Source organism: Burkholderia sp. AU30198 (assembly GCF_020419825.1).
Classification (GTDB): domain Bacteria; phylum Pseudomonadota; class Gammaproteobacteria; order Burkholderiales; family Burkholderiaceae; genus Burkholderia.
The window spans coordinates 55,629-170,073 of sequence record NZ_JAIZSA010000007.1; the positions used below are offsets into that span (position 1 = coordinate 55,629).

Genomic DNA, 114,445 nt, shown 5'->3' on the forward strand with positions numbered 1-114,445 from the left:
AGTGCGCATCCGGCCTGATGGGACCGCTGCGCGCCTCTCGTCGACCGGTATTCCACGCGACAGATCCCGGCAAACACCGCTCACCCGGCGCACCGCGCGTCACCCACTCTCACGGATTCAGGAACACTGCTGGTCAGGAATCGCCATTTATTCGGCCGTTCCGGGTTCCTAAACTTGTCTCGTCGGTTCAGCCAGCCATCACGCCGAACCGCAACGAAACCGTCTGAGGAAACCGTGAAATCCATCATCGTCACCATCGCCACCGTTGCCGCTACCGCCACCGCTCTTCTCGCCGCACCGACTGCCTCGTACGCGCAGTCGTCGCACTCGACGCTCACGCGCGCCCAGGTGCGCCAGGAGCTGTTCGATCTCGAGTCGGTCGGCTATGAGCCGACCGCCGGCGACGGCGACAACTATCCGGGCGACATCGTCGCCGCGCAGGAACGTCTGGCTGCCAAGCGGCTTGCCGAGCACAAGAGCGCCGAAGCGGCCTACGGGTCGAACGGTGCGTCGGGCGTGGGGGCTGGTGCGCCGGCGGTACTGAAGCCGTAACGTCGGACGCCACCACGCGACGCACGGCCACGCATCGACGCAGGCAGGCGGCCATGACACCCGGCCGCCGCGCTGCATCACGGCCACCCGCTCACGCGTTCCGCCCCGTCACGCCCGGTGCCCCGAGATCGGCCCCGCTTCGCCGGTCAGGTTGAACACGCTGTCGATCCACGCAAGAAACGTCGAGAACGTGAAATCCGACCATTGCTGCGTGCGGAACGCCTTCATCACCGGCGTATCGGCCGGGTCCTGCTGGTTCAGCAGGTTGTCGACGAACGTACCGATATCCGCATCGATGCCGTTCTCGTGGATCCCCGACCCGGTAAAGCTGACCGCCGTCACCTGGTGGTTGTCGATGAAGTCGTTGCGCGCCCACGGCATGAAGTAGCCGAAGTTCGGCAGCGGGTTCAGCGTCTGCTTCAGCCCGTCCAGCTCCTGGTCGAACATCGCGAGCGACAGCGCATCCTTCGTCGTGTCGTCGGGCGCCGCGATCACGGCCGGCACGAACGCACGATAGTGATACGCGGCGATGATCTTGTCGCGCTGGTAGCTCGAGAAGCCGAAGCGGTCGTGCGGATACGTCGCCGACAGCGCCGCGTACGCGCTCCCCATGTTGCCCGGATCGAAATGGCGGGTCAGCCGGCTGTTCACGGTGATCATCCCGTCGGGACCCGTCATCCCCCACTCGGTGCGCACCCGGTCGTACAGGCCGACCGACGGATGGGAGGCCGCGTCCGCATCGAACGGCGTGTTGAAGACCGTGCCCGCGTCGTCGAGCAGCGAACTATGCGCCTGCGGCTGCAGCGTGTTGCGCAGCGTCGCGTAGTTCGCGAGCGTGCCGTAGCCGCCCGCGCTCATCCCGTACACGAGCAGCCGGTTCGGCTTGCCGAAGCCGTGCGACGTCAGCCACTGCGCGACGGCCTGGATGTTCTTCAATCCGCTGTAGTGCTGCAGCCGCCAGTCGCCGCTCGGCGACGTGTAGTTACGCACCGCGCTGCCCATGTGGATATCTCCGGTGCAGTAGGGCACGAAAACCTGTGTCCACTGCTGCGTCTCGACCTTCGGTTCGCCAACGAGGATGTGCGCGAGATCCATCCGCGTGAGCAGCGGCGACAGGAACGACGACAGCAGGCTCTCGTTCGCGGTGCCGTTCATGTAGTTGTGCGGGATGCCGTCCGGGTTGAAGCCGCCGAGGCCGGCCTCGGCACCGGTCGACGTCTGCGTGCAGGTGCCGTAGTCCCAGCACGCGCCGCCCGGCTCCATCATGTACAGCAGGTTGTCCGATTGCGCGCGATTGATGTAGAAGCGCATCGGCGTGCCGTTACCGCACGAAGCACCGGTGCTCTCCGGCAGCGTCACTTCGTACCACGAATAATATGGAATCGACGGATCCGGCATCGTCGTATCGGCGGCGTGACCGTTCAGTGCCGCGCAACCGAGCAGCGTGGCAACGGCCGCGCGCAGCAGGCTTCGTGCTGTGGACATCTCCCCTCCTTGTCGATGGACATGACGCGGCCGCCGGGCTCCGTCCCGGCGTCGCGGATTCGGCGCTCAGTGCACGCCGGACGGTGACGCGCCGTCGAACAACTGGACGCGCAGCGCCTGCAGGCGCTGCGCGATGACGGCCTGTTGCTGGTCGGGATCGGGAATGCTCGCCTGAACCTGCCGGACGACGTCGCGGCTCTGTTGTTCGTACGAGAGGTAGCGCGGGTCCTGCGCCGGCGACGGGCCGACCGTCTGCTGCGAATAGGTGTCCCATTGCGCGCGCATCGACCGGATCGCCGCACTGCGTGTCGCCGGGTCGGCCTCGGTATCGGTCAGCAGCGCCGCGCTGAGCGCTTCGGCCTGCACGGGCACGATCTCGTTGCGCGCGACATGGTCGGGCAGTTCGTCGAGAATCCGGCGCGCGAGTGCGGCACGCTCGGCTTGCGGCATGCTGTTGCGGCGATCCCCATACGCGGCAACCTCATCGCGAAAGCGCGCGAACGCGACGATGCGTTTCACTTCGGCATCCGCGTCGGGGCGCCCCGCGAGGCTGCGGCGCAGCGCGTCGACGTCGAGCCGCCGCTCCTCCGGGCCGGGTGTCGCGGAGCCGTTGCCGAACGTATCGGCCACGCCTGGCTGCGTGCTCGCCATCGTGGTCGTTGTGCCGGACGACGCCGCTTGCGCCGGTGTCGCCGCTTCATATCGCCAGATTGCAACGACGGCCACGCCGATCGCCGCGATCGCGCCCGTGCGCCGCCAACGTGCCCAGTTGTTCTTCACGTCGCCTCCTCGTCACGTCATGCCGTTCTTCGCCGGTGCATCCGCGAGTAGGTTCTAGGTCGAATCCGGCATGCAGTCAAAAGCGGCGCTAGAACGCAGGCACTAAACCTGCTCGCATCGGCCACGTCCGGCAAAACGTTTGAAACGCATTTCGTTGCCGCACGGCCAGGCGCGCCATGTCGCGCGCCACGCCCGTCCGGCGGCGGTTCGGGCCTGTACGTCGCGTGGGTACCGCGATGCCAAGCAAGCAGCGATCCAGCGGCGCGGCACACGATCGCCGTGCATGCGCGTGGCCGATACGGATGGCCGGATCAGACCCGTCGAACGACCCGCTGAGCGCTTGGTCGTCATTTTGACCGGCCCTATGCTGATTTCCGACACGCGCCGAACGGTCGGCGCGACGCACACCCCACCCAGCCGAGCCCGTTCCATGAGCCGTGCAGACCTGCCGCATCGCGCACCCGCCGCCGTTCACGACTATCCGACCTATCGCGACGCGCTCGCGGGCCACCGGCTGCCCGCCGCCTTCGTCGATCTCGACTGCCTCGACGCGAATCTCGCCGACCTGAAGCGCCGCGCACGCGGCCTGCCGATCCGGCTCGCGACGAAGTCGGTGCGCTCGCGCGACCTGATCGGCGCGGTGCTCGCCGCCGGCCCGTTCATGCAGGGGCTGCTGTGCTATTCGGCTGCGGAAGCCGCGTGGCTCGCGGACGGCGGGTTCGACGACATCGTCGTCGCGTATCCGACCGTCGAGCCCGACGACCTGCGCGCGGTGGCCGCACAGCTCAGGCGGGGCCGCTCGATCACGCTGATGGTCGACGACGCCGCACAGGTCGACGCGATCGACCGCGTCGCACTCGAGGAGCGCGTGACGATCCCGCTCGCGATCGATCTCGACATGTCGTCCGCGTATCCGGGCCTGTATTTCGGCATGTACCGCTCGCCGGTGCGCGACGCGGCCGGCGCACTCGCGCTCGCGAACCGCATCGGCGAACGGCAGCACGTGCGTCTCGACGGGCTGATGGGCTACGAAGGGCAGATCGCCGGCGTGGCCGACACCGAGCCGGGCAGCGGCGCGCGCAACGCACTGGTGCGTCACCTGAAGCGCCGCTCGGCGCGCGAGATCAATGCGCGCCGCCAGGCGGCCGTGCAGGCGCTCGCGACGGCGGGCCATACGTTGCGCTTCGTGAACGGCGGCGGCACCGGCAGCTTCGAAAGCACGCTCGGTGACGCATCGGTCACCGAACTCGCGGCCGGCTCCGGTCTCTACGCGCCGGCGCTGTTCGATCACTACGCGGCGTTTCATGCGCAGCCGGCCGCCGGCTTCGCACTGCCGGTCGTGCGGATTCCGCAGCCGGGCATCGTGACCTGCTCGGGCGGCGGCTATATCGCATCGGGCCCGGCCGGCAAAAGCCGCCTGCCTCGGCCGTGGCTGCCGGCCGGCTGCACGCTGATCGACAACGAAGGCGCGGGCGAGGTGCAGACGCCCGTGCGCGTGCCGCGCGGCGTCGCGCCAGCGATCGGCGAGCCGATCCTGTTCCGCCACGCGAAGGCCGGCGAACTGTGCGAGCGCTTCAACACGCTGCTGCTGATCCGCGGCGGCCGCGTGGTCGGCGAAGCGCCCACCTATCGCGGCGAAGGCAAGATCTTTTTCTAGCAGGCCGCACGGCCCGCCGTTCAAACCGTTCAACCCGTTCAATCCATTCAAACGACAACCACGGAGACAAAGCCATGTGGCGCAACTGGTCGGGATATGTCTGCAGTCCTGATGCAACCGTGTCGACGCCTGCGTCGCACGCCGGGCTCGCGGCCGTGCTGCGCGACGCGGCGGCAACCGGCGCCACCGTGCGCGCGGCCGGCGCCGGTCATTCGTTCTCGCCGCTCGTGCAGACCGACGACGTGATCCTGTCGCTCGATGCGATGCAGGGCGTGATCGACGTCGACCGCGACCGGCGCGTCGCGCGCGTGCATGCCGGCACGCGGCTGTGGGCGCTGGGCCCGGCGCTCGCCGCGCACGGCCTCGCGATGGAGAACCTCGGCGACATCAACGTGCAGTCGATCGCCGGCGCGACCAGCACCGGCACACACGGCACCGGCATCACGCTCGGCAACCTGGCGACGCAGATCGACAGCCTGACCTTCATGTGCGCGGACGGCAGCGAGATCCGCGCGAGCGCCGACACGCATCCCGAGCTGTTCGCGGGCGGCCGGATCGGGCTCGGCGCGCTCGGCGTGCTGACCGAGATCGGCCTGCGTCTCGTGCCCGCGTTCAAGCTGCGCCTCGAGCGCGGCGGCATGCAGCTCGACGACTGCCTCGCGCAAGCGGACGCATTGATCGCAAAGCACCGCTCGTTCGAGTTCTACTGGTTCCCGCATACGGACGCCGTGCTGACCAAGGCGTGGGACATGACCGACGAACCGGCCAACTCGGTGCACTGGGCGAGCCGTGCATCCGAGTCGTTCCTCGAGAACACGGTGTTCGGCGCGCTGTGCGGGCTCGGCAAGCACGTGCCGTCGCTGTGCCCGGCGCTGAGCCGGCTGTGCGCATCGACCGTGTCGGCGGGCCGGCACGTGGATGCGAGCTACGCGATGCTGTCGACAGTGCGGCGCGTGCGCTTCAACGAAATGGAATGGTCGGTGCCGGCCGAACGCGGCGCCGACGCGCTGCGCGAGATCCGCGCGTTCATCGCGCGCCGCAGCTTCCCGCTGATGTTCCCGCTCGAATACCGCTGGGTGCGCGGCGACGACATCTGGCTGAGCCCCGACTACGGCCGCGACAGCGTGCGCATCTCGGTGCACCAGTATCGCGGGATGCCGTTCGACGCGTACTTCGCGGGCGTGCAGGCGATCTGCCGCAATCACGGCGGGCGGCCGCACTGGGGCAAGGTGCATGCGATGAAGGCCGCCGAGCTGGCGACGTGCTATCCGCACTGGGACGATTTCCTCGCGCTGCGCGAACGGATGGACCCGCACGGCCGCTTCCTGACGCCGTACCTGCGCACGCTGTTCGGCCTGCCGCAACACGCAAGCGCAAGTACCAGCGCCGCCGCAACCGCGCGCGCCACGCCGGCCCGCCGAGGGACACACCCGATGCACGAAACAGCCGGCCTCGCACAAGATCGGCCGCGATCCAACCAGGAGGCCTCATGAGCACAGCCACCCTGCATGCCGCCGCGCAGTCGCGTCCCGATCCGTCGACCGGCGCCGTCGTCCGTCTCGCGCTCGCGTTCGCGGCGGCCACCAACGGCCTGATCCTGTCGCCGTTCCTCGTCGCGGCCGTGATGACGCGCTTCCGGCTCGACGAAGGCACGGCGACTGCGCTCGTCAGCGCCGAAATCCTCGGCATCGCGATCAGTTGCGCGCTGCTGTCGCACCGGATCGCGCGCGCCGCGCGGCCGTTCACGCTGGCCGGCCTGGTCGGCACGATCGCCGGCCAGGCGCTCAGCGCGGTCGCGCCCGGCATCGTGTCCGCGGCATTCGCGCGCGGGATGACGGGGCTGTTCGAAGGGATGCTGTTCGTCGTCGTCGCGTCCGGCGTGTCGCAGCGTGCGTCGACCGACCGCCTGTGGGGGCAAATCAACCTGCTCGCGGGCATCATCAACGGCGGCATCCTCGTGCTGATTTCCGCATTGCCGGCCGGCTGGCTCGGGCACTGGGTGTTCGCGCTGCTGGCGGCCGTCGTCGCCGTGCTGGCGCCCGCGATCCGCGGCATCGACGCGTTCGCGAGCGCACCCGCGCAGACCCACGTGCGCGCCGGCGCGCTGCCGTGGCGGCCAGTGATCGCGATCTGGGTCGTAACGGCGCTCGTCTACGGCGTGCAAGCGTCGCAATGGGCGATTGCCGGCTTCGTCGGCGAGCGTGCCGGGCTGTCGCCGACGACGATCGGCGTGCTGCTGTCGGTGTCGTCGCTGCTCGGCTTCGTCGGCGCGGCGATTCCGTCGCATCCGGCCAGCCACAAGCACCGCCTCGCGCTGATCTGGGCCGCGCAGCTCGCGATGATCGCGTCGATCGAATGGTTCTTCAGCGCACGCAGCGGCAGCGCGTACTTCCTGAGCCAGTTCGTGCTGAACAGCGCGTTCTTCGTGATCGTGCCGTTCCTCACCGGGATGCTGTCCGACGTCGACCCGGACGGCTCGCTCGTCGCGCGCACGCTCGTCGTCACGTTCTTCGCGGCCGGCATCGGCACCGCACTGTCGGGCGCGCTGCTCGGCCGCTTCGGCGGTACGCGCGTCGCCCACGTGCTGTGCGTGGCCGTGCTGGCCGCCGCCCCGTTCGTGCGGCTCGCGCTGCGCCGAGCGGCGCCCGGTGCGGTGGCCAGCGCGTCACCGTCGCCCTGACCGCAGTGCGCCATGCCGTGGCCGCGACGCACCACGAGAATGGCCGCCGCGGCCTTGGCCCGCACAAATTTGGCTTTCTACATTCGTTCCCGACGGTGCGAGCCGTCCGCCCCCTGTTCGATGCGGAGTCCAGAATAATGAATCGTCACGATAGCGTTCGCGCCGCGTGCTGCGCGATGTTGGTCCTGGCCGGTACCGGTGCGCACGCGCAAAGCAACGTGACGCTGTACGGCGTGATCGATGCGGGCATCCGCTATGAAACGCACGGCGTGTCCTACGGCGCCGACGGCACGCCGGTGTCGACGGGCCGCAAGATCTCGATGGCCGACGGTGGCGGTCTGACGGAAAGCTACTGGGGCCTCAAGGGGCAGGAGGATCTCGGTGGCGGGCTGTCCGCGCAGTTCAACGTGGAAAGCCACTTCGGCCCGAACAGCGGCGCGATCGTGCCGGCCGGCTCGCCGAACTTCTTCCAGGTCGCGTACGTGGGGCTGACGTCGACGTCGCTCGGCCAGCTCGCGCTCGGCCGCCAGTACAACGTGCCGTTCGAGATGGTGTCGCTGACCTACGGCTCGAACCTGTGGGCCGGCCCGCAGGATCCGTACTTCAACCTGTTCAAGCCGGAGCAGACGATGCTCGCGGGCGCGCGCACCAGCAACATGATCCAGTACGGCGCGCAGCTCGGCAGCCTGTACCTGCTCGCGCAGTACGCGCCGGGCGGCCATGCGGGCGGCGGTGTGCTCGGCAGCCAGGCCGGCGCGGCGATCGCGTATGCGCCGGACAAGGGGCCGTTTACGGTCGGCGCGTCGTTCATGCGCACCTGGGACGACGTCACGCACGCGAAATTCGACATCTATGGCGGCGGCGGCTCCGTCACGCTCGGCAACGCGACCGTCAACGCCGGCTATATCGAGAACGCGCGCGACAACGACTTCACGTCGTTCGAGAACGGCCCGTTCAGCTCGACCGATCTCGCCGCGCTCGGCATCATCTCGCCCGCGCAGGTGGTCGACCCGTCGACGCCCGGCGGGTTCCGGCGCCGCAAGATGGCGCTCGCGGGGCTGACCTACAAGTTCACGTCGGCGTTCACGGCCGCCGTCAACGCATGGTGGACCACGCAGTCGGGCTACACGCCGGACTTCGACGGCCGCGCGCGCCAGTTCCAGGTGATCGCCGGCTACAGCCTGTCGAAGCGCAGCATGCTCTATGCGGAAGTCGACTACGCGATCTATCGCGGCGGCCTGGTCGGCGCGCAGCTGGTCGGCATAAATGGGCAGTCGCCGAGCACGAGCACCACGCAGCTCGGCGCGACGGTCGGCCTGCGCCACTACTTCTGAAGCGGGGCCGCACAGGATGTGGGCGATCGCGGCCGGGGAGGCACCGGGTCTCCGGCCGGGCGGGACGAGTACAATCCATGGAAAAAAATACGGAGCATCCATGGACGAACCCGACCGTTATACGACGGCGAATCTGCCGGTCCATCTGTTGCGGTGCCTCGCGGAGACAAGCAAGGAGCTGGGCATCGACCCCACGCGGCTGTGCCTCGGGCTCGGCTTCGACGTCGCGGACCTGTCGAATCCGTCGTGCCGGATTTCCTTGCGCCAGGCGAGCACGATGATCCGCCGCGCGCTCGACATGGCGCCGGGGCGGGCGCTCGGCCTCGAACTCGGCACGAGCGAGACGATCGCGTCGATCGGGCTGGTCGGCTATGCGATGCTGACAAGCCCGACGCTGAAGGACGCAATCGCGGTTGGGATGGAACTGCAGCGCCACACCGGGCCGCTGATGCGCTTCGAAGTGATCTCGGATGCGCGCACGCTGTCGATCCGCGCGACCAACGTCTTTCTCGAACCGGATATCGAGGCGTTCCTCGTCGAGGAAGCGTTCGGCAGCTTCATGAAGATCGGGCGCTCGCTCGTCGGCCCCGCGTTCCAGCCGAAGGTCGTCGACCTCAGCTACCCGCCGCCGGCGTATGCGGAGCAATACACACGCGTGTTCCCGTGCCCGGTGCGGTTCGAACAGGAGCAGAACCTGTTCTCATGCGACGCCGCGCTCGGCAACCGCCCGATCGCGACCCACGATCCGCTCGCGCATCGCCAGGCGCTCGAATTCCTGCAGGACGCACTGCCGCCCGAACCCGAAGGCACCGAATTTCTCGAATCGATCGAACGGATCATGCGGCGCGACCTGCGCCATGCGCCGTCGCTCGCGGCGATCGCCGCGCAACTGTGCATGAGCGAGCGCACGCTGCGGCGGCGGCTGGCCGACCAGGGCGTGTCGTACCAGACGGTGATCGACACGATCCGCCGCAAGCGCGCCTTCACGCTGCTGAGCAACCCGCGGCTGTCGATCGAGGACGTCGCGCATGAAGTGGGGTTCAGCGATGCGCACAACTTCCGGCGCGCGTTCAAGCGGTGGACGGGGCACGGGCCGAGAGAGGGGCAACGCACGCCCGCGTGAGCGTCACGCGAGCCCGGGCCGATCACGGCATCTGCTCGCCCAGGCGAAGCTGATTCGTCACCTGCGTCACCCCGTCGACCTGCCGGGCCGCCTCCACGGCCATCGCGGCCTGCTGACCGTCGCTCACCCCACCGCGCAGCGTCACGATGCCGCTCCGGGCGCGCACCACGATGCGCGTCGCGTTCAGCCCGCGCGTGCGCGCAAGTGCGGCGCTGACACGACGCACCAGGCGCCGGTCGTCGGCCCGGCGCGCGTTGTCCGCCGGCGCCCCGCTGGCAAGGATTGGCACCCCCGGGTCCGATGCGGCTCGCGCGGTGCCGGCGACGGTCACGATGCCGCATGCCACGGCGGTCGCGATCAATACACGTTGCAATGCTTTCATTGAGTCTCCCTTCACACACGGAAAATGACGTCGGCCCGACACTCAGAATTTCGTCATCAGGCCGATCGATGCGCCCGTCACGCCACTGCCGCCCGGCCGCAGTCCGATGGCCGCGATATTGGTCGGATCGGTGCGGTATGCGCCGGAGAATCCGTTTCGATCGAACTCCGCATAAATCTCGGTGCGCTTCGACAGGAAGTATTCAACGACCGCATACGTCGTGAGCTTGTGCCCGTCCGCATCGCGCCGGTTGCCGAGATTGCGGCCGATGTCGTCGTACATGCCGGCCGTGAACTGCAGGAACGGCGTGGCCTGATAGACGGCACCCACCGACGGGATCTTGTCGCGACGGTGCGGCCGGCTCGGGTTCGCGCTCGATATGTCCAGGGCCGAGTAGCTCGCATAGAGCCGGCCCGCACCGATCTGCCAGGTCCCGCCCGCCATCCAGGTCTGCGCGGACTGCGACGCGTCCGCGCTGTACGTCTTCGCATAGGACGCACCGCCGAGCACCGTCTGGTACTGATACATTGCCGCAGCCGAAAAATTGGTTCCGGCGCGCGTATTGCCGGCGATGCCGCCGGGCGAATAGCTCGCCGCGATACGCAGGCCGCCCAGTTCGCCGATGTACTTGATCGTGTTGTTGAAGCGGGAATCGAGCGTGAAGGGGTTGCCGACCCACAGCACACCGGGCTCGATGGCAAGCGACTGGCCGCGCCCGCCCGCCGGATCCACGATGATCCCGAAGTCGGTCGCCGCATTGAACTGGCGCCCGAACGTCAGGCGCCCGAAGCCGCCCGTCACGCCCACATACGCCGCCTGCGAAAACAGCGTGCCGGCCGTCTTCACTGCGCCGGTTCCGCTGCTGAAGGCGCCATCGAGCACGAACAGCGCCTTGAATCCGCCGCCCAGATCCTCTTTTCCGCGAATGCCGAAGTCGTTGCCCGAGATCATGTTGTTGTTGAACCCCACGGCGCTCCCGCCCTGCATGCCGTTGGTCCATCGAACCCCGCCGCCGATCTGCCCGTAGAGGGTCACGCTCGACTGCGCCACACTGATGCCCGGCAACGCGCCGAGCAATGCCACCCATGCGAATTTCCTCATCCGTCTCCTCCTGCCAGTGCCTGGCTTTATGTATTCGTCACCGCCTCACTTCATGATTCGCATACCGAAATAAATGAGCTAAACTCACTGCGGATTTTTACGGTTGCTGTCGGGATCGGCGCTCCGCGTGCCCGCGTGCGCCGATCCCGGTGTTCCAGGATTACTCGGCCGGCTGCCCGACGTTCTGCACGAGCGAGCTGACGTATCCCGGCCCGCCGGCGCCGTCGTGCTCGACCTCGACGTACCACGCGAGGTTGTGACCCGCCCGAAGGTTCAGCGCGGCGTGCCACTCGCCGTCACGCACCGCCATCGGCGTCGATTGCCACGTTGCGCTGCGCCAGTCCTGCGAGACCGGGTGATACGCGTGGAACAGCCTGACGCCCGACACGTGCTCCGCCTCGACGCTTGCAGCCACGGCCAGCCGGTCGCCGGCCGTCTCGTGCCGGACCACCGGCATGCGCGGCACGCGACGGCCGGCGAAGGTGCGGGCAAGCCACATCCGCCACGCCGCGAGATGCTTCGTGGAGACCCACGAATGACGCACGTTGTCGACGGCGAGATAGGCCTTGTCGCCCGGCATCTCGGTCATCATGCTGTTGGGCGCACCGAGCGCGAAGAACTCGTCGTTCGTGCCGAGCGCGACGAGATAGGCGGCCTTGATCTGGTCACGCCACAGATACGGATCGAAATGCATCAGCATGCGAAAACCGACCGGGTTGTTGAGTGCGCGCAGCATCGTCTCCGCGCCCTGAAAGCCCGGGCCGGCACGCGACTCCGACGGCCCGGCGACGTGCGGCCCGAACTCGGCGAATTTCGTTGCAAGGTGATACAGGTTGTTCCCGCCGTGGTAGCCGCACACCATCACGCCTGCCACCCGGTCCGGGTCCGCGCCCGACGCGATGGCCACGCCGACCCCGCGCTTCGAATTGCCGAGCAGGACGGCCCGCTTCGTCCCGATGCCCGCGAGCGAATGCAGCAGCGTGATGGCGCGCAGATACGCCTTCGCGATCGGGTAATACCCGTTCCAGGTCAGGTCGCCGGTTTCCAGCATCTTCTTCAGCGCATAGCCGGTGAAATCCGATTCGTCGAGGCCGAACGGGCAATCGGCCGGGTTCGCGAAGATCATGATCGGCATCCCGAGGTCGAGCGCCGTGCCTTCCGCGTATTCGCCCTCGGTATCGAGCGTCGTGCCCGGAATGACGCGTCGGGCCCATTCCCCGGGCTCGAAGGCCTGGCGCTCCGTGCCGATGATCCCGGCGGCGCCGTCGCCGTCATAGCCGTCGGGCACGTAGATGCGGGCCGGATGCCGCCACACGAGCCCGTGCCATTGCTGGCTGGTGAAGGTCAGCTCGATGACGCGAACCCGGCGCCCGGCGCGATGCCGGCTCTCGCGCACGCAATCCGAGACGACATCCGGCTTCAGCGTCGATTCATCGAGCAGCTCTGCCGTGTCGAAAAAGGGTGCCGGCCCCAGCGCCGGCTTCGTGTCCGTGAACGTCTGATTCATGAGCGGAGTTCCTGGTTGATGAGTGCCGCTTCGGCGGCCTTGGGACGAATGACGCAGGCGAACAGCAGCACCACGGCGACGAGCGCGAGCGCGACGAGATAGAGCGCCGGGTCGAGGCTGCCCGCCCGCACGCGAATCGCGCCGAACAGCGCGGAACTCACGCCGGATACCGCGCCCATGCTCGAGATCAGCGCCACGCCGGCGGCCGCCGCATCGCGCGGCAACAGGCGGGTCGCGATCGCCCAGAGCACCGGGTACGCGGACGCGATGCCGCTGGTTGCCAAGATGGCGCCGGCCAGGACGCCGGGCAACGCACCGTGCGCGACGGCCATCGTGCACAGTCCGGCAATGCCCGCACCGACCGCGACGATGAAATGCAGGTGACGCTCGCGGCGTCGGTCCGAACGGCGGCCGTACCAGACCATCGCGATCGTGCCGATCAGGTTGGGGATCACGACATACAGCCCGACGTGCTGCAGGTTCGTGACGCCGGTCGCCTCGATGATGGACGGCAGCCAGAAAATCAGCAGGTTGGTCGCGCACCCCAGCGAGAACGTCGTGAAGCCCAGCAGATAGACGCACGGTTCCCGCAGCGCGACGCGCAACGGATGGCGGACGGCATGCCGGCCCTCGGGCACACCGAGCGCCTGCTGCACGACGCGACGCTCGTCGGGCGACAGCCAGCGCGCCTGTTCGGGGCCTTCGGGCAGCACCCGGAACGCGATCACGCCGAGCACGATGCTCGGCACGCCTTCCAGCAGCATCAGCCATTGCCAGCCGTCGAGCCCCGCCACCCGATTCATCGCGTTCAGCACCCAGCCCGACACCGGCCCGGTCACGAGCCCGGCTGCGGCAGCGGCCGTCATGAACAGCGCAATGACCTTCGCGCGGCGCTCGGGCGGAAACCAGAACGTGAGATACACCACGACGCCGGGGAAGAATCCCGCCTCGAACGCGCCGAGCAGGAAGCGCAGCGTGTAGAACTGGCCCGGCGTCCTGACGAACATCGTCGCGGCCGCGACCATGCCCCACAGCACCATGATCCGCAGCAGGGTGCGGCGCACGCCGACCCGCTGCAGCATCAGGTTGCTCGGCAGTTCGAATATCAGGATCCCGACGAAGAACGCCGAGGCCGCCAGGCCGTATGCCGAGTCGGTGAATCCGAGCGCCCCCTGCATCTGCAGCTTCGCGAGGCCAATATTGTTGCGATTGACGAACGCGGTCAGATAACACAGGAACAACAGCGGCACGAGACGCCTCGTGATGCGCGCGAACACCCGGTCCGCTTCGCTGCGCGCGGCCGTGCCGCCGCCGTCCATCGAGCATTCCATTCCGGTGTTCATGCCGACGCCCCTCCGTCAGCGCGCGACGCATGCACGCGATAGCCCAGGCCCGGGGACAGCACGCTGCAGTCGCCGTCGGACAACATGACGGTTTCAAGCGCGTCGTGGTTCATCGCGTCGTCCACGAACTCGACGATCGTGCGCACCTTCGCGCATGCAACGCCCACGCCGGCGCACGCCTCCTCGAGGTCGGCCGCGCGCCATTCACGGATCGCGGCGGCCAGCGCGGCGCGCAACGCCACCGGGTCGCTGGCGCGCAGGAACGCGGCCGGCCCGCCGGCATCGAGCGGCGGATCGAAATAGCGCGGATCGCGTGCGAGGTCGGCGCGCCCGAGTATGCCGAGTGCGGCCGCCAGTTGCCTCGGCGTATTGGCGCCAAGCGCGACCCAGCCGTCCTGGGTGGCGAACAGGTCCGCCGCCGGACTCCCCGAGTATCCCTGGTTGCCGACCCGTGGCGGCGCAACGCGGGCCGTGAGCGCCTGGCACGCGAACGGATACATCAACTGCAACGCGGCGCCGGTCATCGACACGTCGAGATACCGCCCCAGACCGGATGCATCCCGCTCGCGCAGCGCGGCCAGGATCGCCATCGCAGCGACGAGCCCCGTGCCGGCATCGACCACCGGGAAGCCCGTCTTGACCGGCGGCTCGCCTTCACGGCCGGCCATCAGCGTCATGCCCGTCGCCGCCTGAACGACATGGTCGTAGGCCGGCCGGCCCTGCCACGCCCCGGTGTTGCCCCAGCCGCTGATCGCACAGTAGACGAGCCCGGGATTCCGCGCCCGCAGCGCGCCGTCGCCCAGACCGAACCGGTCGAGCACGCCCGGCCGCAGGCTGTCGACCAGCACGTCGGCTTCGCGGGCGAGTTCGAGCGCCTGGTCGCGGTCGCCTGCGTCGCTCAGGTCCAGCTCGATGGAGCGCTTGCCGGCGTTCAGCGCGACGAAGCCCATCCGCCCGTTGCCGCGGCGCATCACGTCGCCGCCGTTGCGATTCTCGATCTTGACGACTTCGGCACCGAGTTGTGCCAGATGGAACGTCGCCAGCGGGCCCGCGATGACGTGCGTGAAATCCAGCACGCGAATCCCGGCGAGCGGTTTGAATGCCGTCATGTCCGCGCTCCTTTCGCTGCCGCCCGACGCGTCGGCGCCCCGGTCGGCTGCCGTTGCCGGTCCCCTGCTTGCCCCAACCCCTTGCGCATGTCTCTCTCCATTAGGTCGAGTCGCTATTGTGGGCAGGTTGCGCTTTCATGAAAATTGAAGATTCATGAACCAGCATTCCGAAAACATGAATCCCGACCTGATTTCCGGGCGACGCAACGCGGGCAATTTCCTGCGGCTGCGACACTTGCGCATGCTTGAGCTGGTCGCGGACGGCGGCTCGCTCGCCGCGGCCGCACGCGTGCTGCACCTGTCCCAGCCGGCGATCACGAAGATGCTGCAGGAGATGGAGGCGGTGTTCGGCACGGTGCTCGTGACGCGCGGCGCGCGCGGCGGACGGCTGACCGCCGAGGGCGAAGCCGTCCTGCAGCGCTTGCGGATCGCGCTCGCGCAATTCGACGTCGCGCTGGCCGGCGACGACAACGACGAAGGCCGGCCGCTGCTGCGCATCGGCATGCTGCCGGTGGTCAGCGTCGCGCTGTTGCCGCAGATCATGCGGAACCTGACGCGGGACGCCCCCGCGCCACGGTTCACGGTCATGGAATCGAATGTCTCGGGGCTGCTGGACGCGCTGTCGACCGGAAGGATCGACTGCATCATCAGCCGTCCCGACGCGGAAGCGTTGTCGAAGCTCGACGGGCTCGACGTCACGATCCTCCCCGTGTACGAAGAACCGCTGGCGATCGCGTGCCCGCTCGCGCATCCGTTCGCCGATGCGCGACGCGTCTCGACGGAGCAGTTGCAGCGCGAACAGTGGATCGTCCCGCATGCCGGCACCGATACCCGCCGCGCCTTCGACGCGCTGTTCGTCGATCACGGCCTGATGCCGCCGCGCCCGCTCGTCGAATCGATGTCGTTTCACACGAACCTGCAGATGGCCGACGCGCTCGGTGCGCTGACCGTCGCGCCGCAGTCGGCCGTGCTGCACTATGCGCGCATGGGCGTGATCCACAGGGTCGGTGGTTTTCCGGTCATGCCGGTGGGGGAAATCGCGCTGATTCACCTCGCGACGATGGCCGGCCTGCCCGCGCTGCAGCGATTTCGCGATGCGGTCGAAGCGGCCGCGCAGGCACGTCGTTGATGCGCGGTCAGCGCGGGCCGGCCGGTATCCGTGTCATCACGCCATCCACGCGGTTTGGAGTCTGGCTGACGTCGAAGCAGCCGACGGCCACCACGCGCGCATCACTGCGACTCGCCGATCCCGCCCATCAGCGTCATCAGTTGCTCGCGCAACCATCGGCTACCCTGATCCTGATCGGCGCTGCGATGCCAGTAGCAGAAGTATTCGAGGCCCGGCATCTCGAACGGCAGTTCGAGAATGCGCGCCGGATAGCGCTGCAGCAGCCGCAGCGGCGCCGTCAGCGCGAGATCGCCTCGCATCGCGATCAGCGGCGCGACCATGTAGTGCTGCACGCGCATCTGGATGGTGCGGCGCAGCCCGAGGCGCGTCAGTTCCGCGTCGACGTGCCCGCTGCCCTTGCGGCGGCTCGACACGTGGATGTGTCCCATCGCAAGGTAGTCGTCCATGGTGAGCGTGTCGCCCTTGAACGGGTGATCGTCGCGGATCATGCACGCATAGCGGTCGCGCACGAGCAGCGCCTGGTGCAGATGCGGATCGCCGATCAGCGGTGCGTCGATCGCGATGTCGACGGAGCCGTTCGCGAGCGCGGTCGCGACTTCGCGGCGATCCATCGTGTAGCTGCGCACATGCATGCCGGGCGCATGCGTCTGCAGCAGTTCGCCGAGCGCGGGCAGCAGCAGCGCTTCGGTCAGGTCGCTCATGCTCATCCGGAACACACGCGTCGACGATGCCGGATCGAACACGTCGCCTTCGTGCGCGCTCGAATCGAGCAGCTGCATCGCCTCGCGCACGCGGCCGACGATGTTCTCGGCCAGCGGTGTGGGCATCATCCCGGCCGGCGTGCTGACGAACAGCGGATCGTTCAGGGTCTTGCGCAGCCGCGCCAGCGCGTTGCTGACGGCCGGCTGCGTGAGATTCAGCACCTCGGCCGCCCGCGTCAGGTTGCGCTTGGTGTAGATCGCGTCGAATACGACGAACAGGTTCAGGTCAATCTTCGAAAGGCGCATCGCCGGATCTCCTTGCCGGCATCTTACGGCGTGCGCCTCCCGTTCGTCCACGGCCCTGCGCATCGTGGCGCAACGCTCAGCCGCGCAGCGGCGGCGTCAGGTACGCGGCCGTCGAACCGGGCTCGCCATCCTTGATTTCCATCCGCGCGATCGCCTGCAGGTGCACCTCGTCCGGGCCGTCGGCGAAGCGCAGCGCGCGGCCCCAGGTCCACAGGTCGGCGAGCGGCGTATCGGGGCTCAACCCCGCCGCGCCGAACACCTGCATCGCGCGGTCGCACACGTCCGTATAGACGGTCGGCACCAGCGCCTTGATCATCGCGATTTCCTTGCGCGCGGCCTTCGCGCCGACCTTGTCGATCATCCACGCGGCCTTCAGCACCAGCAGGCGCGCCTGCTCGATCTCGATGCGCGAGCGCGCGATCCATTCGCCGACCGTGCCGTGCTTGTTCAGCGGCTTGCCGAACGCGACGCGCGACTGCGCACGGTCGACCATCAGCTCCAGCGCAAGCTCGGCCGCGCCGATCGAGCGCATGCAGTGGTGGATGCGGCCCGGCCCGAGGCGGGCCTGCGCGAGCGCGAAGCCGCTGCCTTCCTCGCCGAGCAGGTTGCTCGCCGGCACGCGCACGTTGTCGAACGTGATCTCGCAGTGCCCTTCCGGCGCGTAGTGATTGACCACCGTGATGTTGCGCACGATCGTCACGCCCGGCGTGTCGCGCGGCACGAGGATCATGCTCTGCTGCTGGTGCGACGCGGCCTCGGGATCGGTCTTGCCCATCACGATGAAGATCTTGCAGTTCGGATGCGCGGCGTTCGTGATGAACCACTTGCGGCCGTTGATCACGTACTCGTTGCCCACGCGCTCGATGCGCGTCGTGATGTTCGTCGCATCCGACGACGCGACGTCGGGCTCCGTCATCGCGAACGCCGAGCGGATCTCGCCGCGCAGCAGCGGCTTGAGCCACTGTTCGCGCTGCTCGGGCGACGCGAACATGTGCAGCAGCTCCATGTTGCCGGTGTCCGGCGCGTTGCAGTTGAACACTTCCGACGCCCAGCCCACCCGCCCCATGATCTCGGCGAGCGGTGCGTATTCAAGGTTCGTCAGGCCCATGCCGGGCTCGTCGTCCTTCAGGTGCGGCAGGAACAGGTTCCACAGCCCTTCCGCCTTCGCGCGTTCCTTCAGTTCCTCCATGAACGACACGGGATACTGGCCCGCGTGCACTTCCTCGTTCCACTGGCGGATGCGCGGCACAATGTGCGCGTCCATGAATGCGCGCACACGGCTGCGCAGTTCTTCCACTTTCGGGGTGTAGCCAAAGTCCATGATCGACTCCTCGATTCCGTTCGTCCGGTTCCGTCAGAAGGCCGAGACACCGCCGTCGACGGCGACGGCCTGCCCGGTCAGATAAGTGTTTTCCTTCGCGCACAGCGTCAGCATCGTCGCGACGATTTCCTCGGGCCGGCCGAGCCGCTTCATCGGCGAGCCCTGCGCGAGAAAGTCCTGGCGGTCGCCGAGATCGCTGTCGGTGACCATCGGCGTCGTGCTGTAGAACGGGCACACCGCATTCACGCGAATGCCGTGGCGCGCGTATTCGATGGCCGCCGTCTTCGTGAGCCCGACCACCGCATGCTTCGACGCCGCGTAGGCCGCCAGCTTCGGCGCGCCGCCGAGCCCGGCCATCGACGCGACGTTCAGGATCACGCCTTCACGCTGCGCGAGCATCTGGCGGATCTGGTGCTTCATCCCGAAGAACACGCCCTTCGTGTTCACCGCGAAGCTCAGGTCGAGATCGGCTTCGTCGGTGTCGATCAGCGCCTTCATCGGCGGTGCGATGCCCGCGTTGTTGATGCCGACGTCGAGCCGGCCGAAACGCTCGGCGGCCGCGTGCACCAGCGATGCCACCTCAGCCTCGACGCGCACGTCGCAGCGCTGCGCGATCACGTCGGCGCCGGCCGCGCGCAGCGGCGCGGCCACGCGTTCGAGCGCGTCGCCGTTCAGGTCGCCGAGCGCGAGACGCGCGCCCATCGCGGCCAGCTCGCTCGCGAGCAACGCGCCGAAGCCGCTCGCGGCGCCGGTGATCATCACGGCTTGCCCGGCGTAGCTGTCGATCTTCATCGCGCGCTCAGATCGTCAGGCCGCCGTCGACGACGATGCATTCGCCGTTCGTGTAGCTCGCCGCGTCCGACACGAGATACAGCACCGTGCCGGCCATTTCGCGCGGCTCCGCATGGCGGCGCAGCGGGATCTTCCCCATCCAGGTCTCGTAGATCTCCTTGTCCGCGAACAGCGCGCCCGCGAACTTCGTCTTCGTGAGGCCCGGCAGCAGCGCGTTCACGCGGATGCCGAGCGGCCCGCATTCCTTCGCGAACGCCTTCGTCATGTTGACGACCGCGGCCTTCGTGATCGAGTAGATGCCCTGCCGGTCGCCCGGCTGCAGCGCGTTCACCGACGCGGTGTTGACGATCGCGCCGCCGCCGTGCGTCTTCATCAGCTTGCCGGCCTCGACCGACATGAAGAAGTAGCCGCGGATGTTCACGTCGACCGTCTTGTCGTACGCGGCGAGGTCGGTATCGAGGATGTGCCCGAAATACGGGTTCGCGGCCGCGTTGTTCACGAGAATGTCGAGGCGGCCGTGCTTGCCGCGGATGTGCTCGAACGTCGCGGCGATGTCCTCGAGCCGCCCGACGTGGCAGGCCAGCGCCTCGGCGCGGCCGCCTGCCGCGACGATCTCGTCGGCCACGGCCTGGCAGTCGTCGAGCTTGCGGCTCGACACGATCACGTGCGCACCCTGCTCCGCGAGCAGTTTCGCGATTTCCTCGCCGATGCCGCGGCTCGCGCCCGTCACCAGGGCGATCTTGCCCGTCAGGTCGAACAGATTCGTTGCCATGTTGCTGTGCTCCTCCATTGATGTGTTGTCGTGCCGCCGCGCGGTGAAACCCGCGATGTCAGCGATGCGCGTCGATCACGCCGACGGCCAGTTCGGCCAGCCGCCCGGCCATCTCGCCGACGCGCAGCGCCTGCTCGCTCGACGCGTTGCCCTGCAGCGCGCGCGCCTTCACGCCCTGCGCGATCGACGCGAGCCGGAAGAAACTGAATGCGAGGTAGAAGTGCCAGTCGCGGATCGGCTCGATGCCGCGCAGTTCGCAATAGCGCGCGACGATCGCCGCTTCGTCCGGCACGCCGAGTTCGGCGCGATCCTGGCCCGCGAGCCCGCGCACCTGCCCGCCGGACGGCAGCCGCAGGCACATGCAGAGATACGCGAGATCGGCGAGCGGGTTGCCGAGCGTCGACAGTTCCCAGTCGAGCACGGCCTGCACGCGATAGCTGTCGCGCGCGAACATCAGGTTGTCGATCCGGAAATCGCCATGCACCAGCGTCGGCCGGCCCGTGTCGGCGGGGCACGCCTTCGGCAGCCAGTCGATCAGCGTTTCCATCGCGTCGAGGCGCTCCGTTTCCGCCGCGCGGTACTGCTTCGTCCACACGCCGATCTGGCGCTCGAAGTAGTTGCCGGGGCGGCCGTAGTCGGTGAGGCCCACCGCATCGACATCGATGTCGTGCAACGCGGCCATCGTCTGCAGCAACGCGTCGTAGCACGCCGCGCGATCGGCCTTCGGCAATTCCGGCAGCGCGGGATCCCAGAAGATCCGGCCGTCCTCGTAGCTCATCACGTAGAACATGCTGCCGATCACGTCGCGGTCTTCGCAGAGGTGATACGGACGCGCGACCGGCACCGCGGTGCCCGACAGCGCGCTCAGCACGCGGAATTCGCGGTCGACCGCATGCGCGGACTTCAGCAGTTCGCCCGGCGGCTGGCGGCGCAGCACGTAGCGGCCGCTCTTCGCATGCAGCAGGAAAGTCGGATTCGACTGGCCGCCGGCAAACTTCTCCGTGTCGACCGGGCCTTCGAAGCCCGGTACGTGCGCTTCCAGATAGCGCGTGAGGCGGGCTACGTCGAGTTGCTGGGTAGGGTTCGTCATTGTCGCGATCGTTCGTGGGTCAGCCATAGGTTCGCAGCGCGTGTCGTTCGGGATCCTCCAGATGCGGGATGCCGTTGAACGACGCGAGGTGGAACGCATCGGCGTTGAAGAAAAACTGCGAAAGACTGCTGTTGCGGATCTGCAGGTTCAGCGCGATCGCGCTCGACGGCGGGGCAGCCAGCACCTGCTGCACGGTGACCGCAATCGGGCCGCCGGAGCTCACCGCCAGCACGCGCTGGCCGCCGCCGTGGCGGATCGCCGCGCGGGCATCGGAAACGCGCTGCTGGAAGTGCGCCCAGGTCTCGGGGGCCGCATCGCCGAGCTTGTCTTCCGACCAGAGCTGCAGCACCTGCCGGAGCGCGCGGAAATGTTCTTTCATCGAGCCGGCCGCGAGGCGGGCGAGTTCCGGGTAGTCGTGTGCGGCGGCGGCGAACAGGCCGTGGAAGTCGTATTCGTTCAGGCCCGGGTGGCGGTCGACCGGCGTGCCTTCCCGGCCCATCCCGCGCAGGATCGCGTCGACCGTCTGCGCGTGGCGGTTCAGCGTGCCGCAGATCACGCGGTCGAATGTGAGCGCTTGCTGCGCGAAGTATTCGCCAAGCCAGACGCTCTGCTGCTCGCCCGCCGCGGACAACCGGTCGTAGTCGTCCGTGCCGAAGGACGCCTGCCCGTGCCGTACCAGAAAAAGTTCAGCCATCGCATGCCCGCCAGATCAGAAGGATTCAGCATAGGGGGCAGGCACGCATTTTTAAACTTTATTTTCTGAATCCGGGGGTATTCATTGGGTGAATTACAGGGCACCCGAAGTCGGGAGGGCCTTGGGGTGCGGTGATCCGCGGTGGGACGAACGGACCAACGGCTTTTGGTCGCTCCGGGTCGGCTGGCGTGCCCGCTACCGGATCGGGCGCTGCATGACGATCACGTCGCCGGTAAACCTCGGATTCACCGTGCGCCGAATCTCGTCGAAGCCTTCGCGCTGCCAGAAGGCCTGGGCGCGAGGATTGGTCGAAATGACGGCCAGCTGTGCCACGCGGTAGCCCCATTCCCTCGCCATGTCGAGGAGCAACCCCAATGCAGCCTTGCCGTAACCGCGCCGCTGATGCGCTTCCGAGAGCAACAGCAGGCCGATCCATAGGCAATCGTCGTCCGGATAGGCACGGATGACATCCGCACAGCCGATCATGTGCTGGTCGACCCACAACCCGAACACCGATTTGTCGGCCGCCGCCTTGGCTGCAGGCTTGCCGACGAAAAAATCGTCGACGTCTTCCTCGGTCGGCAAACGGCCTTCGACGCATTGCGTGTACGAAGGCGCTTCGGCGAAGACCCGCCAGACGTCGGCACGGTCGCTGGCCGACTCGCCGGAAAGCGTGTGGATTGTGAGCATCAGCATCGAATGGGTGTCGGAGACAGGAGAGCCGATTCTAGGGCGAACGGCATTCCTTTTGCGTTACGCTTCCGGACAATCCCGCAAGCGCGCTTGCGCGCAGCCTCCGCGCCCGCCGCTGCCCACCTCGCTCGACACGCCATGACCGACGCCCTCAACCCGAACTACTTCGAATCCGTCGCCGCGAGTTTCGACAAGCAGCACGCGATGCGTCTGATCCAGGCCAGCATGCCGCTGATCGACATCGGACGAACCGAGATTCACGTATCGCACTGGCAGGGCATCGAACAGCAGCACGGCTTCATCCACGGCGGCGTGGTCGGCATGATCGCCGATTCGGCCGCCGGCTACGCGGCGATGACCACGGTGGCGGCCGATGCGTCGGTGCTGACCGTCGAATACAAGATCAACCTCGTCGCGCCTGCCGCGGGCGACAAGCTGATCGCGCGTGGCGAGGTGATCCGGCCGGGACGCACGCTGATCGTCACGAAGGCGGACGTCTTCGCCGTCACCGGCAACAAGGAAACGCTGTGCGCGGTCATGCAGCAGACCATCATGGTGATGCACGGCAAGAGCGATCGCGCGTGATGGGGCGGCGCCTGCGCGCGCCCTGGTGCGTCATTCATCCAACGAATGCCCCGGACGTGGCCGCCCGGGGGCACATGCCCGTTACTGCGAGCCTTCCAGACGCAACTGCAACCGGCTTTTCACGGACGTGACACCCGGCACCTGACGGGCCGCATCCACCGCGACCTGATCCTGCGCCTGGTCCGTGATCTGCCCGGCCAGCGTCACGTCGCCCGTCTTCGCCTTCGCAAACACGGTGACCTGCGCGCCGCCGATGCCGGGCGCCTTCGTGATCGCCTGGCGGACCTTCTTCGCGAACGCGCGATCGGCGGCGCGATCGGCCTTCTTCGCCGACCGCGCCGCCGCAGACGGGGACGGCGACGCGACGGACGACGCGGCCGGCGACGTGGTGACCCGTTGCGGGCCGGACACATCCGCATTGGGCGCGCCGGACTGCGCATGAACCAGAATCGGCGACAGCGCGACACAACCTGCAACGACGGCAAGACGGATCTTCATCGAATTCTCCTCAAGGATCGAACATGACTGCGGGGGGGAAACTGCGGGGGAAAGCGGTCAGGCCACCGCACCCGACATCGCGCGGGTGCGCGCCCGGCCGCGCGGCGCGGCGATCGATTCGAGCGCGTGTTCGTCGGCCGCCAGCGCGGGCGACAGCGTCGCGCGCAGGTGATCCAGAAAGGTGCGGATCTTCGCGTCCACGAATCGCCGGGACGCGAACATCGCGTAGACGTCGAGCATCGTCAGCCGATAATCGGGCAGCACGCGGACGAGCCGCCCGCTGCGCAAATCGTCGATGACCGAATAGATCGCAAGCGGACCGATGCCCAGCCCGGCGCGCAGCGCGATCGACAGCGCCTCTGGCGCATTGGCGTGAAACGACGCGGCGGTCACGGTGTGCGCCGCGACGTCCCCGCCGGCACCGTGCAACTGCCATTCGCCATTCGCGTCGGCAGGCGTATCGAGGCAGAGGCACGTATGGCCCGCGAGTTCCGCCGGCGTGCTCGGCGTGCCGTGCCGTGCGAGATAGGCCGGCGACGCGACCAGCACGCTGTAGCTTCGGCCGCACGAGTGCGCGATGTAGCCGGAATCGGGCAGGCTCGACGCGGTGACGACCGACACGTCGTACCCCTCTTCGACGAGATTCGGCAGCCGCTGCGAGTACGTCATTTCGACGGACACCTCGGGAAAGATTGCCTGATACGCGACGGCCGACGCGGTCACGTGGCTCTGCCCGAGCCCCGGCATCGTATGCACGCGCAGCCGCCCGTACGGTCGGACCAGGGCATTGCGCGCTTCGGCGTTCGCCTGGTCGACATCGCCGAGGATCGCCAGCAGGCGCTCGAAATAGCGCCGCCCGCTGTCGGTCAGCGCGATCTTGCGGGTCGTCCGGTTCAGCAGCCGGATCTGCGCATAGTCCTCCAGGCTGGCGACGGCCCGCGACACCTGCGCGGTCGCCATGTCGCCCTGCCTCGCGACGGCTGTGAAACTGCCGGCCTGCACGACACGCACGAACGTCCGCATGTTTTCAAGCATGTCCATTTCGATTCATCGCCCATCACGGCCGTCGCGCCATTCGCCGCGCGCACGATCGGGCCAGCCCGCACCCGGCCGCACGACGCAGCCTCGGTTTCGAACCACGGCTCGCCACGCATCGAACCGCACCGGGGCCGTCGATCGCGCTGCGCGCCGTCATGTTCAGTGGTACCGATTGTCGCCATTCGTCGCGTTGGCTTCAGCCCCCCGTCCGGGGGGCTGAAGCGCGGCCCGATCATGTGGAATGCTTGCCGTCTGCGGCGGAAGCCGGCGTGCGCAGCACGATCTTGCCGATATGGCGGCCGGAATCCATCAGCGCGTGCGCGGCGCTCGCATCGCGGAGATCGAAGGTCTGGTAGACCTGCGGCTTCACCGTGCCCTGCCGGATCAGAGGCCACACGGCTTCCTCCAGTTCACGGATGAGCTGTGCCTTCTCCTCGTAGGTGCGCGAGCGCAGCGTCGAGCCGATGTGCGTGAGACGCTTGGTGAGCATCGGGAACAGGTCGAGCTCCTTCGCGGGCCCGTTGATCACGCCGATCTGGACGATGCGGCCGTTCATCGCGGCTGCCGCGAAATTGCGCGCGACGTAGTCGCCGGCGATGATGTCGACGATCACGTCCACGCCCTTGCCGTCGGTGAAGCGCTTCACGGCATCGACGAAATCCTCGTTGCGGTACTCGACCGCGAGGTCCGCACCGAGCCGCAGGCTCGCGTCGCGCTGCGCTTCCGACCCCACCGTCGTGATGATGGTCGACGCGCCGAACGCCTTCGCCAGCATCGTCGCGGTCGTGCCGATGCCCGACGCGCCGCCGTGAATCAGCACGCTGTCGCCGGCCGCGAACTGGCCGCGCTGGAACAGGTTCAGCCAGACCGTCATGAAGGTTTCGGGCAGCGCCGCCGCCTCCGTCATGTCGAGGCCTTCGGGAATCGCGAGCGTATTGCTCTCGTTCGCCACCGCGTATTCCGCGTAACCGCCGCCCGGAATCAGCGCGCAGACTTCGTCGCCGATCGCGAAGCGCGTGACGTCGCGGCCGACCGCGACGACTTCGCCGGCAACTTCGAGGCCGGGAATGTCGGACGCGCCGGGCGGCGGATCGTACAGCCCCTTGCGCTGGAATACGTCGGGGCCGTTCACGCCGGCCGCGTGAATGCGGATCAGCACTTCGTCGCGGCCCGGCGACGGCACGGGACGCGTGGTCGGCACAAGCACGTCGGGGCCGCCGGGACGCACGATTTCGATCGCCGTCATGTTGGCGGGCAGGGGTTTCACGTCATCAGTCACGATATGATCCTCAACGTTCGTCGATGCGCGGCCGATTCGCGGATCATCCTCGAATCGCGGCATCGCAATGGGTGTGAAGACAGTCTAGGGACGGTGCCGCTCGCGGGCACGCAGTGAATTGCCGAACGAGGAATGCAAAAATGCATCAGTCAGCACAAGCGATGAACTGGGACGACGCACGCGTGTTCCTCGCGATTCATCGCGAACGCACGTTGCGCCGCGCGGCACAAACGCTCGGGGTCGACCAGGCGACGGTCGGGCGCCGGCTCGCGCAGCTCGAGCACATGCTCGGCGCCACGCTGTTCCTGCGCTCGTCGAAGGGCTACCTGACCACGCCGGTCGGCGAGCTGGCGCTGCGCGCCGCCGAGGCGATGGAGCTGCATGCGCACGAGCTCGTCCGGCTGACGCAGGGCGTCGACCGGCGGCTCGCCGGCGAGGTCAAGATCACGACGACCGATGCGCTCGCGCTCGAATTCGTGATGCCGTCGATCGCGCGGCTGCATGCGAAACATCCCGACGTATGTGTTTCGCTGAACACGTCGACTCAAGTGCTGAACCTGGCGAAACGGGAGGCCGACATCGCGGTGCGCACCGTGCGGCCCGACAACCCCGATCTCGTCGCGCGCCGCCTTGCGTGCTGGGACATGGGCCTGTTCGCGTCGCACGACTACCTGCAACGGCATGGCGAGCCCGTGCGCGGCAGCGCGTTCGCGGGGCACGACCTGGTCGTCTACCAGCCGTATGTCGACGCGAGCCGGAAGCCGGCGATCGCCGGCGAGCCGATCGCTGCAGGGCGCATCGTCGGGCGGATGAATTCGAGCCTGATGATGCGCGCCGCGCTGCGCTCGGGCCTCGGCATCGGCGAAGTGCCGGTGCACATGGGCGAACGCGACGGCCTTGCCCGCATCTGGCCCGCGCAGACTCGGGAAGCGCCCTACGAGGTCTGGCTCGTCACGCATCGCGACCTGCGCCACACCGCGCGCATCCGCGCGACGATCGACGAGATCGTGTCCGCGTTCGACTCACATCGATGAGCCCGTCGCCCTGTGGCAACGTCGGCGCGCCGAGCGCCCCCGCCTATTCGTCGCCGACGCGCGTGCGGGCCGACGCATCGAGCGCCAGCCCGCTGCGCACGGCCTGGATGCGCGACGTGACGTTGAGCTTCTCGAAGATGTTCTTCAGGTGCCACTTGATCGTCTCCGGCGCAACGCGCAGCGCGCGGGCGATCTCCTTGTTCGACAGGCCGCGCGCGACGTAATCGAGGATCTCCACCTCGCGCGCGCTCAGGTTGCCGGTCGTGCCGGGCCGTGCGGTCGGCGCGGCATTCGACGCCCGGTCCGCGTCGAACGCGCGCGCGAGTTCGCGCAGATACCACGCACCGACCGCCGGAAACCGGTCGGCCCGCTTCAGCACGCGCGCCGTCAGGCGTTCGGCTACGGCGCCTTCGTCGACGAACGTGCGCACGAGCCCGTTGCCTTGCCCATATTCGAGCGCAGGGGCAAGCACGGCCAGTGCGTCGTCCTCCTGCCCGGCCTGTTCGAGCGCGACCGCACGCAGCACGGCGGCCTGCGCGGCGAACCAGTCGAAGCCGCGCGCGGCCAGCACGTCGTGCACTGTGGCCATGACCTCGGCCGCCTCGTTCGCACGCGCATCGGCAAGCAGCAGCCGCGCCCGCGCGGACTGCGCCATCTGCCACGTCTCGACGTAGCTCGACGCGGCTTCCGGTGGTTCAGCCGACACCAGCGCCGCCAGCGCCCGCCCGACACGATGAGCCTGTGTCAGCTTCCCCGCGCTCACATGCAGCCGAACACCGGTCGCCATGCAGGCGACGCGCAGCCGCAACCATTGCCGGCTGCAGGCGATGTGATCGGCTTCGTCGAGCATCTCGTGCGCGCGGGCCTCGTTGCCCGACCGGAACTGCAGCACCGCGGCCGTCTGCATGAACCGCAGCAGCGGCCCGAGCGAACACGCCTGCATCGCGATGTCGAAACGGTCGCGCTGTGCTTCGCGCACCTTCGGCCAGTCGTTCCATTCGTAATAGATCGCGGACAGGTAGCCGGCCGACAGCGCCGTCGCCGCCGACAGCCGCCCGGCCGAGCGTTCCGCGCCGCGTAGCGCGGTCTCGAACGTCTTCGACGCATCGTGCAGGCGGCCCGCGACGAATTCGGCGAGGCCGGACATGTTCTGCCGGTAGACATGCGCAAACAGCGGCTCGTGGCCCGACGCCGCACGTTCCGCCCGTGCACGCAGGTCGAGCGCGTCGTCGAGGCGGCCCGCGTAGCCGAGCCCGAAGAGGAGCGTCGTCTGCCCGATCTGCTCGACCCACGAGCCGGCCGGCGGGCCGGCCGCCAGCACGCGCTCGCCGAGCTCGAGCGACTCGATGCTCCGGTCCGACAGCCCCGCGATGAGCGAGCGGACGCCGAGCAGCTCGGTCGCGGTGACCGCGTCCGTGCCGACGCGCCGTGCATCGATATCGGCTTCGATCGCCTCCAGCGCGCGGCGCGCGTCGACTATCTGCATCGACAAAGCGAGCGCCCACACGTGGGCGATGCGCAGGCGCAGGCGGCCCGCCAGCGCCTGCTCCGGCAGGCGGGACACCCAGTCGAGCACGGTGCGGACGTCGCTGGCTGCGATCAGCTTCATCGCGCACGCCTCGACCCAGCCGGCGGCCGCGTCGAAATCGCCGGCCGCGAGCGCATGCCGGACCGCGTCCGGCCATTGCCGCTCGGCCGCATACCACGCGCTCGCGCGGCGCTGCAGCACGGCGACCTCATCCGGCCGGCGTAACGTAAGCTCCTCGCGCAGGTACTGCAGGAACAGCGCGTGATAGCGGTAGCTCTGACGGCCGCCATCGACCGAGCGGATGAACAGGTTGTGCGCGCTCAGCCATTCCAGACACGCGACGGCATCGTCGCGGCCAGTCAGCGCATCGCACAGTGAGGGCGTCATCCGGTCCAGCACGGCCGTACAGAGCAGGAAATGACGGATCGCGTCCGGCACCTGCGTCATCACGTTCTCGTTCAGGTACGCGGCAATGCCGGCCCGCGCGTGGCCGACCTGTTCGGCAACGCGCGCCGCATCGTTGTCGTCGCGCAACGCGAGCGCCGCGAGCTGCAGGCCCGACACCCAACCTTCGGTGGCCGCGCGCAGCCGCCCGACGTTTTCCGCGCTGAGCGGCTTGCCGGCGACGCGCTCGAAGAACGCGCGCGTCTCCGCATCGTCGAAGCGCAGATCCTCTTCGTCGACCCGGACGAGTTCGTCGCGCGATTCGAAATAGCTGAGCGGCAACGCGGGCGCCGAGCGGCACGACAGCACCACGTGCAGGTTCGATGGCGCATAGCGCAGCAACTCGAACATCGCGTCGTGGATGACGGGCGACGCGAGGCGGTCGTAGTCGTCGAGCATCAGGACCAGTTCGGTGCCCGCGACCTCCAGCTCGTTGAGCAGTTCATCGAACACGATCTTCAGCGGAATCAGCGCGCGATCGCGCAGCAGCCGCTGCGCGCGGCCGCCGACACCGCCCGTCGCATCGACGATCGCCGCCACCACGTACGACGAGAAGATCGACGCGTTGTCGTCGTCCTGGTCGAGGCTCACCCAGGCGACCTTCACGTTCGTCGCCACGAGCGCGTGGCGCCACTCCGCCAGCACGGTCGTCTTGCCGTACCCGGCCGGTGCGCACACGAGCGTCAGCCGGCGATCGAGGCCGCGCGCGAGCCGGCCGAAGCGCGCGATGCGCGACACGATTCCACGGGCCGATGCCGGTGCGAGCTTGGTGCGCACCAGCACTTCGATCCCGTCGGCGTCCGCAGGCCCTGCTGCCTGTCTGCTGTCGCTGGACGTCATGCTGTTCCTGTTCTCCTTGCGCTGCGCGCGTACGTCCGCCTGGAAGGCCGGGCCGCCATGCGGCCCGGTGCGCGGCGCGGAGCCGCCGCGCGCCGAAACAGCATAGCGACACGGCGGCGGCCGTCAAAAGTAGGTGATGTCCGTACCGCGGCGCGCGTCGGTCGAACGGAAGGACTCGCATTGTTCTCGATCGCGCGCATGCTGTTCAGCCCCCCATTCGGGGGGCTACCGCGCCGGGAAAGTCGCCCCATCCTGACCGGAAGGTGTCCTGCACGGCCGGCTCGCGCCGCCCGTCGGGGCCGTTGCCCAGCCTTTCCACCAGGAGTCCGCATGAACCGTCGCGACGTCGTCGCCACCTTTTTCGACCGGTATCGCCAGCACGACATCGAAGGCATGCTGGCGCTTTTTTCCCCCGCTGCCAGCCTCGACTACGTGCCGGCCGGCGCGGCTGCGCCGGTCGCCACGCACGGCAGGATGACCTGGGGCGCGCTGCTGGACGCATTCCCGGACCTGTCGAACGGGATCGACGCCATTCATGCGGATGATGCCGGCCGCCACGCCACCGCCGAGGTCACGATCCGCGGCACGCAGGCGCGGGACTTTCTCGGCATCCGGAATCGCGGCCGGTCGTTCACGCTGCGGCACGCGTTCGTGTTCGAGTTCGATGCCGACGGCCGCATTGCGCGGCTGGCCGCCTACTGGGACAACGTCCGGCTCTTCGAGGATCTCGGCAAGACGACACTCGGATGAACGGATGCGGCCGGCGCCCGGCCGGCCGCATCGTCACGCGGGCTGGTAGCGCTCCCGCAGCGCCCGCTTGTTGATCTTCCCGACGCTCGTCTTCTCGATCGCGTCGACGATCAGCAGCCGCTCCGGCACCGCGTATCGCGAAATCAGCCCGCGATCGGCCACCTGCTTCACGTGCGCCTGCAACTCGGCCGGACTGACTCGCCCCACCTGGTCGTCGGCCAGCACGACGAGCGCGAGCGGCCGCTCGCCCCAGCGCGCGTCCTTCACGCCGATGACGGCCGATTCGCGTACGGCGGGATGGCGCGACAGGATGTCCTCGAGTTCCAGCGACGACACCCATTCGCCGCCCGTCTTGATCACGTCCTTGATCCGGTCGGTGATCTGCAGCCGGCCCTCCGGATCGATCACGCCGATGTCGTTCGTATGGAGATAACCGCCGGCCCACAACGACGCCGACGCCGGCGCGTCGCCGAGATAGCCGGCCGTCGCCCACGGCATGCGCACGACGACCTCGCCGGCCGCACGGCCGTCATGCGGCACGTCGCGAAACTGCGCATCGACGATGCGCAGGTCGACGAGCGGTAGCGGCAGCCCCGCCCTGGTCCGGCGCGCGAGGTCGTCGTCGGCCGTGCCGTTCGCCATCGGCGATGCATCGACCTGGGCGATCGTCATCAGCGGGCAGGTCTCCGACATCCCGTAGCCGGTGTACACGTCGATACCGCGCGCAAGCGCCGCCCGTGCGAGCCCTTCCGGCAACGGCGAGCCGCCGACGACCACCTTCCACGACGAGAGATCGACCGACGCCGATGCGGGGCAGTCGAGGATCATGCCGAGCAGGGTCGGCACGCAGTGCGAGAACGTCACCGACTCGCGCGCGATCAGCGCCAGCAGCCCGTCGGGCGAGTAGCGCCCCGGATAGACCTGCTTGAGCCCGAGCGTGGTCGCGATGTAGGGCAGCCCCCACGCGTGCACGTGGAACATCGGCGTGATCGGCATGTAGACATCGTCGCGATGCAGGCGCCCGCGATCGCGCGCGCTCGACAGCGCGGCCATCCCCGCCAGCGTGTGCAGCACGAGCTGGCGGTGGCTGAACGCGACGCCTTTCGGCAGCCCGGTCGTGCCGGTCGTATAGAACGTCGTCGCGCGGGTGTTCTCGTCAAAATCGCCGAACGCGAAATCGGGCGAGCTGGCCGCGACGAGCCGTTCGTATTCGTCGGCGAAACCGTCGGGCAGTTCGGTCTCGGCGCCGTCCGCGATCAGCACGAAGTGCTGCGCCGCATCGAGCCGGTCGCGGATACCGTCCAGCAACGGCAGGAAGTCGCGATGCACCAGCACGACACGCGCGCCGCAATGGTTCAGCGTATACAGCAGCTGGTCGGGCGACAGCCTGACGTTCGCGGTCATCAGCACCGCACCCATCATCGGGATCGCGTAATAGCACTCCAGGTAGCGATGGCTGTCCCAGTCCATCACGGCGACCGTATCGCCCGCGCCGACGCCGAGCGACGCCAGCCCGCTCGCCAGTTGTCCGATGCGATGCCGGAACGTCCAGTAATCGTGCCGAACGTGATCGCCGTACACGATCTCCTGTTCGGGCCGCGTGGCGAGCGGCGTGTGAAGCAGCTGCTTGATCAGCAGCGGATACGCATGCGCGGACGAAGTCGGCGCATCGTGCAAATGCGGCTGTGACGGATTCATGAATGGCTCCAGAAGCGACCGGTCAGGCACGATGCCGGCCGGGCAAAAATGCGCGCCCGCGTGCGGCTCGGCCCGTGCGTGCGCCGGGGCCGGTCTTCGCGAGTGCGGCCACGATACCCGACGCACCGGCTTCGGCGCCCCCCCTGTCAGGGGGAGTCGGCGGTTGCGCGCCGGCCCGGCGGACATCCGCGCGTCACGTGCCGGGCGTATCCACGACGGTGTGCGCCAGGTGCGCGGCGCGATGTCACGACCCACCTGATCGGGGGGGCGTAGCGCGACGGGTGCCGCTGTACGATTCATGACGGCGCGCAACCGGTCGTTCGGGGCGCGCATCCCCTCGCCCCGGGCATGAACGGAGGCCCACGCCGCCGATTCGAAACCGCGCATGCGCAATGCACGTGTTTTGGCCGTTTTCCATGCCGAATCCTCAATCCGTCCCCCCGAGAAAGGAGCAGCCATGACTTCCGAACAGCCGCAGATGGACCGAACGCCCACGCCCGATCCGGCCGAAAACAACGCGTACTTTCCGTCCCCGTATTCGCTGTCGCAGTACACGTCGTCGAAGACCGACTTCACCGGCGCGGATTACCCGAATCCGTACACGGGCGGCAAGTGGAAGGTGCTGATGATCGCGACCGACGAGCGCTACATCCTGATGACGAACGGCAAGATGTTCTCGACCGGCAATCATCCGGTCGAAATGCTGCTGCCGATGCATCACATGGACCAGGCCGGCTTCGAGATCGATATCGCGACGCTGTCGGGCAACCCCGCGAAACTCGAACTCTGGGCGATGCCGGGCGACGACGCCGCGGTGCAGAGCACGTACCGGAAGTACCTGCCGAAGCTCAAGGCGCCGCTGAAGCTGTCCGACGTGCTCGACGCCGACCCTGGCGCCAAATCGCCGTACATCGCCGTGTTCATCCCCGGCGGCCATGGCGTGCTCGCCGGCATTCCGTACAGCAAGGACGTGAAGCGCGCGCTGCACTGGGCGCTCGACTACGACCGGCACATCATCACGCTGTGCCACGGGCCCGCGAGCCTGTTGTCCGCTGCCGTGGACGAAGATCCGCAGGACTTCCCGTTCAAGGGCTACGAGATGTGCGTGTTCCCGGATGCGCTCGACACCGGCCCGAACCTCGAGATCGGCTACATGCCGGGCCCGCTGCCGTGGCTCGTCGCGCAAAGCCTGGAAAAGCTCGGCGCGAAGGTGCTCAACAAGGACATGACCGGCCGCTGCCACCAGGACCGCAAGCTGATCACGGGCGACAGCCCGCTCGCGTCGAACGGCATCGGCAAGCTCGCGGCCGCCGCGCTGCTGAAGGAAGTCGGCCACTGACACGGCGCACCGCGGTCCGTCGGCACCGCGTGCGCGATGCGCTTCGCGCACCGTCACGTAGCCGACAGGGGGCCTGCCCGCCGCCGCGAGCGCGGGCCGGCCATCAGCGCCATATCGTTCGTGAACGCGCCGGCACGGGCCGGCGCGCAACGCCGCCCGACCTCTGCTCGACGGCGTTTCCCATGCGGTAGTATGGCGACTCGATGGAAACCCCAATGGACTCACACGTATGGCCCAGCCTGATCTCCCGCCCCCTGCCAGTGCCGGCCAGGACGCCCAGGCGCTCGTCCTCATCGCCGAGGACGAACCCGAGATCGCCGAGATCCTGACCGCCTATCTCGCGCGCGGCGGCCTGCGCACCGTGCACGCGGCCGACGGCCGCCGCGCACTCGAACTGCACCTGCAGCTCAAGCCCGACCTCGTGCTGCTCGACGTGCAGATGCCGCATGTGGACGGCTGGAAGGTGCTCGCCGAAATCCGTCATCGCGGCGACACGCCCGTCATCATGCTGACCGCGCTCGACCAGGACATCGACAAGCTCACCGGCCTGCGCATCGGCGCCGACGACTACGTGGTGAAGCCGTTCAATCCCGCCGAAGTCGTCGCGCGCGCGCAGGCTGTGTTGCGCCGTTCGATGGCCAGCTCCCGCCAGGAAGAACAGCGCGTGCTGCGGGTCGCACCGTTCGAGATCGATCTCGAACACCACGAAGCCACGCTCGACGTGGACGGCGAACGGCACACGCTCGTGCTGACACTCACCGAATTCAAGCTGCTCGCGCAACTCGCGCGCGCGCCGCGGCGCGTGTTCAGCCGTGCCGAGCTGATGGCCACCTGCCTGCCGGAAGGCGACGCGCTGGAACGCACGGTGGACAGCCACGTCAGCAAGCTGCGCAAGAAGCTGGACGATCTCGGCGTGCAGGGCGTGCCGGTCAGCGTGCGCGGCGTCGGCTACAAGCTCTGGAGCTGAACGTGAAGCTCGATGGCCTGAGCCGGCAGATCGCGCTGACCATGGCCGGGATGGTGTTCGGCGTGACACTGCTGATGGTGCTCACCGCCACCGTCTTCTACTACGTCGCGTTCAATTACTGGCCCGCGCATTTCAACACGAAGAACTGGCTGCCGACCGCGCCGGAATGGCTATGGCTGATCGCGACCACGTCGGTCGGCCTCGCGCTGTCGGTCACGGTCGCCGTCAATCTCGCGCGCCGCATCCTCGTGCCGCTCAACTCGGTCACGGACAGCATTCGCCGCGTCGCGCGCGGCGATCTCGGCGCGCGCGCCGTCACGGGCGACCGCTCGCTGCACGAAGCTGCGCTGCTCGCCGACAACTTCAACGCGCTCGCCGACGAGTTGCAGCGCGTGACCAACGAGCAGGCGATCTGGAACGCCGCGATCGCGCACGAGCTGCGCACGCCCGTCACGGTGCTGCGCGGGCGCCTGCAGGGGCTCGCCGAAGGGGTGTTCAAGCCCGACGAAGCGCAGTTCCGCAGCCTGCTCACGCAGGTCGAAGGGCTGACGCGGCTGATCGAGGATCTGCGCGTGGTCAGCCTCGCGGATGGCGGCCACCTGAGCATCGAGATCCGCGACGCCGATCTCGCCGCCGAGGTGCGCACCGTGGTCGACGTGTTTGCGCACGCATTGCAGGCCGCCGGCCAGCATCCGGTGCTCGATCTCGACACGCGGCGCATGCGCTGCGACCCGGTGCGTATCCGTCAGGCGCTGCTGGCGCTGCTGGAAAACGCGCGCCGCCACGCGGTGCCCGGCGCGATCCGGATCCAGACGCGCATCGAAGCAGGAATGTGCCGGCTGCGTGTCGAGGACGACGGCCCCGGCATCGCGGCCGATTTCGCGCCGCACGTGTTCAAGGCCTTCCGGCGCGCGGACGACACGCAGCCCGGCGGCAGCGGCCTCGGGCTCGCCGTCGTCGCGGCGATCGCGCATGCGCATCACGGCGAAGCGGTGTGCGTGCCGACCGGCGCGGGCGGCACGCGGTTCGAAGTGCAGTGGCCCGACAACCTCGTGCCGGCGCCGGAATACGAGCGCTTTCCGGACTGAGACGCCACCCGCCTTTACACCGTCACGCCCGCGGTTCGCGCCCGACCTGTTCGAGCGGCGGGTTGAACCCGAGCACCGTGTACTCCAGCACGGACACCGTCCCTTTCCCGGCCGCGCCCTGCACGACGACCGCACGCACGGCGCCGGCCCGGTCGAATTTCAGGCGGGTGCCAAGGGTTGAGTTGCGCAGCGCCTCCACTTCCTCGATCCGCGCGATCGCCAGCTTGCGCACCGCGCCGGACACGTACACCGGCAGGAACACCAGCGCGATGAAGATCGACACCGCCTCCTTCGAGACGCTGTCGAGCACCGGCTGACCCGACATCACGAGCGACAGCGACGTCGCCGCGACGAAGATCGCGAGCACGGTCGCGCCCACGCCGAGCGACGAGAACCGCTCGGCCGCCTTCTTCATGCGTGCCTTCACGAGCGCGCGCGTGGTCGCGGAGGGCACCAGCCATTCGCGCTGCGCGCCGTGGTACCCGGCGAAGCCGAGGAACAGCGTCGCGACGGCGCTGATCGCGATGCTGGTGTACAGCGCATCGAAGATCATGCAGACGAATTCGAGCACGAACACGATCACCGGCGGCCACAGCAGCAGGCGGAACGAATAGCCGTCGCGGCCATGCCCCTGGATCCACGCTCTCACGAGCGGCAGCCGCCAGAAGCGGCTCTCCCGGTGGAGCGAAAGTTCTTCGTTGTCGGTCAATTCTTCACCTGTTGAATCCCTTGCCATTGCCGCGACGGCCGTGAACCGGCGCAACCGCATTCTCCCAGATATGCGGCGTCGTTCATCGGCGGTTCGACGCGCGCGTTCCCGCATCGCGGCCGGCCAAAACATGCCGGCACCCGATTGACCCGGCCCCTGGGATCGCCTTTATGCTGATCGCAACGAATCGACGACCCGAAGGTGACCCATGAGCGATGTCACGCGCGGCCTGAGCGCATCGGAAGCCGCTACGCGGCTCGGCGTATCGGTCAAGGCACTGCGGCTGTACGAACGGCAAGGACTGATCGCGCCCGGGCGGACGATGGCCGGATACCGGGCCTACGGCCCGGACGATCTGGCGCGTGCGGCCGAAATCGCGGCGCTGCGTGCGCTCGGCTTGACGCTCGCCCAGGTGGCGAGCGTGCTGAATGGCGACGCCAGCAGCCTGAGCGACGCATTGGCGGCCCATGAAACGGCGCTCGAGCGCGGCATTCAGGATCTGGTCGGCAAGGTCGACAGGGTTCGCGCGATCCGCGCCGATCTGGCGCGCGGCCGGATGCCCGACGGCGGCGTATTGACTCGCCTGCTCGACCCGGCGGCCACCGGCGTTGCATTCAGTCTCCCCTGGCCGTGGGGCGGCGAATGGTTCGAGTTGCGGGATATCCGTCCGTTGAACTACATCATCGGTTCGCTGGGCAGCGGCAAGACGCGGCTGGCGCTCCGGCTCGCCGACGCACTGCCCGGCGCCTTGTTCGTCGGCCTCGATCGGCTGGACCACGACGGTGTGGCGGCTCGCGACGCGCTGCGCACCGATCCGGCGCTGAAGTCGCGCGTCGCCCACGCATCGGCATCGCTCTCCGACCTGGGCGCGACACCGTCGGCGGCACTCACCGCGCTGCTCGCCAGTCTCGAAGCCGAAGGCCCGCGCGCGCTCGTCGTCGACATGATCGAACAGGATCTCGACCGGCCCACGCAACAGGCACTGATTGCCCATCTGCGCGAACGCGCCGCCGCGGGCATGCGGCCGCTGTTCCTCTTGACGCGCTCGTCGGCGATCCTCGATCTGTCGGCGGTCGGCCCCGACGAAACCATCCTGCTGTGCCCGGCCAATCACAGCCCGCCTTCACGGGTGGCGCCTTACCCCGGTGCGCCCGGCTACGAAGCCGTGGCCACCTGTCTTGCACCGCCCGAGATCCGCGAACGGCTCGCCCGCCGGCCGGAAGCGGCGTGAGGCGCCGTCAGGAGATCACGTCTCCAGCCGCCCCATCCTGCGCGCCATCGCCGGGCTGACCGCATGCACCGGATCGAACCCGAAGAATTCGAGCACGTGGCGCGCGACGTCGTCGCGGTCGTTGTCCGCGCAGATCATGTGGTAGCTGTTCTCCAGCACGATCCCGCGCGCATCGGGCATCTTTTCCAGCAGGAAATCGGCCGAGCGCAGGCTCGTCAGTTCGTCCTCGCGCGCATGCAGCACGAGCGTCGGGCACGGCGTGCCGGCCGCGGCCTCCAGTGCCCAGTCGCGCATCCGGTCGACCTGGCGCACGCATGCGAGCGGCACCCACGCATAGTGGAAACTGTCCTCGCGCTCGAACTTCTTCTTCACGATCGCGCGGATCGTCGCGTTCTTGATGCCGAACGGATCGCCTTCCTCGACGCGCATCCGCTCCGCGACACCCGGCACGCGATACAGCACATGCCGCAACGCCCGGTACCACGGCGTCGACCAGCCGTCGATGAACACCGGCGTGGCCAGCAGCGCGAGCCGGCCGCGCGCATGCTGCACGCGATGGCACAGCAGCAGCGCAACCAGCGCGCCCATGCACATGCCCGCGACATGCAGCGTGTCGTAATCGTTTTCCAGCGCGCGATACTGCTCGGTCACCGCGTCGAGCCAGGCTTCCGCGCGCACGCCGACCAGATCCTCGGGGCGCGTACCGTGCCCGGGCAGCGTGATCATGTGCGTATCGCCGCCCGCACGCCGCATCGCCTTGTGCAGCGAACCGAGATCGTACTGCGTGCCGCCGAGCCCGTGGATCAGCAGGACGCCCGTGCGGCCCGTCATGACGCGTCTCCGCTCATTCGTCCGCCGGCCACACGCGCTCGATCTGCCAGACGCCCGCCACCACCGTCACGTCGACATTCGAATCGAGCAGCGGCGCGCCGTGATCGGTGATCGTCTGCGTGCCGCCGTCGCGCTGCACGATACGCAGCGACAGCGACGCGCGATCCTCGCCGGCGATCTCCGCATTCCAGTAGTCGCGCAACGCAGCGCGATCGCCCGGCTGCACGCGTTCGAGCACGAGCGGCACGCTCGCGATCTCTGCCGCAGCGACGCCGACGCCGAACACGCGCTCGACGTCGCCGCTCCACTCGATCCGCTCCGACTCCGGATCGAGCACGTACGCGATCTGGCCGGCGCTCGCGAGCGCGAGCTCCATGTTGTTCTGCAGGACCGCCGCATGCTCGTGCACGCGTTCGCGCGTCGTCTTCAGCGTGCTCACCGTCAGCACCAGCAGCGACGCGACCGCCAGATAAAGCTGCGCCTCGAGCAGCGCACTGCCGTAGTGCTCGTGAAACGACGCGAACGGGCCGTCGCCCTGCGCGGTCTGCTCGATCACGATCAGTGCGAGCACCAGCACCGACGACGAGCCCGCGCGGCCGCCGAGCAGCAGCGTCACCGCGACGGTGAGGAACAACGGGATATACGTGAGCGCGAAGCCGGCGCCCGTGCCGAATTTCTGCGACGTGTCGCCGTCGAAGATCACGAGCGCGGCGCCCACGACCAGCACGAACGAAACCATGCCGAGCACCAGGTCGAAGCGCTCGTGGTCGCCCGAGCGGTGCGCGCGAAAGCGCGACCATGACGCGAGCACCGGCGTGACCAGCAGCACGCCGACGAAGTCGGACGCGGCCCACACCGACCACACGTCGAAGAACGGCGCGCCCTTGACCACCGTGTACCACGCCGCGCCGCCGATCGCGCCGACCACGCCCGCGATCAAGCCGGCAAGAATCACCGAGCGGAGGAAATACAGCCCTTCGAGCGAGAAGCGCACACGCTGGACGAGCCACACCGCAAGCGCGGCCGCACCGACCTCGTCGACCGTGAACAGCACCGCGTTGACCAGGCTGCCGTGTTCGATGCCGGTCAGCGCGAGCTGCCCGACCAGGAACGCGCCGGCCAGCGTCAGCCATTCGCGCATCGGCCGCAGCATGAACGCGCCGACCGTCACGCCGGCCGGCAGCCAGATGTAGCCCGTCAGCCGGACGGGGCCGTTGAACTGGTGCGAGATGTAGCCGGTCGCGAGATACAGCGCCGCCCAGAGCAGCGCGGCGACGAGGCCCGGCCGCGATCGTTTGGTGTCCATCGAGAATCCCTGTGTGCTGCGCCTGCGGTCGGCAGGTGCGCGATGTGCGAATGATATGCGCACGGGGCGGGCCGGGGAATACCGGGGCCGGAAGCGCGTTCCGGGCGCCCGCGCGCCCGCAAGCTGGCGGTTGTGACCGGGCAAGTATCGGAAAAGTTCGGTGTGTGCCGGGTACGGCCGGGATACGTCCGAGCGTCGTCTTGGCCGGACGGCCAAAATCGCCCGCGGCCGGTGGTTCGCACCTGGCATGAAAGGCGTCCGAAAGCATGTGCTTCAGGTATCGTCCGCGTCATCAGCCAACTTTCCACATGACCGCACGCCATGAGCCGCTTCCGCGTCACCTACGACGGGCCCGCGCTCGAAACCGGGCGCATGACCGCGTAGCAGGCGAACCGCGCGGGCCACGGAGACCCAGCACCCGCTCGGGCCGCCCCACGGCGATTTCGTCACGGGCGTATTGCTCCGGCACCAGCGTTTTGCCCTGCCCGGCTTCCGCGGTGCGAATCAGCAGAAAGTCGTCCTCGAAGGCCGAGCCGCGCGCGGCCCGCGTGTCGTGGGCCACACCATGCGCGGTAAACCAGAATGGCCAGTCGGCCCGGTCGGCGTCATGCAGCAGCGGATATTTCAGGCTGTCTGATCGTGCCCGGCGTGACATGAAGCGCCTCGGCGGCAGCCTTGATGCTGCCGCGCTGGCCGACTTCGACAAAGGTACGCAGCGCCTGCAACGGCGGAGCGGCGCTCATTGTATTTAGCTTACCTAAACTCATCGGGCAGAAATTATCGCTTTTTCCATCGCGACATGTAGCCGACCATTCTGAAAGCGCACACGAATCACACACACCATCAGATTTAGTCCGCCTACATCAAAACCGCAATGATCGATCCCGGCGCCGGCAGGTCGCCCGACAGCTTCAACGCAGCGACCACGCGCAAGGACTCGCTCTTCCCGAACCGCCACACCGTCACTGACCCTGCATGCCATGAATGACTCGCAAGCGCCTAGCGGAGCGTCGAATCCGGCTTTTTCCGCCCACCCCGGCTATCGGCGCATGTTCGCCGCGGACCAGTTGACCCTCGGCATCTTCCTGCCGCTGCGCGCCTACCAAGGCGACATGCGCGTACTGACCGGGCAGGCCGGCCTCGTCGCGGACATCGACCGCCGCGGCTTTGCTGCCGTATGGGTCCGCGACGTGCCGCTGTTCGACCCGTCGTTCGGCGATGCGGGGCAGGTCTTCGACCCGTTCACCTACCTGTCCTTCCTCGCTGCCCGAACCACGCGCATTGCGCTCGCCACCGGCAGCGCGATCTTTTCGCTGCGCCATCCGATCGATCTGGCCAAGAGCGCGGCCACCATCGACCGGTTGTCCGGCGGCCGTCTCGTCATGGGCATCGCGTCCGGCGACCGGCCCATCGAGTTTCCAGCCTACGGTCTCGCGCATGCGTCGCGCGGCGAACGGTTCGCGCACACAGTCGCCTATTTCCGCAAACTGATGCGGGCAGGAAACCTGACGATCGAATCCCCACTGGGCCGCTTCAACGGTGCGGAGCTGCTTCCGAAGGCCACCATCGGCGCGGTACCGCTGATCGTCACCGGCGCATCGGGCCAGCCGCTCACGTGGATCGCCGAGCACGCGGACGGCTGGCTGACCTATCCCGGCGATTCGCACACCCGCGCCGGCCCGCAGCGACTCGCAGAAAAAATCCGCGCGTGGCGCGCACTGATTCCCGACGGTGGATTCCGGCCGCACATGACCAACGAATGGATCGACCTCGTCGACGATCCCGATTACCCGCGCACGCCGCTGCACGGCGGGTTCATCCTGCGGACCGGCCGCCACGGACTCATCGCACTGCTGAACGAATGGCGCGAAGCAGGCGTGAACCATGTCGCGCTGGGGATCCAGTTCTCGCAACGGCCCGCGGCGGAGATCATCCAGGAACTGGCCGAGGAGGTACTGCCGCACTTCCCGTCGCACGACGGGCCGGCAGCGATCACGACGGCGTGGTAATCGGGCGCGCGCCGGCCAGCACGGCAATCAACTGCGGCCGGCGCCGGTCATCGGTCAATGCCGGCTACCCGCCACCTGGCGGGCCGGCTGCGATCGCACCCGTACGCCACCCGCGTCGAACGCCCTCCCGATTCAATCCGCCCGCCGCCACACCGAGATCGGTATGTCGCCGTTGGCACGCGGCGGCACGCTGTAGCTCAGTTCGCCGTCCTTCAATTGATAGCTTCGCGTCTGCGTTTGCCCGATCCAGTTCGGGTACGACGCATTGCTGATGTGAAACGCGAGCGTGTGTTTCGCGGGATCGACGGTCAGCGTGCCGTAGTGGGTACTCGAGCCGAGCACGGCGTCACGGAATTCGTCCGGCGTGCCGGTCGCCTTGTCGTTCGACGCGAAGCGCGGGCGCTCCGACCTGAAGATCTGCAGCGAATAGTTCCCGTGCACGTCGATCAGCAGCAGCCCCTTCGGATCGGCACCATAGTCGCGGCCGACCGTGCCGTCGGGATGTCGTACGTCCGCCGCGACCAGCGTCCACGTCCCCGCGAGCGACGGCGCGGCCGATGCGTCGCCGGGAATCATCGATGCGGCCAGCAGCATGCCGGGAAAGCCCTGGCGGAATATCGAGCGGATGTTCATTCACGGTCCTTGTAGGAAAGAAGGGAAAAAACCTCACGGACATCCGCAGCCGCGTATCGCGCGCATCCCCGTGAACCGGAACGACCGGTTCACTTGATGGTAGCGACGGGAATGTGCAATAAATACGATAATTCGAAATCGACTTATAAGAAAAACCGAATCATGACGCTTCCGAATCTCGACATGGATGCGCTGCGCACGCTAATCGCCGCGGATCGGCTCGGCAGCCTCAACCGCGCCGCCGACCGGATCGGCCGATCGCAATCGGCGGTCAGCCAGCAGATGCGCAAGCTCGAAACGCAGATCGGCCAACCGCTGTTTCGCCGACAGGGGCGCGGCCTCGTGCCGACCGAAGCCGGCGAACTGATGCTGTCCTATGCCCGCCGCATTCTCGAACTGAACGACGAGGCGGTCGGCGCGATTCGCGGCGCGGCGATCGACGGGGCCGTGCGCTTCGGGCTGCCCGGCGACTTCGCCGAATCGTGGCTGCCCGTCGCGCTCGGCCAGTTCAAGCGCACCCATCCGGGCGTGCGCGTCGACATCGTCGTCGACGGCAACGGCGCGCTGCTCGACCGGCTCGATGGCGGCGAACTCGACCTCGTGCTCGCGATGGGCCGCGGGCATCGCGCCGACGCGGAACACCTGGTCACGCTGCCGATGGCGTGGATCGGGCCGCATGGCATCGACGTGCGTCCGCAAGCCGGCGCGCCGCTGGATCTCGCGCTGTACAAACCGCCGTGCCTGTTCCGCAAGGCCGGCACCGATGCGCTCGACACGGCCGGCATCCCGTGGCGGCTCGCTTACACGACCGGCAGCCTGCAAAGCCTGTGGGCCGGCGTCGCGGGCGGACTGGGCATTACGGCGAGAACGATGGTGGGTGTGCCGCCGACGCTGCGGCAACTCGGTGAGCGCGACGGCCTGCCGCCGCTGCCGTCTGTAGACGTGTGCCTCCATGCGGGCGGAGGCGATGCGCGTGCCGCGCTCGTGAGCCTGAAACGCGTGGTGGTCGACACGCTGATCGCCAATCTCGTCGATGCGCAAAAGGCATCCGGCCGGCACACGGGATGATCGGCCACGCATGCGCGCCCGATGCGGCGCCGCGCCCTTTGACCGGCTGCCCACCATCGGGAATGATTCGCTGCGGGGGGCGACCTTCTCGTCGACGATCCCGCATTCCCGAACTAACGAGCCTGCACGATGACACCCGCAATCCGCCTGCGCCCGGCGTCTGCCACCGACCTGCCGTTCCTGTTGAACCTGCGTCGCCTCACGATGACCGAGCACCTGCAACGCGTTGGCGCACCGACCGACGACGACGCGCACGACCGGCGCATCCGCGCGCACTTCGACGATGCGATGATCGTCTGCGAAGGCGATGACGCCATCGGCTTGCTGAAGGTGACACGCTCCACCGACGAGTGGCACGTGCACCAGATCCAGATCCTCCCTGCACACCAGGGCCGGGGCATCGGCGAGGCCGTGCTCAACGCACTACTGGACGACGCGGCACACGCGCACGTGCCCGTGTCGCTCAGCGTGCTGCATGGCAACCCGGCGCGGCGGCTCTACGAACGGCTCGGCTTCCGCAACGAATCGGAAACCGACACGAGCGCGAGCATGATCTGGCGCGCGTGACGCCCGGCGTGTCGACGCCGCGGCATTACTGCGTGATCTTCGCGTCCTTCAGCAAGTTGCCGATCATCTGCGCACTCGCCTTCTCCACGGCGGCCGCCTGCAATTGCTGCTGAAGCCCCGGCTTCGCGGTCGCGAAGCCCGGCACCTGCGTCGGCCGCTTCGCATCCAGCTTCACGATCGCCCGCACGCCATCGACCGGAATCGAATCGTTCGTCGCGGCACCGACCTTCAGTTTCTCGAGTGCCTGCGCGACCGGCAACGGCAAGCCGGACGTCTTGCCTTCCGTCGCCGGCGTGTTGAAGCTGACCCACGGCAACTCGCCGCCGGTATCACGGCTCGGCGCCATGCTGTACTGGCGCGCCAGCCCGTCGAACGACTTGCCCGCCTTCAGTTCGCTCAGCACCGTCGCGGCCGTCATCGGATCCTGGACGACGATCACGCGCGGCTTGTATTCGTTCTTGCCGAGCGCGGCCACGAGCTCGTCGTAGCGCGCCTTGACCTGCTCGTCGGTCACCGGCTCGGGCTTCACGTTGTCGCGCAGGTAAAGCTGCACTTCGGCATTCGTTTTCGCCTGCTGCACCGCCGCCTTGACCTCGGGCTTGTCGGCATAGTTCGCCTTCTCGGCGGCCTGCTGAATCAGCACGCGCGTGATCAGCTGATTCTTGATCGCCTGGCGGATCTGCGGCGAGTCGGGTTGCCCGGACGCGCGCAGCAGCGTATCGACGTCGGCCTGCGTGATCGGCGTGCCGTTGACCGTCGCAACGGTCGCCGTGGCGGCCGCCGTCTCTGCGTGGACAGTACCGCTCAGCGCGCCGGCCAGCGCAGCGATCAGCAACAGGCGGTTCGGTGTCGTTTTCGTCTTCATCTTTTCGTCACTTCGGCTCAAAAAACGCGGCATGGGGCTGCCGCGCACATTCACCGGCGCGGCAAAGCGCCGGTGCAACCATTCAGTCGATTCGGTTCATCGTCGTAGGCACGCGCAGTGCCTGCCGATGCCGCTGTCATTGTGCCCGGAAGCGATTTTTCGCGTCGTGTGGTTGGGGACAGCCGCCTGGCGGGCGGTGAGGCGCGCGTTGCGCACGCCGGTCATTACGAACGCGCGATGTGGAAATTCTGTGGAAACGCCGTGGAAATCCCGCGAAATCGCGATGAATCACATCATGGCTTCGCGAGCCCGGCCGCCGACCGAGGTCGAGGCGGCCGCGCGCGCCTCATCGAAGTCAGGGCGTCCACCGGTACACGGTGATGCTGTTCCCTTTCACGTTGTTCTTCATCACCACGTACTCGCCGTTCGATCGGCGGTATGCACGAATGCTGTACATCGCATCGATCGCGCTGCTGGTATCGACGGTCGCGGGGCTCGCGTTGACCAGCGTGGTGTCGAGATTGCCGGTGGTGAGGTTGAACGCGTCGACGTTCGGCCACAGCGGCCCGCTGCTGCTGAACCAGTAGCCGACGAACAGATGGTTGCCCACCGCGTCGATCGATTTCGCGCCGCTGTGCGGCAGCGTGATCACCGGGTCCGGCTTCGTCGTGTTGCCCGCGCTCCAGCCGTGATACACCTCGATGCGCGTGCCGATCGACGTCCAGTCGTTGCTTCCGATGGCCCCCTGCGCGAGCACCATCGTGTCGCTGTCCGCGAGATAGACGATGCGCGTGAGCGGCTGGATGCTGTCGGGCACGCGGGTCGCGACGCCCGGCCCCCACGACGGCTTGCCGCTCGCGTCGAAGCCGGTCAGCGGGTAGTGGGTAATCGCGCCGGTCTTGTCGAGGCCGGCCCACACGCCGCCCTTGCTGTCGATGCTGAAACCGCTCGTCACGCGCCGCGTCGTGTTGAACGCCGGGCCCGGGATCGAGCCGTCCGGGATCGCGATGTAGCCGTTCGCCGCATTGAAGTGGAAGAAGTAGAAGACCGGCGGATTCTGGCCCGCCGCGACGAGGATCCGGTTCGCGCCCACCGACGTGAGCAGCCCGAAATGCTCGTCGCGCTGCGTGTCGCTCATGTTGATGCGCGGATCGGCCGGATACGCGAACGGATCGACCGTGTTCGCGACGAACGTGCCGCCCGCGCTGCCGCCGTACACGTGCGTGGCGCCGTAGAACAGCGCGCCATCGGTGACCGGGTCCGGCGCGGCGATCCCTTCGAAGTTCAGCGACTGGAGTGTCCACCGCAGGCTGCCGGTGCTGCTGTACGCATGAATGTCGGTCGCGCCGTTGCGGCCGAGATCCCAGCTGCCACCCCACGGATTGTTGAGCACATAGAGATTGCCGCCGGTGTCCTTGCCGATCCCGACGATGCGCGTGAAGCGCTGCGCACCGACCTGCCCCTTGATGCCCGTCGTCGTGTCGAGATAGCCGCCGCGCACGCCGAACGTGCCGGCCAGCGCGGGCCGGCCCGCCACCGTATAGCGCTTGATGTTCTGGTCGGGGCCTTCGTCCCCCACCAGCAGCTGCCCGGCCGCCGCATCGACATACAGCGCCGACGGCTGCGACCCGGCCGGCATCCGGATCGTGTTCAGCAGCGCACCGGCCGGGCTGAAGCCGACGATCGAGCCCACGCTCTTCTGCGCGACCCACACGTTACCCGCTGCGTCCACCGCGAGCGCGCCCGGCCCCGATACGTTGATGTCGCGCTGCCACACGCCGTCGGTGGTGAACACGCGCACGCGATTGCCGTAGAAGTCGCTCGCATAGAGCAGCGAGCCGGCCGTCGCAAGCCCGGTGACGACGTCGATGCGCGGCTGGTTGGTCGCCGCGCTGACCTGGATGACGCGGTCGCGATACTTCGTCGCGCGGTTGTAGCGCCCCACGGCGCCGCTGCCGTAGGTCTTGCCGGGCTGCAGCGCGACGAACAGCGAGGTTGCGTTGCCCGTGATCGCGCTGCCCTGGAACTCCGCGTGCGTGCCGATCGAGCCGAGGCTCTTGCCGTTCTGGTAAATCGCGACGCCGCCTTCATCCTCGTCCCACATCGACGCCGTATAGATCACGCCTTCGGGCGCGACCCACATCGCGCGCGCGACGTTGCCGACATGGGCCGCAAGCGTGCCATACGTGTTCGCGAGCCAGTCGGTGGTGTTGCGTGCGTGAACGGAAGGGGTAATCGCGGCGATCGCTGCGGCGAGCAGCGCAGCCTGAAATCGTTGTCTGGCGACCATGACGGATGCTCTCCTGGATGGTGAGAACTTTCACCTGAAGGGCCGGCCGGATGGCTTGAAAACCGCGATGCGTAAATTCTTCCCCTGAATCATCCGGCGCAGTCGGTATTACGTGCAGCATGCGTTCGATAATGCGCAGCGCGAGAATAGCGTTATATAAATCGAAAAAAATTGCGAATCGCTCGTGCCGCTGCGCTTTCCGCCGGTTCGGGTTCGATTGCATTGCCGGTCGCGCCCATCCACGCTGACGGGGCGCGCGACGGCGCGACAGTGAATGGTCACTTACACGTCGAATCGGGGATCGGAAAAATCAGGCGTGTGCCTGCGGGAATATCGCCGCGGGTTCAGCGACGACGGATTGAATCGGCGAGCGCCGGTATCAATCAGGGAATCGAGCGGAAAATCGTCGCGTTCAATACGGAATCATTGCCCCAAAAACAAATCGCCGGCCTGAATCCGTTGCGAATCCAGGCCGGCGATCGTCCATGAGCAAGGGGCAGGCAACGCGCCACTATCGCTGCGCTGCCGCCCTGCCGCGCATCATGCCGATGCCGAGGTTTCCGGCACCTTCACCTTCATGACGCGTCCGTTGTCCGGATCGTCGTCGTCGCGCGGATCGTCGAGCTGCCCTTCCCACTTCGCGACCACGGCCGCCGCGATCGAGTTGCCGACCGCGTTGGTGGCCGAGCGCCCCATGTCGAGGAACATGTCGACGCCCATGATCAGCAGCAACCCGGCTTCAGGCATGTTGAACTGGTTGAGCGTCGCCGCGATCACGACGAGCGACGCGCGCGGCACGCCGGCCATCCCCTTCGACGTGACCATCAGCATCAGCAGCATCGTGATCTGCGTGCCCAGCGGCAGATGAATGCCATACACCTGCGCGATGAACAGCACCGCGAACGTGCAGTACATCATCGAGCCGTCGAGGTTGAACGAATAGCCGATCGGCAGCACGAAGCTCGAGATCTTGCGGTTCACGCCGAAGCGGTCGAGCGCGTCCAGCAGCTTCGGATAGGCGGCCTCCGAGCTCGCCGTCGCGAACGACAGCAGGAACGGCTCGCGGATCAGCCGGATCAGCGTGAATGCCCGCTTGCCGAGGAACACCACGCCGGCGAGCGTCAGCACGCCCCACAGCAGCGCCAGGGCCAGATAGAAGCTCGCCATGAACTTCGCGAACGTGAGCAGGATGCCGAGCCCCTGGGTCGTGATCGTCGACGCCAGCGCCGCGAACACCGCGACCGGCGCGAACCACATCACGGCGCCCGTCACCTTCAGCATCACCTGCGCGAGATCGTCGATCACGCCGGTCAGGCGCTTGCCCGATTCGCCGAGCGCGGACAGCGCGGTACCGAAGAAGATCGAGAAGACGACGATCTGCAGGATTTCGTTGTTCGCCATCGCTTCCGCGATCGACTTCGGCACCAGGTGGACCACGAAGTCCTTCAGCGTGAAGGCGCCCGTCTTCAGGCCGAGGGCCGCATCGGACGCCGGCAGCGGCAGGCTCAGATGGCTGCCCGGTTGCAGGATCGTTGCGGTCAGCAGGCCGAGCAGCAACGACGTAAACGATGCGATGAAAAACCAGCCGAACGCCTTGACGCCGACGCGGCCCACCGCGCTGCCGTCGCCCATCTGCGCAATGCCGACGGTCAGCGTCGCGAATACCAGCGGCGCGATGATCATCTTGATCAGGCGCAGGAACACGTCGGACAGCAACGACACGTAGCCGGCGACCTCCTTCGCCATGTTCGGGTCGGGAAACGCGCTATGACAGGCGTAACCCACTGCGATACCAAGAATCATCGCGACAACGATGTACTTGGTGATGTTGTGCTTCTTCTTCATTAGTAATCCAAATCACAAAGCTTATGTTGCTAACGGCTGGCACATCTTTCGCGCCCGGCTACGAATCGAAACCCACGTCTCTCTGGGTGCGACAAGTCCGCCGTTGGCGGTCGCCATGGCGGACAAGGGGGGGCATTCTAACGCAAATGCCCCCCTGGCTTTCAAATTTGAAAGTCGATCGGGTTGATCTGCGTCCGGATGCCGTCCAAAAAGCCGGTTTTGTCGCGATCCAGCCCGCATCCTGCGCGATCAGGCAGGTAATCGGGCCACATCACCGTTCGCGCCGGGGCCACCACGATTCACGCGCCGGCGGCAGGAACCGCGTCACCGGGATTCCCCCTCCTCCCCGCCGGCATCGCACCGCGTGACGACTCCGCAAGCGTTCGCGACACATCCTCACAAAGATGCGCAGACCTTGACACTACGATACGTAATGCTTCTGTAATATTTTGAAACGATTCGCATTGCCGCCACGCCCGGGCGTCGATGCGCACGCCCGCATCGGCAACACGGAACCGGGTTCGGGTCATGGCTTTCAACGGGTTGAGGCATTCATTTTTTAAGCAGTCCTGCTCAATGAAGGAGCGAGGAAAGGCGGCATCGTGATGAACATTCTGTATACCAACTTCCACGGCGACTACGGCGGCGGCCAGGACACCTACGTCCGCGATCTCGCTGCCGCGATGAGCCGGCATCATCGCGTGACCGTCGCGTCGCCGGAAGGCAGCCGCCTGTCGCGACTGTTGAAGGACAGTCCCGACGTGGCCATCTTCGACATGGAATTCAAGCCGCGCTGGAACCGGCTGTGCCAGGAAATCGTCCGGCTGCGCCAGCGGATCGTCGCCGAGCGCTTCGACGTCATCCATGTCAACGGCGCCGCCGATCACCGGCAGGTGATGCTCGCGCTGCTCGGCTGCCGGTATCGGCCTGCGGTGGTGCTCACCAAGCACAACACCTATCGTGCCGACAGCTTCGGCAACGTGCTGCGCGCACGCCTCGCCACCGACCACACGATCGCGGTCAGCGACTACGTGGCGGGCATGCTCGCGCGCCAGTCGCCCTATGGCAACGTCACGGTCGTCAAGCACGGCGTGCGCCGGCAGGCCGCGGAACGACTGGCGAGTGACGAAATCCGCCATCGCAAGATCGCGTTGTTCGGGCCGGCCAGCGCGGACGCGATCGTGCTGGGCAGCAGCGCCGGCACCACGCCGGAAAAAGGCTGGATGGACCTGATCGCGGCGCTGGGCCGCCTGCCCGAACACGAGCGCGAACGGTTTCGCGTGCTGCTGATCGGCGCTGAGCCGACCGCCGAGCAACGTGAACAGATCGCGCACCACCGCATGGCGGCGCGCACCGCTTTCACCGGCCGCCTCGACGACGTGCGCGCGCCGTTCTCGATCATCGACGTGTCGTTCGTGCTGTCGTACCAAGAGAGCCTGTCGTATGCGTGCCGCGAAGCGATGTCGTTCGGCTGCCCCGCGATCGTGACGCGCGTGGGCGGGCTGCCCGAGAACGTCGAGCCGGGCGTGGACGGCTGGGTGGTTCCGCCGCGCGAGCCGGAAGCAATCGAGGCAATCCTGCGCGCGATCGTGCGCGAGCCCGGGTGCGTGCGCGAGATGGGTCGCAGCGCGCGGCTGAAGGGCAAGCGCGAGTTCTCGTTCGAACGATTCGTCGACGCGACGCTGTCCGTCTATCAGAAATCGATTCGACACAACCCCAATCGTCGGGTGACATCCTTGAGGTCCGTTTAATGGCAATGAACATCTGGAAGAAATACTGGGATCTGCGCACGCAGGAGTGCCCGTGCGACGTGCACTTCATCGAATGGCTGGAATCCGTTCGCCTGAACGGCATCCGCATCTATCACTTCGGCACCGGCGGCCACCATCATGTCGGCCTCGAATGCGCGCGGCCGCACCTGAACAACACCGTCTTCGGCGTGACCGCGTCGCCGAAGGAATACAAGTCGTACGTCGATCTCGTCACGCGGCAACCGGAGGTGAGCAAGACCTATCTGGCCTATTTCGGCGACATCTATACGAGCAACTCGGACCTGCTGCCCGCGTTCGACGTCGTCACGCTGTTCCATCTGTGCGAATTCCGCGACGAGACGAACAGCCGCTACGGCGCGAAGACCGACGCCGAAGTGCTCGACCTGTTCGCCCGCCATACCGCGCGCGAAGGCCACCTGCTGTTCTACAAGGGCTCGTCGGCGTACCGGCAGGCCGAGCCGATCATCGAGCAATGGGCCGCGAATGCCGATTTCGTCGAAATCGGCGACTTCAAGACCCTGCGGATTTTCCGCAAGGCCGCGTAATTCCCCGTTCTCGCGACCCGCTCATGCTGCTGCCCGCCCCACGCTACCCGATCCTGATGTATCACCAGATCCGCACGCTGCCGCCGCCGACCGACCGCCTGCGCAGCCTGAGCGTCGCGCCCGATGCGTTCCGCCGCCAGATGACGCTGTTCAGGCGGCTCGGCTATCGCGGCCTGAGCGTGCGCGAACTGCAGCCGTACCTGCGCGGCGAGCGCAGCGGGAAAGTGTTCGGCATTACGTTCGACGACGGCTTTCTCAACGTGCTGACGCATGCGATGCCCGTGCTGGACGCGCTCGGCTTCACCGCGACCTGCTACTTCGTCGCGGGCCGGTTCGGCAGCGAGAACGACTGGGATGCGGGCGCCGATACCGCACGCTCGCCGCTCATGACGTGCGCGGACATGCTCGCCTGGCGCGATCACGGCCATGAAATCGGCTCGCATACGCTCGATCACGTCGCGCTGTCGCACGTACCGGCGCACGTGTCGGACGTGCAAATCACCGAATCGAAGCGGCGGCTCGAAGCGTTCAGCGGCCAGACCATCGAATCGTTCTGCTACCCGTACGGCGATCTGGACCCGCGTGTGCGCGACCAGGTCGTCGCCGCGGGTTACCACCACGCGACGACGACGCGGCGCGGCTGCGCCGATGCGGACGACGATCGGTTCCTGTTGCCGCGGATTCCGGTCGCGGGCGGTGTCGGTGCGCTGCGGCTGTGGTTCAAGTGCGCAAAGGCGCGGATTCGGCGGCGCCGGTCGCTTGCGTGACATCGACCGTCGCCCTGGCTATTCCGGCCGCTGCCTGCCGAATGCGAGCAGACCGGCCAACGCGATTCCCATAAACAGGATCCATCCCGGCGCGAGCACCGTCCAGCCTGCGGCGATGCTGCCGATGAAGTTGCCGAGCATCCCGCCGATCGCCCACGAAATCGCCGACGCGCCGAAATAGCGGCCGGCATTGCCGTCCGTCGTCAGGTCGGCGAGCGCAATGTTCGATGCGGGAAGAATCAGGCTCTCGCCAAACGTGAAGACGATCGCAATCACGACCAGGATCACGAGCGACGCCTCCGCGCCCCGATCGCGAGTGAACAACAGTGCCGCAATCGCAAAGCAGCCGCACAACGCGGCATGCCCGATCACCATCATCGCGCGCCAGTTCGTGCGCTGAAACCAGCCCATGCCGAGCCAGGCGGTGGCGATTCCGATCAGCGCGTTCGTGATGTAGAACGGTCTCACGCCGTTAAAGCCGTGTGCGCCATGCGAAAAGGTCAACGGGATGAAGACGTAAATCTGCGTATACACGGTCCAGAACGGAACAAGCGCCCAGCAGAGCCGGCGGAACCGCCTGTCGCCAAACGCGGCCAGCACACCGCGCAGCGGGTGCGCTGCGGCCGCGGGGCGCCGGCTTCGCCCCGCGATCCACGGAGCAATCAGCGCGAGCGCCGTGAACACCGCGCCGCTCACCAGAAACGGCAGTGCCCCGTTCGTGTTCGGCACGACGATCAGTAGCGCCGGGCCGATCAACGCGCCGAGATTGAGCGCCAGATTGTTCAGTGCGAACACCTTGGGGCGCACCGCGCCATCGAGCGAGCCGAAGATCGAATACGCGGTCGTTTCGTAAAGCGCCGCCCCCAGCCCGGACAGGCACGCCCACATCAACAGGCCCGGCAGCGACCGCGCCAACGCGAATCCGACGAACCCCACCGCACGGCAAAGCAGGCCGAGCGTGGTCAGCACGCGACTGCTGAAGCGATCCGTCGAGGCACCCAGCACCAGCGGCAGCAGCCGGCTCGCCAGCAGATTCACCGTCAGCACGCTGGCGACGCTACTCGCGTCCAGATGACGCTCCATGTCCAGGAACGCGGCAAGCAGCGGCAGCGACCCGAACACCGACAGATTCACGAGGAACTGGAAGATCAGCAGGACCCGCGTCGACGCCGGCACGCCTTCCGCGATTCCCGTGAGCCAGGCAGCCGGCTTGTTGTCCTTCTGGCGAAACGGGTCGACTCTGTCGCCGGACACCCGGCGATCGCAATCATCCATCATGTTCTCCGCTGACGTTCGATGCCGGCCAGACGGAGCATGAAAAAAGCCCCGTCCGTTTCCGGCGGGGCTTGGGGTGGGTTCGACACACTGGCCTACGACGCGCAACCTCCTCCCGGCCCGCCATTGGCGGTCGTGGTGGTAGTCGTGGTCGTGACGAAACGTGCGTTCATGTGACGAATCTAGTCAACCTGCTGCCGGACGTCAATACGTCCACCGTGTGGCCTGTCAGAGACGAAGCTCGCCGAAACCACGGAAAACGCGCCGGTCTTCCCGATTTCGCGCACGCACCCTTCGGCCATGCGCTCACCGCCGGAACGCCCGGCGCATCTGCGCGCCGGCCACGTCGAACACCTGGCGGGCGGCCGGCGTCACGCCGACCATGTGGATGCACGCATGGATCATCCCCGGCAGCACGACGCAATCGGCCGGCACGCCGGCTTCCCGCAATCGCTCGGCATACGCCTGCGCGTCATCGCGCACCGGGTCGTACTCGCACGCCAGCAACGTGGCCGGTGGCAAACCCTCGAACGAAGCCGCCCGCAGCGGCGACACACCGGGTGAGCTGCCGTCGTCCGCATCGGCCAGGTACAGGTCGAAGCAAACCCGCATGATCTCTTGCGTCAGGTAGTAGCCCTGCCCGCAAGTCCGATAGGACGTCGCGCTCATCGACGCATCCAGCGGCGGATACAGCAACAGCTGATGCGCGATCGCCGGGCCGCTCCGCTCCCGTGCGACCAGGCAGGCAGCCGCCGCCAGGTTGCCTCCGGCACTGTCGCCGCCGACGGCGATGCGCGCCGGGTCCAGCCCCAGGGCGCCCGCCTCGCGGAATACCCAGTCCAGCGCATCGCAGAAATCCTCCAGCGGCACCGGAAACGGGTGCTCCGGCGCAAGCCGGTAATCGACCGACAGCACGACGCATTGCGTCGCGTTGGCCAGCGCGCGGCAAGGATTGTCGTAAAGCTCGAGCGTGCCGAGGCACCACCCGCCGCCGTGCGCATAGACGATCGCCGGCTGGCCTGCCACGCGCGCCGATGTCACCGCCGGCCAATAGGCCCGCACGCGAATCTGCCGCCCGTCGCGCGTGGGCACCGCGAAGGTTTCCGTACGGTCGACCGCTTCCAGCGGTCCATGCCAGCCCCGCAGTGCCGTATCGGTGGCTTGCCGCAACGCGTCCAGCGACGCAGGCGGCTCGCCCCCGGCCAATCGCTCCAGCAGCGCGGCGATGTTCGCGTCGATCGGCATGGTCAGCGGCTCCGTTCCAGGAACGGCAGCAGATGGCCGATGAACGCGTCCGGCGCCTCTTCCATGATGAAGTGGCCGCAATCGGGGACGACCGCGCCCTGCAGATCCGTCGCGTTGTCGCGCATCGTGACCAGCGGCGCATCGTTGGTCGCATGTTCGGCACCGATGGCGAGCACCGGCATCGCCAGCTTGTGCTGCGCCCGCTCGCGGTTCTGCCGGATCGTCTCCGGAATCGCGCGGTAATACGAGAAGCCGCCACGCAAGCCGCCCGGCGCCGCATAGGCGTCGATATACACATCGACGGCCACGCAATCGCGCCGGAACGACCAGCGGTTGAACATGAACTCCAGATAGGCCCGCTCACGTCCGGCAATCAGCGTCTCGGGCAGATCGGCCAGCTGGTTGAACATGAAATGCCACAGGAAGATGTTCTCTTCCGGCGGAGCGAAGATCGACGGCGCGGGCGCCAGCCCCGGAATCACGGCCTCCGTGAGCGCCAGCGACTTCACGGCCTCGGGCCGATCGCTCGCCAGCGCATAGGCCACCCACATGCCGACGTCGTGGCCGGCCACCTGGTACACATCGAAGCCGAGCTGCACCATCACGCGATGCAACGTGGCCGCCGTGTGCCCCGTGTCGTAACCCGCATCCGGCCGGTCGGAGTAGCCGGTGCCTGGCGGATCGACCGCGATGGCCATGAAGCCGCGCGCGGCGAGCGCCTGCATCACATGACGCCATGCGTACCAGGTTTGCGGCCATCCCGGAATCAGCAGGACCGGGGTGCCGACGCCGGCCGTGACGCAATGAATGCGCTGGCCGTCGATGCGGACGTATTGATGGGCAAAGCGTTGAGCGTCGGCGAACGACGACTGAAGTTGAGCGGACATATCGATGGTTCCTCGCAATGGGGGGCCGGCTCAGGCGATGCCGAGCATGTCGTGGATTTGCTGTTGATTGACCGCGGCACCGGCGAAGTCGTCGAAGACGCGCTCCGTCACCCGGATGATGTGGTCGTTGATGAACGCGACGCCTTCGCGCGCGCCGTCCTCCTGATCCTTGAGGCAGCATTCCCACTCGAGGGTTGCCCATCCTGTGTAGTCGTACTGAGCAAATTTCGAAAAAATCGCCTTGAAGTCGACCTGACCGTCGCCGAGCGAGCGGAAACGGCCGGCACGCTCCAGCCACGAGCTGTAGCCGCCGTAGATGCCCTGACGGCCCGAAGGCAGAAACTCGGCATCCTTCACATGGAACATGCGGATGTGTTCGCGATAGATATCGATGTAGGCCAGATAGTCGAGTTGCTGCAGCACGAAATGGCTGGGATCGAACAGCATCTTGCAGCGCGCGTGCTGGCCGACCAGCGCATGGAAGCGCTCGAAACTGACGCCGTCGTGCAGGTCTTCGCTGGGGTGGATCTCGTAGCAGAGGTTGACGCCGTTTTCATCGCAGACGTCGAGAATCGGCCGCCAGCGGCGCGCCAGTTCGTCGAAGGCCGTCTCGATCAGGCCGGCGGGCCGTTGCGGGAACGGAAACAGGTACGGCCACGCGAACGAGCCCGAAAAAGTGCCCATGTCGGTCAGCCCCAGGCGGCGTGACGCCCGCGCCGCCAGCTCGAGCCGATCCAGCGCCCATGCGGTGCGCGCGGCCGGATTGCCGCGCACGGCCTCGGGCGCGAAGTTGTCGCACATGGCGTCGTATGCCGGATGCACGGCGACCAGTTGCCCGAAGATATGCGTGGTCAGTTCGCTGATCTCCAGCCCGTGTTCGGCCAGCATGCCCTTCACGTCATCGCAATAGGCCTGGCTTTCTGCAGCGGTCTCCACGTCGAACAGCCGGCCGTCCCACGCGGGAATCTGCAGCGCCTTGAAGCCGACGCCGGCCGCCCATTGCGCGATATTCGGCAAGCTGTTGAACGGCATCGCATCGTCGGCGAACTGCGCGAGATGGAGACTGGGGCCCTTGAGAGTACGCATGATCAACTCCTATTGTTTGTTGATCGACAAAGAATAGAATGCCGGAACGGTGCGTGTCAACACGGCGCGCGATAAAATCGGCGCACGATGTGACGACGGACGAAAGGGATATGGCGGGACGACCGAGAGAATTCGATCGCGACATGGCGCTGAAACGCGCGATGCTCGCGTTCTGGCGACGCGGCTACGAAGGCACGTCGATGTCCGACCTGGTCGAAGCGATGGGCATTGCGTCGGCGCGCATCTATGCCGCCTTCGGCAGCAAGGAAGCCCTGTTCCATGAAGCCGTGGCGCTCTACGAACAAAGCGAAGGCGGCTTCGCCGATCGTGCGCTCGGCGAGGAAACCGACGTCCGCGCGGCCGTCGAGCGGATGCTGCGCGACGCCGTCGCCGCTTATACGAAGCGTGGCCAGCCGCACGGCTGCATGGTGGTCTCCGCCGCGACCAACTACTCGGCCGAAAACGAAGGTGTCATGGAATGGCTGGCCGCCCATCGGCGCGCACGCACGCAATCGATCGCCGAGCGCCTGCAGCTTGCCGCCGCGCAGGGGCAGCTCGCGCCGGGCACCGACATCAAGGCGCTGGCCGATTTCTATGCGACGCAGCTGCACGGCATTTCCGTGCAATCCCGCGACGGGGTATCGAAAGAGCGCCTGCTCGCCGCTATCGGGCCGGCGATGATGCCGCTTGCGATGGCGGTACGCGACAACGCGTGACGCGGCCCGACGCGCCGCCCCGGCCGGTCATTTCGCGCTTGCGCGCCCTCGCCTCGGTTTCGGTTTCGGTTCGGGTTCGACCGGCTCGGTCGCCACGCTCCCGGACGGGGCGTGTCTCAGTTTGAGCGCGATGTCGAGTTGCGCGATCCACCCGGGATCGTCGAGCGACGCGCCCAGCAGGGTTTCGATGCGCTCCAGCCGATGGATCAGCGTATTGGGATGAATGTTCAGGCGCTCGGCCGTCACCCTGCGCCGCTGCCCGCTCTCGAAATAGGCGGCGAGCGTCGCGATCAGATCCGCCTCGCCCGACAACTGCTCGATCAGCGAAACCAGGTAGCGCAGCACGTTGGGCGTGCCGCGCACGCTTTCCTCGATCGCGATCGACGAGTACCGGTGGATCCTGCGGGACTGCCCGTCGCGCGGCGCGAAGTCGACGGCCTTCAGCGCCTCGGTGACCGACGCGGCCCAGCCGTCCGCACCATGATTCATTAGGCCGATCCCGATGTTGCGCATGCGCGGTTCCGCACCGACGAGGCGCGCCGCCCGCTCGGCGACGAGCTGGTCGCAGCGGCTGAGCGTATCGCCGCGCGTGCACGGCACCCAGATCACCAGCCGTTCGCGATGCCACGCATGCACGAGCGCCTCCCGCGCCACTTCCAGATGCCGTGCCGCAATCAGGACGAGCCGTTCGAGTTCGTCGTACCGGACAACCGGCGGAAGATCCCGGAGGTCGGCGTCGATCGCGAGTGCGACGCGCGGTGACGTGGCATCCAGTCCGAGCGCGGCGGCCAGCTCCGCAAACATCGCGGCATCGCCGGATGCATGGAAGATCACGTCGCGGAACTGATGCAGCAGCGATTCACGCCACCAGGCCTGCTGGTGCTGCTCGGCCATATAGGCTTGCGCGGTGATCTGCGCCTGCTCGTCGAAGAAGTCGAACAGATACGGCGACACGTCGAACAGCAATTCCTCCGCGAGTGCCGGGTCGGCCCGGCCAAGCTCGGCACTCACCCGCCAGATCTCGCGCGCGCCAAGCTGATACGCACGCAGGATCGACTGCAGCGGCACATTCTGGTGCACGCGGCGCCGCGCCGATTCCTGCAACGCGTCGATGACCTCCGCCGAACAGGGCTTCCCCGTCAGTAACGACCGGAGGCACAGATCCGTCTGCAGCGACATCGCTTCGAAGATGTCGTTTCTGACGGTCGGTGCGAGGTCCCGGTAGCCCTCGAGCTTCATCAGGATTGCATACGCGCTCTCGACGATCACGGCGCGGTCGTCCGCGAGCTCGGCAAGCTTGTCGCGCAGGCGCGAGCTGAGGGGGGGAACGATGACTGGCATGGTCGGCTTGGGTCGCAATGGAATGGACAGGCACGGCGCGGCGCTGTGACTGCGTAGGCGAAAGTATCGCGGAATTGCCCGGCGGTGGCATGGCCAAGGCCGGTCGCGTTGTGAATATCGACAATTGCGTTGTCGGATTTTCCAATTTTCCCGCCGGCCCCGCACGCTTACCATCGAAACCGCACCTTGCCCAGCGCGCACGGTGGTGGATATCGACCGGATGCGCGTGTCGCGTCGAATGCAGGGTGATGCCGAATATGTTCGAGAACCTTTTGTCCTTCAGCCGAGGTGGCACACCGCGCCACGTCGACAGCTTCCGGTTGCTGCTGGACGTCCGTGTCTCGATCGAGCGCATGCTCGACCAGCGCATGCTGACGACACTCGGGATCTCCTTCTCCCAGGGCAGCGTGCTCGTCCAGCTCGCGGGGGGCGAAACCGTCTCGCAACAGGATCTCGCGAAGGCACTCGGCTGCGGTACGAGCCGGATCTCGCGCCTGCTGCACGATCTCCCCAACCGCGAATGGGTCGTCTGCCGTCCGGGCAGCGACGACCGCCGCACGCGGAACCTGTCGCTGACGCCCGCCGGCCTCGCGCTCGCGCGGCAGATCCCGTCGGTGCTCGCCCAGGCCGGGCAGGCCGTACTCGGCCGCTTGTCCGCCGAGGAACGACGCGTGCTCGGCGCCTCGCTGGCCCGCATGCTCGACGAAGTCCGGAAGCCTCGCCGTTGACCCGCGCAGGCCTCGGTGCGGCCCGTTCATGCCGCCATCGAGACGCCGCGCTTTTCCGAATTTTTCGATAGAACCGAAACGAATCACGTCACGTGTCCCAACCTGCCTTGATTGTTTGCCATACCTGCGATGCGGTGCTGAACAAGCCGCGCCTCGCAGGCAAAGCAACCGCCCGCTGCCCGCGCTGCAACGAACGGCTCTACCGCGGCCATGCCGCGCAGCTCGACCGGATCTGCGCGCTCACGCTCGCGGCCCTGATCGCGTTCGCGATCGCCCAATGTTTTCCGATCCTCGAAATGAACGTCAGCGGCATGCACGTGCAGACCACGCTGACCGGTGCACTCGATGCGCTGTGGCGCCAGGACATGCGGATCGTCGCGGTCATGGTGTTCTGTTCCGCGCTGCTGTTTCCGCTGGTCGAGCTGGCCGCGCTCCTCTACCTGCTGGCCCCGCTTCGCGCCGGCCGGATCCCGCCGGCCTTCGACATCGTGTTGCGGGCGATCCAGCTCGTCCGCCCGTGGGGCATGATCGAGGTGTTCATGCTCGGCATTCTCGTCACGATCGTGAAGATGGTGAGCCTCGCGCAAGTCGTGCCCGAGGCGGCGCTGTTCGCGTTCGCGACGCTCACGCTGCTGCTCGCCGTGGCCGCGGCGTTCGACCCCCGCGCGCTGTGGGACGTGGCCGATGCGCTGCGCGAGCGCGCGGCGGGCGGCCCGGCACGTCGCGCGACCGCACGATGAAGATCGTGACCGCTCGCCGCGCGGGTGTGACGGGCTGCCACGCGTGCGGCCGCGTACAGCGGCATGCGCAGCCGGACGCCGGGCACCCGCATGCCACCCCGGCCCGCTGCACGCGCTGCGGCACGGCGCTGCACGCGCGCATCCCGAATGGCCTCGCGCGCACGTGGGCACTGCTGATCGCCGCCGTGATCCTCTATATCCCGGCCAACCTGCTGCCGATGATGCACACGACCTCGATCGTCGGTTCGCAGGACGACACGATCATGAGCGGCGTCGTCTATTTCTGGGTGTCGGGCGAATGGCCGCTCGCCGTCGTCGTGTTCGTCGCGAGCATCCTCGTGCCGATGCTCAAGCTCGGCGTGCTCTTCATCCTCGCTTTCACCGCACAGCGCCGCTCCGCCTGGCGGCCGATGCAGCGCACCCGGCTTTACCGGATGGTCGAACGGATCGGCCGCTGGTCGATGCTCGACATCTTCGTCGTGACGCTCACCGCCGCGCTCGTCCATTTCCGCTCGCTGGCGACGATCACGGCCGGCCCCGGCGCGCTCGCGTTCGGTTCCGTCGTGATCCTCACGATGCTCGCATCGATGCAGTTCGATCCCCGCCTGATCTGGGATCCAGTCGAAACTTCTGGGAAACACCATGAATAGTCCGCAAGGCCCGCAACACGATTCGCACGCGGAACGCCCCGGGAACGGCCAACCGTTCCCGTCCGTCCCCGATCCCGTCATCGCGACACGCGCCGGATGGCTGCCGTCGCTCGTCTGGCTGGTGCCGCTCGTCGCCGCGCTGATCGGCATCGGGCTGGTCGTCAAGTCGGTGCTCGAACGCGGGCCCGAGATCACGATCAGCTTCCGCAACGCCGATGGCCTCGAACCCGGCAAGACCCGGGTGAAATACAAGGATGTCGAAATCGGCACCGTCAAGGCGATCAAGCTTGCCAAGGACTTGTCGCACGTGCTGGTCGACGTCCAGCTCACCAAGGACGCCGACACCTTCGCCGTGAAGGATTCGCGGTTCTGGGTCGTGCGGCCGCGGGTCGGCGCAAGCGGCGTGTCGGGCCTCGGCACGCTGCTGTCCGGCGCGTACATCGGCGTCGATGCCGGGCGCTCGAAAATCGACGCCACCGCGTTCAGCGGACTCGAGACACCGCCAGCCGTCACCGGCGACCAGCGCGGCACGCAATACACGCTGCGCGGCGATTCGCTCGGCTCGATCGATATCGGCTCCCCCGTCTACTACCGGCGCGTGCAGGTCGGGCAAGTCGTCGGCTTCTCGCTCGACCCGCTCGGCACGGGCGTCACGTTCACCGTGTTCGTCAATGCGCCGTACGACCAGTATGTCCACACGAACTCGCGCTGGTGGCAGGCGAGCGGCGTCGATCTGCGGCTCGATTCGAGCGGCCTCAAGCTCAACACGCAATCGCTCGCGACCGTGATTCTCGGCGGCATCGCGTTCCAGGCACCGGTCGACCAGCCAGCCGGCGCCGTTGCCACGCACGATACGGTCTTCGCGCTCGGCGCGGACGAGACGCAGGCGATGCGCGATCCGGACGGCGAACGCGTGCCGGTCGTGATGAACTTCAACCAGTCGCTGCGCGGGCTGAGCGTCGGCGCACCGGTCGACTTCCGCGGCATCGTGCTCGGCGAGGTCACGAATATCGGCATCGACTACGACCCGAAAACCAAGGGCTTCACGATGCCGGTGACGATGAACATCTACCCCGAGCGCCTCGGCAAGCGCTTCCGCGATACGATCCGCAGCAAGGGCGAACCCGCGCGCCGCGAAATTCTTCAGCGACTCGTCGAGCACGGCCTGCGCGGCCAGTTGCGCACGGGCAACCTGCTGACGAGCCAGTTGTACGTCGCGCTCGACTTCTTCCCCGCCGCCTCGGCCGTGAAACTCGATGTCAATCAGGAGACGATCGAGTTGCCGACCGTGCCGAACACGCTCGACGAATTGCAACTGCAGGTCGCCGACATCGCGAAGAAACTCGACAAGGTGCCGTTCGACCAGATCGGCGCCAACCTGAACAGCACGCTCGCCAATGCCGACAAGCTGTTCAAGCAGCTCGACACGCAGGTCGCGCCCGCGGCACGCGATACGTTGTCGGCCGCGAAGCAGACGTTCACGACCGCCGAAGCCACGCTGCAGCAGGATTCCCCGTTGCAATCGGACGTACGCGGCGCACTGAAGGAACTGACGCAAACGCTCCGTTCGCTGAACATGCTCGCCGACTATCTCGAACGCCACCCCGAATCGCTGCTGCAAGGCAAACCCGGAGACAAGCAATGAACGCACGCACGCCACGCCTCGGCCAGCTTCTCGCGCGGGCCGGCGCGACCCTTGCCGTGGCCGCGACGCTCGCCGGCTGCGCGTCGCCGCCGGCCCGCTTCTACACGCTCGCCGCCGACGGATCGGCCGCCACGCCCACCGCGTCGGCCAATCCGGCCTTCCTGATCTAGGTACCTGCCGTCGGCGTCCCCGAGCAGGTTGCGAAGAATCAGTTCGTCGTGCAGAAAAGCATCGGGCAAGTCGATGTACTCGAGCAGGAACGCTGGGCGTCGGCGCCGGCCGACGAGATTCGCAGTGCGCTTTCGTCGGCGCTGGCGCGTCAGCTCGATACGATCGACGTCGCCCATTCGGCTTACCCGCCGGGCGTACCCGTCTACCGGGTCAGCGTGGACGTACAGCGGTTCGAATCGTGGCCGGGCCAGCGCGCCGTGCTCGATGCCGTGTGGAGCGTGCGCTCGCTCTCCAGCCAGCGCGTCACGACCTGTCACACCCACGCGACCGTACCGGTGACGGCGGGCTACGACGCGCTCGTGACCGGGCACCGTCAGGCGATCGGCCAGCTTGCGACGGAGATCGCCGGCACGGTACGCGCAATGGCGACCGCGCAGCGCATCGCCAAAAACGTCGATACGGCGTCGCCGGCCATGCGCTGCCCTTCCGAACCCGAACAGTCATGACGCCCGCCGGCACCGCGCCGACGCAGGGGCGGCGCCGGCAAAAGCGGCTGTTCCGCGCATCGCGCCGCTTGAGCGCGACCGGGGACGAACGCCAGGCTGCGTGTCCCGACTCGACTCATTGAAGAGATTGGCTGATCGACCTCCGGCTGATCGACCTCCCGCTGCTCAACCGAAGCAAGCGAGGTCTGCGAACGATGCAGGCAGGCAACAGGCGCAATCGAGCGCATGCCGCGCATGCGCGCCTTCCGACATCGACGACGCGCGCATCGAGGCGGGCCGATTTCACTGCATTGAGAGAGGGTGACGATGGCGACAACGACGCATCACGCGTCGCGCTCGCCGAGTATCCGCTGAAGAAGCCTTGCGAGGAACATCCGCTCCTCCACCGTCAACGGCTCCAGGGCGACGGCCTCTGCTTCCGCGATGATGGCAGGGACACGCTCCGCGATGGCCATGCCTGCCGGCGTGAGCGTCAGCACCAGTGCCCGGCGATCCCGGTCATCCCGGCACCGCACGATCAGCGCGCGACGTTCGAGATCCTGCGCCAGACGCGTGAGGCGGCTGGTGCCGCACCCGAGCACGCTCGCGAGCCGCTGGCACGACATCGCGCCGCCGCGTGCGAGCTGAACCAGCGCACGCCCCTGCGACGAGCGGATACCGAACGCCGCCAGCATGGTCTGGTCCAGCACGTGCTTGATCGCGAGCTGCGCGCCCAGCATCGTGCGAAATCCATCCGCCTCGCGCGATGCGTCACCCAGGCCGGAGCGTGCGAGCGGGTCGGGCACGTACTGCATTACCGCGGGTTCAGGACAACAGGCGCGTCCGACCGGTAGCCGCCGCCGAGCGCCTTCGCCAACGCGATGTCCTGGCCGATTCGCCGGCCGTCGATGTCGAGCAGCGCAATCCGTTCCTGAATGACGGCCTGCCTCGCCTCGACCGCAGTCAACTGGCTCGCCAGCCCGCGCTGGTAGTGGGCCTCGGCGCTGTCCTCGGTGAACGTCACCGCGCGGATCTTCTCGGTTTGCAGGGCCGCCTCGGTGTCGAGATCCTGCAGCCGGCTGCCGCTCGTGGCCACGTCGCGCACGGCGTTCAGCACCGACTGGTTGTACTGCAGGATCAGCAGGTTGCTCGCGGTGCGGGCGTTGCCGAGGTTCGCGTTGAGCCGCCCCCCGTCGAAGATCGGCAGGGTCAGGCCAGGCACCAGGTTGATCTGCTGGCTGGCATGCGTGAACAGGTCGGCCAGATGCAACGCATTGACGCCGAAGAATGCCTTGATGTCGAAGCTCGGATAGAACGCGGCCTTCGCCGCGTCGATCTTGTCGAACGACGCTTCGACATACCAGCGCATCGCCTGCAGATCCGGGCGGCGCGCCAGCAGTTCGTACGACAGCGTCGCAGGCAACGCGGACGGTGGCGCCGGCAACGGCACGGGCCGGATCTCGGCGAGATCGTCCGGCCCCGCTCCGATCAGCGCGCGCAGGGCTTCGCGCTGCTGCGTGATGCGCCCCCGGGCGGCCACGATCTGCCGTGCCGCGGCCAGCTGCTGCGCGCGGGCGACCTCGGTCTGCGTCTGTGGCTCGAGCCCCCGCGCCGCCCGCGCGGCGTGCGCATTCAGAGAAAACGTCGCGACGTCCTGCAACTGCTGCAGCAGCTCGATGAGCCGATAGGTGGTCTGGATACCGTAGTAAAGCTGCACCACGTCCGCGGAAAGCTCCAGTTCGACGGCCGATGTCTCGACCACCCGCGCGTTGTGCACCCCCAGCGCAGCCGCCACCTGTGCGCGCGCCTTGCCCCAGATATCGATGTCGAGGCTCGCGCCGAGACCGACGATGCCTTCCGTGTACCAGGGCCCGGTTGCGCCAATGAGCGGTTCATTTCCTGAATAGGCGCCCAGGAAGCCGTTGCCCGACACGCGCTCGCGGTCCACCGAGGCCAGTGCCCCCACCTGCAGGCCGGTGCCCGATTTCACGAGGTCGACGTCGGCCTTGGCCTGCGACACGCGCGTCCGCGCGATCGCCATCGTCGGCGAATCGGCCAGCGCACGCCCGACCAGCGCGTCCAGTTGCGGATCGCCGTAGCGCGTCCACCAGCGCGCCGACGGCCAGCCGTCCTTCGCCAGATGGATGTCGTCGGCCAAGCGGATGCGCTCGGCGTCGAGCGTCGCCGCCGGCTTCACGTCATGACGGATCAACGCACAGGCGGACAGGCCGCACAGCAACACCGCGACGGAGATACGGCGCAACGATGAACGGAAGGGACGAATCAACGAATCAGTCATGCTTGCGAAGCTCGAGAAGTCAATACTGGACCGGCGGGTTCCGGCGCCCAGGCGGGCAAGCCCGAGATCTGGCCGGCCAGGCTTTCGGCCCGGGTCGTCAGCCGGTCGTACGCGGCCCGCAGGGCATCGGTCGGCCCGGCCGCAAGATCCGCCGCGCAGCATTCGGCCAGCGCATCGAGCGACGCGCGCGGCGGCGCGCTCACCGTCAGCGGATGCGCGGCCAGCGCGTCCGCGTAGCCGTCGATGCATGCGGCCAGCTCGTGCTGGAAGGCGGTTGCCGCGGTCGCGGTTCGCACCGGCCACGACGCACGTCGCTCCGCGCCGAACGCGTCGACCGCCAGCAGGATTTCCCGGGACCGGGCCAGCAGCGCCTGCATGCGCAGGGTCAGGCCTTCGTGCTCGCCGTCCGCCATCTGCCATCCCGGCTCGAGCGCGACGCGCGCCGACATCGCCTCGCTGTCGCCCAGCTCGCTCCAGAGGCCGACGGGCACCGGCTGAACCGTCTCCGCACGGAGATGCTCGCCGATCCGGCGCAGCAGCCGCGCGGCGCGCTGGCGCAGCGCTTCGCCTTCCGCCTCGGGCCACAGGCACGCATGGACGACCGTCGACACGACGACACCGAGCAGGATCCCGATCATCCGGTCGCGGATTTCGGTGAGATCGGTGGTCGGGCCGAATTTCTCCAGCAAGGCCAGCGCGAACGTAAACACGATCTGCGTGCCGGCATAACTGATGCGTTCCGACCCGGCGGACACCCACGCGCCCAGTGCCACCACCGGCAACGTCATCATCAACAGGCCGACGATATCGTCGAGATGCGGCACGACCCACACGACCATCGCGAGCGCCAGTGCGCTGCCGACCGCGGCGCCGCCGATCCGGAGCGCCGCCCGCTGGGTCGTGGCGCCGAGGCTCGGCTGAGCAACGATCAGACAGCTCAGCATCATCGTGTGAATGCCGGGCCAATCGGTCGCGACATAGAAGACGTAGCTGAGCAGCGCGGCCATCAGCGTCTTCAACGCGAACTGCACGTAGGCGGGATTGGTCAACGCGTCGGGAACCAGCAGGCGCGCCTTCTCGGCCGGAGACGGGGCGGCCGGCGGGGCGGCGGATCGATCCGCGAACGCCAGCAACGCGTCGCGCATTTCCGCCAGCGCGCCGGGCAAGCCGTCCGTCGGCAAGTCGAGCAGCGACGGCGGCGCGACGAATCGCGCGCCCGTTTCGATCGCGTCGCCGAGACCGCGGCATGCGTCGCGCAGTGCGCGTATCGCGTCTGCCGTCGTGCCGGCCGCGGCGTCCTGCAGATGGCCGGCCGCCGCGTACAGGCGGGACACCGTCGCCACCCGTGCGAGATGCAGCGCCTGATTCGCGCGATACGACGCATCCCGCATCGTCGCAAAGCGCAGCAGCTTCTGGAGCGTCAGCACACCGGCCTGGATGTCACGCGCGCCCGGCCCGCCGGCCGCCGATGCGCGATGGTCGAGCCGGGCCAGCGCCGCATCGATCGCCGCCAGCTGGCCGCGCATGGCCGCCTCGAGCTGACGCACCGGTTCCGCGGGCAGGAACAGCGTATTGATCGCGAGCGTCACCGCGATCGCGTAGTTGACCGCGACCCACACCCACAACGTGGTGCGCACCAGCAGCTCGGCCTGGTCGGTTCGATCGACGAACGTCTGCACGTAAATGACGACGATCGCGACGATGAAGAACACGACCCCGATCTTCGCCACCCGCATCATGTAGACGCTGAACAGGAACAGCGCGCTCGCGAGCAGAATCCGCAGCAACGGATAGTCGTAGGTGAACTTGAGCACCAGGATCGCGCTGCCGACCGCCACGGTCGAGCCGATCACGAACAGCACGCCGATCAGCCGCGTCACCACCACGTTCGCCTGCGTCACATAAAACACGACGATCAGCGACAGCGCCAGCAGCGGCACCTGCAACGCCATCGACGCGACGATGACGAGCGCGCTCGCGAGCACGCAGCGCAGTGTCACGTTCAGGCGCCCCGGGTACGGCCGGATTTCGCCGCCGATGAAGCGGGCGAAGCGCTGCAGGCGGCTCGCGGCGGGATGCCCGGCGCTCATGTCACGCTCACCGTGCCGCATCGTGCACGGCGGCACCCGGCCGCAGCGTGGCCACCGCCGAGGTGCCGATCCGGAACGTCTCGGGGTCCGGGTTCCGCACCGCGATCTTCACCGGGAAACGCTGCGACACGTGCACCCAGTTGATGCTGCGCGCCACGCGCGGCAAGCCCTCCAGCACCACGCCGCCGTCGTCGGGCAACACCCCGTAGCTGATCGAATCGATCGTGCCGTCGAAGCGCCGGCCCGTGTCGCTCATCAGGTAGACGGTGGCCGGCATGCCCGCGCGCACGTCTTTCAGGTCGGTCTCGCGAAAATTGGCGATCACATACCAGTGACGCGTATCGATCAGCGTGAAGACCGGCTTGAGCGCGGATGCGAACTGGCCGACCGTCGTGCGCAACGCAGCCACCCGGCCGTCGAACGGTGCGCGCACTTCGGTGAACTCGAGGTTCAGCTCCGCGAGGGCGATCTGCGCATCGACTTCCGCGCGCTGCGCCACCAGCGCATCCACGCCGCTCACGGCCGCGGCCGCCTGCTGCGCCTGCAGCATCGCCGCGTTCAGCTCCGCCTGCGCCGCCCGTTGCGCGGTACGCGCCCGATCGACCTCTTCCGCCGACGTATAGCCGTGCGCGAGCAGCGGCTCGACGCGATGCAGCGTATCCGTCGCCTGGTTGGCCTGCGCGCGCGAGCGCTCGACCGCCGCCTTCACGGAATCGGCGTTGTACTGCTGCGCATTGACCGAGCGCTGCGTCAGGGCGATCTGCCTGTCGAGCGTGACCCGTCGGGCACGCGCCTGATCCAGCGCGTCCTGGTAAGGCCGCGGGTCGATCCGGAACAGCAGGTCGCCCCGCTTGACCGGCTGGTTGTCGCGTACCGGCATCTCGACGATCTTGCCGTTCACTTCCGGCACGACGTTGATCGTGTCGGCATAGACATAGGCGTCGTCGGTCGTCGGCGCACGATCGAGACGCCACAGGACGACGCCGAGCAACACCAGCGCGGTCACCACGATGAGCCAGGTAACGATGGACTTTTTGCGCGATGCGCCGGAAGCGTCGGACATAACGGTACGCGTGATCAGTGAGGAAAGAAGAGCAGCCAGAACGCCATCGCGAACACCGCGGACAGTGCGGGGTAGCCGATCGCCACCGGCGCGAGCAGATCGCGCTTGCCGCACTTGCCCAGCACGACGTGGACGACCACGGTGCCCAGCACGCCGCCGACGATGCAGAACAGCCAATCCGGAAAAGCCGCGCCGAATACGGCAACCGACGGCGCGGGCGCGCATCCTTCGAGCAACAGGCTTGCTGCAATCGAAACGATGGTCAGGGCGATGGACGAACGCATCTGCAAGGTACTCACGACAACGGGCAGGGACGGCATGACGGGATGCCGGCGAATGGCTTCATGGATTGAACGAACAGGGCGCGAGAACGCGCGGGCGGGTGGCCGCGACAGCCGGACGCGGGTTCCGCCGCCTGGCGGAACACCTGTCGGGCCGGGATCGGGCACCGCGCGGCTCGATCTCCGATGTTAGAGGGCGGGGCACGGCCGGAGAATCGTGAAATCGCACAACGACACTGTGAAAATCTCCAATGCCGGGCTTCGCCGGCCGGCGCCGTGCCGCCGGTCGAGTCTCGCGAGCATGCCGCCGGGGTGCGGCCTCGGCACCCCGACGGCGCGTGCCGGCCTAGAACGTATGACGCAGGCCGACCACCGTACCGACGGTCGTACCGGGCCCCTCGTGCAGCGCACCGTTGATCGCGAGCCCGGTATTCATCAGGCCGTGGTTGTGAACCACGCCGACCTGCCCGTATACCGTCGTCGCTTTCGACAGGAAGTACCGCAGCCCGATCGCGGTCAGCACCGAGCGGTTGCCGGTATCGTTGCCGTCGCTCGTCACCCATGCGCCCGCATCGGCTTCGACGGCAGGCGTGATGGTGTAGCTTGCGCCGGCGCCGTACACGCGGCTGTCGAACCCGCCGCTCACCTTGTAGAGCGCATAGGAACCCTTGACGGTCAAGTCGCCGAAACTGTATGCCGCGCCGATGGTGCGGCCGGTAAACGGGACGGTGCTGGGAATCGGCGTCCCCGCCGTGCCGCCCGCGTTGCCGTTGTAGAGCGCCGCCGTGACGAGGAATCCGCCTCGCTGGTATTTGAGGCTCGCCGAATACTGCCGCCCCGCCTGGAAATCGCCCGCCTTCCCGCCCAGTCCGAACATCACGCTGCCCTGGAAGCCGGCGATGTCCGGGCTCGTGTACGACACCGCGTTCTGGTTGAACAGCCCCGTCACCAGCACGCTGTCGACATAGATGACGGCACCGCTGCCGAAATACGCCACGTCGCGCGGATCGGTGCCGATCAGCGACAGCACGAACGGCGAGTATTGCAGGCCGGCCTTGACCGACCCGAATCCGCCGCTCAACGCGATCCACGCCTGGCGGCCGAACATGTTGCCGTTCGAATTGCCGAACCCGCCGCTCGGGATGTCGATGCCGCTTTCGAGGACGAACGTGGCCTTCATCCCGCCGCCCAGATCCTCCACGCCCCGCAAGCCGAATCGCGATGCCGACGCGGCGCCGTCGACCATCGCGAACTGGTGGCCGGCGTTCGCGCCGGTCGCCGGATTCAGCGACTTGTTCGTGTAGAGCACGGCGGCATCGAGCACGCCGTAGAGCGTGACGCTGCTTTGCGCATGCGCCATGCCGGACGTCGCGCCCAGCGACGCAGCAATGGCCAGGCCGAGCGTTCCCTGACGCCATGTCGATTTCATGTCTATCCTCCAACCCAAGATCGTTATTTTCAATGTCGCGTCACGGCTGGATGCCGATCGGCGCTTTCGCTACACGTCACAACAGGTCCGTCACGGCCGGTTCTCGCGCCGCGCGGATGCTTCCCGATCCGGACGCGTCACGTCCGGCAGAAACTGAACATGCGTCGACGCGATCGACGACGCACATGACCTTCATCGACGGCATTGCATGTCGAACGACAGGCAATCGCCGCGGGCCATCCGGCATTCGCTACCGAGGCGATCGAGCCGTCGGCGCCCGTGCCGACCCGCGCGGGCCAACGTTGCGGCCGCGGCCATGGCAGGCCGATCCGGCCCGATGCCGCACTCGGCTGAGGAAGGGAAAGGCGGGCGCCATCGCGCGACGGGCGGCGCCGCGCACGATGGCGCCCGTGCGTCAGGAGGCGAACCTCGTCGGGCCCGCAGGGGGGATCGGCAGCAGGCAGGTACAGGTCGATGACGTCTGACCGATCGGCGATGCGGTAGGCACAAAGGACTCCTTGACATACTTCCGGTAGGGCTCGATTCGACGAAGCACGTCGGTCACGACGTCATGCGAAACGAGGATGACCGTATCGCAGCGCCGGATCGACGTGAACTGAATGCAAGACTAAAAGCAGGCCCGGTGGATGTGCCCCCCTCCAAAGGGGAGGCCGGCGCGTGGCGACGGGGGGGCGCGATGCGACTCCCCCCCTACCGTGGGAAAACCCTCATCGCAGTGGTGGCGACTATCATTAACATGATGTGGTGCATTCCGGACTCTCCCCCATGAACTTGCCGTCCGAATCCGATGAGCCTCGTTGGAATCTCTCGCTGATACAGACAAAAATGGCGCCGCCGCGCCCGCCCCGGTTCCGCGTCGCGCGGCGGACGCTGTCGAAGAAACTGGCCGCGGCGGCCGAGCACGCAGTCACGCTGGTGATCGCGCCGGCAGGGTTCGGCAAGACCACGACGTTGTCCGAATGGTGTGAAGTGCTCCGCACCCGCCATCAGCTCGTCGCGTGGCTGAGTCTCGACCAGGACGACGACAATCCCGATCAGCTCGGCGCCTACCTCGTGGCTGCGTTGAACCACGGCACGGGCGGCATCGGTCAGCAGGCCGAAAAGCTGTTGCGCAACGATCCGATGACGCCCGGCAAGACCGTCATCTCCGTGCTACTCAACGAGATCGCCGCGTGCGGCAAGCAGGTCTTTCTGATCCTCGACGATTTCGACCGGCTCACGTCTTCCCCGGTATGTGCGGTGGTGTCGCGCCTGTTGCGCTACGCGCCGGCCAATTTCCACGTGCTGCTCGGCGTGCGCGGTGAGCCGAGGCTGGCGCTTGCCCAGCTCCGGACTCACGGCCAGCTTCTGCGGATCGACGAATCGGACCTGCGCTTCTCCGCGGACGATGCGCAGGCGTTCTTCGCGCGTACCGCCACCGCGCCGCTCGACCGCGGCGCCGTCGAGATGCTGACCGACGCGACCGAAGGATGGATCACGGGCTTGCAGCTCGCGTCGTTGTCGCTGAAGGAAGAAGCGGACGCCACCAAGGTCGCGCGCGATCTCGCCGGCAATCGATTCGGCATCGACGCCTATCTCGACGACGCCGTCCTGTCGCACCTGCCGCGCCCCGTGTATCAGTTCCTGCTGCGGACATCGATCGTCGATCACCTGAGCCCAGGCCTCTGCGACGCCATCATGGGCGCCGGCGCCCGCAGTTGGGAAAAGCTCGACTGGCTCGAGCGTCACAACCTGTTCATCCGCGCGCTCGACGACGAGCGGCAATGGTTCCGCTATCACGCGCTGCTGTCCGACGCGCTGCGGCGGCGTGCCGCCCGGCAACTGGCCGATGAATTGCCGCGAATTCACCAGCGCGCCAGCCAGTGGTTCGCGAACGCGCGGCAATGGCCGGACGCCGTGCGTCACGCGCTCGCCGCCGGTGACACGCTGCAGGCCGCGATCTGGGTCGAGAACTGCGCGGCAGCCTTGATGGATCGCAGCGACGTCAACACGTTGTTGAGCCTGATCGGCAAGCTGCCGCGTCAACTGGTGAAGTCGCGGCTGCGCTTGCGACTGGCGAACGCATGGGCGCTTGCGTTCCTGATGCGCATGCCGGAGGCCGGCGACGTGCTGCGGCACGCGCAATCCGACTTTGCGCGCCATCATGCCGATCGCACACGGACGGAAGGCGAACCCGACACGGCGCTGCCCATCGAGATGATTGCCGTGGATGCGGCCATTTCCGGCTTCGACGACGACAGCTACCGGTCGCTCGAGCTGGGGCGCGAAGTCGTCCTCTCGTCGCTGCCCGCGTCCGCATGGGTCAGGCGGCTCGGGGAAACGGCGCACATCTTCGGCCTGATCTACGACAGCCGCTTCGACGAAGTCGAGCGGCTCAGGCAAGGCGCTGCCGCCGTCCCGGCCGACGATCACGACTTCATCTACGCCAACGTCTACCGCGAATGCATGTTCGGGCTGAACCTGCTGGTGAACGGCCGCCTGCCGGAAGCGGCCGCGCTGCTGGAATCGGCGATCGCGCATGCGGAGGCGAACGTGTTCCGCCATTCGGCGGCGGCGGCGGTTCCCGCGGGCTACCTGGCGGCACTCTGCTACGAGCAGAACGATCTGTCCCGCGCGCGGCAACTGATCAACGACCGCTCGGCCATCACGGCGGAAGCCTGCCCGCTCGGCTCCCTGTCGAGCTACTGCCGCACCGCGGCACGGCTTCATGCGCGCAACGACGACATCGCGTCCGCGCTGCTGTGCCTGCAACAAGCGAGCGAAATCGCCGCCTCCCGGCACTGGCTGCGCATGCGCGCGTCGTGCGACGCGGAGATCGTCCGGCTGTGTCTGCAGCAGGGCTGGGTCGATCGCGCCACGGAAGCCGCCGACGCACTGGACGCGCTGATGCCGGAGCAGATCCCGACGCCGATGGGCAGCTTCATCGAGACGTGGGCAAGCTGGTGCGAGATCGAGGCACGACTCGACCTCGCGACAGGCCGGCCGGACCGCGCGGCCGAACGGCTGCGCGAGTTGAGGACCACGCTCTCCCGTGCCGGGATGACCTACCTGGAAGCACGGATGTCGCTGTTGTACGCGGTGGCGCTCCAGCAGGAACACGCGCATGAGGCGGCGTCGGCCGCGCTGACGGACGCGCTGCGCTATGCGCAGCCGAACGGCATGATCGGCAGCTTCGTCGATGAAGGCGAACCCGTGCTGCGCCTGCTGACGACATGGAACCGCGATACGTCCGAGCGCAGCGGCATTCAACCGGCCTTCGTGGAGCGGCTGCTCGCCGCGTTCGATCCGCATCGCGCCCCGGCCGACGACGGCAACGCGCGCGACGCCCGGAACCTGCTCAGCACGCGCGAGATCGAGATCCTCAATCACATTGCCCGCGGCATGTCGAACAAGGAAATCGGACGGGCGCTGTGCGTCGCCCCCGAGACCATCAAGTGGCATTTGAAGAACATCTTCGAGAAGCTCAAGGTCGGCTCGCGCTTCGAGGCCGTCCAGAGCGCGCTCGGCGTGACACCGGCCGAGCGCGGCAAGGCCAGGGAAGCCAATTCCTGAAACAAACGCAACGTATCGTATTCCTGACGATCAGGTTATCCCACCCGGCATAAGAGAGCGAATCGACGTTGCTCGTCCGGAGCGGCGACGTTCGACACCCAGCCGCTGAACAGCGTTCGCGCCGTTCGGCTTCATCCCCCAGGAAGGAGTTCATTGATGAGTAAGCTCACCACCGCCGCCGGCGCACCCGTTGCCGACAACCAGGACGTGCAGACCGCCGGCCCTCGCGGCCCCATGCTGCTGCGGGACCTGTGGCACATGGAGAAACTGGCGCACTTCCATCGTGAAGTCATCCCGGAACGCCGCATGCACGCGAAAGGCTCGGGTGCGTTCGGGATCTTTACCGTGACCGGCGACATCACGCAGTACACCCGCGCCAAGGTGTTTTCGCAGATCGGCAAGAAGACCGACCTGTTCGCCCGCTTCTCGACCGTGGCCGGCGAGCGCGGCGCGGCCGACGCCGAGCGCGACATCCGCGGCTTCGCGGTGAAGATGTACACCGAGGAAGGCAACTGGGACCTGGTGGGCAACAACACGCCCGTGTTCTTCTTCCGCGACCCGCTCAAGTTCCCCGACCTGAACCACGCCGTCAAGCGCGATCCGTACACCAACCTGCGCAGCGCCGAGAACAACTGGGATTTCTGGACGGGGCTTCCGGAAGCCCTGCACCAGATCACCATCGTCATGAGCGATCGCGGCATTCCGCGCGGCTACCGTCACATGCACGGCTTCGGTTCGCACACGTACAGCCTCATCAATGCCGCAGGCGCGCGTCATTACGTGAAGTTCCACTGGATCTGCCAGCAGGGCATCGAGAACCTGAGTGACGACGAGGCGGCGGCCGTCGTGGCGAAGGATCGCGAAAGCAGCCAGCGCGACCTGCTCGAAGCCATCGATCGCGGCGACTTCCCGAAGTGGACGCTGTGCGTGCAGATCATGACCGAAGCACAGGCGCAGACCTACCGTTTCCACCCGTTCGACCTGACCAAGGTGTGGAGCAAGAAGGACTTCCCGCTGATCGAGGTCGGCGTGATGGAGCTCAACCGCAACCCCGACAACTATTTCGCCGATGTCGAACAGGCGTCGTTCGCGCCGTCCAACCTCGTGCCCGGCATCGGCCCGTCGCCGGATCGCATGCTGCAGTCGCGCCTGTTCGCGTATGCCGACGCGGCGCGCTACCGCCTGGGCGTGAACCATCACCAGATCCCCGTCAATGCACCGAAGTGCCCGTATCACGCGTTCCATCGCGACGGCGCGATGCGCGTGGACGGCAACTACGGCCGCACCATCGGCTACGAGCCCAACACCCGCAATGAATGGCAGGAGCAACCGGCGTTCGCCGAGCCCGTCGAAAAGCTCTACGGCGATGCCAATCACTGGAATTTCCGTGAAGACGATGACGACTACTTCACGCAGCCGGGCGATCTCTTCCGCTTGATGACGACTGAAAAGCAGCAGCTGCTGTTCGCGAATACGGCGCGCAACATCCACGGCGTATCGCAACCCATCATCGACAAGCACATCGAGCACTGCACCCAGGCCGATCCTGCGTACGGTGCCGGCGTCAAGGCCGCACTGGACGCGCTGAAGGCCGGCAAGCTGTAAATCCTCCGCGCTCGCCCCCGTGCGGCTCGCGTCCACGGGGGCGCACTCGATGGTGCGTGGCCACGATCGATCGAGCTGGCGGATCCCGCCAATCCGGCAAGGGTTCGCGCGATACCGCACCGGCAACGATGCCGACGTGTTTTACTCAAGGGAGCAATGGCGATGTTTGAAGCAATCAAAAAACGAACCGGTATTTCAAGAATCTTTTGCGGCTCCGTGCTGCTGGCCGGCTTGCTGGCCTCGACCGCGGCCTGTTCCGACCAGTCCGGCGCGCCGGCGGCGACCACCGCGCCCTCCACCGCTGCCGTGTCGGCCACGACCGCCAGTCAGCCGGCCGCTCATCCGCGGACGATCGTGTTCATCCACGGCATGTTCATGACGCCCAAGGCATGGGACAACTGGCAGGCCTATTTCCAGAAGCTCGGTTATCACACCATCGCGCCCGCATGGCCGCTGCATGACGGCACGCTCGAGCAGCAACGCTCGCCGGAGGCCCAGGCGGCACTGGGCAAGCTGACGCTGGACGAAGTGATCGAGCGCTATCGCCAGGTGCTGCGCCAGCTCCCGGAAAAGCCGATCGTGATCGGGCATTCGATGGGTGGACTGGTCGCGCAGAAGCTGTTGTCGGAGGGATTGGCCGCCAAGGCCGTGGCCATCGATTCGGCGCCGGCGTCGGGCCTGATCGTGGCGAAATGGTCGTTCATCAAGAGCAACTGGCCCGTGATCAGCCCGTTCGCGAATGTCGATGAGCCCTTTGCGCCGACGTTCGACGATTTCCGCTATGCGTTTGCCAATTGCGTGCCGGAAGCCGAAGCGCAGCAGCTTTACCGTGACTATGCGGTGCCCGAGTCGCGCCGGGTCGGGCGCGGTACCAGCAGCAAGGTGGCGGAGATCGATTTCACGAAGCCGCACGGGCCGCTGCTGATGATTGGCGGCGAAGACGATCACATCATCCCTGCCGCGCTCAACCTCAAGAACTTCCAGAAATACAGCGACGCTTCGTCGGTCGCGGATTTCCATCAGTTCGACGGGCAATGTCATGTGCTGATCGTGGATCAGAACTGGAAGGATGTGGCCAGCTACGTCAACGGCTGGCTGGACAAGCGCTGAATGGAATGAGCTTCGGCGCGCGTCGCGCAACGGTGCCGGCACGGCTACGACGGTAGCGTGAACCGGCCGTTGCGCGGCGTTGCCGCAGGGTCCCGCAAGGGGCACATGGGCGGCGAACCGCAGCGACGCAAGCGGCAATCCTCTGTACCGCCAAGCTTTGTTCAATCCGTTCAACAGCACGACCGCTCGCGGACGTACCATTCAGGCTTCCCGGCGCACCGTCCGATCGTGCAAGGCATTCGTCAGGAGCGAATTCGTATGACCACCGCCATCCCCGAGATCTCGCCGGCCCTGCGCCAGTGGACCGCCAGCGTCGCCGCGAACAACGCCGTCTTCGTCGATCGCGTGTACAAGGCGCTGATGGTCGTCAAGCCCTACGCGGATCTCGATTCGACCACGCGGCTCGATATTCGTCATTCGATCACCCTGTCGTCGACGCTGTGGCTCGAAAGTCTCGTATCGGGCCGGATGCCGTCGGAGGACGCTCTCGAGGGTTTCCGCGAATACGGGCGCCGGCGCGTCTACCAGGGCGTTCCGCTGGAAGCGCTGCTCCGCGCGTTCCGACTCGGGTCGCGCGAATTGTGGTGCTTCTATATCGGGCTCGCCGATGACAACGACAGCCTGCGCGACGAACTCCTGTTCCGCGTTTCTCCCTATCTGATGGAATTCTTCGACATCATGTCGCAGGAAGTGGCGCAGACCTATCTGGAGGAGCAGTACAAGCAGGCGCGCTGGCGCGATTCGCTGCGCTACCAGTTGCACGGCATCATCTTCAACTTCCCCGAAGACACCGACGAATTCAACAAGACGGCGGCGGCGCTGCGTCTTGATGTGTCGGTGCCGCGCGTGGCGCTGGCCGTCGACATCGCGTCGATCGACAGCAATTCGATCACCTTCAAGAGCGAGATCGACCACATCGTCGCGGCGGCGGCCCGGCACCTGAAACTGTCCGCCGACGACATTTTCGCCATCTGGTTTCGCGGGCATTTGCTCATGTGGATACCCGTCCGGCCTGGCGACGCGGCGGGAACGAACGACGCGCAGATGGTGAAGCAGATCGCGTCGATCGCGGATACGCTGCCTGAAGTCACCGCGATCGGCGTCGGCCTGCCGGGCGAAGGCGCATCGGGCTGGGCCCAGTCCGCCAACGAGGCGAGCCGGGCGCTCGGGTTCGGCCGCCACCACCTCGACGACGGACGCGTCCGCCTGTATGCCGAAATCGCCGTCGAGGAAAGCCTCCGCGGCACGCAGCGTGCGCTGAGCTACCTGACGTCCCTGATCGAACGACTGGCCATCGAACCGGAATTGCTCGAGACGCTCCAGACCTACTTCGCGCAGTTCCAGCGACTCAAGGCGACTGCGAGCGTCCTGGGCATCCACCCCAACACGCTCAACTACCGCCTGGAGCGCATCGAGAACATGCTCGGCGCGCGCCTGGACGATGCCGGCTGGATCTCGAAGCTCGACATCGCGCTCAAGCTGCGCAGCGCGCGCACATGACGGCAACCGGCGATCAGGCTGCGGTACCCACGCTGCCCGATGCCTGACCCGGTTCCATTTTCCTTCCCATTCCTGAACAAACCCATTCATCATGGAAAGCTGGACGATCGGTGCGCTTCTCAGCATGATCAACATCCTGATTCACGCGGCGGCGATGGTCCTCCTGGCCGTCGGCGCGCGTCGAATACGCCGCGCACTCGACATGCAGCACAACACCATTCACGTGCAACTGCGCAAGCTGGTAGGCATCGTCACCTTCATCTGCATCACGCTCGGCACGCTGCATACGCTCGAAGCGGCTCTGTGGGCCGTCGTCCTGGTTCATCTGAAGGCGCTCGGCTCGTTCAGCGATGCACTGTTCTTCTCGCTCGACACGATGGCCACACGCGGCGCATCCGGCCTTTCGCTGACCCCGAACTGGCGCATGCTCGGCGCGATCGAGTCATCCGACGGCGTGCTGCTGTTCGGCATGTCCACCGCCTTCCTGTTCGCGGTCATTCAGGCCGACTTCGCGGCGATCGCCCACTCGCTGCATCGCCCCACGTCCTCCCGATAGCGGATCGACGTCTGATACCGCGCGGCATGCCGGTATCGGACGACTGACGCTCACCGCGTGCCGCATGGATTGTGCGTGACCCCATGCCGCAGATGGCCTGCGTGTTCGCGTCCCGCGCGCCATCTCGTACCCTCTTGCACCCTCTCGCGATCCGGGTATTCCCGCGCCCGTCGCGTGATCGCGCCCCCTCCCCACGCCTCACCCGTCTCCCGGGACTGCCCCCGCGCGTCGAGCGCATTCGCGTTTGGAAAAAAAGCTAATGCCTTTGTGGGAACCCACATAGACGCAGGATCGGCGCCGCCTTAGGATTGTTTCAAATCAGTACCACTTACTTGAATGAAGTGAAGGTAAGAGGAGTCACATGGATGGAGCGTGGCAGTCCGGATCGTTCGATATGGTCGCACCTGGTAGACATGCTCGACAGCGGGCATCGGCGCGCGTCCCCGGTCGCTGCGCGCGGCCGCGATGATGGGCAAAGGACGCCCGCAGGCGCAGGTTCGTCGGTCGCCACGGTCAGGGTCCTCGGGCGTCAAAGCGAATCGACCATCTGCGTGTCATGGCTCGACCCGACCGCCTGCCACTACGGCGATCAGATCTGGAAGATCGGCATCGCTCGCCGCGCAGGCGTCTGCGCGCTGTCGCATGGCGCGATATACGCCGGCGACCTCGTCTATCGGCCGAGCCGGATCCGCTTGCAATCGAAGCCCGTCAACCTGAATTTCATGATCCTCGCCGCCGCCGTCGAGGACACCCGGATGCCCGACGCCTGACGCCTGCCTCTCGCGCTGCAACACACCACCACGCCGCTTCGTTCCCGCCATCCGGACGCCCCTGGTCCCGGATCAGCAAGCGCCCTTCTTCGGAGAAACCGACCGCATGTCCAACAGCTTGTCATCCCCCCGCTTCGATACCCTGCTCTATGAAAAGCGGGCCGCGATCGCCTACGTGACGCTGAACCGCCCCGACGTGATGAACGCGCTGAACCAGCAGGCGATCGACGAACTGCATGCGGCATTCGACGATGCGCGCAACGATCCATCGATTCGCGGCGTCATCCTCACCGGCGCAGGCCAGCGCGCGTTCATTGCCGGTGCGGATATCGGCGAACTGGCCACGGCGACGCCGATCGACGCGGAGCGGCGCACGCGCGCCGGCCAGGCACTGCTCGACTTCATCGAGCATCTCGGCAAACCCGTGATCGCTGCCGTCAACGGCCTCGCCCTCGGCGGCGGATGCGAGACCGCGCTCGCGTGCACGATCCGGCTCGCGAGCCCCGCCGCGAAGTTCGGCCAGCCTGAAGTCAGGCTCGGGCTCATCCCCGGTTTCGGTGGCACGCAACGACTGCCCCGTCTCGTCGGCAAGGGTATCGCGCTGCAACTCATCCTGACCGGCGAAATGGTGTCGGCGCAAGAAGCGCACCGGATCGGGCTGGTCAATGAAATCGTCGAAGCCGACCGGCTGATCGCCCGCGCGGAAGCGATTCTGGCGCAGATCGCCGCCAATGGGCCGCTGGCCGTCGCCTATGCGCTGGACGCCGTCCATCTCGGCCTGAACGCGGCCTTGCCGGAAGGACTGGCACTGGAAGGAAAGCTGTTCGCGCTGTGCGCGGCGACCGACGACAAGAAGGAAGGCACCGCGGCCTTTCTCGAGAAGCGCGCGCCGGTATTCCACGGGCGCTGATGCACGACGACATCGTGCCTCCGGGGCCGCTCCCCTCGACGCCACGCCCTCTCTCAACCTCGAATTCGAAACACTTCCATGACTGACGGACAACACGTTTTCTCGGGCCTCAAGGTGCTCGACCTCGCGAGCTACATTGCCGGCCCTGCCGCCACGACGATCCTCGCCGACTTCGGCGCGGACGTCATCAAGATCGAACCACCGGGCACCGGTGACGTCTATCGCTTCTTTTCGAGCATTCCGCCGAACCCGGTTGCTGCGACGAACTATGCGTGGCAACTGACGAACCGCAACAAGCGCAGCATCGCGCTCGACCTCAAATCGGGCGACGCGCGGCCCGTGCTGGCACGCCTCGTTCAATGGGCCGACGTCGTGGTCGTCAATTTCCCGCCGCGAGTGCGGGCCAGCCTGGGCGTGACCTATGACGATCTCGCGCCACTGAATCCCCGGCTGATCTACGCCGACATTACCGGTTACGGATCCGACGGCCCCGATGCCGACACGCCGGGATTCGATGTCACCGCCTATTGGGCGCGCTCCGGCCTCATGGAAGTCACGCACGATGCGGGCAGCCCGCCGACCCTCCCCATTCCGGGAATCGGCGACCACGCCACCGCGACGACCCTGTACGCCGCGATCGTCACCGCGCTCTACGAGCGCACCCGAACCGGCAAGGGCAGCCACGTGACGACGTCGCTGATCGCCAACGGCATCTGGGCGGCGGCGGCCTGGGTCGAAGGCGGCCTCAACGGCGGCCGGTTCTTTCCGCAGCACGACCGCAAGAATCCGCCGAATGCGCTGCTCAACCCGTATCGGACGAGCGACGGCCGCTGGATCCTGCTGGTCGCGGCACAACGCAAGGAGTGGCCGGGTTTCGTCCGTGCGACCGGCTTGCCTGCGCTGCTGGACGATCCGCGCTTTGCCGACGAGCGACTGCGCGTCGAGCACGCGGCCGCGCTGGTCGAGATACTCGATCCGCTGTTTGCGAGCCAGCCGCTGTCCTTCTGGAAGCAGACGCTCGCGGCCGAGCGCGTGATTTTCGGTGTCGTGCAGATCGCCGACGAAATCATTCACGATCCCCAGCTCGAGATCAACGAAATCGTCGTGCCGCTCGACATCCCCGGCAAACCGGCCACGCGAACGGTCAGCAATCCGATTCAAATCAAGGGGCGCAAGAAGGTGGCGCCCGGCGCGGCACCGCAACTCGGCGAGCACGGCGCCGAAATCCTGGCGGAGATCGGCTTTGACGATGCCGATATCGCTCGCCTTCACGATTCGGGCGCGGTTGCCCGCTTCGACGACGCGAACTGACACACGCCCGCCCCGTCGCCCGCCCCTCTTCCGACCCAACACACCGGCTGGCGCATGCCAGCCGCCCATTCGGAGCATTTCATGACTGAAGCTGAAATCCGTGCCAGCGCGTACGCGATGCCGTTCGGCAGCCCGGCCTATCCCAAGCCACCGTTCCGGTTCGTGGATCGCGAATTCATCATCGTGACCTATCGCACCGATCCGGAAGCGCTTGCGCGCATCGTCCCTGAGCCGCTGCGGCCGACCGAGCCGCTCGTCAAGTACGAGTTCATCAAGATGCCCGACTCGAGCGGGCTCGGTTCGTACACCGAATCGGGCCAGGTCGTCCCCGTCTCGTTCAACGGCGCGCCCGGCGGCTTCACGCATGCCATGTACCTCGACAGCGAAGCGGGCATCGCGTCCGGCCGGGAACTGCTCGGCTTTCCCAAGGTGCTCGCGCAACCGAAGCTCGAAGTGCGAAACGACGCGCTGGTCGGCACGCTCGACTACAACGGCGTGCGCGTCGCCACCGCCACCATGGCCTACAAGTACGAGCCGCTGGATCTCGCCGCCGTCCGCAAGACGCTCGAAGCGCCCGGCTTCCTGCTGAAGATCCTGCCGCACGTCGACGGAACGGCCCGCGTCTGCGAACTGGTCCGGTACTACGTGACCGACATCACGGTGAAAGGCGCATGGACCGGCCCGGCCTCGCTGGAACTGCATCCGCACTGCTTCGCGCCGGTCGCCAGGCTGCCGGTGCTCGAAGTCGTTTCCGCCGTCCATCTCCTGACCGATCTGACGATCGCCGGCGCGGAAGTCGTTCACGACTATCTGCATGCGCCGTCGAACGCCTCCTGAATTCCGCCTCACAAGGACATCATCATGACAGCCAGCGCGAAGCCGAATCACCCGCTTCCAGCCCCCGACAGCGACTTTTACCTGATCCGTGAATTCCTGAGCGAGTCCGATCTCGCCCTGATGAAACGGGTACGTGCGTTCATGGAGAGCCGCGTCGCACCGATCATCAACACCTACTGGGCCGACGACGCGTTCCCGTTCGAGCTGATCCCCGAGATCCGGGACCTGAATATCGCCGGCATCGGATTCGAAGGCTACGGTTGCCCCGGCGGCAGCACGCTGCTCGACGGCTTCATCGCGATGGAGCTGGCGCGCGTCGACTCGTCCATTTCGACCTTCTACGGCGTCCATAGCGGGCTGGCGATGGGATCGATCTATCTCGGCGGGTCGGAAGAGCAGAAGCAGAAATGGCTGCCGCCGATGGCACGCCTGGAGAAGATCGGCTGCTTCGGCCTGACGGAGCCGCTGGTCGGGTCGGGTTCCGGCGGTGGCCTGCTGACCACCGCCAAGCGGGAAGGCGATACGTGGGTGCTCAACGGCCAGAAGCGCTGGATCGGGAATTCGCCCTGGTGCGACCTGTCGATCATCTGGGCGCGCGACGTCGACGACAACCAGGTCAAGGGCTTCATCGTCGAGAACAAGACCACGCCGGGCTTTTCCGTCGAAAAGATCGAGAACAAGATCGCGCTGCGGGTCGTGCAGAACGGCGTGATCACCCTCGACAACTGCCGCGTGCCAGAAGAAAACCGGCTCCAGGGCGACATGTCGTTCCGCGACACGGCGCGCGTGCTGCGCCTGACCCGCCAATACGTCGCATGGGAGGCCGTCGGCTGCAGCATGGGCGCCTACGAGCATGCACTGCGCTACGCGCAGACCCGCGAACAGTTCGGCAGGCCGATCGCATCGTTCCAGATGATTCAGGACCACCTCGCGAAGATGCTCGGCAACATCACCGCGTCGCAATGCATGGTGGTCCGGCTCGCCGAACTGCAGGACCAGGGCAAGCTGCTGGATCAGCAATCGTCGCTGGCCAAGGCGTTCTGCACGAGCCGCATGCGCGAGACCGTCGCCTGGGCACGCGAAATCTTCGGCGGCAACGGCATCGTGCTCGACTACAACGTCGCACGCTTCTTTTCCGACGCGGAAGCCCTCTATTCGTACGAAGGCACGCGCGAAATGAACCATCTGATCGTCGGCAAGGCGATCACCGGTTTCAGCGCGTTCGTCTGACCTCACTCCATTCGAAGGATCGCAAGCCATGAGCAAGGCAATCAACCGTGTCGCCATCATCGGCACCGGCGTCATCGGCGCAAGCTGGGCGGCGCTGTTTCTCGCCAGAGGCCTGGACGTCGTCGCGACCGACATCGCGCCGGACGCCGGCGCAAAGCTCGACGCATTCATCGACGCGGCATGGCCCGCACTCGAAGCCATGGGCCTCGCACCGGGCGCTTCGCGCGCGCGGCTGCAGTTCACGACCGACCTCGACGCAGCGGTGACCAGCGCCGACTTCGTCCAGGAGAACGGCCCCGAGCGGATCGACTTCAAGCAGGATCTATACAAGCATCTCGACGCGATTCTCGCGCCGGACACGATCATCGCGTCGAGTTCGTCCGGCCTGACCATGAGCGACATCCAGTCGGCGTGCGAGCGCCACCCCGAACGGTGCGTGATCGGCCACCCGTTCAATCCGCCGCATCTCATTCCGCTCGTCGAGATCGTCGGCGGCAACCGGACATCGGAGGCAACGATCGAACGCGCGACGGCGTTCTATACGCGCCTCGGGAAAAAGACCATCCGGCTCAACAAGGAAGTGCCCGGCCATGTCGCCAACCGCCTGCAGGCGGCCCTCTGGCGCGAGATCGTCCATCTGGTCGCGGAAGACGTCGTGAGCGTCAAGGATGCCGATACGGCCGTGTGCTGGGGGCCGGGCCTGCGCTGGGGCGTGATGGGTCCGAACCTGCTGTTTCATCTCGGTGGCGGACAAGGCGGCATCGAGCATTTCTTCGATCAGTTCACCGGCCCGATGACCGCGTGGTGGAAGGTGCTGGGGTCGCCGCAAATCACGCCGGAGGTCCGGCGGAAAATGATCGACGGCATTCAGGACGAGGTGGACGGTCGCTCGATCGACCAGTTGGCCGCTCGCCGTGACGAGGTGCTGCTCGGCCTGCTGTCCCTTCGGGCGGAAGAGCGGTAACGCATGCGTCGGCCGCCGCGTGCATCGCGGCGGCCGAGCCGATCGGTCACCGGCCGAACGGCCGCCGGCGCCGCCCGGAACGGAAGGCCGGAAGTTCCGAACGGCCCACCTAAACGGCGCCCGCTCGGCCAGGTTTCGCGGCGGAAGCCCGTGCATGCCGACGCGCGGCCGCCCCCTCCCCGGTCAGTTGAATGCCTTGTTGAAAAACAGATAGGCCGCGTTGGGCGCGAGCGAATTTCGCGTGAACACGGAGAACTGTGCCTTGAACTTGACGCTGCACTTGCACTCGGGAATGTTGTACGCGACGACGGGCCCGACAGCCGCACTGGCAAACCGGTTTCCACCCGGGACAGGCTGCCCGCTCTCCCTGTCGTCGGTAAACTGCCGCGCGTAATAGCCCGCCACGCCGGCCTGCCATCTGCCGATCACTTCACTGATCGCCACATCGACGTCTGCCACCACGCCGTTCGTGTAGTTTTTCGCAGTGTTCTTGCCGGCCACATCCAGGAAAAAGTGCACGCTGAACTCGGTGCCGTCGCCCAGGAAATTGGGCCCGGTCAGATAGGTGAGCGCCGCGTTCGGAATGTAGTAGTACGTGTTCTGTCCGGTCGTATACAGATCGGTGGTGTTGTATTTCCCGGTCGGGATCACCATCGAATAGCCCAGCTTCACGGTCAACCCTCGCGGCATGCCTCCCTCAAACGATCCGAGGTGCTTGCTCCACGTCAGCACGTCGGTATAGATGTCGTTGATGCCCTTGAAATTCTCACGCCTGCCATTGATGGTGATGTTGCCCCACCCGTACCCGGTCGCAACGGAACTGCCCAGCGTTCCGCCGAACAGCTTGAACGGATAGACGTACAGCAAGCCGAACTCGGCAATCCCGCCCGGCATCCTGACCGACATCGCGGAACTCTTCCCCGCGTTGTCGTAAAACTGATCGCCATACGCGCCGACGCCAATGAACGATCCATACAGCCCTGGCGCCGGCGGGAGATAGGCGTTCTGGATGTCGGTACCGCCGACCGGACCGCCGTAGGTCACCCCTTGCGCCCCCATCGCACCACGCGAGAGTGCCCAGAGAAAGAGTCCGAGAAAGATGAATTGCCTCATGGTTTGTCTCCTTTTTTCGTGTTTTCTATTTTTTGAAATGCGTCCGTCATGGCCATGCCTGACGCGCACCGTGTGGGGCGTGAGCCGATCGGCGTGCGACGGCGCCCCCCGCATCAGTGGATGCCCGTGCTGGCGCGCAGCGTCGTCGATGCCGCGTCTTTCGCCAGGCAGAAGCGGGATGCGCCGAACTCACCCGCAAGACGCCGCATGAAGTCCTCGAACCCGAACCACGCCCGGTTGCCCGATGTGAACGGATGAACGACCAGCACCCAAGGTTCGTCCGGGCGCGTGCGCTCATGCGCAACGGCCAGCCGGTGGAGCTTGTCGTAGGCAGCCGCCGCATCGAGTGCGCCAAAGATTCCGCCGAACCGCGGATGGATCACGGCGCCATCGATCAGCGCCGGATCGGTGGGCAGCACATCGAGCCGGCTTGCGACCGTTGCCTTCGCATCCTCGCCATGTACTCCCGCGCCGGAACCCGGCAGGAACCGGGAGACATACCGGATGCCGTGAGCCGCCAGGACGTCGTCCGTCCACGGATTGATGGCGAGCCCCGGGGGCCGAAAGCCTGTCGGCGCCTCCCCGGTGACGGCGTGAATGCGCTTCACGGCCAGTCCGACCAGGCGATCCTCTTCTTCGCGCGACGCAATGCCCGACCAGATCTCGTGTTTCCAGCCATGCACGGCGAGTTCATGGCCGGCGGCATGCCAGCGCCTCATCTCGTCCGGATGCAAGACGGCCGCGTACCCTTCCGCAAAGTACGTGCAACGGATGTGCAGATCGTCCAGCAGCTTGAGGATGCGTGGATGGCCCAGTTCCAGACCGATTCTGTTGTAGGCGGCCCATTCCACCGGAGGGACATCGGCCGGGCAGTCCCACGGCAGCGAATCGCCAGCCGCATTGCCGAAATTGTCGAATGTGATACACAGCATGATCTGCAATCCTGATTTAAATGAATGATCCCGTCCTGCGCATGACTGCAATACGGCACGCGACGACGCCGATCAGGTGCGTGCAGGGCCCGCGGCGCTTACCCGGTTCTCGATTTCGCCGATACCTTCGATCTGCATGCGCACGACGTCGCCCGGTGAAAGAAACAACGGAGGCTGGCGTGCGGCACCGATGCCGGCCGGCGTGCCGGTGGCCAATACGTCACCGGGTTCCAGGGTCATGGCGCTGCTGAGCTCTTCGATCTGCTCGAAAATGTTGAAGCGCATCTCCGCCGTATTGCCGTCTTGCCGCAATTCGCCGTTTACCCATGTGCGGACCTGAAGCGCGTGCGGGTCGGGGATCTCGTCCGCCGTCACCATCCACGGGCCGAGCGGGCCGAGCGAGTCGAACGATTTCGCCAGCGTGATGGTCGGGCTGCGGCTGTGTCGTTCCCGGATACTCGCGTCGTTGCAGACCGTATATCCGGCGATGTAATGCACGGCATCCCGTGCCGACACGTTGCGGCAGCGCCGGCCGATGATCACCGCCAGTTCGACCTCGTAGTCGAGCGTCGACATGCCTGCCGGCACGATGAGGTCGTCAAACGGCCCGGTGATGCACGAGACCTGCTTGTTGAACCAGATCTGGTGCTCCCCCACACTCACGTTCAAATGTGCGATTTCGCGGAGGTGCGACGCGTAGTTGCCACCGATCGCCAGGAACGTCGACGGTCGCCGTATCGGCGGCAAAAGGCGGACGGCCGACAACGGCAAGCGCACGGTCGATTCGCGTGCCAGCAGCGCGAGCATGCGCCAGGAGGTCGCCAGTCCGGGCAACCAGTCGGCAAGTTCCGCCGATAGTGCCGGCAGGCCGGCGGTCACGTCGATGATGGTGTCCGCCTCGACCACGCCAATGCGGTCGGTGCCGCCTTCGCGAAACATCGCAAGTCTCATCTTCTCTCCTGAGTGTTTTGTGGGGTGTCCCCGGCAGGGACCACAGCAATCGGCGTAATCGGGATTGGAAGCCGCGAAGGCCACCTCATAGATCCAGCGTGAGCGAGGCCGACTTCGCGCGCGACACACAGGGCAGGATGACGTCGTTCGCCGCGCGCTCCGCGTCCGAAAGCACTGCATCGCGGTGGTCCGGGATACCGTCCAATACCCGCGTCATGCACATGCCGCAGACGCCTTGCTCACAGGAAAGCGGCACATCGACGCCGGCCCGGGTCAAGGCGGCGGCAATCGAGCAATCCGCCGGTACTTCGACACGCCGGCCGCTTCGGGCCGCCCACACGTCGAAACCGCCGGTCGGCACCGGCAGATCCGATGCGGGGCGGCTCGCACCGAAACGTTCGTAATGCAGACGGTCTGACAGCGAATACCGTTCGCTCAATGCCCTGGCCTCGGCCAGCATCGCGTTCGGCCCACACAGGTAGACGTTCCGGGTGGCATCGAGGCTTTTGAAGAGCGCGTCGAGATCCAGCCGTTCACATCGCGGATCGTCCCGAAAGTGATAGCGAACCCGATCCCGGTACGCACTGCCGTCGAGCCGGTCCACGAACGCCGCCGCCGAACGGCTACGCGCGCTGTAATGCATGTCGAAATCCACGCCCAGCAGTGCCAGATGCTCCGCCATCGAGATGATCGGCGTGATGCCGATACCTCCCGCGATCAACACGACGCGTCGATGCGTCGGCGACCATGCGAAGCAATTGCCGGGGCCACGCACCTGCACGGTGTCGCCGATGCTGCACGTGTCGCACAGGTAATGTGCGCCACCCCGCGAGGTCGAATGGTGGATGGCCAGCAGATAGTGGCCTCGTGCGCCGGGAGGGTTGCACAGTGAATAGGCGCGCGTGCCTCCGGGCACTTGAACCTCTATGTGGTCGCCCGGTGCGATCTCCGGAAGCGGTATCCCGCACTCGCTCGCGAGCGTCACCGCAAAGATGTTCTCGGCGAGCCGGTAGCGATCCACGAGGCGCATCGGTCGCCACTCGGCTAGCGCGCGCGGTATGGCTGGGTCACGCATGCGATTTCCACTCGTCGTCGCCGGATTGACTGAAAAAGATGGCCTGCGTCGGGCATTCGCTGGCGGCCTGCGCGATTCGGGCGGCATAGGCGTCCACCGGTGCATCGGGCACCAGCTGCGCACGGTTCGTGTCGTAGTCGAGCACGAACACTTGAGGACACAGGCTGGCGCAGTTACCGAAGCCGCAGCACATATCGCCCTGTATCTCGATGGTGACCTGACTCATGAGCGATCACCCCGCGTTGGCACGAAGCGAAACCGCCATGCGAAGCAGCATCGGGAACGTCAGGTCCGGCACGCGTTCGAAGCGCGTTTCCGTCAGACGCATCCCGGGGAAACGCTGGAAGATCGTGCGCAGCAGAACATCGCCCTCCAGGCGGGAGAGCTGGGATCCCAGGCAGAAGTGGCCACCGCCTGCGAATGCCAGATGACGATTGTCGGGCCGGTCGATAACGAAGCGGCCGGCGTCCGGGAAGCGGGTTTCGTCACGATTGGCCGCGTGAAGCCCGAGCAACAGGCGCGTGCCTTTCTCGACGGTCGTGCCGCCGATCACGATCGCCTCCGACGCGTAGCGGTGCACGAAATGCACGGGGGCGTCATAGCGCAACGACTCTTCCCAAGCCGTGCGGGCGAGGTCGGGCTGAGCCATCAGGCGAGCCTTCTCGCTTTCATGATTCAGGAGCGCCAGCACCGTGTTGGTCATCGCCACCTTGGTCGTGTGATAGCTGGCGACCAGGAAGCCGATCAGGGTCGTGACCAGTTCGGAACGCGTCAGGCCGTTGTCCGCGCCTTCCGCCGCGATCAACGCGCCGACGAAGTCGTCCTCGGGAAGCTTGCCCTTGAGAGTGTCGAGTACATCGTCCATGTACTCGTAATAGAAGGTGGCGGACGCATCTGCTTCGGCCAGGCGCTCCGGCGTGATGTCCGACACGCTCAGTACCGCGTTCAGGCCGTGCTGCCGCGCGAACAGTTCGCCGGCATCGGAAAGCGGCACGTGCAGCAGCCGGCAAGCGATTTCAGCCGGAACCGGATCCGCGAAGTCGGACACGAAATCGATCTCGGTCTCGCCTTCGAGCTTGTCCAGATGGTCGAGGATGACCTTTTCGACCCAGCCCCGCATGTTCGCAACGGTTTTCGGATTGAACGCCGGGGTAACGATACGGCGGATGCGCGTGTGATCGGGCGCATCGATGTTCGGCAGCGATTCGCGATAGAAGCGCGCCGCCGCGCCCGTGCCGATGCGCTCGGGAAACGTGCCGGGCGCCTGCTGGACGGTCGCCAGCGGGTTGCGCAGCACCTCGTCGACGTCGCTGTATCGCGTCAGGACGATGCAGCGCTCGCCGTTGATGTCGATTTCGAAATGGGGAAAGTTGCTTTGCAGCGTGCGGTAGGTCGGGTACCGGTCCGCGAGAAAAGTGGCCGACTTCAGATCGGGGGTATCGAAAGGGCGCATCTGATTATCCGGAAAGGGTAGGCAATCCGTCGTGCGTGGCCGGCTTCGGCCTGGCGTCTCCAGTGCTCGAAGCGTCTGCACATCGGTCTGGTGGGAGTATGGTTTGCCGCTCCCATCCGAAGGACTCGTTTCCTTTTGCGAGAGCACCATCACGGCCGGCCGCCGCCATCGCGGCGGATTCAGCGAATCGAGGCATCTACGGATTGCGCGCGGCAGCCCGCGGTGTTTCCCTTGTGGCGGGATGCCCGGCGCGGAAACCGGCGTCCGACGACATGCAGGGATGAATGGAGTACGGTAAATGGATCCGATAACTGCTGCGCTCGATACGTGCCGCTTCGCGGAAATCGAGGCGGGTCACGCACAATCAAGTAGCCCGTGGGCGGTACGTATGCCCGGCGACATATGGCCGGTCACGCTGTATATCTTCACCGGTGCGACGTGCAGCCTGTTCATGACGCAGTCGGGACAGCGGAATGCGCTGCACGACAAAAGCGTGTGCCTGATCCTTCGCGCACGCGAACACATCGTTCAGGACGCGCTATTCACCCGCCCCAACCAGCCCGTCGATCTGCGCAATCCCGCCAATGTCGATCGCTTCCAGACGATTGCGTTCGGCGAGTCGCCGGACAAGGGCGTGACGTCGACATTTTTCATCGGCATGGCGCCAGCAAAAGGCGTGAGCCCCTCGCTATTCGATGCGTTGCCCGACGTGTTGCTGTTGAACTTCGACGAGTTGCCGGTGTGGCTGTGTCGCGCGACTGACGCCATTCGAGACGAGCTGACGTGGCAGCGCCCGGGATTCCGGTCGGTGGCAACGCGTCAGGCCGAACTGATCGTGATCGATGTCATTCGGCACTACATCGCATCGCATACGCGTCAGTTGCCGGCGTGGATATCGCTGCCGGACCATTCCCGGGTGGCGACGGCCTTACGTGAGTTTCATCGCGACATTTCCCGGCCCTGGACACTGGAGATGCTTGCAACCGTGGCCGGGACATCGCGTTCGCGGTTGATCGCTGCAGCGCAACACGAGTTGGGCGAAGGCATCTTCAGCTATGTCACGCGCTTTCGCATGCAGGAAGCCTCGCGGCTCCTGATGGGCACCTCGCTTTCGGTCGGCAAGATCGCGTGGCAGGTGGGGTACCAGTCCGAAGCGGCATTCTCGATCGCATTCAAGCGATACAGCGGAGTACAACCCCGTCAGTTTCGCGGTGGCGCGACCCCGCCGTTCTGATAAGGTTGCCGCTTTCGGGGCCGATGAGCACCGCAAGAAGTCACGTAGCCGCAAAAAATGGTTGTCCAGTTTTCGGTTGTGATGCGATCGACGGGAAACCCATACTTTCCTCCCGCTCAACCGAGAAACGCATCATGACTTTTTCCCAGCTCCATCAACAAGCCGAACCGCTGTTGCTCGCCAACGTCTGGGATGCCGCCAGCGCCCGTGCCGCGGAAACGGCCGGCTACGCGGCAATCGGGACGTCCAGCGCCGCCATTGCCGACTCACTGGGCTACGCCGATGGCGAGGGGGTCGGTTTTGACGAACTGAAGGCGTTGGTTGCCCGCGTCCGGTCCGTTTCCAGCCTGCCGCTGTCCGTTGACGTCGAAGCCGGCTATGGCGCGACGTCCGAGGCTGTCGTCGCCAACCTGCGTGAACTGGCTGCCCTGGGCGTCGTCGGTGTCAACCTGGAGGACAGCGTGGTGTGCGGCAGCCAGCGTACGCTGGTCGACGTCGAGCCCTTTGCGCGACGCCTGCGCGATATTCGTGCAGGTTTGCAGGCTGCCTGCGTCGACCTGTTCATCAACGTGCGCACCGACACCTGTCTGCTGAATGTCGACCGTGCGCGGGCGGAAACCATCGCACGCGGCCGACGCTATGCCGAAAGCGGGGCGGACGGCCTCTTCGTGCCCGGTTTGACCGACGAAGCGGATATCGCTGCAATCGTGGGCGGCGTCCCGCTCCCGCTGAATGTCATGTGCATGCCGGCCCTGCCGTCGTTCGGGCGCCTGGCCGCACTGGGCGTCAAGCGCATCAGCATGGGCAATTTCCTGCACCAGCGGGCGCACCACGTGCTGCAGCAGCTGTTCAGTGACGTACGCGCCGAACAATCCTTCGATCCGGTGTTCTGCCATGCTGGTCACTGACATCCGGCAAATCGACGCTTACTACCGCGCATTGGTCGAGCGCGCGGCGGATCACGTCGGCATCTTCTATGTCGGGGTGAAAACGACGGGCGTGTTCTGCATCGCGACCTGTCGGGCGCGCAAACCCAAACGCGAGAACGTGGTGTTCTACACGGACCTCCGGGAGACGCTCAATGCCGGCTTTCGGCCCTGCAAAGTCTGCCGGCCGACCGAGAACGCGCATGCGGCGCCACCGGAAGTGGCCGAGGCCATTGACTGGGTGCGCGCCCATCCGAAGGAACGCCTGAGCGACGCGCGCCTCAGGCAGCGCGGGCTCGGCCCGGAGCGAATCCGCCGCTGGTTCCAGCAGCACTACGGGATGAGTTTCCAGGCGTTCCAGCGTTCCTTGCGGATCAATACGGCACTGGAGGAACTGAAGGCTGGCCGTCGCACCATCGACGTCGCGCTCGACAGCGGCTACGACTCGCTCAGCGGCTTCGGCTACACCTGCAGGAAACTGACGGGGCGTGCGCCGACCGAGGCCGCGAACGTCATCCTCATCCACCGCTTTACCACGCCCCTGGGGCCGATGTTCGTGTGCGCCACCGAGCGGGGCGTCTGTCTGCTCGAATTCGTCGACCGGCGGATGCTGGAAACCGAGTTCAAGGATCTTCAACGACTCCTGCGGGCACGCATCCTGACGGGAGAAAACGCGCACACACGCCAGGCCGAGCACGAGATCGGCGAGTACTTCACCGGTACGCGCAAGCAGTTCGATCTGACGCTGGACACGCCCGGCAGCCCATTCCAGCAATCGGTATGGCAGGCGTTGCAGGCCATTCCGTTTGGCAGCACGGCCAGTTATGGCGAGCAGGCGGAGAAACTTGGTTCCCCCCAGTCGGTTCGCGCAGTGGCCGGCGCCAATGGCGCCAATCGAGTGGCGATCGTCGTCCCCTGTCATCGGGTCATGGGGAAGGACGGGGCGCTCACCGGTTACGGCGGCGGACTGGCACGGAAGCAATGGCTTCTGGAGCATGAGAAGCGTCATGCGTAGCGGGCGTCGGGAGGAGGCACAACCCATCAAGGAGAACGTGGCGAATCGCTACCCGTCGTATCCGGATCCCGAGGCATACTGGGTCTCGGTTATTTTGTGAGCGGCATCGTGGTGGCGATGCAGATCTCGCTGCGTCAACCGGACGACGCCCGTCGACAGTCAGGTACACGACCACAATGGATCACGATATTCAGAACATGCTCCGCCGCTATCGCGAGCGAGATATCGACCTGCCTCAGTTGCGCGTGTGGCTTGACGGCGAAAGAACGCGTGTGGGCGCACAAATCCCGCGCGGTGAATGGCTGAAGCTCACGCGAGGGAGTGAAGCGCAAAGCAACGGTGCGATCGCGCGCCTGCTTCCGGCCTGCATGCACTGTCTCGGTATCGGCGAGCCCAAAGCATTCGAATCACGTCATGAGTATCGGCAATACGCCGATCGTCGTGACGCGGCCGTCGCAAACAGCGTCCTCACCAACATTCCTCAGCCTCAGTTCTCTTCCGAAGGACCCGATTCGGCAGGTTCGGTCATGTACTGTCGCTGCACGTGCTGCCGCTCGATCTGGGCATTCGTCGAGCCGGAGAAAGCGGAACACGGAGCATGGAAGCGAATCATCTAGGCGCGGTATCCCAAACATCTCCATCCAGGCGCCGTCGCAGACGTGTATGCTAGCTGCCAGCCAGGCGCCGGGCCTCCGTCGTTTCAGCACGCCTGCACAGGTCGCCATTCAGCATTCAAGGAATGAGAGGCTGATACCCATGCTCACGGTGCAAAGAAGCCGATACTTCGCGGACATCACAGGTTTGATTGTTCTCGTGATCCTTGTGGCGATCCTGTCGGTTTTCGTCCCGTCTTCCGACATCCCTCGACCGCTGTGGATTCCAATCTACGCCGCGTGGGCTGTGTATGCGATTTATATCTGGCGCAAGGTTGAACCGGAAACGAAGCCCTGGCTCTTGATCGGATTGTATTCGGCCGGTGGTGCGGCTGTATGGTACGCCGTGATGCGGGCGATCAGTCGCTGGATTTTTGGGGCCGCCGAGCCCGAGCTTTCCAAAGGCTTCGACCTGTTCGTCGCATTGATGTGTTCCCCCGGCCTGACGTTTGTCGCGATCGCCGGCTGGGCGCGTTCGCTTGTATGGCGCAAGCCAAGTTGAGGCCGTCGAAGCCATACTCGGCGTCGTACTCCACCAGCAAGCAGTGACCGAAAATGCACACAGCTGACGACGGGCGTCTCGTGATGAAACAGGTGAGAACGGCCTTCTCCGAACGCATGAGGCCGGCGTCGGTCGTTCCGGCCGTCTCATCCCACACGAACGACTACGACGACGCGTTGCACTTCTCAAACCTGCTCTGGGATGAGACTACTGCTCACGACTGGACACAATACTCCGACGCCATTTACCGATTGACGCCCGATGCATTCTGCTACTTTCTACCCGGGATCATCCGTGTTTCTGTCGAAGACAATCAGGTTGCACTGACGGTCATCGAGAGCTTGATGGGGTCGCTGGACAGATCGCCGATTGCGCAATACTGGGATGACTATTTTCTGCAGCGCTGGCCCAAGCTGACAGACATCGAGTGCGATGCCGTGATCGCGTGGATTGTGTGGCTCGACGGACATCCGCTGTCGCCATTCTCGCAAGACACGATTCTTCGAGCATGCGAAACCCTGGAACTGGTGAAGAAGCACCGGGCGGTGTAGCCGCTGCATGACGGCCATTGCTCGCGAGGGCGACCTGATGGATCACGGCAGTGACGTGCCGGAGGGCTTCTCGGGCGCCGGCCTTCGTGGCAGACCGGCCGCCAGTCTCGTCCAAAGGGCCGCTGCATACCAACGGGCGTATCGATTGACAACCGCCCCCCAACCCTCATCCGCCGCGGCTGTCGTAGCGACAACCGGGAGCGCGAGCATCACCTCCCGTGCGACACAGGGCGCGAGCACGCCCTGATGTTGTCATCCATCGTTTCAATCCCGTTCAAAGCGGCATTGCCCGGCCCTCGCCCCACGATTGCCGTTACACCGACAACCCGCCCGAAACCTCGATCGCCGTACCGTTCACGAAGCTGGCTTCTTCCGACGCGAGGAACGCGTAAACACTCGCGATCTCGCTCGGCGCGCCAAGCCGCCGCTGCCAGCATGCATCCCGAAAGCCGTCGAGCACCTTGTCCGGCATCGTTTTGAGGATGTCCGTCTCGATGAAGCCCGGGCATACCGCATTGACGCGAATGCCTTTTGGACCGAGTTCCCGAGCCCACGTCTTGGTGAAGCCGATCACGCCGAATTTGCTGGCCGCATAGTTCGTCTGGCCGAAATTCCCGTAGATGCCGACGACGCTCGACGCGTTGAGAATCACGCCGCGCTTCTGCTCGAGCATCGTGTCGACGACCGCCTGCGTGCAGTTGAACACGCCCTTCAGGTTGACGTCGATGACCTTGTCGAACTGCGCCTCGCTCATGTTCACGAGCCGCGCATCCTGCGTAATGCCCGCGTTGTTGACGAGAATGTCGATCCGGCCGAACTGCGCCTTCACGCTCGCGATCACCGCGTCGATACCGGCCCTGTCGGTCACGTCGAGCGTATGCGCGACCGCCGAATGGCCGCGCTCGTTCAGGTGCCGCGCCTCGTGTTGCACCGCGTCTCCGGAGCGGTCGCACAATACGACGATCGCCCCTTCGCTCGCGAACATCCGGGCCGTTGCCTGCCCGATCCCCGCCGCAGCGCCCGTGATGATCGCAACCTTGTCCTTGAGTTTCATGTCCTTTGCCTCGTTACCCGAAAGAATCGCGTCGCGCGATCGCCGACCGCCGGCCAACCGTGCGACGCCCCGTAGCGCCTATGCCGACGCCGTATCCGCCGCACCGAGCGTGGTCATCCCGCTGATCACGTCGACGTGATCCTTCGGCACCAGGCCGGAATGCACCGTCGTCCAGCAGCTCGGGCAGAAGTGCTCGCGGAACACGATCTCCGCATCGACGTAATACGACGGATCGACACGCACGTTCGAGCTGCCTGACACCGGATCGGAATCGCGGCACGCCAGCGACAGCTGCTTGTCGTGATCGCTCAGTTGATGCCCGCAGTGCCGGCAGACCACAACCGATCCGCCCGATACGGTCGCAAGGCCGAGGTTGTCGTCGATCGCGCGCGCCTTCTCCGGATCGAAACGGCCCGTGAGCAGCTTCGGCACCGCCTCCGCATATTTCCGGCGCTCGCCGAGAATCGCCGCGCGCCGGTGCTCCGTTCTCCCGGCGTCGACGTGACCCGCCGCGTCGACGATCACGCCGTAGACGAGCTCGGCCGCGCCGCCACCGATCTTGCCGTTTCGCAGGTCGGTCGCGACCGCCTGCACATCGCGGCGAATTGGATCGCCGTAGCCGCCGCCACCCTGGCAATGCAGATACAGGACGTCGCCTTGCTTGAGTTCACCTGCCGCCATGCACTGTGCAGTCGTCAGCTCGCCGCCGAGCGCGAACAGGTCGGTCGGCACCTCACCCTTTGCAAACATCGCGTCGAGCGGCACGTCGCGCACCACGACGTTGTGCCCCGTATTGCCCGGATGGCCGCCCGCGAGCCCCTGGTTTTGCGCAGTCGCCATCCCCGAGCTCGAGAGCACCATCGCCATCGGCAGCGACGAGCCATACGGCGTGATCGCGACGGACGCGCTGACGCCGCCGCGATGCCGGCCCGGGCCGCCCGAGTCCGGCTCCTCGCGACGCCAGAGTACGACCAGCGGATACAGCAACTCGGTCATTTCGACGTCGGGCAACTTGCCCATCGGAATACAAAAGAGCCCGCCCGTGTCGATGCCGTCGGCAGCGGGACGCGCGCCGTAGCCGCCGGCCATCGACTCCATCACGACATCGACGAACGGCGCGTGGTGCTTGCCGCGCTGATCGACGCCGGCGAGTACCGCCGTGTTCCAGGTGCCGCAGCAGGTCGCCTGCACGTTCGCCTTCATGTCGACCGTGCAGTCGAGCATCTGCGACAGGCACTGCGCGGCCAGGTTGCCGATCGCCCATGCCGTCGCGATCGGCGCCTTGTTGATCGCGGCCGGGAATGTCGCGTTGTTCATTGTCCCTTCGGGCGTGACGATGTCGAAGCAACGCATCAGGCCGCCGGCCGCCCACGGAATATTGCCGGCGAGCGTCGGCAGCAGCGCCAGCATCACGCCGCCACGCGACCCCGCATACGTGCAGTTGATGACGCCCGCCTGCGGCGCGGTGCCGGTGAAATCGAAAGTCAGGTGATCGTCGCGCTTCGTCATCGACAGCGTCAGCTTGTGCGGACGACGGTCGCCCGCCTCGGACTGATCCATGTAGCTCGTCGCCTGCCACGTCCCGTCCGGCGCATTGCGAAGCTTGTCGCGCAGGCGGCGCTCTGCGTCGTTCATCATCCGCTTCATCACCGCCTTGACCGTGTCGGGGCCGTACTGCTCGATCAGCGCGAGAATGCGCTTGCGCCCGACCAGGTTCGCACCGATCTTCGCGCGCAAATCGAGGCCGATGAGTTGCGGCACGCGCGAGCGGCGTACCCACATGTCGGCCACGTCGCGTTGCAGCTCGAAATTCCGGACGATCTTGATCGGCGGCGTCGGCAGCGACTCCGAAAACACGTCCGGCGCGGCGATCGGCATCGACCCGGGCGCCACCCCGCCGAGATCCGGCTCATGGCAAATCGCGCTCGTCCAGCCGAACAGCTTGCCGTCATGGAAGATCGGCGAAAAAACCAGCACGTCGCTCTGGTGCAAACCGCCGCCGATCCACGGATCGTTGCACAGGAACATGTCGCCGTCCTGGATGCCTGGATTGTCGGCGCGGTGCTGCAGCGTCCAGTAGATCGCGAGATCGATCGCGCCGGCCAGCATCGTGTTGTAGAGGCCGATCTGCACCTCCTGTCCCGCTTCGTCGTTGATCGTGAAGTCGTAGTCGTTCGCTTCCGACACGACCGGACTGCCCGACATGCGCTTCAGCGTCTCGCCCATCTCGTCGGTGATCGACCAGAGGCGATGGCGGATCACCTCGTAAGTCAGCGGATGCAGCGCGTCGATGACGTCGTCCGACACGGTGTGCGCCTTCAGCGACGGCGGCAGCGACCGCAGCAGAACTTCGGGGGCAACGGGTCGGCTGACGAAAATTTCGGAACCCGGAATCGTGGATTGCATGACAGTTCTCCTATTCGCGGGTCACGCCGCGTTCATCTTGATCGACAGGTTGCCCAGGTGGTCGATGACGCCCCGCATCCCGTTCGGGACCACGACCGTCGTCGTCGGCACCTGGATCACGGCCGGGCCCTCCACCACATGCCCGGCACGCAGCAGCGTGTAGTCGTAGGCCGGGGTATCGACGAAACCGTCGTGTGCATCGAGGCAGATCGGGCGGCGTTCGATCACCGCATGCTCGACCGGCGTGCCGTTCGCGGCTTCGATTTCCGGGAGTTCCGGCGAGATCGGCAGGATGCCTTCGCCACGAACCCGGTAGGTCAGTACCTGGATGCCTGCATCGCGGAAGCCGGAACCGGCACCAAAGAGCTGCGCGTAGCGTTCCTCGAACTTGTCGACGGCGTCCTGCAGCGATTCGACGGTGATCGGGCCCGACGCCAGCGGCGTCGACACCTCGCCCATCTGCATCCCGTAGCGCATGTCGATCTCGCGATAGAGCTTCGTTTCGACGAACTTGATGCCCTGTCGCTCGAGCACCGCGCTGACCTCTTCCTCCAGCCGCTTGAAGTTCTCGGTTACGCGCATCGGATCGATCGGTGCGACCGCGGGATCGGACAGCTCGCGAATCACGTTGACCTGCGACGCCGCCAGCCCGAACGCGGAAAACGCCGATGCAACCGGGCCGAGCGGCACCAGCACTTCGCTCGCACCGACCGCGAACGTGTACGCCGCGCAGTGGGCCGGCCCCGCGCCGCCGAAGGCATAGACGACGAAATCGCGCGGATCATGGCCGGCCTCCACCGCGATCTTGCGGAGCAGGTCGCCCGTCTGCGCGTTCTGCACCGCGTAGATCGCTGCGGCCGCGTCCTCGACGCTCAGCCCGAGCGGTTCCGCGATCCGGCGCCGGATCGCATCGCGCGCCAGTTCGATCGACAGCGGGCGCTTGCCGCCAAGCAGCCCACGCGACGGCAGAATGCCCAGCACGAGGTTCGCGTCGGTGATGGTCGGCTCCATGCCGCCGGCGCCGTAGCAGGCCGGCCCTGGCGCGGCCTGGGCGCTCAGCGGGCCGACCCGCAGATTGCCGCCTGCATCGATCCACGCGATCGCACCGCCGCCGGAGCCGATCGCCTCGACGCGCAGCGTCGGTACGTTGACGGGCGACTGATTGATGATGGTCTGCGCCGCGCGCACCGGCTCGCCATCGACGATCAGGCCCGCGAGGAACGTCGTGCCGCCCACGTCCGTTGCCATCACGTTGCGATGGCCGAGCTGGCCCGCGAGCTGCATCGCGCCGACCACGCCGCCGGTCAGCACCGAGCCGACCGTCGTGATCGCAGTGGCCGGTGCTTCGGCCGCCGTGATCGCGCCGCCCGAACTCTGCATCACGAGCAGCGGCCCGGCGAGCCCTTCGCCGCGCAGGCCCGCTTCGAGGTTCGTCAGGTAGTCGCGCAGGCCCGGGCCGATCTGTGTGCTCATGATCGTCGTCGCATGGCGCGCATATTCGCGGATCCGCGGGCTTACGTCCGACGACAATGCAACGTAGATATCCGGCGCCTCTTCGTGGATGATCTCGCGCACGCGCTGCTCGTGCGACGGATTCCGGAATGACCAGAGCAGCGACACGGCGATTGCCGACACCCCCTGCGCCACGCAATCGCGCACCGCGTCGCGAACTTCCGCATCGTCGAGTTCGACGAGTACGTTCCCCTCGCGATCCATCCGCTGCGTCACTTCCTTGATCAGACGCTTCGCGACGAGCGGTGCGGGCTTGGCGTGGCCGAGCACGTTCTGCAACTCCATCGACGAGCGGCCGAGGTAGCGCCCCTCGACGTTCATGATCGCGATCGAATCGCCGTGCCCGCGCGTCGTGATGAATCCGACGGGCGGCACCTTGCCCATCACGAGCGCATTCAGGGACGACGTCGTGCCGTGTGCAATGTGATCGGTGTTCTGCAGGAACTCGGCGCGCGACATCGAGAATTGCTCGGCCAGCAGACCCAGCACGTTGAAGACACCGGCCGAATAGTCGGGCGGCGTGGAAGGCGTCTTGGCCGACACGATGACGCCGCGATCGTCGACCGCCACACCATCGGTGAAGGTTCCGCCTACATCGACTCCTACTACGAATCCCATTTCATGTCTCCTATGAATGTCGTATTCCGGCTTTCGGTCTCGCCCGTCCGATTTCCGTCGGCAGCGGGACCGGCATCCGGTTGGGGGCTAAAACCTGTGAATCGCGCCGAGGCGGAACGCGACCTGCTTGTTCGTTGCCGACGGATTGAATCCCGCGATCGACGCGACGGCCGGCTGCCCGAGCGAGTCCGTTCCCGATGCGCGCTGGCCCGCGGCGAGCACATAAAGATCGGTTGCCTTGGACAGGCTGTAGTCGACCGCCGCATTCATCTGCAGATACCGGGCGCCGTCGTCGCCCTTGACCGAGCTCCGCGTGGTGTAGTCGAAGCCCAGTGCAAACTGCAGCGTCGGCGTAGCGCGGTAGCGTGCATTCAGGTCGACGCTCGTGAACATTGCCAGCCCTGAATAGCCGAGCGGATTCGGGCCGGACGACGAGCCAAGCCCGCCGAAGCGTGTGTTGGTTGCGCTCACCGAAACCGCCGAACCGGCGTACGTCCAGGACATGCCCGCGCCCGCGATCTGGAGCGTCTTGGCCGACGCATAGCCGGCGAACACCGGATACGCCTGCGGCGTCGTGGCCGAACCGGGCGAGCCGATGTTGTTCGCGACGGCACTTCCCTTGTTCGGGGTGTTCCCATAGAACGATACGTTCGGATCGCGCGCGTTCAGGTACCCGAGCCCGAACGCGAATGCGGTTCCCGTGTATCCGCCCGCGATCGACCAGATCTGATTCTGTCCGGTGTGTCCGGCGACACCTCCCAGGCTGACCATCGCGGCCATCGCGAATCCGTGGTAGGTCGCGGACGTGAACTTCACCGCGTTGTTGATCCGGTTCGTGTTCGACAAATTGTCGACGTCGTCCGCATGCGAGCCCATGTATCCCGCCCATGTTCCCGCTGCCGCATACGGCTGCACGAAGTTGACCAGCGGATCGTACTGGCGGCCCAACGTGAGCGTGCCAAGATCACTGGCCAGCCCGACATACGACTGCCGGCCGAATTCGGCGCCGCCTTGCGCGAGCGATCCCGTGTTCGCCATGAATCCGTTCTCCAGTACGAAGGTCGCCTTCAGCCCGCCACCCAGATCTTCCAGACCACGCAACCCCCAGCGGCTCCCGGATACGCCGGTTGCATGCCCGTCGGTCAGTGCGAACTGCGAGGCTCCGGTCGGCTTGCCCGCCGCGCGTCCGGTCTGCGCGGAATTCACGTACGTGATGCCCTCGTCGATCAGGCCGTAGAGCGTCAGCGAGCTTTGCGCATGTACCGCCGAGGTCATCGCCAACGACGCGAAGGCCGGCAATCTCCATTTCGTCTGCATGAAAAGTCTCCAGATATTTTTATAGGTGATGATTGACGCAACGCTCACCGGTCGACCGGATAGACGTACTCGCCGAGCGTCAACACCAGCGCGGCACATATCGCGCATGCCGCGCCGGCCCCTGCATACGCAATCGCGTACGTATGAAAGTGGTCGAATACCCAGCCGAACGCGATCGGTCCGGCCACGCCGCCCAGTGCGAAGAACAGGAACAGGACGCCGTACAGGAAACTGAAATGCTCGACGCCGAAGTAGCGGCGGACGAAGAACGGCACGAAATCGCCTTCCGCCCCGATCACGAACGCGAATGCGAAGGCGCCGGCCGAAACCATCGGCAGTTGCGAACCGGGGCTCCCCGCGATCAACGCGAGACCGGCGCCACCGAGCAGGAACTGAACTGCGGCGACGTGGCGCGCGGAGAGGACGTCGATCAGCAGTCCGGTCACCGCGCGACCGACCATCACGCCGATGCCGATCAACGCGGCGATCTTCGTCGCCTGCGCGGGGGCCATGCCACGATCGGTCAATGACGGAACCATGTGGACGATGGCGCCGAGGCCCGCGCATGAAACAACGAAGAACACCGCGCTCAGCATCGCGAATCGCCACGTCCGCATCGCATGCCACGCACGCTGGCCGGCGCGTGACGCATTGGCCGCAGACGGCGACACCTTCGCGCACGCCCGGTTCGTACGGCCACCGCTCGGCAACAACAGGTAGGCCGCGAGCCCGCCGACGAGCACGACGTGCGACAGATGCCGATAGCCCGATTGCCAGCCACCGTCGTCGATCCACTGCTGCGCCAGCAACGGCATCAGCGCGTTGCCGATTCCGAGGCCGATCATCGCGATGCCCATTGCCAGCCCGAGCCGCTTGTCGAAATGCGCAGGCAACGCGCTCAGATAGCCGGTCGGGGTCGTGCCCACTGCCATGAACCCGAGCAGCAGCGTCAGGCCGCCGAACAACACGATGTTGCTGGGCGACACGGAGAGCGCGAACAACCCGAGCGAGAACAGCACCGTCGACGTCATCACGACCCGCCGGACGCCGTAGCGTGCGATCAGGTGCCCGGTGACGGGTGCGCCGATGGCCAGGCCAAGCTGCGCCAGGCCCGCGATCGCGGAGGTCCCGGCGCGCGTCCACCCGAATGCCTGCGCGATCGGCTTGAGGAAGATCGACAACGTACTGAAGTACGTGGCCGAGAATCCCACGAGCATCCCCACGGCGCAGCCGAACACGATGCGCGCGCTCCGGACGGAGCCGGCCAGCGTCGCGTCCGGTGCCAGCTCAACGGTTGTGTTGTTTTCCACGAGTCTGTCTCCAATATCTTTATCGCTATGCGCGTTCATCCCGCCCGATCAACACACCTCGAACAACGCGGCGGCCCCCATTCCGCCACCGACACACATCGCAACCACGACATGCTTCACGCGCCGGCGCCGTCCTTCGAGCAACGCATGTCCAACCAGCCGCGAACCCGTCATCCCGTACGGATGCCCGATCGCGATCGCCCCGCCGTTGACGTTGTAGCGGTCCGGATCGATACCGAGCCGGTCTCGGCAATAGAGCACCTGGCACGCGAATGCCTCGTTCAGCTCCCACAACCCGACATCGTCGATCGTCAGGCCATGCTGCTTGAGCAGCTTCGGAATCGCGTAGACCGGACCAATGCCCATCTCTTCCGGCGCGGTCCCGGCCACGGCCATCCCTCTGTAGATGCCCAGCGGGGCGAGCCCCGCACGTTCGGCCGAGCGCGCATCCATCAGTACGCACGCGCTTGCACCGTCGGAGAGCTGGCTCGCGTTGCCAGCCGTCACCGTGCCGCCGGCGAGCACCGCCTTCAGCGACTCAAGCCCCTGCAATGTCGTGTCCGGACGGTTTCCTTCGTCTTTCGAGAGCGTGATCTCGCGCACGTCGATCGCGCCGGTCTGCTTGTCCGTCACCCGCGTCGAGACCGTGATCGGCACGATTTCGTCGTCGTACAGGCCGTCGCGCTGTGCAGCCGCCGTTCTCTGCTGCGATGCCAGCGCATACGCGTCCTGCTGCTCGCGCGTGATGCCGTAGCGTGTCGACACGCATTCCGCGGTCTCGAGCATCGGCATATAGGCGTGCTCGGCGTGGCGCAGCACCTCGGCATCCTTCTCCGCGTACACCCAGTCGTAGTACCGATCCTGGATCGCGGAGATGTTTTCCTGCCCGCCGGCCACGACGACGTCCATGCCATCCACGACGATCTGCTTCGCGCCGGTTGCGATCGCCATCAGGCCCGACGCGCACTGGCGATCGATCGATTGCGCGGCGACGGTATGTGGAAGCCCGGCCGCAAACGAGGCGTTCCGCGCGATATTCGAACCTGCCGTGCCCGCCGCCAGTACCGTGCCGACAATGACGTCCTCGATGCGCCCCGGCTCGACGCCGGCACGCGCCACCGCATGACGAATCGCATGCCCCATGAGACTCGGCGACTTCGTCGCGTTGAACGCCCCGCGATAGGCTCGACCGATGGGCGTCCTGGCCGTCGAGACGATGACTGCTTCTCTCATTGCATCCACTCCAACAAATAGGATTCCGTACTATGTGACGGGCTATTTCCAGATGATTCGAACGCGATTCGTCTATCGATAGGCGCCACTCAGCAGGGCGCCGGCATTCGGCACGACCGGTTCGAGCCCCAGGTGATCGAGCATCCGTCGCGTCGTGCAGATGGCAGTGGACGTCACCGGAACGCCAAGGGCATCCTCGACGAGCTGGATCGACGGCAGCGACTGCATCTGGACACAGGCCGACAGCACGACGACGTCGGCATTCGCGATGTTCAGCTTCTTCACGTCGTCGACCAGGCGTGCCGGATCGCGCCGTCCGACCTCGAGGTTGTCCGGAATCTCGAACGCGAGCGAATCGATCACTTCGATGCCCTCGTTCTCGACGTACTCGACAACCCGATCGCACAGCGGGCGCATATACGGCGCCAGCAACGAGATCTTCTTTGCCCCCATGATCTTCAGCCCTTCCACCAACGCACCGGCCGACGTCATCACGGGCGAGTTGCAGTGATTCTCGCGGGCCACCGCCGTCAGTTCGCGCTCGACTTCGCGGTGGTAGCCGTTGCCCATCGCCATGATCGCGACCAGACAGGCCGTGCTCATCACGTCGACCCGCGCATCGGCCAGTTCCGCCGCGCAGCGCAGCCCTTCGCGGTTCATCGCCTCGAGTTCCTCGCGCGTCACCTTGTGCATCCGCATCCGGCTGCTGTGAAACGTGAAGCGTTCGTCGGGGCGAATGCTTTCGCGCGCGCGCAGCATCGCGGGAATTTCGGTCTCCATCGTCGTATTCGAACTCGGCACGATCTGGCCGATTCGGTAGGTTCTTGCAGTCATGCTGGCTCCTTGGAGGTCAGATACGGTTCGAGCGCCGCCCGCAATGTGGGTGGGATCTCGATGCTCTCTCGAACGCCCTCGCGGATGGCAATCGGCGTGAACCGGCCTTCGAACGCGAGGCGTCCGTCCGGGAGAAAGGCGCGTGCAATCAGATCGAACGTACGCGTGCGGATCTCGCCCACTTCGACACGGATATCGACGACGTCTTCGGGGTAGAGCGACGCGTGAAACGTCAGGCTCATGTGCTTGCACGGCAAGCCGACCCCGCTCTCGCGCCCTGCTCGCCCGACGGCCCCGTAACCGATGTGTCGATAGAAATGCATGACGGCGCCCAGGAGGTAGTCGGTAAAGCGGCCGGTGAACACGACGCCGGCCGGATCGCAGTCGGACCAGCGCGCGATGCGCCGCACCGTGAACGGCAGATCGGCCACCACGATTTCGGAGCTTTCGTTCACAGGACCCCCGCGCTGCCTGCGAGCCGTTGCACGAGCTCGGGAAACTCGCTGCGCAAGCGCGCATCGTCGATCCGGCCGGTTCGCGTCATGAACTGGTAAACGAATTCCTCGGGCGTGTAGCTGTCCATCCACACCGCGATCTCCTCGTACCACATGTACGAACGTTCGGACGCATCGATCAGCTTGTTCTTCTGCGGCTTGTGATCCTGCTCGAACGCAGCGAGCCCGCGTGCCGCGTCGCCGTCGCAATCGAGCAGCGCCCGTGCCAGCGCGATCGCGTCCGTCATCGCGATGCGCGTGCCCGAGCCGATCGAGAAATGCGCGCTTGCGAGTGCGTCACCGATCAGCACGTGGCGGCCGTTTACCCACTTTTCGTTACGGATGACCGGGAACTGCCGCCACACGGATTTGTTCGAGATCAGCGGAAGGCCGCCGAGCTCGGGCGCGAAAATCTCCTCGAACAGGTGCTGGCGATCGTCGTCGGCCAACTCGTCGAGGTTGAGACGGTTCCACGTTGCGTCGTCGCACTCCGCGACGAACGTGCTCATGTTGTCGCTATATGCGTAGTAGTGCGCAACAAAATGGCCACCATTGAAATTGCGGAAGACGAGTGCCGGCGCCTCGAACACGCGCTTCGTGCCATACCACGCAAAGTGGTTGCTCAGCGATCGCTGCGTGGTACCGAAGGCGTCCGGATACTGCCGGCGCACCACGGAGTTGATGCCATCCGCGCCCACCACGACATCCGCATCGTCGAGGCCGAACGACGCGAGATCGAGGGTCGTCTCGATCCGACGGCCGAAATGAATGCGAACGCCCGCCGCCTCCGCTTCGCGCTGAAGGACCTGCAGCAACGCGAGGCGCGGGATGGCGCCGCCCTTCACGTTCAGCTTGATCTCGATCGGCTCCTCGCGCTGGACGATGACCTGTCGATCGTTGTAGCGCATCGCGTCGCACAGTGCGGTGTAGGAACGCTCGTCGGCCTCCTGCAACTGCAGCATGCCGGTATCCGCGAGCACGACGCCGAACCCGAACGTGGCGTCGGCGACGTTCTGTTCGATCACGTCGACCTGCCAGTCAGGCGCCTTGCGCTTGAGCAGGAGCCCCAGATACAGCCCGGACGGGCCGCCCCCCACGATCGCGATTTTCATTGCTCCCCCCGCGGCGTGATTTCAAGCGTATAGCGGTCGAAGGTCTTGACGTTGCCGTCGAATCCCCCCGTCAGCGACGCGTTCCAGAGTGCCGGCACGAAACCCAGTGCCTTGCGGTCGAAGACGATCGCGTCGGGCGAGCAGATCTTCCAGTAGCCGTTGGTCGGACCGTCGACGTGGTAGCGCGGGTTGCTCTTGCTCGATTCGACGAGCGGTTCGAATTCGGGCACGTCGAGCACATAGAGCACCGCTTCCGACCCGTCGTTCTCGCCGTTCGATTCACCGATCCCGTGCGCCTTGTCGCGCCAGACCTGGTCGATCGACTTGAATTCGCCGGTGCCTGCGAACATCGCGTCCTCGGCCTTCATCGCTGCGTCGAGCGTTCGTTTCGCATCGTCCGCATCGAGCAGGTTCATCGGACGTTGCTGCAGCGTGATCTCGAGGTAATACCCGTTCGGATCGCTGAAATAGATCGACTCGATCAGTTCGTGGCGAATCTGGTAGATCAGCGGAATGCCATGTGCCTCGAGCCGGTCGCGCCACGCGATCAATTCCTCGTACGTGTCCACTGCCCACGCAGTATGCGTCGCCTCGAAACGATAGTCGGCAACGGCGCGCGTGTAATCCGGCTGCTCCGTGTCGATGTAGTAGAAGAACGCGATGGTACTCCCCTTGCCGCTTTCGAAGAAAAAGTGGAGGAAGTCCGGATGATTCGCCGGCCCCCAGCCGCGCGCCGAAATCGCATGAACGAGCGGCAGCCCGAGCTTGTCTCGGTAGAACTCGACGGTTTCCCGAAGTTTCCAGGTAGGCCGGGCGGTATGGTGCACGCCCTTCAGCACCGGTTGCGTGGAATTCACTGTGTTCTCCAGTAATGGGTCAATCAGATTCACGAGCTTTTTTCGGAACCGACGACTTGTCGCGCGACCATTTCGCGCAGCGACTGACGGCTGAGCTTGCCCGATGCGGTCAACGGAAACGAGTCGACCACCTCGATGCGCTCCGGCCACTTGAATTTCGCGAGGCCGTACTCTTTCAGAAAGGCACCAAGTTCCGGGAGACTGGGCGCGGCATGCCCGTCACGCAGGATGAGCACGGCACACAGCCGTTCGTCGAATACCGGATCGGGATACGGCACCGCGACGACCTGCGCGATCGACGGATGTCCGGCAACGGCCATCTCCACCTCTTCGCAGTTGATCTTTTCGCCGCCACGGCTCACGAGGTCCTTGAAACGGCCGCGGAACACGAAGTAGGTCTTGCCGTCGATCTCACGCGCCTCCATCAGATCACCCGAGCGGTAATAGCCGTCGCTCGTGAAGGTTTCCTTGTTGCGCTCTTCGGCCCGGAAATAGCCGTGGATCGTGTAAGGCCCCTTGAACGCCGGTTCGCCGATTTCACCGGCGCGAACCGGCTCTTCCGTGCCGGGGCCGAGGAGACGGATACGGTCCCACGCGCTGACAGGCCGGCCATTGGTCGTATCGAGCGCCTCCTGCGAATCGTCCGGGTGCGTGAACATGATCACGCCCTCGGTGATGCCGAAGATGTGAAAGACGGGCACGCCGAGCAGCGCGCGCAGCTTCGGCGCGCTGTTTGCCGCGATGACGCCGCGCGCATTCGACAGATCGATGCGCCCGGACTGAATGGCCGTCTCGATCCGTGCGATGATCGGCCCGCCGAGCATCAGCCAGGTCGGTCGCGTCGTCTCGATCAACGAGATCAACGTCTCCGGTGCCAGATCCGGCGGCACGGTCACCGTACCGCCCGTCATCAGGAACGGTCCGAAGCAGCACCCCATGTTCAGGTTGTGCACCATCGGCTGCGGCATGAACAGCACGTCGCTCGGCTGGAAACCGAGCCATTCCGCGACCGCGCGCATGTTGTAGAGATATTCGTTGTTGAAACGCGGAATGATCTTCGGCACGCCCGTCGTGCCGCCGGAAAGCTGGAACACGGCCACCTGGAACGGATCAAGCCGGACTTCCGCCAGCCGCGCCGCGGCCGCTTCATCGTCGAGCGATTCGATCAGATGCTCGAGATGGAGCACGCCGTCACGCGGCTCGCCGCGCGCCTGCAGGATCAGTTTCATCGTCGGCGCGCGAGACTGGATGTCTCGTGCAAACGCGATATCGTCGAACTTCGGATCGTCACCCTGGACGAAATGAATCTTCGCTTCAGCCAGGTTCGCGAGATAACCGATCTCGTGCTCCCGGTGCGCCGCCAACGTACAGATCGGGATCAGGCCAGCCTTCACGCAGGCGAGGAACATCACGACGAGCTGGGCGCTGTTCCCGAGCTGGAACACCACGCGGTCAAGCGGTTCGAGGCCTTGCGCCAGCAGCGCCGCGCCGAGCCTGTTCGACTTCGAGTCGAGTTCGGCGTAAGTCATGCTCAATGCCGGCCCGACGAGCGCCAGGTTGTCGGGATGGCGTGCCGCCGCCGCGCGAAACCCGTCCGCGAGTGTTTCGAATCCGAGCACGCCTTCCGCAACATAGCGGTCAAGATCGGCCTGATCCGGATACACAACGCCCGGAATCGGGTTGAGCACGTGCGCCGCACGGGCGGCCGACGTCGGTGCGGCAGCGGCATCGACTGGCGAGGCACCCGCTTCATGAGGATTACGTACCGAGTCCATCCTTACCGTCTCCATGGTTTTGTAATGTCTTGTCAGAACTTCGCGTTGAGCCAGGCCTGCAGATGCTGGCCCGCCAGCACCTGACCGGAAACCTCGCCATCATCCAGCGGCAATCCGTGGTGATTGCCGCGTACACGGTGACGCGCCTTGTCGGCAGTCGCGAACGACGCGAACATGGCATCGATGTCACCCGGGAACGCGCTGTTGTCACCCGTGTATTCGATCAACAAGGTCGGCTGCACGATCGACGACGCGCACTTGGCAAACGATGCGTTCGACGACAGGCCGGACCAGGTCGACAGCCACGATTCCGGCGTCACCAGCCGGCCAAAGCCCACGCTTCCCAGGTTGGATACCGACGGGTCGGCGCCCCATAGCGAGCCGACCAGGCGATCGGACGGATCGAGCGACGTGTCCCAGCAGCGCAGATCGGCGTCGGTTCGCCACACCGTCAGGATCGGGCCATGACTCGCGAGTTGCTTGTCGGTACGCGTGGGGGCCTCTTTCAGTCGCGCGCGCGCCGATTGCCTGCGCTCGACCAGTTCCCGAGCGCGCTGGTCGAGCCGGGCAACGCGCTCGCGTTGCGCACGACGGTATCGCTCGATGAATTCGGGCGCATAGCTGGATGATTCGGGTGGCCGGCGAAAGCCGTTTGCCGCGCTGAACGGATCGAGCTCCGCAGCACTCGAGAACGGGTCGCTCTCGTCCGTGACCGACGGATCCAGTGCATTCATCAGCAACACGCCTTGTCCCGGGTGAGGCGAGACGAACGCGATGCCGTCCGCGACCGGCATGACCGCGGTGTCGAGGCCCGTCGGGCGACCTGCCGGCGTGCGGCGGATCCGCTCCTCGGCAGGGAGCCGCGATTGCTGGTTGTAGAACGCGAACAGCCCGGCACCGCCCGAATTCCCTGCCAGCACGATCGTCTCGAACCCCAGTTCGCGAAGCTGACGCATGCCCGCTGCGACATCGTGCAGCGCAATCTCATGTTCAAGGCGCAGGTCGCTGCCGATCGAACGCGGCGCCTGCACCCAGCAGGCCCAACCGGCATCCAGCGCTTCAGGCACCAGATAGTGCGTCATCACGAATTCGCGGGGGTGCATGATGAATACGACCTTCCGTACGGGCGCTCGGGAGAAGAGCACGCCCAGCGTCGCCTGCCCATCCTGCGTCATCAACGGGAAGGGTGTCGTGGTGTAGGGAACCTGCATGCGGGCAGGCGTCCACGACGCCCCCCGCAACCCGGCGGTCACGGCGACTCTTCCGTTCGAACCCTGCTGTTTCATGAGTGCTCCGTCTTCCTGTCTCGTTGATCCGACATTATTTGAGACAGTCTCAATTTAAGATTAATTGAGACCGCCTCAAATGCGCATGAGCAAAGAATAGTGCTAGAGTTGAGACGGTGTCAATTTAAAGCGTGCAGCCTCGGCGCTATCGTTTACCCTGCTCTATGAAATCAACCAAAATCGCGCCAGAAGAAGCCGTTCCGTCCACACCCCGGCGCTCCGGCAGACGCCCGAAAAGCGACACGCCGGGTTCCGGGCTGTCGCGCGACGCCGTCATCCGCAGTGCGGTCGAACTCGCGCAGAAGGAATCGATCTTCGACGTGTCGATGGTTCGCGTGGCTCGCGAGATGGGCGTTGCGCCGGGACTCGTTCACTACTACGTCGGCAGCAAGGACGACTTGCTCAGTGCCGTGCTGAACACGGCTTTCCGCGAGCGGGTGCTGGCACTTCCGGCCGTGACGGGCGACTGGCGCGTCGATCTGGAAGGGGTGTGCCGATCGTCGCTGGACGTCCTCGCACGCTGGCCAGGCATCGCGAACTATATCGCGACGCAAAACCGGTTCAGGCTGTTTCAGCGCGTCCAGCCGGGCGAGACGGACTACGGCCTTGCCTACTTCGATCATCTCGGGCGCATTCTCGAGCACGCCGGTTTTACACCTGCGCAAGCGGCACTCGCGTACGACTTGACGATGATGTTCGTGACGAGCATCAGCGTCGAATTCGCCAACCGGCAGGCGCCTGGCGAGCACAAGGAATTCATCGTCCGCCACGTCTCCCAGTTCGACCGCGAAGCCATTCCGGGTGCGGCCTTCCTCGTCGAGCCTTTCGCGAATATCGACAGCGAGAAACGGCTCGGCGCCGGCCTGCAGCTCATGCTCGACGGATTCGAGACGTGGCTGTCGAAACCGGCGGTCGATTCCCCGGCGCCCCGCAAGGCGCGTCGGTAACGACGAGACCCCGGGCCGATCGACGCGGCCCCGGTGTCTGCTCCCGCACCGTCGATCGAGGCCGGGAGTCGACGCGGCGTGTCAGAACTTGTGCGTATAGCCGATCGTGTATCCCTGATAACTTGCCCGGATGTTCGTACCCTGGCTCGGCCCCGTGCCGATGATCGTCGTCGGGATGTCGTACTCGAAAGCGGCAGTCACCAGGTTGTTCTTGTCGATTGCGTAGGTCGCGCCGAGCGTCACCGCTCGCGAACTGATGCCCGGGCCATACATGTTCGCGATCGTATGGTCGGAGTCCACGTTGTTGTTGGCGAAGCTATATCCGGCCCGCACGGTCCATTTCGGGTTGATATCGTAGGAGACGCCGATACGGCCGACGTTCTGGCTTCGATATCCCCATGTGCCCGTGCTGTTGTAGCCCGCGGCACCCGCCCATTCGATCCGGAGATAGTCCATCGCCAGCGTCAGCCCCGGAAGCGGCCGGATCGCCACGCCGGCGCCGTATCGCGCCGGGCTGTCGATATGCCCTCGGCTGGAGGCCAGCACATCGTCCTTATAGCCCTGCAACGACGTAAACCACGTCTTCGTGAAATAGGATGCGCCGACTGACACCATCGGTACGGGTGTCCAGAGCACGCCGACACCTGCACCGATACCCAGTGCATTGGCATTGCCGTGACTGGGCACGGGTTGCAGCGCGCCGTCTGCGCCGGGCGCGACGATGCCGTTCAGGCGCAACTGCTCGACACCCAGCACCAGCGACGCACCGATCGACAGGTCGGACCGCGGCTTGTACGTAATCGTCGGGCTGGTATTGACGATGACGAGACTCGCTTTCGCATCGCCGGCGCCGGGAACCGGCAGGACGGGCCGGCCATAGTTCGACGCTGCCCCCGCGCCCGTCATGGCCACGCCGAACGTCCACTGCGGCGCAATCTGATAGTTGAAGCCGAAGCCCGGCGACACGACGATCTTGCGGGAAAACAGGTGGTTGTCCGGCGAACCAAACGTCGAGTTCGCGGAAACCGGCAGCGCCACCATGTAGAAATCGACTCGCGAGCCCAGTTCCGCGAGCCCCGCAGGGTTGTCCACCGCCGACGCGACATCCTGCGGGAACGCAATCGCGGCTCCGCCCATGCCTGACGACGACGCGCCATTCCCGGTGAAATAGGTGCCGTCGGTCGCAAACGCGCTGGTTGCCGCAGCAAGTGCGGTAGCGGACAACGCCAGACCTACATTCCGTCGTGCAAGACTGCTCATCCTTGTCTCCATGCCTCGATAGGCTTCTGTTGTGGTTCGATCAAATAGAACGCACTACTAAATTGATGACCCATTGCGCAGCCCCGGGCCCGTCTCGATGTCATGCCTCCGCGGATCATGGACGCGACGAACCTCACGCCGTCACGATCAGGTCGCTCACCGTTGACTTCGAATTTGACTGGGTATCAATTTTCTGGAAATGTAGCAGAATTGATAGGGGTGTCAAATACTATCGAGGTCGGCACAAACCCTGACGTCGTGATGGATCAGTACCGGGAATCGACGTCGCCAGACCGCCAACCACCCGGTGCGCTCATGGCACGTTGTCCCGGGTGACTCGCCCTCTGGCGCACCGAAGCTCGTATGGCGCCGCATTCAAGCGAGGCTGAACCGATCACGCGACCTAATGCGGTACGTCGCTTCAGCTCACGGCCTCGGCCGAAGGAAGACGAAATGGGCTGGGGTTCGGAAATCCGGACATGCACGCCGGTTGCCCCCTGGTTGTGCCGCTTCCGGCAGCCGGCAAGGGAATCCAGACATGGGAGGACAAAATTTTTGCGGATGGCGTCATGCGCGGACATCTGTCGAGCGCCTGATTCGCAATATTAACGAGTTCGTTCCAGCGATATTCCGGAGGGGTATACAGGAGCAAACCCACTGCTCCGCAAGACACCTCACGCGGTTGAACCCCATTAAAAACAACAAAACCGCGCTCAATCCTTATGCAATTAAAATCCCCATATAAATTATATAGATATAATAAAATCCATATAACAAACCACCCCGCCTCACCCCCTTCCTTTAATAAACATCTCTATAATTCAGCAAGCGAAAATACGATATCGAGGGCCACAAGATGAGCGGCGCGGCAAATCCACCCTTCCGTTTTTCCTTACAGAATTATTCACCTGCCGACCGGCTCGACGCATGGCAGACACAGTATTCGACTGCAGCGTTTTCTTTGACTACCTCGATTGACCCGATCATTGACTACCAATTTATCGGATACACGCTTGGCAACATCTCGGTCGGTAAATGGACCTACCGTCATCCGGGGAGCGCGGCCGTTCCACTCTCGTACACGCTGAACCGTTCGACGGCGTTCATTCGGCGAGACGGGATGGACAACTATTCGTTCAACCTCCGGGACGCGGGAATCGTGCGCGGGGAAATCGATGGAAGGCCGGTGTTCGTACAGCCCGGGGACATCCTCGTCGTCGACCAGGCTCGTCCTTATCACCGTGAAATCCAGGCCGGCGACGCGGTCACGCTGCTGGTCGCGCGCGACATGCTGCCGAACCTGCCGTCGAGCGTCCACGGCACCCTCTTCAGTGGCGGCATCAGCCAGCTCCTCGACAGCTATCTGAGGGGCCTGCTCGACCAGATCGGCACGCTGTCGCAAGCGGAAACGCTGCATGCCGAGCAGGCGACGCTGAGCCTGGTGAAGGCGA

Annotated in this window: 102 protein-coding genes and 1 pseudogene (1 of these 103 running past the window's edge); 46 read left to right on the top strand and 57 right to left on the bottom strand. The window is 66.2% G+C overall.

The genetic code is table 11. The annotated features are described in order from the left end of the window. Window positions 1-234: 234 nt before the first annotated feature. Window positions 235-552 carry a DUF4148 domain-containing protein gene (locus LGN19_RS16890; RefSeq protein WP_226216121.1) on the top strand — a complete coding sequence of 106 codons (318 nt, stop codon included), beginning with the start codon at window positions 235-237 and terminating at the stop codon, window positions 550-552. Between the two features lie 108 nt (window positions 553-660). Here the strand turns inward: LGN19_RS16890 and LGN19_RS16895 are convergent, their stop codons facing one another. Next, entirely contained in the window at window positions 661-2,037 is a 1,377-nt protein-coding gene (locus LGN19_RS16895) for a pectinacetylesterase family protein (protein ID WP_226216123.1), read from the bottom strand. A gap of 66 nt (window positions 2,038-2,103) precedes the next feature. Beyond that, window positions 2,104-2,817: a phospholipase C accessory protein PlcR gene (gene plcR, locus LGN19_RS16900; protein WP_226216124.1), complete on the bottom strand. Its 714-nt coding sequence runs from the start codon at window positions 2,815-2,817 to the stop codon at window positions 2,104-2,106. 430 nt (window positions 2,818-3,247) lie between these two features. Here plcR and LGN19_RS16905 point away from each other — a divergent pair, with 430 nt between their 5' ends. From LGN19_RS16905 to LGN19_RS16925, 5 genes are all read left to right on the top strand, one after another. Next, a complete protein-coding gene (locus LGN19_RS16905; RefSeq protein ID WP_226216126.1) occupies window positions 3,248-4,474 on the top strand; it encodes an amino acid deaminase/aldolase in 1,227 nt (408 codons plus the stop codon). 74 nt (window positions 4,475-4,548) lie between these two features. Next, window positions 4,549-5,967 carry a D-arabinono-1,4-lactone oxidase gene (locus tag LGN19_RS16910; RefSeq protein ID WP_226216128.1) on the top strand — a complete coding sequence of 473 codons (1,419 nt, stop codon included), beginning with the start codon at window positions 4,549-4,551 and terminating at the stop codon, window positions 5,965-5,967. Beyond that, window positions 5,964-7,154: an MFS transporter gene (locus tag LGN19_RS16915; protein ID WP_226216130.1), complete on the top strand. Its 1,191-nt coding sequence runs from the start codon at window positions 5,964-5,966 to the stop codon at window positions 7,152-7,154. The genes LGN19_RS16910 and LGN19_RS16915 overlap by 4 nt, the downstream gene beginning before the upstream one ends. A 137-nt stretch (window positions 7,155-7,291) precedes the next feature. Continuing rightward, window positions 7,292-8,488: a porin gene (locus tag LGN19_RS16920; protein WP_175222153.1), complete on the top strand. Its 1,197-nt coding sequence runs from the start codon at window positions 7,292-7,294 to the stop codon at window positions 8,486-8,488. A gap of 100 nt (window positions 8,489-8,588) precedes the next feature. Further along, window positions 8,589-9,611 carry an AraC family transcriptional regulator gene (locus LGN19_RS16925; RefSeq protein ID WP_226216132.1) on the top strand — a complete coding sequence of 341 codons (1,023 nt, stop codon included), beginning with the start codon at window positions 8,589-8,591 and terminating at the stop codon, window positions 9,609-9,611. A gap of 22 nt (window positions 9,612-9,633) precedes the next feature. On the opposite strand, the gene LGN19_RS16930 is transcribed toward LGN19_RS16925, so the two are convergent. The 5 genes from LGN19_RS16930 to LGN19_RS16950 all read right to left on the bottom strand — a co-directional run bounded on the left by LGN19_RS16930 (window position 9,634) and on the right by LGN19_RS16950 (window position 15,053). Beyond that, window positions 9,634-9,993, bottom strand: a complete 360-nt coding sequence (locus LGN19_RS16930; RefSeq protein ID WP_226216134.1) for a BON domain-containing protein — start codon at window positions 9,991-9,993, stop codon at window positions 9,634-9,636. Window positions 9,994-10,035: 42 nt separating this feature from the next. Continuing rightward, on the bottom strand, window positions 10,036-11,094 hold the full coding sequence (locus tag LGN19_RS16935; protein ID WP_226216136.1) for a porin: 1,059 nt from the start codon (window positions 11,092-11,094) through the stop codon (window positions 10,036-10,038). Window positions 11,095-11,254: 160 nt separating this feature from the next. Continuing rightward, a complete protein-coding gene (locus LGN19_RS16940; RefSeq protein ID WP_226216138.1) occupies window positions 11,255-12,601 on the bottom strand; it encodes a PhoPQ-activated protein PqaA family protein in 1,347 nt (448 codons plus the stop codon). Beyond that, window positions 12,598-13,944: an MFS transporter gene (locus tag LGN19_RS16945; protein ID WP_226216140.1), complete on the bottom strand. Its 1,347-nt coding sequence runs from the start codon at window positions 13,942-13,944 to the stop codon at window positions 12,598-12,600. Before LGN19_RS16945 ends, LGN19_RS16940 begins: the two co-directional genes overlap by 4 nt. Further along, the gene (locus LGN19_RS16950; protein ID WP_226216142.1) at window positions 13,941-15,053 is read right to left on the bottom strand and encodes a CaiB/BaiF CoA transferase family protein; all 1,113 of its coding nucleotides are present in this window, start codon (window positions 15,051-15,053) and stop codon (window positions 13,941-13,943) included. Before LGN19_RS16950 ends, LGN19_RS16945 begins: the two co-directional genes overlap by 4 nt. A 154-nt stretch (window positions 15,054-15,207) precedes the next feature. On the opposite strand from LGN19_RS16950, the gene LGN19_RS16955 reads away from it, so the two are divergent. Then, a complete protein-coding gene (locus LGN19_RS16955; protein ID WP_175222149.1) occupies window positions 15,208-16,182 on the top strand; it encodes a LysR substrate-binding domain-containing protein in 975 nt (324 codons plus the stop codon). Window positions 16,183-16,283: 101 nt separating this feature from the next. Here the strand turns inward: LGN19_RS16955 and LGN19_RS16960 are convergent, their stop codons facing one another. From LGN19_RS16960 to LGN19_RS16990, 7 genes are all read right to left on the bottom strand, one after another. Next, complete coding sequence (locus LGN19_RS16960; RefSeq protein ID WP_174956654.1) at window positions 16,284-17,189, bottom strand: LysR family transcriptional regulator; 906 nt, start codon at window positions 17,187-17,189, stop codon at window positions 16,284-16,286. A 76-nt stretch (window positions 17,190-17,265) separates the two neighbouring features. Next, window positions 17,266-18,510, bottom strand: coding sequence for an acyl-CoA dehydrogenase family protein (locus LGN19_RS16965; protein WP_122948503.1), 1,245 nt, complete (start codon window positions 18,508-18,510; stop codon window positions 17,266-17,268). Between the two features lie 33 nt (window positions 18,511-18,543). Beyond that, a complete protein-coding gene (locus LGN19_RS16970) occupies window positions 18,544-19,302 on the bottom strand; it encodes an SDR family NAD(P)-dependent oxidoreductase (protein WP_175222148.1) in 759 nt (252 codons plus the stop codon). A 7-nt stretch (window positions 19,303-19,309) separates the two neighbouring features. Next, window positions 19,310-20,074: an SDR family oxidoreductase gene (locus LGN19_RS16975; RefSeq protein ID WP_122949672.1), complete on the bottom strand. Its 765-nt coding sequence runs from the start codon at window positions 20,072-20,074 to the stop codon at window positions 19,310-19,312. Between the two features lie 58 nt (window positions 20,075-20,132). Continuing rightward, window positions 20,133-21,164: a phosphotransferase gene (locus tag LGN19_RS16980; protein WP_122948501.1), complete on the bottom strand. Its 1,032-nt coding sequence runs from the start codon at window positions 21,162-21,164 to the stop codon at window positions 20,133-20,135. 19 nt (window positions 21,165-21,183) lie between these two features. Then, window positions 21,184-21,858 (bottom strand): histidine phosphatase family protein, encoded by a 675-nt coding sequence (locus LGN19_RS16985; protein ID WP_122948500.1) that lies wholly within the window; start codon window positions 21,856-21,858, stop codon window positions 21,184-21,186. 195 nt (window positions 21,859-22,053) lie between these two features. Continuing rightward, window positions 22,054-22,554, bottom strand: a complete 501-nt coding sequence (locus LGN19_RS16990; RefSeq protein WP_226216144.1) for a GNAT family N-acetyltransferase — start codon at window positions 22,552-22,554, stop codon at window positions 22,054-22,056. 135 nt (window positions 22,555-22,689) lie between these two features. On the opposite strand from LGN19_RS16990, the gene LGN19_RS16995 reads away from it, so the two are divergent. Continuing rightward, window positions 22,690-23,136: a PaaI family thioesterase gene (locus LGN19_RS16995; RefSeq protein ID WP_226216145.1), complete on the top strand. Its 447-nt coding sequence runs from the start codon at window positions 22,690-22,692 to the stop codon at window positions 23,134-23,136. Between the two features lie 81 nt (window positions 23,137-23,217). Here LGN19_RS16995 and LGN19_RS17000 read toward each other — a convergent pair whose 3' ends face one another. The 3 genes from LGN19_RS17000 to LGN19_RS17010 form a co-directional block, all read right to left on the bottom strand. Continuing rightward, entirely contained in the window at window positions 23,218-23,634 is a 417-nt protein-coding gene (locus LGN19_RS17000) for a BON domain-containing protein (protein WP_226216147.1), read from the bottom strand. A 57-nt stretch (window positions 23,635-23,691) separates the two neighbouring features. After that, window positions 23,692-24,675, bottom strand: coding sequence for a LysR family transcriptional regulator (locus tag LGN19_RS17005; RefSeq protein ID WP_226216149.1), 984 nt, complete (start codon window positions 24,673-24,675; stop codon window positions 23,692-23,694). A 229-nt stretch (window positions 24,676-24,904) separates the two neighbouring features. Next, window positions 24,905-25,918 carry an NAD(P)H-quinone oxidoreductase gene (locus tag LGN19_RS17010; protein WP_122949671.1) on the bottom strand — a complete coding sequence of 338 codons (1,014 nt, stop codon included), beginning with the start codon at window positions 25,916-25,918 and terminating at the stop codon, window positions 24,905-24,907. A 173-nt stretch (window positions 25,919-26,091) separates the two neighbouring features. Here LGN19_RS17010 and LGN19_RS17015 point away from each other — a divergent pair, with 173 nt between their 5' ends. Then, window positions 26,092-26,985, top strand: a complete 894-nt coding sequence (locus tag LGN19_RS17015) for a LysR family transcriptional regulator (protein ID WP_226216150.1) — start codon at window positions 26,092-26,094, stop codon at window positions 26,983-26,985. A gap of 43 nt (window positions 26,986-27,028) precedes the next feature. Here LGN19_RS17015 and LGN19_RS17020 read toward each other — a convergent pair whose 3' ends face one another. Beyond that, window positions 27,029-29,797: a LuxR C-terminal-related transcriptional regulator gene (locus LGN19_RS17020; RefSeq protein ID WP_226216152.1), complete on the bottom strand. Its 2,769-nt coding sequence runs from the start codon at window positions 29,795-29,797 to the stop codon at window positions 27,029-27,031. 330 nt (window positions 29,798-30,127) lie between these two features. Here LGN19_RS17020 and LGN19_RS17025 point away from each other — a divergent pair, with 330 nt between their 5' ends. Next, entirely contained in the window at window positions 30,128-30,547 is a 420-nt protein-coding gene (locus tag LGN19_RS17025; RefSeq protein ID WP_122948495.1) for a nuclear transport factor 2 family protein, read from the top strand. Between the two features lie 33 nt (window positions 30,548-30,580). Here LGN19_RS17025 and LGN19_RS17030 read toward each other — a convergent pair whose 3' ends face one another. Continuing rightward, window positions 30,581-32,245 (bottom strand): fatty acid--CoA ligase, encoded by a 1,665-nt coding sequence (locus LGN19_RS17030; protein ID WP_226216153.1) that lies wholly within the window; start codon window positions 32,243-32,245, stop codon window positions 30,581-30,583. Window positions 32,246-32,702: 457 nt separating this feature from the next. Here LGN19_RS17030 and hchA point away from each other — a divergent pair, with 457 nt between their 5' ends. The 3 genes from hchA to LGN19_RS17045 all read left to right on the top strand — a co-directional run bounded on the left by hchA (window position 32,703) and on the right by LGN19_RS17045 (window position 35,639). Further along, window positions 32,703-33,584 (top strand): glyoxalase III HchA, encoded by an 882-nt coding sequence (gene hchA, locus LGN19_RS17035; protein ID WP_226216155.1) that lies wholly within the window; start codon window positions 32,703-32,705, stop codon window positions 33,582-33,584. A 229-nt stretch (window positions 33,585-33,813) separates the two neighbouring features. Then, on the top strand, window positions 33,814-34,551 hold the full coding sequence (locus LGN19_RS17040; RefSeq protein WP_226216157.1) for a response regulator: 738 nt from the start codon (window positions 33,814-33,816) through the stop codon (window positions 34,549-34,551). 2 nt (window positions 34,552-34,553) lie between these two features. Next, on the top strand, window positions 34,554-35,639 hold the full coding sequence (locus LGN19_RS17045; protein WP_226216159.1) for an ATP-binding protein: 1,086 nt from the start codon (window positions 34,554-34,556) through the stop codon (window positions 35,637-35,639). Between the two features lie 22 nt (window positions 35,640-35,661). Here the strand turns inward: LGN19_RS17045 and LGN19_RS17050 are convergent, their stop codons facing one another. Further along, window positions 35,662-36,348, bottom strand: coding sequence for a hypothetical protein (locus LGN19_RS17050; protein WP_226216161.1), 687 nt, complete (start codon window positions 36,346-36,348; stop codon window positions 35,662-35,664). Between the two features lie 208 nt (window positions 36,349-36,556). Here LGN19_RS17050 and LGN19_RS17055 point away from each other — a divergent pair, with 208 nt between their 5' ends. Then, complete coding sequence (locus LGN19_RS17055) at window positions 36,557-37,579, top strand: MerR family transcriptional regulator (protein WP_226216163.1); 1,023 nt, start codon at window positions 36,557-36,559, stop codon at window positions 37,577-37,579. 15 nt (window positions 37,580-37,594) lie between these two features. On the opposite strand, the gene LGN19_RS17060 is transcribed toward LGN19_RS17055, so the two are convergent. From LGN19_RS17060 to LGN19_RS17075, 3 genes are all read right to left on the bottom strand, one after another. Continuing rightward, on the bottom strand, window positions 37,595-38,410 hold the full coding sequence (locus LGN19_RS17060) for an alpha/beta hydrolase (RefSeq protein ID WP_226216165.1): 816 nt from the start codon (window positions 38,408-38,410) through the stop codon (window positions 37,595-37,597). Window positions 38,411-38,423: 13 nt separating this feature from the next. Then, entirely contained in the window at window positions 38,424-39,716 is a 1,293-nt protein-coding gene (locus LGN19_RS17065) for an MASE1 domain-containing protein (RefSeq protein WP_175222128.1), read from the bottom strand. A 605-nt stretch (window positions 39,717-40,321) separates the two neighbouring features. Beyond that, complete coding sequence (locus LGN19_RS17075; protein ID WP_226216167.1) at window positions 40,322-40,459, bottom strand: helix-turn-helix domain-containing protein; 138 nt, start codon at window positions 40,457-40,459, stop codon at window positions 40,322-40,324. Window positions 40,460-40,765: 306 nt separating this feature from the next. On the opposite strand from LGN19_RS17075, the gene LGN19_RS17080 reads away from it, so the two are divergent. Next, window positions 40,766-41,725, top strand: coding sequence for an LLM class oxidoreductase (locus LGN19_RS17080; protein WP_264173095.1), 960 nt, complete (start codon window positions 40,766-40,768; stop codon window positions 41,723-41,725). A 132-nt stretch (window positions 41,726-41,857) separates the two neighbouring features. Here LGN19_RS17080 and LGN19_RS17085 read toward each other — a convergent pair whose 3' ends face one another. After that, window positions 41,858-42,358, bottom strand: coding sequence for a lipocalin-like domain-containing protein (locus LGN19_RS17085; protein WP_174956631.1), 501 nt, complete (start codon window positions 42,356-42,358; stop codon window positions 41,858-41,860). Between the two features lie 162 nt (window positions 42,359-42,520). Between LGN19_RS17085 and LGN19_RS17090 the strand changes: the two genes are divergently transcribed. Both LGN19_RS17090 and LGN19_RS17095 read left to right on the top strand, forming a co-directional pair. After that, window positions 42,521-43,426, top strand: coding sequence for a LysR substrate-binding domain-containing protein (locus tag LGN19_RS17090; protein ID WP_226216172.1), 906 nt, complete (start codon window positions 42,521-42,523; stop codon window positions 43,424-43,426). Between the two features lie 129 nt (window positions 43,427-43,555). Then, window positions 43,556-43,993 carry a GNAT family N-acetyltransferase gene (locus tag LGN19_RS17095; RefSeq protein WP_226216174.1) on the top strand — a complete coding sequence of 146 codons (438 nt, stop codon included), beginning with the start codon at window positions 43,556-43,558 and terminating at the stop codon, window positions 43,991-43,993. A 25-nt stretch (window positions 43,994-44,018) separates the two neighbouring features. On the opposite strand, the gene LGN19_RS17100 is transcribed toward LGN19_RS17095, so the two are convergent. Beyond that, complete coding sequence (locus LGN19_RS17100) at window positions 44,019-44,858, bottom strand: peptidyl-prolyl cis-trans isomerase (RefSeq protein WP_226216176.1); 840 nt, start codon at window positions 44,856-44,858, stop codon at window positions 44,019-44,021. Window positions 44,859-45,213: 355 nt separating this feature from the next. Then, a complete protein-coding gene (locus LGN19_RS17105) occupies window positions 45,214-47,148 on the bottom strand; it encodes an SMP-30/gluconolactonase/LRE family protein (protein WP_226216178.1) in 1,935 nt (644 codons plus the stop codon). A gap of 171 nt (window positions 47,149-47,319) precedes the next feature. On the opposite strand from LGN19_RS17105, the gene LGN19_RS17110 reads away from it, so the two are divergent. Continuing rightward, a complete protein-coding gene (locus tag LGN19_RS17110) occupies window positions 47,320-47,637 on the top strand; it encodes a hypothetical protein (RefSeq protein ID WP_226216180.1) in 318 nt (105 codons plus the stop codon). Window positions 47,638-47,688: 51 nt separating this feature from the next. Here LGN19_RS17110 and LGN19_RS17115 read toward each other — a convergent pair whose 3' ends face one another. Further along, entirely contained in the window at window positions 47,689-48,993 is a 1,305-nt protein-coding gene (locus LGN19_RS17115) for a dicarboxylate/amino acid:cation symporter (protein WP_122948479.1), read from the bottom strand. Window positions 48,994-49,598: 605 nt separating this feature from the next. Between LGN19_RS17115 and LGN19_RS17120 the strand changes: the two genes are divergently transcribed. Genes LGN19_RS17120 through LGN19_RS17130 form a run of 3 tightly spaced genes read left to right on the top strand, consistent with a single transcriptional unit; the run spans window position 49,599 to window position 52,077 of the window. Further along, the gene (locus LGN19_RS17120) at window positions 49,599-50,744 is read left to right on the top strand and encodes a glycosyltransferase family 4 protein (RefSeq protein WP_226216454.1); all 1,146 of its coding nucleotides are present in this window, start codon (window positions 49,599-49,601) and stop codon (window positions 50,742-50,744) included. After that, window positions 50,744-51,310 (top strand): hypothetical protein, encoded by a 567-nt coding sequence (locus LGN19_RS17125; RefSeq protein WP_226216182.1) that lies wholly within the window; start codon window positions 50,744-50,746, stop codon window positions 51,308-51,310. The genes LGN19_RS17120 and LGN19_RS17125 overlap by 1 nt, the downstream gene beginning before the upstream one ends. A 23-nt stretch (window positions 51,311-51,333) precedes the next feature. Beyond that, entirely contained in the window at window positions 51,334-52,077 is a 744-nt protein-coding gene (locus tag LGN19_RS17130) for a polysaccharide deacetylase family protein (protein ID WP_122948477.1), read from the top strand. A gap of 18 nt (window positions 52,078-52,095) precedes the next feature. On the opposite strand, the gene LGN19_RS17135 is transcribed toward LGN19_RS17130, so the two are convergent. From LGN19_RS17135 to LGN19_RS17150, 4 genes are all read right to left on the bottom strand, one after another. Beyond that, window positions 52,096-53,352 carry an MFS transporter gene (locus LGN19_RS17135; protein WP_226216184.1) on the bottom strand — a complete coding sequence of 419 codons (1,257 nt, stop codon included), beginning with the start codon at window positions 53,350-53,352 and terminating at the stop codon, window positions 52,096-52,098. Between the two features lie 306 nt (window positions 53,353-53,658). Continuing rightward, entirely contained in the window at window positions 53,659-54,597 is a 939-nt protein-coding gene (locus LGN19_RS17140) for an alpha/beta hydrolase (protein WP_122948475.1), read from the bottom strand. A gap of 2 nt (window positions 54,598-54,599) precedes the next feature. Then, window positions 54,600-55,484, bottom strand: a complete 885-nt coding sequence (locus LGN19_RS17145; protein WP_175222120.1) for an alpha/beta fold hydrolase — start codon at window positions 55,482-55,484, stop codon at window positions 54,600-54,602. 30 nt (window positions 55,485-55,514) lie between these two features. Beyond that, the gene (locus LGN19_RS17150; protein WP_226216186.1) at window positions 55,515-56,570 is read right to left on the bottom strand and encodes a sugar phosphate isomerase/epimerase family protein; all 1,056 of its coding nucleotides are present in this window, start codon (window positions 56,568-56,570) and stop codon (window positions 55,515-55,517) included. Between the two features lie 110 nt (window positions 56,571-56,680). Between LGN19_RS17150 and LGN19_RS17155 the strand changes: the two genes are divergently transcribed. Further along, on the top strand, window positions 56,681-57,286 hold the full coding sequence (locus LGN19_RS17155; protein WP_226216188.1) for a TetR/AcrR family transcriptional regulator: 606 nt from the start codon (window positions 56,681-56,683) through the stop codon (window positions 57,284-57,286). A gap of 27 nt (window positions 57,287-57,313) precedes the next feature. Here LGN19_RS17155 and LGN19_RS17160 read toward each other — a convergent pair whose 3' ends face one another. Further along, entirely contained in the window at window positions 57,314-58,801 is a 1,488-nt protein-coding gene (locus LGN19_RS17160; protein WP_226216189.1) for a PucR family transcriptional regulator, read from the bottom strand. A 98-nt stretch (window positions 58,802-58,899) separates the two neighbouring features. On the opposite strand from LGN19_RS17160, the gene LGN19_RS17165 reads away from it, so the two are divergent. From LGN19_RS17165 to LGN19_RS17185, 5 genes and pseudogenes are all read left to right on the top strand, one after another. Beyond that, on the top strand, window positions 58,900-59,355 hold the full coding sequence (locus tag LGN19_RS17165; RefSeq protein WP_226216190.1) for a MarR family winged helix-turn-helix transcriptional regulator: 456 nt from the start codon (window positions 58,900-58,902) through the stop codon (window positions 59,353-59,355). Window positions 59,356-59,447: 92 nt separating this feature from the next. After that, window positions 59,448-60,095 (top strand): paraquat-inducible protein A, encoded by a 648-nt coding sequence (locus tag LGN19_RS17170; protein WP_226216191.1) that lies wholly within the window; start codon window positions 59,448-59,450, stop codon window positions 60,093-60,095. Beyond that, complete coding sequence (locus LGN19_RS17175) at window positions 60,092-60,745, top strand: paraquat-inducible protein A (protein WP_226216192.1); 654 nt, start codon at window positions 60,092-60,094, stop codon at window positions 60,743-60,745. Before LGN19_RS17170 ends, LGN19_RS17175 begins: the two co-directional genes overlap by 4 nt. After that, entirely contained in the window at window positions 60,738-62,390 is a 1,653-nt protein-coding gene (locus LGN19_RS17180) for an intermembrane transport protein PqiB (protein WP_226216193.1), read from the top strand. Before LGN19_RS17175 ends, LGN19_RS17180 begins: the two co-directional genes overlap by 8 nt. Beyond that, window positions 62,387-63,067 (top strand): annotated as a pseudogene (locus LGN19_RS17185) (membrane integrity-associated transporter subunit PqiC). Before LGN19_RS17180 ends, LGN19_RS17185 begins: the two are co-directional and overlap by 4 nt. Window positions 63,068-63,390: 323 nt before the next feature. Here LGN19_RS17185 and LGN19_RS17190 read toward each other — a convergent pair. The 6 genes from LGN19_RS17190 to LGN19_RS17215 form a co-directional block, all read right to left on the bottom strand. Continuing rightward, entirely contained in the window at window positions 63,391-63,861 is a 471-nt protein-coding gene (locus LGN19_RS17190) for a MarR family winged helix-turn-helix transcriptional regulator (RefSeq protein WP_226216195.1), read from the bottom strand. Next, the gene (locus tag LGN19_RS17195) at window positions 63,861-65,345 is read right to left on the bottom strand and encodes an MdtP family multidrug efflux transporter outer membrane subunit (RefSeq protein WP_226216456.1); all 1,485 of its coding nucleotides are present in this window, start codon (window positions 65,343-65,345) and stop codon (window positions 63,861-63,863) included. The genes LGN19_RS17190 and LGN19_RS17195 overlap by 1 nt, the downstream gene beginning before the upstream one ends. Further along, the gene (locus tag LGN19_RS17200; protein ID WP_226216196.1) at window positions 65,342-67,435 is read right to left on the bottom strand and encodes an FUSC family protein; all 2,094 of its coding nucleotides are present in this window, start codon (window positions 67,433-67,435) and stop codon (window positions 65,342-65,344) included. The genes LGN19_RS17195 and LGN19_RS17200 overlap by 4 nt, the downstream gene beginning before the upstream one ends. A gap of 7 nt (window positions 67,436-67,442) precedes the next feature. Next, complete coding sequence (gene mdtN / locus LGN19_RS17205) at window positions 67,443-68,498, bottom strand: multidrug transporter subunit MdtN (protein WP_174956614.1); 1,056 nt, start codon at window positions 68,496-68,498, stop codon at window positions 67,443-67,445. Window positions 68,499-68,512: 14 nt separating this feature from the next. Beyond that, window positions 68,513-68,818 carry a YtcA family lipoprotein gene (locus tag LGN19_RS17210; RefSeq protein ID WP_226216198.1) on the bottom strand — a complete coding sequence of 102 codons (306 nt, stop codon included), beginning with the start codon at window positions 68,816-68,818 and terminating at the stop codon, window positions 68,513-68,515. Window positions 68,819-69,125: 307 nt separating this feature from the next. Beyond that, window positions 69,126-70,208 (bottom strand): porin, encoded by a 1,083-nt coding sequence (locus tag LGN19_RS17215; RefSeq protein WP_226216200.1) that lies wholly within the window; start codon window positions 70,206-70,208, stop codon window positions 69,126-69,128. Between the two features lie 846 nt (window positions 70,209-71,054). Here LGN19_RS17215 and LGN19_RS17220 point away from each other — a divergent pair. The 11 genes from LGN19_RS17220 to LGN19_RS17270 all read left to right on the top strand — a co-directional run bounded on the left by LGN19_RS17220 (window position 71,055) and on the right by LGN19_RS17270 (window position 84,574). Continuing rightward, on the top strand, window positions 71,055-73,781 hold the full coding sequence (locus tag LGN19_RS17220) for a LuxR C-terminal-related transcriptional regulator (protein WP_226216201.1): 2,727 nt from the start codon (window positions 71,055-71,057) through the stop codon (window positions 73,779-73,781). A 156-nt stretch (window positions 73,782-73,937) separates the two neighbouring features. Then, window positions 73,938-75,386: a catalase gene (locus tag LGN19_RS17225; protein WP_226216203.1), complete on the top strand. Its 1,449-nt coding sequence runs from the start codon at window positions 73,938-73,940 to the stop codon at window positions 75,384-75,386. Window positions 75,387-75,548: 162 nt separating this feature from the next. Further along, window positions 75,549-76,496, top strand: coding sequence for an alpha/beta hydrolase (locus tag LGN19_RS17230; protein ID WP_226216204.1), 948 nt, complete (start codon window positions 75,549-75,551; stop codon window positions 76,494-76,496). 57 nt (window positions 76,497-76,553) lie between these two features. After that, window positions 76,554-77,996 (top strand): PucR family transcriptional regulator, encoded by a 1,443-nt coding sequence (locus tag LGN19_RS17235; protein ID WP_226216206.1) that lies wholly within the window; start codon window positions 76,554-76,556, stop codon window positions 77,994-77,996. 91 nt (window positions 77,997-78,087) lie between these two features. Next, window positions 78,088-78,552, top strand: a complete 465-nt coding sequence (locus LGN19_RS17240; RefSeq protein WP_174956610.1) for a two pore domain potassium channel family protein — start codon at window positions 78,088-78,090, stop codon at window positions 78,550-78,552. Window positions 78,553-78,917: 365 nt separating this feature from the next. Beyond that, window positions 78,918-79,322: a DUF3331 domain-containing protein gene (locus LGN19_RS17245; RefSeq protein WP_226216207.1), complete on the top strand. Its 405-nt coding sequence runs from the start codon at window positions 78,918-78,920 to the stop codon at window positions 79,320-79,322. A 106-nt stretch (window positions 79,323-79,428) separates the two neighbouring features. Next, on the top strand, window positions 79,429-80,232 hold the full coding sequence (locus tag LGN19_RS17250) for an enoyl-CoA hydratase/isomerase family protein (protein ID WP_122948456.1): 804 nt from the start codon (window positions 79,429-79,431) through the stop codon (window positions 80,230-80,232). Window positions 80,233-80,310: 78 nt separating this feature from the next. Beyond that, the gene (locus LGN19_RS17255) at window positions 80,311-81,543 is read left to right on the top strand and encodes a CaiB/BaiF CoA transferase family protein (protein ID WP_122948455.1); all 1,233 of its coding nucleotides are present in this window, start codon (window positions 80,311-80,313) and stop codon (window positions 81,541-81,543) included. A gap of 81 nt (window positions 81,544-81,624) precedes the next feature. Next, on the top strand, window positions 81,625-82,380 hold the full coding sequence (locus LGN19_RS17260; protein WP_122948454.1) for an acetoacetate decarboxylase: 756 nt from the start codon (window positions 81,625-81,627) through the stop codon (window positions 82,378-82,380). A 24-nt stretch (window positions 82,381-82,404) separates the two neighbouring features. Continuing rightward, window positions 82,405-83,610, top strand: coding sequence for an acyl-CoA dehydrogenase family protein (locus tag LGN19_RS17265; RefSeq protein ID WP_226216209.1), 1,206 nt, complete (start codon window positions 82,405-82,407; stop codon window positions 83,608-83,610). 28 nt (window positions 83,611-83,638) lie between these two features. Then, the gene (locus LGN19_RS17270) at window positions 83,639-84,574 is read left to right on the top strand and encodes a 3-hydroxyacyl-CoA dehydrogenase NAD-binding domain-containing protein (protein ID WP_174956607.1); all 936 of its coding nucleotides are present in this window, start codon (window positions 83,639-83,641) and stop codon (window positions 84,572-84,574) included. A 183-nt stretch (window positions 84,575-84,757) separates the two neighbouring features. Here LGN19_RS17270 and LGN19_RS17275 read toward each other — a convergent pair whose 3' ends face one another. The 6 genes from LGN19_RS17275 to LGN19_RS39800 all read right to left on the bottom strand — a co-directional run bounded on the left by LGN19_RS17275 (window position 84,758) and on the right by LGN19_RS39800 (window position 90,179). Continuing rightward, a complete protein-coding gene (locus LGN19_RS17275) occupies window positions 84,758-85,687 on the bottom strand; it encodes a transporter (RefSeq protein ID WP_122948451.1) in 930 nt (309 codons plus the stop codon). A 113-nt stretch (window positions 85,688-85,800) separates the two neighbouring features. Continuing rightward, window positions 85,801-86,619, bottom strand: a complete 819-nt coding sequence (locus tag LGN19_RS17280; RefSeq protein ID WP_226216458.1) for a polysaccharide deacetylase family protein — start codon at window positions 86,617-86,619, stop codon at window positions 85,801-85,803. 72 nt (window positions 86,620-86,691) lie between these two features. Further along, a complete protein-coding gene (locus tag LGN19_RS17285; protein ID WP_226216211.1) occupies window positions 86,692-87,570 on the bottom strand; it encodes a fumarylacetoacetate hydrolase family protein in 879 nt (292 codons plus the stop codon). Window positions 87,571-87,655: 85 nt separating this feature from the next. Next, on the bottom strand, window positions 87,656-88,600 hold the full coding sequence (locus LGN19_RS17290) for a PDR/VanB family oxidoreductase (protein ID WP_226216213.1): 945 nt from the start codon (window positions 88,598-88,600) through the stop codon (window positions 87,656-87,658). Window positions 88,601-88,637: 37 nt separating this feature from the next. Continuing rightward, window positions 88,638-88,871 (bottom strand): ferredoxin, encoded by a 234-nt coding sequence (locus tag LGN19_RS17295; RefSeq protein ID WP_226216215.1) that lies wholly within the window; start codon window positions 88,869-88,871, stop codon window positions 88,638-88,640. A gap of 6 nt (window positions 88,872-88,877) precedes the next feature. Next, a complete protein-coding gene (locus LGN19_RS39800; protein WP_226216217.1) occupies window positions 88,878-90,179 on the bottom strand; it encodes a cytochrome P450 in 1,302 nt (433 codons plus the stop codon). Between the two features lie 217 nt (window positions 90,180-90,396). Between LGN19_RS39800 and LGN19_RS17305 the strand changes: the two genes are divergently transcribed. From LGN19_RS17305 to LGN19_RS17330, 6 genes are all read left to right on the top strand, one after another. Beyond that, window positions 90,397-91,332, top strand: coding sequence for an AraC family transcriptional regulator (locus LGN19_RS17305; protein ID WP_226216219.1), 936 nt, complete (start codon window positions 90,397-90,399; stop codon window positions 91,330-91,332). Window positions 91,333-91,466: 134 nt separating this feature from the next. Continuing rightward, on the top strand, window positions 91,467-92,240 hold the full coding sequence (locus LGN19_RS17310) for an isocitrate lyase/PEP mutase family protein (protein ID WP_226216221.1): 774 nt from the start codon (window positions 91,467-91,469) through the stop codon (window positions 92,238-92,240). Further along, entirely contained in the window at window positions 92,227-93,273 is a 1,047-nt protein-coding gene (locus LGN19_RS17315; protein WP_226216223.1) for a bifunctional transcriptional activator/DNA repair enzyme AdaA, read from the top strand. Before LGN19_RS17310 ends, LGN19_RS17315 begins: the two co-directional genes overlap by 14 nt. Before the next feature lie 176 nt (window positions 93,274-93,449). Beyond that, on the top strand, window positions 93,450-93,890 hold the full coding sequence (locus tag LGN19_RS17320) for a hypothetical protein (RefSeq protein ID WP_226216225.1): 441 nt from the start codon (window positions 93,450-93,452) through the stop codon (window positions 93,888-93,890). A 46-nt stretch (window positions 93,891-93,936) separates the two neighbouring features. Beyond that, window positions 93,937-94,428: a hypothetical protein gene (locus tag LGN19_RS17325; RefSeq protein ID WP_164462768.1), complete on the top strand. Its 492-nt coding sequence runs from the start codon at window positions 93,937-93,939 to the stop codon at window positions 94,426-94,428. Between the two features lie 53 nt (window positions 94,429-94,481). Continuing rightward, the gene (locus tag LGN19_RS17330) at window positions 94,482-94,979 is read left to right on the top strand and encodes a hypothetical protein (protein WP_226216227.1); all 498 of its coding nucleotides are present in this window, start codon (window positions 94,482-94,484) and stop codon (window positions 94,977-94,979) included. Window positions 94,980-95,292: 313 nt separating this feature from the next. On the opposite strand, the gene fabG is transcribed toward LGN19_RS17330, so the two are convergent. The 12 genes from fabG to LGN19_RS17390 all read right to left on the bottom strand — a co-directional run bounded on the left by fabG (window position 95,293) and on the right by LGN19_RS17390 (window position 110,787). Next, the gene (fabG, locus tag LGN19_RS17335) at window positions 95,293-96,033 is read right to left on the bottom strand and encodes a 3-oxoacyl-ACP reductase FabG (RefSeq protein WP_174956598.1); all 741 of its coding nucleotides are present in this window, start codon (window positions 96,031-96,033) and stop codon (window positions 95,293-95,295) included. Window positions 96,034-96,111: 78 nt separating this feature from the next. After that, window positions 96,112-98,439, bottom strand: coding sequence for a hydantoinase B/oxoprolinase family protein (locus LGN19_RS17340; RefSeq protein WP_226216229.1), 2,328 nt, complete (start codon window positions 98,437-98,439; stop codon window positions 96,112-96,114). Window positions 98,440-98,460: 21 nt separating this feature from the next. Further along, complete coding sequence (locus LGN19_RS17345; RefSeq protein ID WP_226216231.1) at window positions 98,461-100,569, bottom strand: hydantoinase/oxoprolinase family protein; 2,109 nt, start codon at window positions 100,567-100,569, stop codon at window positions 98,461-98,463. Window positions 100,570-100,656: 87 nt separating this feature from the next. Then, a complete protein-coding gene (locus LGN19_RS17350; protein WP_226216233.1) occupies window positions 100,657-101,886 on the bottom strand; it encodes a porin in 1,230 nt (409 codons plus the stop codon). Window positions 101,887-101,930: 44 nt separating this feature from the next. Continuing rightward, the gene (locus LGN19_RS17355; RefSeq protein WP_174956595.1) at window positions 101,931-103,196 is read right to left on the bottom strand and encodes an MFS transporter; all 1,266 of its coding nucleotides are present in this window, start codon (window positions 103,194-103,196) and stop codon (window positions 101,931-101,933) included. A gap of 48 nt (window positions 103,197-103,244) precedes the next feature. Further along, window positions 103,245-104,429 (bottom strand): acetyl-CoA C-acyltransferase, encoded by a 1,185-nt coding sequence (locus LGN19_RS17360; protein ID WP_175222113.1) that lies wholly within the window; start codon window positions 104,427-104,429, stop codon window positions 103,245-103,247. Between the two features lie 72 nt (window positions 104,430-104,501). Further along, the gene (locus LGN19_RS17365) at window positions 104,502-105,263 is read right to left on the bottom strand and encodes an Asp/Glu racemase (RefSeq protein ID WP_122948434.1); all 762 of its coding nucleotides are present in this window, start codon (window positions 105,261-105,263) and stop codon (window positions 104,502-104,504) included. Continuing rightward, entirely contained in the window at window positions 105,260-105,718 is a 459-nt protein-coding gene (locus tag LGN19_RS17370; RefSeq protein WP_175222112.1) for an acyl-CoA thioesterase, read from the bottom strand. The genes LGN19_RS17365 and LGN19_RS17370 overlap by 4 nt, the downstream gene beginning before the upstream one ends. After that, window positions 105,715-106,869 carry an FAD-dependent monooxygenase gene (locus LGN19_RS17375; protein WP_226216235.1) on the bottom strand — a complete coding sequence of 385 codons (1,155 nt, stop codon included), beginning with the start codon at window positions 106,867-106,869 and terminating at the stop codon, window positions 105,715-105,717. The genes LGN19_RS17370 and LGN19_RS17375 overlap by 4 nt, the downstream gene beginning before the upstream one ends. Further along, window positions 106,866-107,726, bottom strand: a complete 861-nt coding sequence (locus LGN19_RS17380; RefSeq protein WP_122948431.1) for a VOC family protein — start codon at window positions 107,724-107,726, stop codon at window positions 106,866-106,868. The genes LGN19_RS17375 and LGN19_RS17380 overlap by 4 nt, the downstream gene beginning before the upstream one ends. Before the next feature lie 29 nt (window positions 107,727-107,755). Further along, window positions 107,756-109,501 carry an AMP-binding protein gene (locus LGN19_RS17385; RefSeq protein WP_226216237.1) on the bottom strand — a complete coding sequence of 582 codons (1,746 nt, stop codon included), beginning with the start codon at window positions 109,499-109,501 and terminating at the stop codon, window positions 107,756-107,758. A gap of 32 nt (window positions 109,502-109,533) precedes the next feature. Next, the gene (locus LGN19_RS17390; protein ID WP_226216239.1) at window positions 109,534-110,787 is read right to left on the bottom strand and encodes an alpha/beta hydrolase; all 1,254 of its coding nucleotides are present in this window, start codon (window positions 110,785-110,787) and stop codon (window positions 109,534-109,536) included. Between the two features lie 131 nt (window positions 110,788-110,918). Here LGN19_RS17390 and LGN19_RS17395 point away from each other — a divergent pair, with 131 nt between their 5' ends. Then, complete coding sequence (locus LGN19_RS17395) at window positions 110,919-111,734, top strand: TetR/AcrR family transcriptional regulator (RefSeq protein ID WP_174956588.1); 816 nt, start codon at window positions 110,919-110,921, stop codon at window positions 111,732-111,734. 81 nt (window positions 111,735-111,815) lie between these two features. On the opposite strand, the gene LGN19_RS17400 is transcribed toward LGN19_RS17395, so the two are convergent. Further along, on the bottom strand, window positions 111,816-112,994 hold the full coding sequence (locus LGN19_RS17400; RefSeq protein WP_175222107.1) for an OmpP1/FadL family transporter: 1,179 nt from the start codon (window positions 112,992-112,994) through the stop codon (window positions 111,816-111,818). Between the two features lie 856 nt (window positions 112,995-113,850). On the opposite strand from LGN19_RS17400, the gene LGN19_RS17405 reads away from it, so the two are divergent. After that, window positions 113,851-114,445 carry the 5' portion of a helix-turn-helix domain-containing protein gene (locus tag LGN19_RS17405; protein ID WP_226216240.1) on the top strand. 440 nt of this gene lie beyond the right edge of the window, so only the first 595 of its 1,035 coding nucleotides appear in the window; its start codon is at window positions 113,851-113,853; its stop codon lies off the right edge, out of view.

What these genes read in the sequence shown, in the direction of transcription:
- LGN19_RS16895 (WP_226216123.1), bottom strand. Translation starts at nt 2,037, where the DNA reads ATGTCCACAGCACGAAGCCTGCTGCGCGCGGCCGTTGCCACGCTGCTC.
- LGN19_RS16905 (WP_226216126.1), top strand. Translation starts at nt 3,248, where the DNA reads ATGAGCCGTGCAGACCTGCCGCATCGCGCACCCGCCGCCGTTCACGAC.
- LGN19_RS16910 (WP_226216128.1), top strand. Translation starts at nt 4,549, where the DNA reads ATGTGGCGCAACTGGTCGGGATATGTCTGCAGTCCTGATGCAACCGTG.
- LGN19_RS16915 (WP_226216130.1), top strand. Translation starts at nt 5,964, where the DNA reads ATGAGCACAGCCACCCTGCATGCCGCCGCGCAGTCGCGTCCCGATCCG.
- LGN19_RS16920 (WP_175222153.1), top strand. Translation starts at nt 7,292, where the DNA reads ATGAATCGTCACGATAGCGTTCGCGCCGCGTGCTGCGCGATGTTGGTC.
- LGN19_RS16925 (WP_226216132.1), top strand. Translation starts at nt 8,589, where the DNA reads ATGGACGAACCCGACCGTTATACGACGGCGAATCTGCCGGTCCATCTG.
- LGN19_RS16930 (WP_226216134.1), bottom strand. Translation starts at nt 9,993, where the DNA reads ATGAAAGCATTGCAACGTGTATTGATCGCGACCGCCGTGGCATGCGGC.
- LGN19_RS16935 (WP_226216136.1), bottom strand. Translation starts at nt 11,094, where the DNA reads ATGAGGAAATTCGCATGGGTGGCATTGCTCGGCGCGTTGCCGGGCATC.
- LGN19_RS16940 (WP_226216138.1), bottom strand. Translation starts at nt 12,601, where the DNA reads ATGAATCAGACGTTCACGGACACGAAGCCGGCGCTGGGGCCGGCACCC.
- LGN19_RS16945 (WP_226216140.1), bottom strand. Translation starts at nt 13,944, where the DNA reads ATGAACACCGGAATGGAATGCTCGATGGACGGCGGCGGCACGGCCGCG.
- LGN19_RS16950 (WP_226216142.1), bottom strand. Translation starts at nt 15,053, where the DNA reads ATGACGGCATTCAAACCGCTCGCCGGGATTCGCGTGCTGGATTTCACG.
- LGN19_RS16955 (WP_175222149.1), top strand. Translation starts at nt 15,208, where the DNA reads ATGAACCAGCATTCCGAAAACATGAATCCCGACCTGATTTCCGGGCGA.
- LGN19_RS16960 (WP_174956654.1), bottom strand. Translation starts at nt 17,189, where the DNA reads ATGCGCCTTTCGAAGATTGACCTGAACCTGTTCGTCGTATTCGACGCG.
- LGN19_RS16965 (WP_122948503.1), bottom strand. Translation starts at nt 18,510, where the DNA reads ATGGACTTTGGCTACACCCCGAAAGTGGAAGAACTGCGCAGCCGTGTG.
- LGN19_RS16970 (WP_175222148.1), bottom strand. Translation starts at nt 19,302, where the DNA reads ATGAAGATCGACAGCTACGCCGGGCAAGCCGTGATGATCACCGGCGCC.
- LGN19_RS16975 (WP_122949672.1), bottom strand. Translation starts at nt 20,074, where the DNA reads ATGGCAACGAATCTGTTCGACCTGACGGGCAAGATCGCCCTGGTGACG.
- LGN19_RS16980 (WP_122948501.1), bottom strand. Translation starts at nt 21,164, where the DNA reads ATGACGAACCCTACCCAGCAACTCGACGTAGCCCGCCTCACGCGCTAT.
- LGN19_RS16985 (WP_122948500.1), bottom strand. Translation starts at nt 21,858, where the DNA reads ATGGCTGAACTTTTTCTGGTACGGCACGGGCAGGCGTCCTTCGGCACG.
- LGN19_RS16990 (WP_226216144.1), bottom strand. Translation starts at nt 22,554, where the DNA reads ATGCTGATGCTCACAATCCACACGCTTTCCGGCGAGTCGGCCAGCGAC.
- LGN19_RS16995 (WP_226216145.1), top strand. Translation starts at nt 22,690, where the DNA reads ATGACCGACGCCCTCAACCCGAACTACTTCGAATCCGTCGCCGCGAGT.
- LGN19_RS17000 (WP_226216147.1), bottom strand. Translation starts at nt 23,634, where the DNA reads ATGAAGATCCGTCTTGCCGTCGTTGCAGGTTGTGTCGCGCTGTCGCCG.
- LGN19_RS17005 (WP_226216149.1), bottom strand. Translation starts at nt 24,675, where the DNA reads ATGGACATGCTTGAAAACATGCGGACGTTCGTGCGTGTCGTGCAGGCC.
- LGN19_RS17010 (WP_122949671.1), bottom strand. Translation starts at nt 25,918, where the DNA reads ATGACGGCGATCGAAATCGTGCGTCCCGGCGGCCCCGACGTGCTTGTG.
- LGN19_RS17015 (WP_226216150.1), top strand. Translation starts at nt 26,092, where the DNA reads ATGCATCAGTCAGCACAAGCGATGAACTGGGACGACGCACGCGTGTTC.
- LGN19_RS17020 (WP_226216152.1), bottom strand. Translation starts at nt 29,797, where the DNA reads ATGACGTCCAGCGACAGCAGACAGGCAGCAGGGCCTGCGGACGCCGAC.
- LGN19_RS17025 (WP_122948495.1), top strand. Translation starts at nt 30,128, where the DNA reads ATGAACCGTCGCGACGTCGTCGCCACCTTTTTCGACCGGTATCGCCAG.
- LGN19_RS17030 (WP_226216153.1), bottom strand. Translation starts at nt 32,245, where the DNA reads ATGAATCCGTCACAGCCGCATTTGCACGATGCGCCGACTTCGTCCGCG.
- hchA (WP_226216155.1), top strand. Translation starts at nt 32,703, where the DNA reads ATGACTTCCGAACAGCCGCAGATGGACCGAACGCCCACGCCCGATCCG.
- LGN19_RS17040 (WP_226216157.1), top strand. Translation starts at nt 33,814, where the DNA reads ATGGCCCAGCCTGATCTCCCGCCCCCTGCCAGTGCCGGCCAGGACGCC.
- LGN19_RS17055 (WP_226216163.1), top strand. Translation starts at nt 36,557, where the DNA reads ATGAGCGATGTCACGCGCGGCCTGAGCGCATCGGAAGCCGCTACGCGG.
- LGN19_RS17060 (WP_226216165.1), bottom strand. Translation starts at nt 38,410, where the DNA reads ATGACGGGCCGCACGGGCGTCCTGCTGATCCACGGGCTCGGCGGCACG.
- LGN19_RS17065 (WP_175222128.1), bottom strand. Translation starts at nt 39,716, where the DNA reads ATGGACACCAAACGATCGCGGCCGGGCCTCGTCGCCGCGCTGCTCTGG.
- LGN19_RS17075 (WP_226216167.1), bottom strand. Translation starts at nt 40,459, where the DNA reads ATGAGCGCCGCTCCGCCGTTGCAGGCGCTGCGTACCTTTGTCGAAGTC.
- LGN19_RS17080 (WP_264173095.1), top strand. Translation starts at nt 40,766, where the DNA reads ATGTTCGCCGCGGACCAGTTGACCCTCGGCATCTTCCTGCCGCTGCGC.
- LGN19_RS17085 (WP_174956631.1), bottom strand. Translation starts at nt 42,358, where the DNA reads ATGAACATCCGCTCGATATTCCGCCAGGGCTTTCCCGGCATGCTGCTG.
- LGN19_RS17090 (WP_226216172.1), top strand. Translation starts at nt 42,521, where the DNA reads ATGACGCTTCCGAATCTCGACATGGATGCGCTGCGCACGCTAATCGCC.
- LGN19_RS17095 (WP_226216174.1), top strand. Translation starts at nt 43,556, where the DNA reads ATGACACCCGCAATCCGCCTGCGCCCGGCGTCTGCCACCGACCTGCCG.
- LGN19_RS17100 (WP_226216176.1), bottom strand. Translation starts at nt 44,858, where the DNA reads ATGAAGACGAAAACGACACCGAACCGCCTGTTGCTGATCGCTGCGCTG.
- LGN19_RS17105 (WP_226216178.1), bottom strand. Translation starts at nt 47,148, where the DNA reads ATGGTCGCCAGACAACGATTTCAGGCTGCGCTGCTCGCCGCAGCGATC.
- LGN19_RS17115 (WP_122948479.1), bottom strand. Translation starts at nt 48,993, where the DNA reads ATGAAGAAGAAGCACAACATCACCAAGTACATCGTTGTCGCGATGATT.
- LGN19_RS17120 (WP_226216454.1), top strand. Translation starts at nt 49,599, where the DNA reads ATGAACATTCTGTATACCAACTTCCACGGCGACTACGGCGGCGGCCAG.
- LGN19_RS17125 (WP_226216182.1), top strand. Translation starts at nt 50,744, where the DNA reads ATGGCAATGAACATCTGGAAGAAATACTGGGATCTGCGCACGCAGGAG.
- LGN19_RS17130 (WP_122948477.1), top strand. Translation starts at nt 51,334, where the DNA reads ATGCTGCTGCCCGCCCCACGCTACCCGATCCTGATGTATCACCAGATC.
- LGN19_RS17135 (WP_226216184.1), bottom strand. Translation starts at nt 53,352, where the DNA reads ATGGATGATTGCGATCGCCGGGTGTCCGGCGACAGAGTCGACCCGTTT.
- LGN19_RS17140 (WP_122948475.1), bottom strand. Translation starts at nt 54,597, where the DNA reads ATGCCGATCGACGCGAACATCGCCGCGCTGCTGGAGCGATTGGCCGGG.
- LGN19_RS17145 (WP_175222120.1), bottom strand. Translation starts at nt 55,484, where the DNA reads ATGTCCGCTCAACTTCAGTCGTCGTTCGCCGACGCTCAACGCTTTGCC.
- LGN19_RS17150 (WP_226216186.1), bottom strand. Translation starts at nt 56,570, where the DNA reads ATGCGTACTCTCAAGGGCCCCAGTCTCCATCTCGCGCAGTTCGCCGAC.
- LGN19_RS17155 (WP_226216188.1), top strand. Translation starts at nt 56,681, where the DNA reads ATGGCGGGACGACCGAGAGAATTCGATCGCGACATGGCGCTGAAACGC.
- LGN19_RS17160 (WP_226216189.1), bottom strand. Translation starts at nt 58,801, where the DNA reads ATGGTAAGCGTGCGGGGCCGGCGGGAAAATTGGAAAATCCGACAACGC.
- LGN19_RS17175 (WP_226216192.1), top strand. Translation starts at nt 60,092, where the DNA reads ATGAAGATCGTGACCGCTCGCCGCGCGGGTGTGACGGGCTGCCACGCG.
- LGN19_RS17180 (WP_226216193.1), top strand. Translation starts at nt 60,738, where the DNA reads ATGAATAGTCCGCAAGGCCCGCAACACGATTCGCACGCGGAACGCCCC.
- LGN19_RS17190 (WP_226216195.1), bottom strand. Translation starts at nt 63,861, where the DNA reads ATGCAGTACGTGCCCGACCCGCTCGCACGCTCCGGCCTGGGTGACGCA.
- LGN19_RS17195 (WP_226216456.1), bottom strand. Translation starts at nt 65,345, where the DNA reads ATGACTGATTCGTTGATTCGTCCCTTCCGTTCATCGTTGCGCCGTATC.
- LGN19_RS17200 (WP_226216196.1), bottom strand. Translation starts at nt 67,435, where the DNA reads ATGAGCGCCGGGCATCCCGCCGCGAGCCGCCTGCAGCGCTTCGCCCGC.
- mdtN (WP_174956614.1), bottom strand. Translation starts at nt 68,498, where the DNA reads ATGTCCGACGCTTCCGGCGCATCGCGCAAAAAGTCCATCGTTACCTGG.
- LGN19_RS17210 (WP_226216198.1), bottom strand. Translation starts at nt 68,818, where the DNA reads ATGCCGTCCCTGCCCGTTGTCGTGAGTACCTTGCAGATGCGTTCGTCC.
- LGN19_RS17215 (WP_226216200.1), bottom strand. Translation starts at nt 70,208, where the DNA reads ATGAAATCGACATGGCGTCAGGGAACGCTCGGCCTGGCCATTGCTGCG.
- LGN19_RS17220 (WP_226216201.1), top strand. Translation starts at nt 71,055, where the DNA reads ATGGCGCCGCCGCGCCCGCCCCGGTTCCGCGTCGCGCGGCGGACGCTG.
- LGN19_RS17225 (WP_226216203.1), top strand. Translation starts at nt 73,938, where the DNA reads ATGAGTAAGCTCACCACCGCCGCCGGCGCACCCGTTGCCGACAACCAG.
- LGN19_RS17230 (WP_226216204.1), top strand. Translation starts at nt 75,549, where the DNA reads ATGTTTGAAGCAATCAAAAAACGAACCGGTATTTCAAGAATCTTTTGC.
- LGN19_RS17240 (WP_174956610.1), top strand. Translation starts at nt 78,088, where the DNA reads ATGGAAAGCTGGACGATCGGTGCGCTTCTCAGCATGATCAACATCCTG.
- LGN19_RS17245 (WP_226216207.1), top strand. Translation starts at nt 78,918, where the DNA reads ATGGAGCGTGGCAGTCCGGATCGTTCGATATGGTCGCACCTGGTAGAC.
- LGN19_RS17250 (WP_122948456.1), top strand. Translation starts at nt 79,429, where the DNA reads ATGTCCAACAGCTTGTCATCCCCCCGCTTCGATACCCTGCTCTATGAA.
- LGN19_RS17255 (WP_122948455.1), top strand. Translation starts at nt 80,311, where the DNA reads ATGACTGACGGACAACACGTTTTCTCGGGCCTCAAGGTGCTCGACCTC.
- LGN19_RS17260 (WP_122948454.1), top strand. Translation starts at nt 81,625, where the DNA reads ATGACTGAAGCTGAAATCCGTGCCAGCGCGTACGCGATGCCGTTCGGC.
- LGN19_RS17265 (WP_226216209.1), top strand. Translation starts at nt 82,405, where the DNA reads ATGACAGCCAGCGCGAAGCCGAATCACCCGCTTCCAGCCCCCGACAGC.
- LGN19_RS17270 (WP_174956607.1), top strand. Translation starts at nt 83,639, where the DNA reads ATGAGCAAGGCAATCAACCGTGTCGCCATCATCGGCACCGGCGTCATC.
- LGN19_RS17275 (WP_122948451.1), bottom strand. Translation starts at nt 85,687, where the DNA reads ATGAGGCAATTCATCTTTCTCGGACTCTTTCTCTGGGCACTCTCGCGT.
- LGN19_RS17280 (WP_226216458.1), bottom strand. Translation starts at nt 86,619, where the DNA reads ATGCTGTGTATCACATTCGACAATTTCGGCAATGCGGCTGGCGATTCG.
- LGN19_RS17285 (WP_226216211.1), bottom strand. Translation starts at nt 87,570, where the DNA reads ATGAGACTTGCGATGTTTCGCGAAGGCGGCACCGACCGCATTGGCGTG.
- LGN19_RS17290 (WP_226216213.1), bottom strand. Translation starts at nt 88,600, where the DNA reads ATGCGCCTCGTGGATCGCTACCGGCTCGCCGAGAACATCTTTGCGGTG.
- LGN19_RS17295 (WP_226216215.1), bottom strand. Translation starts at nt 88,871, where the DNA reads ATGAGTCAGGTCACCATCGAGATACAGGGCGATATGTGCTGCGGCTTC.
- LGN19_RS17305 (WP_226216219.1), top strand. Translation starts at nt 90,397, where the DNA reads ATGGATCCGATAACTGCTGCGCTCGATACGTGCCGCTTCGCGGAAATC.
- LGN19_RS17310 (WP_226216221.1), top strand. Translation starts at nt 91,467, where the DNA reads ATGACTTTTTCCCAGCTCCATCAACAAGCCGAACCGCTGTTGCTCGCC.
- LGN19_RS17315 (WP_226216223.1), top strand. Translation starts at nt 92,227, where the DNA reads ATGCTGGTCACTGACATCCGGCAAATCGACGCTTACTACCGCGCATTG.
- LGN19_RS17320 (WP_226216225.1), top strand. Translation starts at nt 93,450, where the DNA reads ATGGATCACGATATTCAGAACATGCTCCGCCGCTATCGCGAGCGAGAT.
- LGN19_RS17325 (WP_164462768.1), top strand. Translation starts at nt 93,937, where the DNA reads ATGCTAGCTGCCAGCCAGGCGCCGGGCCTCCGTCGTTTCAGCACGCCT.
- LGN19_RS17330 (WP_226216227.1), top strand. Translation starts at nt 94,482, where the DNA reads ATGCACACAGCTGACGACGGGCGTCTCGTGATGAAACAGGTGAGAACG.
- fabG (WP_174956598.1), bottom strand. Translation starts at nt 96,033, where the DNA reads ATGAAACTCAAGGACAAGGTTGCGATCATCACGGGCGCTGCGGCGGGG.
- LGN19_RS17340 (WP_226216229.1), bottom strand. Translation starts at nt 98,439, where the DNA reads ATGCAATCCACGATTCCGGGTTCCGAAATTTTCGTCAGCCGACCCGTT.
- LGN19_RS17345 (WP_226216231.1), bottom strand. Translation starts at nt 100,569, where the DNA reads ATGGGATTCGTAGTAGGAGTCGATGTAGGCGGAACCTTCACCGATGGT.
- LGN19_RS17350 (WP_226216233.1), bottom strand. Translation starts at nt 101,886, where the DNA reads ATGCAGACGAAATGGAGATTGCCGGCCTTCGCGTCGTTGGCGATGACC.
- LGN19_RS17360 (WP_175222113.1), bottom strand. Translation starts at nt 104,429, where the DNA reads ATGAGAGAAGCAGTCATCGTCTCGACGGCCAGGACGCCCATCGGTCGA.
- LGN19_RS17365 (WP_122948434.1), bottom strand. Translation starts at nt 105,263, where the DNA reads ATGACTGCAAGAACCTACCGAATCGGCCAGATCGTGCCGAGTTCGAAT.
- LGN19_RS17375 (WP_226216235.1), bottom strand. Translation starts at nt 106,869, where the DNA reads ATGAAAATCGCGATCGTGGGGGGCGGCCCGTCCGGGCTGTATCTGGGG.
- LGN19_RS17385 (WP_226216237.1), bottom strand. Translation starts at nt 109,501, where the DNA reads ATGGACTCGGTACGTAATCCTCATGAAGCGGGTGCCTCGCCAGTCGAT.
- LGN19_RS17390 (WP_226216239.1), bottom strand. Translation starts at nt 110,787, where the DNA reads ATGAAACAGCAGGGTTCGAACGGAAGAGTCGCCGTGACCGCCGGGTTG.
- LGN19_RS17400 (WP_175222107.1), bottom strand. Translation starts at nt 112,994, where the DNA reads ATGAGCAGTCTTGCACGACGGAATGTAGGTCTGGCGTTGTCCGCTACC.